The following is a 115343-nucleotide window of genomic DNA, read 5'->3' on the forward strand; positions in this document are numbered from 1 at the left end:
CAGGCAAAAAAAGGGGGGCTACAGTCGGCTCGCGGAGCCTGATAAACAGAGGAGAGCGGGTGAGGGGAATCGAACCCCCGTATGCAGCTTGGGAAGCTGCCGTTCTACCATTGAACTACACCCGCGAAAAGCGAGACTTACTCCCAGGAGTTGACGTAACGACGAGTCTTCTGGCCAGCGGACGGATTGTCCTTCTGGGAGGAGGGGTCGTTCCACACAGCGACCTTCTTCCGGACGTTGGTGTTGTTTGTTCCCACCCCGGTGAGGCTGTTGTCGTAATTGTAATCGAGAGCAACATAGTAGCTGCCGCCCCAGGGATCGAGGAAATCACCGGAAGCGTTTGTGCCACTTTTGCCCTTCTTCCAGGAGTTGACCTCGATGAAGGTGATCTTGCGCGGATTGTCGTTGGTGCTTTGCGCGGTGAGGGTCTCGACGAGAGTCTTGGTGACTGTGGCCTCGTTGTCCGAGGAGTTGGTGCCGGGGAGCCGACCGTATTCGGTCTCGTAGGCGGTGATCGCCGTGGCGATCTGCGTCACGTCGTTCTTGGCCTGGGCGCGGCGGGCGGCGTCGATGGCGGAGCCGACAGCCGGAAAGAGAAGGGCCATCAGGATGCCGATGATGGCAATGACGATCAGAAGCTCAATGAGCGTAAAGCCGCGGGAGGAACGAATCATGCAACAAAAGTGCGGCCACCGGGCATCGCGGGCAAGCATTTTTCTCTCGGAAACCCGAGGTTATTCCCAGGAAGTGACCGCCTGCCGATGCGCCTCGCGGGTGAGGGTGGTGGCCGGGACGTTCCACACAGCGACGGATTTGGGCAGATCGTAGGCGATGCGCCCGGTCACGCTGCCCGCCTGGCCGATGGTTCCGCTCTCGCTCGTGGCGACAAAATACGGGCTGCCCCACGGGTCGAGAAAATCCCCTGCCGCATTGGTGCCTCCACGTTTGAGTTTCCAGGGATTGATCTCGATAAACACGATTTTACGGGGATTTGCAGCGACGTCTCGACCCGTCAATATATCGACCAAAGCTCGCCTGATCGGCCCATTGGCTCCGGGAGGCAGGTGGCCGTATTCCGCCTGGAAGGCCGAGATGGCGGTGGCGAGCTGGGCCACATCATTCTTGGCTGCCGCTCTCGGCGCGCTCCCGCTGCTTGTGACCCTGGGAAAAAGCATGGCCGACGCGATGAAAAGTACAAGGACCACCGCGCAGGCTGAGATCAGGATTTCCGGAAAAGTCAGACCGTGGGAGGGGTGCTTCACGTCTGGAGCATCCTGACGGCGGGTGCCCCATCCAAGCATTTTCTTGCCTTGAAGGCGTTTAGCGGCGATTCCACAGGCGATGCCAAGGCCCAAAACCCCGAGTAAGGCCCGTCAGCCTGCGATGAACCTCCGCGAGGCCATCCTCAAAGCCATTACCGATCGCCCCTTGGACAAGGTGGAAATCTCCAAGGTGCTGCGGCTTCCGCCCCAAAATCGGACCAAGCTGCGCGATCTCCTGCGTCAGATGGAGGTCGATGGCGATGTCGCCCGCATTCGCAAGGATCGCTACGTCATTCCGCGCGATGCCGATCTATTCACTGGAACGATCCAGTTTCACGCCAGTGGTGCCGCCCATGTCCTGAATGAAAAGGCGGGCCAGCCTGATCTTTACGTAAGCGGAGAGAATACCTTCGTCGCCCTACATGGCGACCGGGTGGTCGCCCGGGTGAATCGCCCGAGACCAGGTGCCGCGCGGGGCGAAACACCCGGCAGGCTCGAGGGCGTCGTCATTCGCATCCTGGAGCGGGGGAATGCCACCATCGTCGGCACCCTCCAAAGGTCGCGCAACTTCTTCTACGTCGCCGCCGACGATCCGCGGTTCGTGCATAATCTCTATGTGCCCGCCCCGAAGCCGCCCATCGCGGCCAGGGAGGGAGACAAGGTCGTGGCTCTGCTCGATTCCTGGCCGTCGCGCCATGTGAATCCCGAGGGGCACATCGTCGAGGTGCTCGGCCGTACGGGCGCTCCCGGCGTGGACATGCTCTCAATCATCCGCAAGCACCACCTGCCTGCCGGATTCCCGCCGGAGGTGCAAAAGGAGGCCGAGGCCATCTCGCCAATCATCGACGAGCGTGAGGCCGCGCGGCGCGAGGACTTGCGCGGACGGTTCATTTTCACGATCGATCCCGACGACGCCCGCGACTTCGACGACGCCATCGACGTCGAGCGCACGGCCAATGGCTGGCGCGTCGGAGTGCATATCGCGGACGTTTCGCATTACGTACGACCCCGTAATGCGCTGGATCGGGAGGCATATTCCCGCGGAAATAGTGTTTATCTCGCAGATCGGGTCATTCCCATGCTGCCCGAAGCCTTGAGCAATGGGATTTGCAGCCTCCGGCCCGATGAGGATCGTCTGACCTTTTCCGTCTTCGCCGAGATCGACCGGCGGGGGAAAATCCTCTCGGCGCGATTCGCCCGGACGATCATTCGTAGCAAGGTGCGTCTCACCTACCGGCAGGCTTTTGCCCACCTCCAGAAGCCGGCGCACGACGACCTCACGCGCAAACTTCACACAGCTTGGGAGCTGTCTTCCCTTCTCCGCAAGAATCGTTTTGCCCATGGCTCGCTCGATCTCGATTTTCCCGAGGTCAAGGTCTGGCTCGATGACCAGGGCCGTCCCGAGCGTCTCGAGAAGGTGGAGAATGATATCTCCCACCAACTCATCGAGGAGTTGATGCTCCTCGCAAATGAACTCGTCGCTCGCGAGCTCAAGCGCCATCGGCAGGCCACCGTCTACCGTGTCCACGAGATGCCCGATGAGGACCGGTTGCTGGAATATCGCGAAACCGCCCTGGCCAATGGTTTCCGTATCGGAGACCTCTCGAAGCGAGACGAACTCCAGAAGCTCCTCCGGCTTGTCCGTGGGCGGCCGCAGGAGTACGCCATCAAGCTCGGGCTTCTGAAAAGCCTGAAGCGCGCGCGGTATGCACCTGATCCCCTCGGGCACTATGGTTTGAACAAGGCCGATTACGCTCACTTCACCAGCCCGATCCGGCGCTATGCCGACCTTGTGGTACATCGCTCCCTGGAGCGGGTGCTGGGATTGACCAAGAAAGGGCCGGACTCCTCGGTGCTGGCTTCCGTCTCCGAGCATATTTCCAACACCGAGCGCGTCGCGGCCGAGGCGGAAAAGGAATCCGTCAAGCTCAAGAAACTTGAGTATTTTCAGATGCAGGTCGCCAAGGGAAACGGCGAAGCCTTCAAGGCTCGGATCATGGAGGTGCGAAACTTTGGAATTTTCGTCGAACTCCCCGACTTTCTCATCTCCGGACTCGTCCATGTTTCCTCGCTGGATGGAGATTTTTATATGCTCGATGTCCCGCGGGGGCGTCTAGTTGGCAGAAAAACCAAAAAGGTCTTTCAGGTCGGAGACACGGTCGAGGTGATCGTTGCGCGAGTGGATACCTACAAACAACAAATCGATTTCAAAATCGTCTGATATCGCTAGATTTTCCCCCCTGCATGGGGTGCTAAAGGAAAAATAGGGTTGAGACTCGAGAGATCTTCTAACATAGTTAACGAATCCCCAAACGTGTAACTTAATGGATACGATACTCGAGTCGCGCGAGCTTCAGGTAGAGCGCAAACATTTCTTCATAGAATTCCGTGAGAACGAACGTGGGCGCTTTCTTCGTATTACCGAAGAGGCCCATGGCCGCAGAAATACGGTGATCATCCCTAGCACAGGATTGGCAGACTTTGAGCGGCTCTTGAATGAGGTTCTCGCTGTAAACGCCTGATCCTTAGAAAATTGTCTTCATTTGGCGTGGGCCGGTGAGTTCCGGTCACGCGAGGCGAATTGCCTTGTTTCGAGGGTTCGTCTTTGACACTGCCGCCCGGTTTGTTAAATAGGGCGGTTTTCCGCGCTCCCTTTATATGTCGAAAAAATCCAAGTCCTCCAAACCCGCAACCGCCCGCAAGGGTAAATACGTCTACTATTTCGGAGACGGCCAGGCCGACGGCGACGGCAAGATGCGTGCGCTTCTCGGCGGCAAGGGTGCCAACCTTGCAGAAATGACCCGTATCGGTCTGCCGGTTCCTCCCGGATTCACGATCACCACGGAAGTTTGTTCCTACTACTACGACAACAAGCGCACCTACCCGCCGCAGCTCGCCAAGCAGGTCGACGAGGCGATTGCCAAGATCGAGAAGTCGGTCGGCAAGGGTTTCGAGGGTGGTGAAAACCCGCTTCTCCTCTCTGTCCGCTCGGGCGCCCGCGACTCCATGCCCGGCATGATGGACACGATTCTCAACCTCGGCATGAACGACAAGACGGTTGAGATCGTTGCCTCCAAGTCCGGCAACCCGAAGTTTGCCTGGGACAGCTACCGCCGCTTCCTCCAGATGTACGGCGACGTCGTCATGGGCGTCCAGAAGCGCGCCGGTGAAGAGCACGAGCCTTTCGAAAGCGTGATCGAGCACCTCAAGGACGAGCGCTACGGTAATCACAACTTCCCCGACATGCAGCTCACCGTCGAGGACATCCAGGAGCTCGTCTCCCGTTTCAAGGCCCTCATCCGCGAGCGTACCGGCAAGGATTTCCCGCAGAAGCCCAAGGATCAGCTCTGGGGCGCAGTCAGCGCCGTCTTCGGCTCCTGGCAGAACGACCGCGCGATCGTCTATCGCCGCAAGTACGGCATCCCGCACGAGTGGGGCACGGCCGTCAACGTGCAGACCATGGTCTTCGGCAACATGGGTGAGACCAGCGCCACCGGCGTGGCCTTTACCCGCGACCCCGCCTCCGGCGAGAAGGTGTTCTACGGTGAGTACCTCATCAACGCCCAGGGTGAAGACGTCGTGGCCGGCGTGCGTACGCCGAACCCGGTCGTCCGCCTCGGCAAGGAGATGCCCGAATCCTACAAGCAGCTCCTCAAGGTTCGCGACCTGCTCGAGACGCACTTCCGCGACATGCAGGATCTCGAGTTCACCATCGAGGACAACCGCCTCTACATCCTTCAGACCCGTAACGGCAAGCGCACCGGCCTCGCCGCTGTGAAGATCGCCGTCGACATGGTGAAGGAGAAGCTCATCACCAAGGAAGAGGCTCTTTCCCGCATCCCGGCGGATTCCCTCAGCCACGTGCTCGCCCCGATCTTCGACAAGGAGAGCGCCAAGAAGGCTACCAAGATCGCCAGCGGTCTCCCCGCCGGCCCCGGCGCCGCCAGCGGTCGTCTCGTGCTTCGTGCCGAGGACGCCGTGGAGCGCGCCCACAAGGGTGACAAGGTTCTCCTCGTCCGCGTCGAGACCTCGCCGGAAGACCTTCGCGGCATGATCGCCGCCGAGGGCATCCTGACCGCCCGTGGCGGTGTCAGCTCGCACGCCGCACTCGTTGCCCGTCAGATGGGCAAGGTCTGCGTCTGCGGAGCCAGCGATCTCCAGATCGACTACGCCACCCGCACCGTCACCTCCAATGGCGTGACGCTCAAGGAAGGCGACTACATCTCCATCGACGGCACCGCCGGTGACGTCTTCGCCGGTGAGGTGAAGACCGCTCCCTCGGAAGTCGTGCAGGTGCTCGTCAGCAAGACCCTCAAGCCCGAGAAGAGCAAGGCCTATCAGGACTTCGCCGCTCTCATGACCTGGGCCGACAAGGTTCGCCGCCTCGACATCCGCACCAACGCGGACACGCCGGAGCAGGTGGAAAACGCCGTGGGCTTTGGCGCCGAGGGCGTCGGCCTCTGCCGTACCGAGCACATGTTCTTCGAAGGCGACCGCATCGACGCCATGCGCGAGATGATCCTCGCCCGCAACACGGACGACCGCCGCAAGGCGCTCGAGAAGCTCCTGCCCTTCCAGCGCGAGGACTTCATCGGCATCTTCCGCTCGCTCGACGGCCTCCCGGCCACCATCCGCCTGCTCGATCCTCCGCTCCACGAGTTCCTGCCGCACGACCACGCTCAGCAGAGCGCCCTGTCGAACAAGCTCGGCATCCCTCAGGAAGAGATCGCCAAGCGCGTGCACGAGCTGCATGAGTTTAACCCGATGCTCGGTCATCGTGGCTGCCGTCTCGGCATCGTCTACCCTGAGATCTCCGAGATGCAGGCCCGCGCCATCTTCGAGGCCGCTGCCCAGGTGCAGAGCGAAGGCATCCGCGTCCGTCCGGAGGTGATGATCCCGCTCGTTGGCTTCCCGAAGGAGCTCAAGCTCCAGATCGAGATCGTCAACCGCGTCGCCAAGGAAGTCATCAAGGAGAAGAAGGTGAAGTTCAAGTACCTCGTCGGTACGATGATCGAGGTTCCTCGCGCCGCCCTCGTGGCCGACAAGATCGCCGAGGACGCCGAGTTCTTCAGCTTCGGAACGAACGACCTCACCCAGACCACTCTGGGCATGAGCCGCGACGACTCCGGCAGCTTCATCCCGGCCTACACCGAGCACGAGATCATCGCCGCGAATCCCTTCGCGACGATCGACCAGGACGGCGTCGGCGAACTCATGAAGATCGCCCGTGACCGCGCCCGCAAGGTCCGCAAGGACATCAAGCTCGGCATCTGCGGTGAGCACGGCGGTGAACCAAAGAGCGTGGAGTTCTGCCACGCCCTGGGTCTCAACTACGTCAGCTGCTCGCCCTTCCGCGTGCCGATCGCTCGTCTCGCGGCTGCCCAGGCAGTCCTCAAGGAGAAGAAGTAACCCTTTCCCTCCCCAACCAACAAAAAGCGCCGTGTCCGCAAGGACCGGCGCTTTTTGCTTTTCCGGGAGCAACGCCGTCCCGGCATGGAGAGAAGTAGCTGCGCCGCTCCAGTTGGAGTAGCCGCGGCGTGTGAGCGGGCTACGCGATTATGCAGCCCCGCAAAGCTGCGGACGCAATGCCGTGAGAGCGATTTACCGTCCCAGCACGGCCCTTGCCTGAGCCTTCAGGCCTCGAGGTTCCGCCAGTCCTTCACACGCCTCAGGAGCTCCGAGGTCGCATGGCGGAACGGAGCCCAGGCCACATAGAGAAACGCACCGGCCATGATGATCGAGAAAACGATATTGGCGAGTGACGCGTAGTGGTCGAGGAAAGCGACACTTGGCGGGAGGATTTCCTCATGAGCCTGCTTGAGCATGACTGTCAGGATCATCGCACAGGTGCCGAAAGAAAGGGTGAGATAGAGCAGGAAAAGAGAAGGGCGCAGAATGGCTGCCGCAGCGCTCATCAAGGCTCCCCAGAGCAGGTAACGCTCGTGCATCTGACCCAGCAGGGCAAACATCAGTATCCATGGACATGCCATGGCCAGGAGTACTTCCGAGCGGTGCCGGCGAGCGTGGAAGGAGACGGAGTAGGCGGCGATCAGCAGCAGGGCGAGATAGACTACCATCAGCATGATGCGGATGCTCGGCAGGGCGAGAGAGAAGTCCGGCGAGAGATGAAAGGTGTAGATGGGGTCTTTCAGGTTCCAGCCGAGATGGGCGAGGGCGGCCGGAACATTGTAGACCACTCCGCTGAACATTTCCGCGTAGCGGTTGGACCCATAGTGGAAGCCGATCTCCAGCCACGTAAAGGAGCCTTTGAAATTCCATCCGACCCAGGCCAGCATGCCGATCGCGGCGACCAAGGCCCAAGTCGCCTGGGCGATCCGACCTTTCCATGTGAGCCAGATGATCGGAGCGAGGAGCAATGCGTCGATGATGATCCACATATAAGGGCCGAAGCCCTTGAGCAGCCATGGACTGGCGACTCCAACGAAAGCGCCCACCCAGCCTGCCAGTACGCGCAGGCCGGCCATGCGTCCTTCGGAGAAAAATGCCCATAGCGGAAAGAAGGCGCTCACGATCAAAATCTGTCCCTTGAGAAACGCAGCCGTCCCGAGGAGCAATCCGCAAAGCATCCATCGGGAACACGAGGCCGAGAGAGCTGCGAAGATGAAGAACGGGACAATCCAGATGTCCCATTGCGGCCAGCCATGGGAGTTGAGCAGGCAGGCGGGATTGAACCACACCAGGAGGCCGGCTCCGAACGCGAATGCATCGGTCGAGATTTTCCACTGCTTGTCGGGGCGTTGCGCCCGGATGCGCATGATCCACAGGCGGGCGAGGTAAAACATCGCCACGGCGGAGAGCAATTCCATCACGCCGTTGAAGATCAGGAGCGGGGCGACATCAGGCGACGAGGGTTTTTCCAGCCCCGGATTTTGTTCGCGGATGCTCTTGGTCCAGATCGACATGATCAGGAGACGGAGGGGTGGGTAGTCCAGCCAGTAGTCGTTCTCGCGATCAGCCGCCTCGTTGTAGACGCGATCGTAGATGTCGACGTAAGAGTCAAAAAAACGAATCCAACGCCCGAATCCTTGAGGTGCGTCCTCAGATCCCGGGCCAATGAGCCGGGCGTCTTTCATCACCTGGCTGCCCCAGAAATAGCCATTCTGGAAGTCTCGAGAAAACCGGATGCTATCGGTGCGGTCCCACGTCGCGATGCGGGCGAAAACACCGACGATCAGCGCTGCCACGATGGCGGCAGCGACTAGAATACCCTTGGTTTCCCTAAACATGCGCTGCCCTGTAGCACATCCCGTACCCCTTCGCTAGTAGTTCAGCAGAAAAAGAACCACGAACTGCCCATAATATGCGTTTTTCAGAAAGTTCGCACTACTCGATGATTCGACGATAGGGCAGCGGGGGATATTTTTGAGAATCGAGAGACTGTATGAGGCCGAGGGAGGAAAAACTGGCCCCGCCGCTCAGGAGCTCCTTGAGCAATTTTTGAAGGCGACGGCGATTGCGCGCGGAACTCTCATCCTGGGACTTCTTGGTGGGTTTCGTGGCGGTCTTCATGGTGGTGTGGGAAGTGGTTGAGCGCAGCGATGCCATTCATATTCCTCCCGGCGAAGACCCTCAATAGGGACTGTCCCTGAACACCCGATAGGGCCGCACTCAGGGTGCTGCAGACCGATCCCTTTCCGTCCTGTAGGCTTGAGCGAGGAGGGAAATGGGATGGGCCACCGTGGCATCGCTGCCTGCCTCGCGGAGGCCGTTGGCGATTTGCAGATGGCAACCCGGATTGGCGGCGGCGACGACGTCGGCTCCGGTCTTCCCGATGTGATCGACCTTCCGTTTCAGGAGCTTGGCAGACATCTCGGGCTGGGTAATGTTGTAGATGCCCGCGCTGCCGCAGCACCACGTCGATTCGCCGAGTTCGGTCAACTCCAGGCCTGGGATGGCTTTGAGGACGGAGCGAGGCTGTTTCGTGATTTTCTGGCCGTGGCAGAGGTGGCATGCCTCATGGTAGGTCACCTTGCAGGGATTCTCCGGCGACTGCGGTTTGCGCAGGCCGATGAGGTCGAGCCACTCGTGGACGTCCTTGAGCTTGGCGGACCAGGCCTCCGCGCGTTCCCGGTAGGCCGGGTCGTCCGCGAGCAGGCGGCCATAGGTCTTGAGGTGTGAACCGCAGCCCGCCGCGTTGGTTATGATTGCATCGTAGTCGGCGGGATTGATCAGGTCGAGCATTCGCCGGGCGAGAAGGCGAGCAGTATCGGGTTCGCCATTATGCGCGTGGAGGGAGCCGCAGCAGGGTTGCACAGGCGGGGTGTGAACCTCGCAGCCGTTGGCGGCCAGCACCTCGGCGGTGTCGCGATTCACGTCCGCGAGTACGATATCCTGCACACAGCCAGTGAGGAGGGCCACTTTGCGGCCCTGGCCCATCACTGGCGGGATCAGCTCGTGGGAAAACTTCGCCTGCGCGACGGGGGTCTGTGCCTCCAGTCCACGGAGTTTTTCGGGCAGGAGGCGGTTAAGCTTGAGTCCTCGAAAGATGGCTTGCGCGCCAGATGCCCGATAGAGCCACAAAAGACGACCCACAAAGCGAAGCAGACGGGGCCGGGTGAAAAGCCCTTTGAGAAGGGTGGAACGAATGGCGTTGCGTTTCGGGTTGGCGAGAACGGCTGAGTGCTCGATCTCGGCCCGGGCTGTCTCGAAAAGATGCCCATACTGCACTCCGGCGGGGCAGGCGGTTTCGCAGGCGAGGCAGCCGAGGCAAAAGTACATCTCCTCCCCGAAAGTCTTTGTCACATCGAGCCGTCCGTCCGCAATGGCGCGCATCAGCGAGATACGACCGCGGGGGCCATTGCGCTCATTCTGAGTCTCGGTGTAGGTCGGGCAGGTGGGAAGACACATGCCACAGTGCATACACTGCTGCAGGTCGAGGTAATTGAGGGAGCGAAGCGAGTCCGACATGGCCTAGAGATCGAAGATCTTTCCTGGATTCAGGATGCCCTTGGGATCGAAAGACTTCTTTACCTGCCGCATGACGGAGATGTTGAGGTCTCCGAGCGCCTTGGCGAGGAAAGGCTTTTTGGCCACGCCCACGCCATGCTCGCCCGTGATGGTGCCGCCGAGACCCACGGCAAAGTCAAAAATGTCCTTCATCGCGCTCTCGACACGGTGCATCTCCTCCTCGTTTTTCTCATTGGTGAGGAAGGTGGGGTGCAGGTTGCCGTCGCCCATGTGGCCGAAGGTGCCGACCTTGAGACCGTACCGGTCGGCGGTTTCCTGGATAAATTTCACTGTGCGGGCGAGTTCGCTACGAGGCACCGTGGCATCCTCGAGGATAGTCGTTGGAGCCACCCTGGCGAGTGCGGAAAATGCGGCGCGGCGAGCCTCTGCGAGCTGGAATGACTCCTCGGCGGTCTGGGCGATCTTGACCTCACGGGCATGATGTTGCCGGGCGAGGTCGGCCATTTTAGCCGCCTCGTCCTCGACTGCTCCGGAGGGGCCATCGGTCTCCATGAGCAGAATGGCCGCCGCATCGCGGGGCAGGCCGACCTTGGCGTAATCCTCGACGCTGTTGATGGTCATGGCATCGAGGAACTCCAGGGTACACGGAATGATCTTGGCCGCGATGATGGCCGAGACGGTTTCGGCTGCATCTTCCATCTTGTTGTAGATGGCGAGGAGGGTGCGCCTGGCTTGCGGCTTGGGGATAAGCTTTAGCACGACCTGGGTGACGATGCCGAGGGTGCCTTCGGAGCCGATAAAAAGGTCGCGGAGGCTGTAGCCGGCGACGTCCTTGACGCATTTGCTGCCAGTGAAGATCACCTCGCCCGAGGCGAGCACGACCTCGAGACCCATCACATAGTCGCGGGTCACACCGTATTTCAGCCCACGCAGTCCGCCGCTGTTCTCGGCGATATTGCCACCGATGGTGGAGATCCGCATGGAGCCCGGATCGGGAGGGTAAAAGAGTCCTGCCGCGTCGGCGGCCTGGGCGATCTGGGCGGTGATGGCCCCGGCCTCGGCCCGGAGGCAGAGGTTTTTGGTGTCCACCTCGAGGATGCGGTCCATTTTGCTCAGGCAAACTATGAGGCCGCCAGGAATGGGAAGGCTTCCGCCGCTCAGGCCGCTGCCTGATCCCCTGGTGACGATCGGGACGCTCCGATCCGAGGCGAAACGGACCAGCCGTGAGACGTCTTCGGTGGTCTTCGGGAAGACAACCAGCTCCGCCTGGCTGTAGTGGGCGGCCGTGCCGTCGAAGCTATAGGGAATAAGGTCTTCCTTCTCGTGAAGGAATTCCAGGTGAGGAAATTCGCGCTGCAGGCTTTCCCGCAAGTCGGTGTTCATGGAACACCCACACTCACCGGCATTAGCCGATGATGCAAGATCGGGCTTTCCGAACTGTTCAAACAGGAGGCCTGAAGCGCGACTTCTTCAGAAAAGCGCGGTCGGGATTAGCGGTCGAGCACCTTGTTCCAGGCGGAGATCTTGTCGGCCTGGCTCTGGAAGAGCTCGTCCGTCGGGTCGAGCACGACGATGCTCTCGATCTTGTCGCCCTGCTTGATGGCATTGACGATATCCTGTCCCTTGGTCACTTCACCAAACACGGTGTGCTTGCCGTCGAGCCAGGGAGTTGGGACATGGGTGATGAAAAACTGGCTGCCATTGGTGCCGGGACCGCGATTGGCCATTGAGAAGATGCCGGGCTTGTCATGCTTGAGGCCGGTTTTGACTTCGTCCTCAAAGGTGTACCCTGGGCCGCCTGCGCCGGTGCCCGACGGGTCTCCACCCTGGATCATGAAATCGGAGATCACGCGGTGAAAGGTAATGCCGTTGTAATAGCCCCGCTTGGCGAGGTTGAGGAAATTGGCGACGGTGATGGGGGTCTTGGAGGCAAAGAGAGTGCCTTCAATGTCACCCTTGTTCGTTTTGACGATGATACGGATATCGGACATAGCGGAGGCGTTCGTGGCGAACGGTGACAGAATTGTCACGGCAAAAAGGGCGAAAAGCAGCTTTTTCATTCCGGGAATTGTGCCACTTTTGGCGGATGTCGCAACAGAAGGTGAATATCGGACTCGTTCAGCATCGCTGTACGCTGAACCCGGATGAGAACGTCGCTGCCGCCATTCGCGGGGTGCGGGAGGCCGCCAGACAGGGCGCCCAGATCATTTGTCTCCAGGAGTTGTTTCGCTCCGTTTATTTCTGCCAGATCGAGGATCACAAGTATTTTGAGCTCGCGGAGGAGATCCCCGGGCCCACCACGCAGGTCTTTCAGGATCTGGCCAAGGAACTGGGCGTGGTGATCGTGGCCTCGCTGTTCGAGAAACGTGCTCCCGGCCTGTACCACAACACGGCCGCCATCATCGACGCGGACGGTACCTTCCTCGGCAAGTACCGCAAGATGCACATCCCGGACGACCCGCTTTTTTACGAGAAGTTCTATTTCACCCCGGGCGATCTCGGGTTCAATGCCTGGCAGACGAAGTTTGGCCGCATCGGCGTGCTCGTGTGCTGGGACCAATGGTATCCCGAGGCGGCGCGCCTGACGGCGCTGCGCGGGGCGCAGATTCTCTTTTATCCGACCGCCATCGGCTGGCATCCCACCGAGAAGGAGAAGTATGGCGTGCGCCAGCATTCCTCGTGGGAAACCGTCCAGCGCGGTCACGCCGTGGCCAATGGCTGCTATGTCGCTGCGCCGAACCGCATCGGCCATGAGGCCCCGGATGGCGGGGATGGAATCGAGTTCTGGGGACAGAGCTTCATCGCCGATCCCTCAGGCCAGATCATCAAGAAGGCTTCTGTGGACCAGGAGGAGGTCATCGTGGCCGAGGTGGATCTCGATGTGGTCGACACCCAGCGGACGCACTGGCCGTTCCTGCGAGACCGCCGCATCGACGCCTACGGCGACATCACGAAGCGCTTCATCGACTGATCCGATGCCGGTACGTCTCAGGCATACCCGGTCGCACGACTACGGGTACCTCGTGCGTCGCTGGCGCTCCGTGGCCCGGAGCACCGGGCTGATCATGCGGAAATTTGCCGAGGCGGGGGGAAACGACCTGTATTTCCTCCGCTCCCGCAATATCCGCAATGACGTGCCGTCGATCTACATCTCAGCGGGCATCCATGGCGATGAATCGGCGGCTACCGAGGGGCTGCTGGCCTGGGCGGAGCGCAACCCGGGACTGCTCGAAAAGCTGAATTTCCTCCTCTTCCCGTGCCTGAACCCCTGGGGGCTGATTGCGAATTCCCGCTACGACTCCGAGGGGCGCGACCTGAACCGTTCCTACCACAGCAGCAAGGTCCCGCAGATCGCGCTCCAGATGGCGTTGTTTTCCGACCATGCCTTTGACCTCGCGCTCATGCTGCACGAGGATTACGACGGGCAGGGCGTCTACATTTACGAGGTGACGGGGAAAAAACCGTACTGGGCGGAGGACATGCTGAAGGCGGCCTCGAAGCATATCAACCCCGACCCACGCAGTAAAATCGAAGGCCGTTCGGCTCGCCACGGCGTTGTACGCCGCAAGATCACACCTGACCTGATGCCCGAGTGGCCCGAGGCGTTTGTCCTTTGTTTCCAGAATGTTGCGCGGGTTTTCACGGTGGAGACGCCGTCGGAATTTCACCTCGACGATCGCATCGAGGCTCAGGTCGCTTTGGTCGATCGGGCCGTAAAACTGGTTCAAAAAGAGTTTTCTTTGCCTAAAAGCCCGGTGGAGGCATGATGCGCGGATGTCTCGCGAAGCAATAGTCGAACGCACGACAGGCGAAACCAGCATCCGCCTGCGGCTCGATCTGGATGGCACCGGCAAAAGCAAGGTCGCCACGGGTGTGCCATTCTTTGACCACATGCTCACCTTGTTTGCCCGCCACGGGCTGTTTGACCTCGACGTCGACGCCAAGGGAGACATCGAGGTGGATTTTCACCACACAGTCGAGGACGTGGGTATCACGCTCGGTCAGGCCATCACCAAGGCGCTCGGCGACAAGGCGGGCATCCGCCGCTATGGCTTCTGGTATGTCCCGATGGACGAGGCGCTCGTTCGCGCTGTCATCGACCTGAGCGGGCGTCCCTACCTCGCGTACAATCCACCGAAAGCCGTCGAGGCCATCGGGGGCAATTTTTCGTTCCAACTCGTCGAGGAGTTCCTGCGCGCCGTGTCTGTGACCGGAGGCATGAATCTCCACGTCGACATCCTGGCGGGACGCGATGCGCACCACATGGCGGAGGGAGTCTTCAAGGCTCTCGCCCGCGCTCTGGACGTGGCTACACAGATCGATCCCCGCGTGCAGGGCATCCCCAGCACGAAGGGTGTGCTATAGTCGATCCGTGGAGACACAGAAAAAGATCGGCGTCATCGACTACGGCAGCGGCAACCTCCGCAGCGTGACCAAATCGCTGGAGGCCGCCGGTTCCAGTCCCGACCTCGTGACCACCGTGGCCCAGCTCGAGGCTTGCGACGCCATCGTCGTGCCGGGGCAGGGGGCCTTTGGCGATTGCGCAAAGAATCTCAGCGCCAGTGGCATGTGGGACGCCATCATCGAGTGGATCAAAGCCGGTCGGCCCTACCTCGGCATCTGCCTGGGCTATCAACTGCTTTTTGAAACCAGCGAGGAATCGCCCGGGACCAAGGGTCTTGGCATTTTCCCCGGTAAGGTCGTGCGTTTCACCCCGGATGCCGGGAAGATCCCGCACATGGGCTGGAATGAGCTTAAGGACACGAAAGGCCCGCTCTTTGCCGGGATGGACGCAGATCCGTTTTTCTACTTCGTCCATTCGTATTACCCGATCCCGGCGGAGGCCGGGATGGTGAGCGCGTATTGCGAGTATGGCGGGCGCTTTGCCGCCAGCATCTCGTCAGGCGCGATCCACGCCACCCAATTTCACCCCGAGAAGAGTCAGGCATCCGGTCAGGCTCTCCTGAAGAATTTTCTCAAATCCCTGAATTAAATGCTGCTCCTGCCCGCGATCGACCTCATGGGTGGCGAAGTCGTCCGCCTCAAGCGCGGTCTCGCCACCGAGAAAACCGTCTACTCGAATGATCCCGTCGCTTTTGCGAAGAAGTGGGAGGATGCCGGGGCGGACTGGCTGCATATCGTCGATCTGGACGCTGCCTTCGGCGGCGTGCCGCGCAATCTCGAGTACGTGCAGAAGATTTGCGAGGCGGTGAACATTCCCTGCGAACTCGGCGGCGGCATGCGCAATGCCGACAACGTGAGCGCGGCCTTCGCTGCTGGGGTGAGCCGGGTCATTCTCGGAACCCGCGCGAGCGAGTCCATCGATTACGTGCGCGAGATGTGCCAGGAGTTTGGCGGTGAGCGCATCGCCGTCGGCATCGACGCCAAGAACGGCCTCGTGGCCGTGAAAGGCTGGACGGAAACGACGACCCAGAAAGCCACGGATCTTGCTCTTTCCGCCCAGGCGGTCGGGGTGGGTACGATCATCTACACGGATATCGCCACCGACGGTATGTTGGTGGGGCCAAACTACGCCGAGTTGCAGGCCATGCTCGACACGTTGAAGTGCAACCTCATCGCGAGCGGAGGCGTCTCCGCCGTGGAGGATCTGCACAAGCTCGCCGAGATGAAGGGCCTTTACGGCGCAATCATCGGCAAGGCCCTCTACGACGGAAAGATCACGCCGCCCCTACCCAGACTTTGAGGATTTTCTCAGGGTATTCCCTGATACGAACTCTATTGACCACAAGGACTTAGGGGAGGCATACCTCGGGGCGCAATGAAAAGACTCCTACTCTCCCTTATTGGAAGCCTTGCTGTCGTAGCCGTATCCGCCCAGGCGGGAGACGGAAAGAGCTTCAAGGCCATCAAAGAAGTCGTACCCGAGGAAAGCTGCGTTTTCCGCGACACTGAGTTCCAGATCGACGGCTTCTTTGCCGGCGTGGTCGGGCAAGGTGCTGCGTTCCACGGCGGCGTGGGCGGTGGTACCGGTGCCAACTTCTACTTCCTCCGCTACTTCGGTATCGGCGCGGAAGCCTGGTGGTATGGCAACGATGGTCGCGCCGAGCACAACTTCACCGGCACGTTCCAGATTCGCTACCCGATCTGCTCGCTGCGTCTGGCTCCTTACGCCCTCGTTGGCGGTGGTGCGCATATCGACGGCGAAACCAAGGGCAGTGTCCAGGTGGGCGGCGGCATCGAATGGCGTCCGTTCTATCACGTCGGCTGGTTCGCTGATGGTCGCGGCGTAATCACCGAAGCGAACAGCAATGCCTTCGGTCTCTTCCGCACGGGCGTTCGCTTCGTGTTCTAAAAAGTTCGTTCTCCTTGTTTTGCAAAAGGCCGGGTTCCTCGCGGAGCCCGGCTTTTTTGTTGTGCAGGAAACCTTGCTTCCAGCGTAAACGACTGGAACAGTAAATTCACCTTATGGCGCAAACCCCCATCACCACGCTTTTTCTCGATATCGGCGGAGTTCTCCTCACCAACGGCTGGGATACGGAGCTTCGCAAGAAGACAGCCGCCCATTTCAACCTCGATTACGAGGAGATCTACCACCGCCACCATGTCACTTACGACACATACGAGGAGGGCAAGATGTCCCTCGACGAGTATCTGTGGCAGATCATTTTCTACCAGAAGCGGGATTTCACGCCGGACGACGTGAAGAAATACATCCTCGAGGAAGCCAAGCCGCATCAGGACATGATCGACCTCGTGACCCGTCTCAAGGCGGTCTACGGCCTCCGCGTCGCCGTGGTGAGCAACGAAGGCCGTGAGGTGGCCGAGGACCGCATCGAGCGGTTCAACCTCAAGAATTTCGTCGATTTCTTCATCGTTTCGGCCTTCGTGCACTTCCGGAAACCCGACCTCGACATCTACCGCCTCGCCATCGACGTGGCGCAGGTGAAGCCGCAGCAGGTGGCCTATATCGAGGATCGCCCGCTGCTCTGCGAGGTGGCTTCGCGGCTGGGGATCAATTCCGTACTGAACCGCAACGCGACGGAAACGCGGGAAAAACTGGCAAAATTCGGCCTCGTTCTCTGATCAGAGATTGAAGGCGAGATAAAAGGCGCGCGCGGAGAATCCGATTCCCGCCGCGCCGAGGATCAGCATGGCAGTGAAGAAGGCGTTCCGCCGGGCGGGCACCTTCATGATGAGGCTGATCGCGCCCAGGACGAGGCAGAGCTGAAGGAAGAGCGTGGCGGTGTCGAAGATATCGCCTGCGCGGTCGAGCCGGTCGGATTCGGCATCCCATTCTTTGGCCCCGCGGACGTTGCCGAGCTGGCCGTCGACGGCTTGAGCCCAGTTGTTTTTGCCGACGACGTCGGACCCGACGAGGATTTCCTGCTTTTCGCGGGAATAGCGGTCCATCTCGCCGTCGAGCCGGTCGAGAGTGCCCTGCACGGCAGAGACTTTTTCCGGAGCGATCGCCCCGGCCGCCCGGAGAGCCAGCAGAAGGTCGCGCTGACCTTCCGCCAGGTTCTCTTTCAAGCTCTTGGAACCATACCAGGAATAGGCCTTCGTCGCCTCGTTCCGGGCGGCGATTTCGTCACCGCCGAATTTCCCGGACCCGAGTTCGTTGATGGCCAGAAGGGCGGCGAGGATGGCGATGGTGACACCGCACAGCAGCTCAAAGCGGGAGCCGGGCTGCTGCCCCGCCGCGTCCTTCGATTCGCTCACCAGGTTACTTGGCTTTTCCCTGATTGGCGACCGCCTGCATGGCTGCCTCGATGGCGCTCTGGTCGCCGAGGTAGTAGTGGCGGATGGGCTTGAGCTCGTCGTCGAGCTCGTACACGAGCGGCACGCCAGTCGGGATGTTGAGGCTGATGATTTCCTCGTCCGAGACGTTGTCGAGGTACTTCACCAGGGCGCGAAGGCTGTTGCCATGGGCTGCGATGATGACCTTCTGGCCGGAGCGAACGACCGGGGCGATCGTCTCATGCCAGAGAGGCAGGAAGCGGGCGACGGTGTCCTTGAGGCACTCGGTGACGGGAAGCTCGGCCTCCGGGATATTCTTGTAGCGGGGATCGTGGCCGGGCCAGCGTTCGTCGGTCTTTTCCAGCACTGGCGGCGGGATGTCGTAGCTGCGGCGCCACACGAGCACCTGGTCGTCGCCGAACTTTGCTGCGGTCTCGGCCTTGTTCAGGCCCTGGAGCGCACCGTAGTGGCGCTCGTTGAGGCGCCAGGACTTCTCGACCGGAATCCAAAGCTCATCCATCTCATCAAGGGCGAGCCAGAGGGTGGTGAGAGCGCGGCGGAGCACAGACACGTAGGCGATATCGAACGAAAAACCTTCCGCCTTCATGAGACGGCCAGCCTCACGGGCTTCTTCCCGGCCTTTATCGGTGAGATCAACATCGGTCCAGCCGGTGAACCGATTTTCTTTATTCCAGGCGCTTTCGCCGTGACGGATGAGAACGAGTTTATGCATGGTCAGATTTGCCTTGTCGGCGGATCGTGTTTATACAAACCCGCATCCCGCGGCAAGGCGCGGCCTCGACAATGTTTAGTACGCTCACCTTTAACATGCAGAATGGGCAGCTCTGGGACGACGCCTCGCCGGACGATACTCCGGTCGATCTCGACGCCTCGGTCGCCTTTATTCAAGAGCAGGATTGCGACATCGTCTTCCTCCAGGAAGTCGAGTGCGGCTTCGAGGGAGGCGGCCAGATCGAGCCTCCGCCGAACTACGAATTTCTTCGCTCCCGACTTCCCGAATACGATGCGGTCTTCGGATATCCGTTGAAAAACCCGCTCGAGTTGCCCTTCGGGCTCGGGCTGGCGATTTTCTCCAAGACACCGTTGCGGAGCTTTTCCCGTATCGACCTGCCCCCGGCGGACATCCGTTTTGAATACGCGGGAATCGAGCGGAGGCCCTCTCATCGGCTTTTGATCTCCGCCGAAACCGAGATCGAGGGACGCGCCGTCCGGTTGATCAATACCCACCTCCAGGCGTTTTTCATGATCAAGGCCTCCAGCAACGACCATCGTGAGCAGCGGGATCTCGTGGAGGAGGAATTGCGGCGCTCCGGTGAGCCAACCCTGCTGGCGGGTGATTTCAACAGTTCCCCGGAGGAGACGCTGCTGGCTCAGTTTGGCGAAGCTGGCTTCCGTACCGCCCAGGCGGATCAGGTCACCTGGAAACGCATGCCTTTCGTGGTCGACCATATCTTTTACAATGCCCCGTTCCGGCTGGAATCATCCCGGGTGGTGCCGACCAAGGCATCGGACCATGATGCGGTACGGGCGGAATTTTCCTTCGTATAAAATGAAACTCGTTTCGTGGAATGTGAACGGCATTCGCTCCGTTCTGGGCAAGGGATTGCATGACATGCTGGCGACAGCGCAGGCGGATATCGTCTGTTTTCAAGAGACCAAGGCCCGGCAGGAGCAGGTCGGAGCGACTTTCGACGGGTACGAGATCTATTGGAATGCCGCTGAGAAGCCGGGATATTCCGGCACGGCGATCTTTACCAAGACCACCCCGCTTTCCGTGCGCAACGGCATCGGGCATGATCACCATGACCGTGAGGGACGGGTGATCACGGCGGAATTTGCCGATTACTATGTGGTCAACGTCTACGTCCCGAACTCCCAGCGCGAGCTCACCCGGCTGGATTATCGTGTGAACTCGTGGGGGCCGGATTTTCTGGCCTATCTCAAGGAACTGGAGAAAACGAAGCCGGTCATCTTCTGCGGCGACCTCAATGTGGCCCATAAGGAAATCGACCTCGCCCGGCCCAAGGGGAACATCAACAACGCAGGGTTCACCCCGCAGGAACGCGCGAGCTTCGACACCTACATCGGCGGGGGCTTTATCGACACTTTCCGGGAATTTCAGCCTGCCACGGGGCACTACACCTGGTGGAGCTACCAAAGCAACGCCCGCGAGAGGAACATCGGGTGGCGCATTGACTACGTGTGCATCTCGCCCGCGCTGCGTCCGCGCTTGAAAGATGCCTTCATCTGGCCGCATGTGACGGGCAGCGACCATTGCCCGGTCGGCGTGGTGCTGGAGTAGCGGCGGATGCTGCTGGCGCTGCACAAGCCTTTCAACGTCCTCTCGCAGTTCACTCCCGATGTGGAGGGACAGCGGACGCTGGCGGAGTTCGGCTTTCCGAAAAACGTCTATCCGCTCGGACGGCTCGATTATGATTCCGAGGGGCTGCTCCTGCTCAGTGATGAGGCCGGACTAAATACCCGGCTCCTCGATCCCCGCCGCAGCCATTGGCGGACGTACTGGGCGCAGGTGGAGGGGGAGATCACCGCCGAAGCTGCCCGCAAGCTGGAGCAGGGGGTGGTGATTCAAGGAAAGAAAACCCTTCCTGCGCGAGGGAGACCGATCGTCCCGAATCCCGAGCCGCCTCCGCGTGATCCGCCCATCCGGTATAGGGCGAACATTCCGACATCCTGGCTGGAGTTGGAACTCCGCGAGGGAAGAAATCGACAGGTGCGCCGCATGACCGCCGCCGTGGGATTTCCCACACTGCGGCTCATCCGGATGAAAATAGGCGAATATCGTCTTCCTCCCGACCTTCAGCCCGGCCAATGGACCGAGCTGACAGCAGGTGAGAGACGGCAGATATTCGGCTAGGACCCCGTACCGACGTACTCGGCCGTGTAGGTGTCAAACTTGGTCGTCTGGCCTACTTTGGGCGAAGATTTCAGATCGTAGACATTGTTGCCCACGAGTTCGTTGCTCTGAGTATCGAAGATCATGACCTGGGATTTCCCCTGGTTGGTGTCTTCCTTCACGGTCTGCACCGCGATGTAGCGGGGTTTCTTTTGCTGTTTCGCCTTGGCGGCTGCGGCGGCTTGCTGCTCTTTCTGCTTCTGGGCCTGCTCGGCGAGATAAACCCGGGCGCGCTGCTCGGCGATCTTGCGTTGGCGCTCGCTGGCCTGGTACTTGGCGATCACGTAGGCGCTTACTCCTGCCACGGCGACGGCCCCGGCGGTGACGGGAATGGTAATGGCCGGATCGACTCCAGCCGCTGCGAGAGGGATGCCCGTGGCCAGCCCGGCGGCGGCTCCGAAAAGACCGGCATTTTCGCCCGGAGAGAGGTTTTCGCAGGCGGAGGTGAGTAGACCGATGGAGACGACGATCGCGCTTGTTTGCAACAGTTGCGGACTCATGTGTTTCGTTTAGACGAGCGGTAATCGATCCGACAAGCCCAAACGCGTCGCTTTTGACTTGCGGAAATTGCGCCTCAAGGCTCCTTTTGATCGCCATGAAGCCGACGGAAACGATTCTGGCCGCCCTCCGGTGGCGCTATGCGACGAAACAGTTCGATCCCGCAAAGAAGATCGACGAGGCGACCTGGCAGGCGTTGGAAGAGGCGCTCGTGCTTTCGCCCTCCTCGTTCGGCCTGCAACCGTGGAAGTTTTTCGTGGTCAACAATCCCGAGGTGCGCCAGCAACTCGTTCCTCATTCCTGGGGCCAGACCCAGGTGGTCGATGCCTCGCATCTGGTGATTTTTGCGGTGAAGCACCCGGTGACCGCAGATGACGTGCGCAAGCATATCCTGCGCACCGCAGAGGTTCGCAGCCTTCCGGTCGAGCAGCTTTCCGGCTTCGAGGCGGTGGTTAATGGCTTCATCTCCAAGCCGGAGTCGGAGTTCGACGTGCGTTCCTGGGCGACGCGGCAGCTGTACATCGCCTTCGGCAATTTCATGACGGCAGCGGCCTTGCTTGGCGTCGACACCTGCCCGATGGAGGGGCTCGATCCGGCCGGATATGACAAGGTGCTCGGTCTCGAAGGTTCCGGCTACTTCACCGTGGCGGCCTGCCCGGCGGGATACCGTGCGGAGACGGATAAATACGCCAAGCTTCCGAAGGTGCGCTTCGAGAAGAGCCAGGTCATCCAGTACATCTAGGGTGGCAGCGCGAGCGCTCCTTTTCCTGATCCTGGCCTGTTTGCTGGCCGGGATCGGGGTCGCTGATGCGGCTTCCGGTGAGGGGAGCGGAACCTTCCCGCTTCCGCTCGAGAGCTATCACGACGACAATGTCCCGTCGCTGGAAGCCAAGCTGGCGGGACGGATCACGACCGACCCGTTTAACCTCATCGCGACAGGCATCTTCCTTCTCGCGATCGTGCATACCTTTTTTGCGTCGAAGTTCCTCAAGATAGCCCACGATTACCGACATCGGTACGACGTGCTGGAGGACCGTGACGAGCGCGCAGATGGCTACCGGGTGGCGAGGCAGCGCGACAGCCTGCAATTCCGCGCGACCTTGTTTCACTTCCTCGGCGAAATCGAGGCGATCTTCGGCATCTGGCTGATTCCTCTCGGCATCGCCATCGTGGTCTTCAAGGGGTGGGGCTCCATGGTGCATTACGTGGATGGGGTGAACTTCACGGAGCCGATCTTCGTCTTTGTCATCATGGCGATCGCGAGCTCCCGGCCCATCCTCTTCGTGGCCGAGAAGTGCCTAGCCATGGTCGCTGCCGTGGGGAAGGGGACTCCCGCCGCATGGTGGCTGTCGATTTTGACCCTCGGGCCGATCCTTGGCTCCTTCATCACCGAGCCAGCGGCCATGACGATCAGCGCCATGCTGCTGGGAGAGCGGTTTTACAAGCTCAAGCCCGGTAAAGCACTCGCCTATGCGACACTCGGCCTCCTCTTTGTCAATGTGTCCATCGGCGGGACGTTCACGCACTTTGCCGCGCCCCCCGTGGTGATGGTGGCAACGAAATGGCAGTGGGGCTTGGAGTTCATGATGAGCCATTTCGGCTGGAAGGCGGCGATTTCCATTCTCGGCTCCAATCTCCTCGTGCTGGCAATCTTCTCGCGCGAGTTGCTCGCGATGAAGGCGAATCCTGAACCTCGCCATGAGTCGAACGACATCCCGATCCCCTGGACGGTCACGGTCGTGCATCTGCTCGCCGTGACCTGGACGGTGCTGGTGGCGCATCATCCGGCGCTGGTTCTGCTCGGTCTGCTCTTCTTCCTGGCCTATGTGAAGGCGACGGAGCGGCATCAGTTTACGATCAGCCTGCGCGGTCCGATGCTGGTGGGTTTTTTCCTCGCCTCCCTGGTCATTCACGGCGGCTGCCAGCAGTGGTGGATCGCCCCGGTGCTGGGCGGGCTGGGCGAGTGGCCGCTCTTTGGCGGGGCGGTGCTGCTGACGGCGTTTAACGACAATGCCGCCATCACCTACCTGGCGACGCTGGTGCCGAACTTCAGCGATGCCCTCGAGTATGCTGTCGTGGCCGGCGCTGTGGTCGGTGGCGGCTTGACGGTGATCGCCAATGCCCCGAATCCGGCGGGCCAGTCGCTCCTGCAAAAGCATTTTGGACCCGGAGGGGTCAATCCGCTGGGATTGCTGGCCGGTGCGCTCGGGCCGACGCTCATTGCGGCGGCGGCCTTTATGCTTCTGCGATAGGCTTGATTAACGGGGAGCTGCGGGGAGGCCGATGATCCGGTCTCCCGGGAGGATGCCCTTTTTCTCGAACCATCCCTTATCCATCTCGAGGGCATAGGCGACATAGGGAAACTTGCTCCGGATCGGGGTCTCGTCCCGGGGTTTCATCTCGTGAATCTCGAGGATGGTACCGGTGGGATCGATGTAGGCGACGGAGAGGGGGATGAGGGTGTTGCGCATCCAGAACGTAGCCTCATCCACCTGGGGCATGACGAAGAGCATCCCGCTGTCCTCGGCCAGCTTTTCGCGGAACATCAGGCCGGTGGCGCGTTCGGTATTGTCATCGGCGACCTCGGCGGTGAGCGCCTTGCCGTTGATCGTGAGCTTTACGGTCGGGAGAGTCGGCTGGGCGGCCGTTTGAGCCCAAAGCGCGCCCGCTGAGAACAGGGCGCAAATCCACACGGAGAATCTCATGGCGTTAGTCATATTGAGGACGCCGATTACTGCCATGAATTTCCGCAATCCGCCCGAAAAAGTTTGCCAACGGGGTATTCATTTTTAGGCTCTTGCGAGCAATTGTCGGCACCCCACGTCCGGCAGGGGGATATGTGAGTCTCGCCCCCCGAAAGGAGACTCGACCGAAATGGCCAACTTCTTCCCGAAATGGACAAATCAGCTTCCGTGGAAAGTGGTTGTCTGCCTGAGCGTTCTGACTCTCTCGATCGCTGCGGCGGTCACCTATTATTTTACCCCGAAATATACAAAAGTGGGTTACCAGCCGACGCAGCCGGTTCCCTTTTCCCACGCCCTGCACGTTGACCAGCTCGGCATGGACTGCCGGACGTGCCACAGCTTTGTCGAGGTGGCCTCGCACTCGAATGTGCCCTCCGTGCAAACGTGCATGAGCTGCCACACGCAGATCAAGCCTGACAGCCCGAAACTCGCTCCCGTACGAGCCGCCTGGAACGAGGGCAAAATGGATGGTCCCCCGGTGAACTGGGTGCGCATCCACCGGCTGCCGGATTACGTCTATTTCAACCACGCGGCGCACGTGAATCGCGGGGTAAGCTGCTTTTCCTGTCATGGAAATGTCAATACGATGGAGGTGGTCTATCAGCACGAGCCGCAGAGCATGAGTTGGTGCCTGGACTGCCATCGCCAGCCGGAGAACGCGCTGCGGCCTCCCTCGGAAGTGTTTAACCTGAACTGGAAGGCCACGTCGGCGCACGAGCAGTACCAACTCGGCAGCAAGTTCAAGGCAGAGTGGGGGGTGAATCCGCCCACGGATTGCGGAGGGTGCCACCGATGAAGCGGAAATTGCCTCATCCCCCGCGTGAAAGCCGCCCGGCGCTGTGGCGAAGCTTTGCCGAGCTGGAGAATACACCGGAGTTTGCGCAGGTCATTGAGCGGGAGTTTCCGGGCGGTATCGAGAAAAATGGCTCCGGGCTGACCAAACGGGATTTCGTGAAACTGATGGGCGCGTCTGTCGCCCTTACCGCGCTGACGGGATGCCGACGCCCCGAGGCGCAACTCGTGCCGTTTACCAAGGGTGTCGAGTGGAGTGTACCGGGCAAGTTTCTCTATTACGCCACGGCGATGCCGACTCGTGGAGGGGCGATGCCGCTGGTGGCGAGCACGGTCGACGGGCGTCCCACCAAGCTGGAGGGCAATCCCCTGCACCCTGCCAGCAATGGGGCGACAGATTCCTTTGCCCAGGCCAGCGTCCTGGATTTGTACGATCCGCACCGGTCGCGGGCAGTGAAGCGCGGCGGGCGCGAGGTACTGGCCGGGGAGTTTGAGGCTTTTCTCGCCCAACTCAGCGAGAAGCGCCCGCAGGGGCTGGCCTTTTTGGTCGAGCGGAAAAACTCGCCTACGCGTGACCGACTGCGGGGCGAGATCGAGCAGCGCTTCCCCGGTCTGATCTGGAGCGAATACGAGCCGCTCGGCGATGATCACGAAGCGGTGGCGGCGGTCTTTGGGCCGGGAGTGCGTCTCGTGCCGAAGTTTGAACGCGCGGACGTGATCCTCGCGCTCGATAGCGATTTTCTTTCCTCCGCCAGCGAGTACGGACCTGCCTATGCGGCGGGCTTCTATCCCCGCCGGAATCCCGACCAGCCCGGCGCTCCGATGAACCGGCTCTATGTGGTGGAGAATCACTTCACCTGTACGGGCGGCATGGCGGATCATCGCCATCGCTGCAAGGCCTCGCTCATCGGGGAGTTTACCCGAAGGCTGGCGACGCGGATCGTTGAGTTGACCAATCATTCCGGACTCGCGACGGTGCTGGGCGCGGCCCCCCAGACCAAGGCGGACTTTGATGAAAAGTGGATCGCGGAATGCGGGGCGGATCTGGCGAGAAATCCCGGACGAAGTCTCGTACTCGCCGGAGGTCAACAGCCGGCGTGGGTGCAGGCGCTCGTCTTTGGCATCAATGAGGCGCTGGGCAACCATGGCATGACGATTCTCGGCGTGGCCGATGAGGCCCCGCCGACAGCGCCGCTCGGGAAGCTCGTGGAGGCGATGCGTGCGGGTGCGGTGAAGACGCTTTTCATCCTCGGAGGAAACCCCGCCTACAATGCCCCGGCGAATTTCGTTTTTCGCGACTTGCTGGCTCGTGTGCCTGAGGTGGTGCGGGTCGGGATGTTTGAGGACGAGACCTCGACGGTTTCCGAGTGGCATGTTCCCGCAGCGCATTATCTGGAAGCCTGGGGCGACGCGCGGACGTTCGAAGGAACTTATACCGCGATCCAGCCCATGATCTTGCCGCTCTGGGGTGGGGTGTCGGAATTGGAAATACTCGCGAGATTGGCGGGAAATGCCCAGCCATCGGGTCTCGATCTGGTCCGGCAAACATATGGACTCCTTTCCGGAGCGACGTCCGTTGAGGGATGGAGTGAATTTTTACGCGATGGCTTTCTGCCCGGCTCGCAGGCGGCAGCCAGGGAACTCGCGTTTCGAGCGAATGAGGCGGTGAGGCTTGCTGGGGACGCCGTTCCGGTTGAGGGGGGGATCGAACTGGTCTTCCTTCAAAGCTCAAGCGTCGATGACGGGCGGTATGCTAATAACAGCTGGCTGCAGGAGACGCCGGACTTTGAGACAAAGGTGACATGGGATAATGTCGCGCTGGTCAGCCCGGCGACGGCGGCGCGGTTGGGGATTCGCGCCAATAACTTTGGCCTGTTGCAAAAGGTGACCGCGATCAATCACGAGGTCGATTTCGACATGGTGGCCGACCTGATCACCCTGAAGGCGGGTGACGTCGCCATCGAGGCGGCGGCGATTGTTGCCCCGGGCCATGCGGATGATTCGATTTCGCTCGCGCTTGGATATGGACGCAAAGGCGTGTCGGCGCTGTTTGAAAATGTCGGCTTCGATGCCTATCCGATGCGGACGAGCGACGGCCCGCGCTTCCGCACGCCAATCTCGGTGAGTGTAACGGGGAGAACCTATCCGCTCGCGCGCACGCAGGAGCACAAAAGCATGGAAGGCCGCGACCTGTTCCGCGAGGGAACGCGGGAGCGATACAAGACGGACCCAAAGTTCGTGCAGTCGATGGGCCTCGTGGATGCGCACAACCCGCCCACGACATCACTTTACGAGCATCCCAGGCTGACCGCCCCGGAGCAGTGGGGCATGGCGATCGACCTGAATACCTGCATCGGGTGCAGCGCGTGCGCCGTGGCCTGCCAGGCGGAGAACAATGTACCCGTGGTCGGCAAGGCGGAGGTGCGACGCAATCGCGACATGGCGTGGATGCGTATTGACCGCTACTTTGCCGGAAGCCCGGAAAATCCCGAGATGCTGGCGCAGGCGATGCTGTGCCAGCACTGCGAGAACGCGCCATGCGAGTCCGTCTGCCCGGTCAACGCCACCGTGCACAGCGAGGAGGGGTTGAATCTCATGGCCTACAATCGCTGTATCGGCACTCGATATTGCGCTAACAACTGCCCGTGGAAGGTTCGGCGGTTCAACTATTTTGACTACAACCAGCGTCCGCTGGAGGAGCTTTACTGGGGACCGCTCGCGCCGAAGGGCATGGCAGACAGCCTCAAGATGGTGAAGAACCCCAACGTCACCGTGCGCATGCGTGGCGTGATGGAGAAGTGCACCTTCTGCATTCAGCGGATCGAGGAGGCAAAAATCTCTCGCATGGTGCAGGCCGGACCTCGGAACAAGTACGACGTGCCGGTGCCGAAGTTCCAGACGGCCTGCCAGCAGGCGTGCCCGAGCGACGCGATTGTTTTTGGCAATATTGCGGACCCGAAGGATCGCGTGACGCGTTTGCGCCAGAGCGATCGCGGGTACGTGACGCTGAAGTACCTGAACACGCAGCCACGCGTGACCTATCTCGCCCGCATCAAGAATCCCAACCCCGCCATGCCGGACGCTGGCAGCGTGGGAATGGCGAACGGACCGGAGGGAGTTCATCACTAGCCATGGCGGAAGGAACACTCAATCCTGCCGAGGAAAGTGCCCGCATTGCGGTGGAGCGTCCGCCGCTCGTTGCGCCTGGACGCACGATGGGGTGGATTTCGGACTATGTCAGCTCCATCGTCGAGGCCCAAACGCCGCGTTGGTGGTGGGTGGCGATATCCATCACGGGAACCCTGCTGCTTGTGCTGATCGCCTGCACCACCTATCTCGTCGCCACGGGGGTGGGCGTGTGGGGTAACAACCACCCCGTCGGCTGGGCGTGGGATATTACGAACTTCGTCTTCTGGATCGGCATCGGCCATGCGGGCACGCTGATCTCGGCCATTCTCTTCCTTACCCGCCAGAAATGGCGCACCTCGATCAATCGCGCTGCCGAAGCCATGACCCTCTTTGCCGTGATCTGCGCGGCGATCTATCCGACAATGCATGTGGGGCGTGTCTGGATGTCGTGGTTCCTCATTCCTGTGCCGAATGCCAACGGGATCTGGCAAAATTTCCGCAGTCCGCTGATGTGGGATGCCTTTGCGGTCCTCACGTATTTCCTCGTCTCGGTTCTCTTCTGGTACACCGGGCTGATTCCCGACCTCGCCACGCTGCGCGACCGTGCGACGACGAGGGTTCGCAAGTTCTTCTACGGCATTCTCGCGCTGGGATGGCGAGGGGGGAATCGGCAATGGAGGCACTATGAAATGGCGTACCTGCTGCTCGCAGGGCTCTCCACACCGCTTGTGCTTTCGGTTCACTCGGTGGTTTCGTTCGACTTTGCGGCCTCGGTGATTCCCGGATGGCACACAACGATCTTCCCGCCGTATTTCGTCGCCGGGGCGATTTTTGGCGGGTTTGCGATGGTATTGACGATCCTTATTCCGGCACGTGCGGTTTATCGTCCGCTGGGCGATCTGATCACCGTTTCGCACATCGACAAGATGTGCAAGGTCCTGCTCTTTACCGGATCCATCGTCGGATACGCGTACCTCATGGAGCTGTTCATGGCGTGGTACAGCGGCAATCCCTTTGAGCGCGCCACCTTCTGGTACCGGGCGACGGGGCCGTACTGGTGGGCCTATGCGCTGATGGTCCTCTGCAATGTCGCCGTGCCGCAGTTGCTCTGGTTCCGCTTTTTCCGGACGCATGTGATCTGGGTCTTTGTCATCGCGATGTTTGCCAATGTCGGGATGTGGTTTGAGCGCTTCGTCATCGTGGCGACCTCGCTGACCCGTGATTTCCTCCCGTCGTCATGGGGCATGTTTCACCCGACCTGGGTGGATGTCGCGATGTTTGCCGGGACGTTTGGGCTCTTTGGTACGCTGTTCCTGCTTTTCATCCGGTTCCTGCCCATGATCTGCATGTTTGAAGTCAAGGCGGTGGCGCCGTCAGCCAATTCTCATCAAGGAGGAAACCCCTGATGGACACCGCCGGTAACACCGCCTCGCCCATGTATGGAGTGGGCGCCGAGTTTGCGTCGGCCGCCGACCTCCTGCGGGTCGCGAAGGAGATTCGCGCGGCGGGATATGAGAGCTTTGATGTTTTTTCGCCCTTTCCGATTCATGGAATGGACAAAGCTGTCCAATTCCGCCGTTCACCGCTGGGGCGGATCGTCTTCATCGGCGGTCTGACGGGTTTTCTCACGGCAATGGCGCTGCAATACATCCCGTCGGCAGTCATTTATCCGCTCATCCTCCATGGAAAGCCGTTCGGTTTTTTTGCCATCCCGGCCTACTTCCCGATTCTCTTTGAAACGACGGTGCTTTTCTCGGCATTCACCGCTTTCATCGGTTTGCTGATGATAATCGGGCTCCCCCGGTTCAATCATCCGCTTTTCAACTGGGAGCGTTTCAAGGGTGTGAGCGCTGATGGATTCTTCGCGGTGATCGAATCACGCGATCCGAAATTCGCTCCAGCCGAGGCCGCGGAATTCCTCGCCTCACTCGGTGGCAGCAACGTAACCATAATCCACGAGGACTGACCGGATGCTGCGCACCTTTTTCATCCTGCTGGCCTTCGTCGCGATCCTGGTGGTCGTGATGCTCGGCGTGCGCGGGCAAAAGTCCCCGGCTCCGCCCTTTGAGATTTTCCCCGACATGGATCGCCAGCCGAAGGTGAAGGCCCAGGACCCGAGTACATTTTATGCAGACGGGCGCGCGGCGCGTCCGCCCGTGCCTGGAACAGTGCCGCTCGGATACGACCAGCCGCAGGAGCGTCCAATCAAGGGGGTCGTGACGGAATCCACCAGTCCGTACGATCGCGTGAACTTCGGGACGGGCACGGATTATTTCAATACCGGACGCATCGGCGCCCAATGGGGAACCGGCATTCCTTTTGAGGTGACGATGGAGACCATGCGGCGCGGGCAGGAACGCTATACGATCAACTGCGCCATCTGCCATGGCGCCACTGGGGCGGGGGATGGCATGGCCAAGCAATTCGGACTAAACACCGTGCAAAGCCTCCATCAGGAGCGGCTGCGCACGATGTCGGATGGCGAGATTTTCAACACGATCACGAACGGCAAGAACACAATGTTCGGCCTCGGCGATCGCGTGCAGGTGCCGGATCGCTGGGCCATCATTGCCTATCTGCGTGCGCTGCAAAAATCCCAGGGCGGCGCGACGGCCAGCGAACTGCCACCGGAGGAGCGGGCAAAACTGCTTTCCACGCCATGAGCCTGCGACCTGATCAGAAATTCGATTACCGCCATGTGGGCTACGGCTTCCTTGCCGCATGCGCGCTCGCGGTGCTGGCGTTTCTCGGCTTGCTCATCGGCGCGTTCCTCGACGTGCGGCAGTTTGCGTTCTCGTATCTCTTTGCCTTCGTGTTCTTTTTCACGATCTCGCTGGGGGCGTTGTTCTGGGTGGTCGTGCATCATGCGGTGGATGCCGAATGGAGCGTGGGGATGCGGCGGCAGTTGGAAAATATCGCCTGCCTCTTTTCGGCGCTGGCGGTTTTGTTTATTCCGCTGGTCTTCGTTGCACCCGTCTTGTGGGCGTGGATGGATTCGGCGAATGCGGGCAATGCGGTGTTGCAGGAAAAGGCGGCGTATCTGAATCGCCCGTTCTTCTGGGGGCGTACGCTGGTTTATTTCGCGGTTTTCATCGGCTCGGCGTATCTGCTGCGTGCGTATTCGGTGGCGCAGGATGCGAGCGGGTCAGCGCGGTGCACGGTTTATAATCGGCGTGTGGCCTTTGCCTCGATCGTGCCGGTGGTCCTGTGTGTCACCTTTGCGGCGGTCGACTGGCTGATGAGCCTCGACTGGCATTGGTTCTCCACGATGTGGGGCGTCTATCTTTTCGCCGGGGCTGCGTTGAGTTCGCTTTGCGTGCTGGTGCTCGTGGTGACGGCTTTGCGCTCCGTGGGCTATTTCCAGGGGGTTATCACGGAGGAGCATTATCATATCCTGGGCAAGCTCCTCCTCGCTTTCACGATCTTCTGGGCCTACATTGGGTTTAGCCAATACATGCTGATCTGGTATGCCAACATCCCGGAGGAAACGAGCTACTTTATCCTGCGCAATACCGGGAGTTGGAATGTCCTTAGCATCCTGCTGGTGGTGGGGCATTTCATCGTGCCGTTCCTGCTTTTGCTGCCGAGCTTTGGCAAACGTCGTCCCGGCTTTCTCTGCGGAGTGGCATGGTGGATTCTCGCGATGCATTTGCTGGATGTCTATCTGATGGTGTTGCCGGAACTGCATCGCGGCGGGTTCCGCCCGAGCCTCATGGATTTGCTTTCCGTGGTTGCGATTGGCGCGGCGCTCGTCGCGGCGTACCTGAAAGCGCTCGGCGACTCTGCGATTTACCCGGTACGCGACCCGAGGCTGCAACAATCCATCGATCTGCAAAACTGATGTCCGTATCCCCACAGCCTCGCCATTTTCCGCTCCGGTTGATCGCCGGGGGCTTGGGCGTATTCGCGCTCTTTGCGGCGGCGGTGTTCGTCGTGCGCACGGGTGATCCGGGGCCGGCTCCGATGGATGCGGCTCGTGCGGAGGAACGACGTGCAGCCTTGGCGGAGCTCCGAAAGAGGGACACCGAGAGGCTGAATACCTATGCCGTGATCGACCGGGCAGGGGACTCGTTTCAAATGCCCATCGAGCGCGCGATGGAACTCGTCGTCAGGGAATATGCAGGGACATCGCCGCGTGCCGTCCCGCTCCCGCCAGTGCCGGAGGCGTCGCCTTCGGCCAGCCCAGTTGCCACGCCATGAGCTCCGGTTTGTCAGACTCCGTGAAAAATGCGGGACGCTGGCCGCAGGGCTGGACTGATCCGCTGCCGCGCTTGCTGCTGTGGTTTTCCGCCTCAGCCGCAAGCTGGCTGGTGGTCGGCCTGGCCTTGCTGATCATTGCCGGGGTCCAGGTCGTGAATCCCGCCTTTCTCAGAGGCATTTCCGTGCTTGCCTTTGGGCGGCTGGTTCCGGCGGGGATCAATGCTCTTGTCTTTGGCTGGGGGTCGCTCTCTGCGATCGTGGCGATCCTGTATCTCCTGTCCCGCCTCGGCGGCGTCACCATTTCCTCGGCGCGGCTGCCTTACTGCGCCCTTGCTGCGTGGAATCTCGCCCTGCTGCTCGGTCTTTGCTCCATCGCGGCTCGCGGGGGAAATGGGCTGCTGCTGTTGGAACTTCCGCCCTTCGCCATCGTAACGATCCTGCTCGCCTATGCGGCCACGGCGATCTGGGGGTATGCGCTTTTCCGCGGGCGGCGAATCTCGGGAACTTTTGCCTCCTCGTGGTATCTCGTGGCGGGGATGCTGTGCTTCCCCTGGCTCGTCGTAACAGGCAATGTCCTGCTGGTCTGGCTGCCTATCCCGGGTCCAGCCCAGGCTCCGGTGGCCGCGTGGTTTGCCGGGGGGATGATGAACCTCTGGCTCGCGCCGGTTTCGCTGGCGGCGATCTTTTACATCGTGCCTCAGGTGCTCGGGCGCAGGCTCGCTGCGTACAATCTCAGCCTGCTGGGTTTCTGGAGCTTTATGGTCTTTGCCGCATGGTGCGGATTGGGCCGAATGGTCGGCGGCCCCGTCCCGGCGTGGATGGCGAGCGTGGGCTTTGTCAGCTCGTTCCTCATGGTGGTCCCGGTGTTGATCGCCGGGGTGAATGTCTTCGGCGTGCTGAAAGGCACCTCCGAGTGGACTCTCCCGCTGCGCCACGCGGCTGCCGGTATCGGGGCATTCGCTGGCACGTACCTGCTGGCAGCCATCCTCGCGATTCCTCCGGTGGCGGGAGTTTTTAACTTCACCGACATTGCCGTCGCTGTCGGGTTGCTCGGGCTCGGTGGCTTTGTGACCTTGTCGCTGGGCGGGCTGATCCAATTCGTCCTGCCGCAATTTGAGCGGCGCGATCCGCTGGCGGAGAGGCTCGGGTCATGGCACCTGTGGCTTACCGTCATCGGCGTCGGGGCGGCGTCGGTATGTCTTGTGCTGGGGGGAATCCTGCAAGGGTTCGCCCAATCCGACCCGGGAATCGTTTTCAGCCACTCAGTGGATTACGTGATGCCTTTCCGCTTCCTGGCGCTGCTGGGATTACTGATCTTTCTCGCTGGGGCGGTGTGTCTTTTTCTCCGAGTTCACCGGGCTTTGGTCCGTCACCTGATTACGCCGCCATGAACCGGACGCCTGCGATCATCGTCGGAGTGGTGCTGGTCTTTGCCTCGGCATGGCTGGGCGTCGCGATGTATTCGTACATGACGCTTGGGTATCTCGCTCCTGTCGCGGATAAGGTCAGTGGCTCGACTCTGCCGCCTGCGCTATCGGGGCTGGCTGAGGCCGGGCAGAGAGTCTATGCCGCCGAGGGATGCGCCTACTGTCACACCCAGCAGGTGCGGCCCGCCGCGATCAGCGGGGACATCGAGAAAAAGCTCGGTTCCCGGCGCACCGTGGCGAGGGACTTTCTTTACCAGCAACCCGCCGCCTTCGGGTATTTGCGCATCGGACCGGATCTGGCGAATTTCGGTCTGCGAGCTAGAGACGAGGCGGAGGTTCATCGCCTGCTGTACCAAACCGGCTCCGCCATGCCGTCTTATCAGTATCTTTATATCGTAAGGCCGATCTCCGGGCAGCAATCTGCCGAGGCGCTGGTGGGATTGCGAGGATCGTATGTTCCGCCGACAGGGTACGAAGTGGTTCCCACTCCCGAGGCGCGAGCTCTCGCAGCCTATCTGCTTTCGCTCAGGCAAGACTACGCCCTGCCGGAGGCGCCGCTGGAGAAGGTGAAATGAGCGATCCGCAGCGCGATTCCACTTCACCGCAGGAGGCGATCGACCTCGTCGAACTCCATGCCTCGGCCGCCCGCGAGCCGGTCAAGCTGTGGCTGGTCGGGGTAATCATGGGCGTGATGTTCGTGGGAGGCATGTTCCTTTGGGCAAATAGCGGAGGATTCAGCGCCTCGGTTTACGACCCCGCTCGTTCGGTCGCGGGAAAGGGCAGCGGCTCGCCCGCTCCGCCACCAGACCCGCGAATGATGAGTCGACGGCTTTATATGCAAAATTGCGGAGCCTGCCATCAGCCGAATGGCATGGGCATACCGGGAACCTACCCGCCACTGGCTGGCAGCGAATGGGTGCTCGGACAGGAATGGCATGGCGATAACCATCTCGTACGGGTCGTGCTTCACGGTCTTCAGGGACCGATCACGGTGGAAGGTCGGGATTTCAACAATGTGATGACTCCATGGGGAGGGGTGCTCAAAGACGAGCAAATCGCCGCAATTCTCACCTACATACGATCGGAATGGGGGAATTCCGCCCCACCCATTTCGAAGGAATTCGTCGCCATGATCCGGGAGGAAACCAGGGGACGGCAGGCTGCATGGACGCAAAAGGAACTGCAGGAGATTCCCCGGCAGGTTTCGCCTCCGCCGGTGGTCGAGCCTGCTCCTACCCCGGTGGCCAACCTCGATCAGACTCCCCGGGTTCCCTGAAATATCCGCGTGTTCGCCATCCGGCGCCGCATGTCTGACGTATATCTTTCGCGTGCCGGGATTGACCGGCGGGCGACTTCTGCCGAAAGTTCCACCTCCTGCACGCGTGCGTAACGTGAGCGAACGAAGTTGATATGAAGAAGAACACCTGGACTTTTAGCGATTCATTCATCCACGGCTGGGCCATCCTGACGGCCTTCGTCACGCTCATCCTGATCTGGAGTGGGGGATTGGTGACATCCAAGGGAGTGGGAATGTCCGTGCCCGACTGGCCGAATACTTACGGGTACAACATGTTTGCCTTCCCGATCTCGCGCTGGGTGGGGGGAATCTTTTACGAGCACGGACATCGGCTCATTGCCACTGGGGTCGGCGTGTTGACCACCGTCCTCGCGGCCTGCCTTTGGGGCCGGGAGACCACGGGAAAGATCAAGGCATTCGGTATTTCCGCCATCATCTTCATCGTTCTGCTTCTCGGAGTTCGAGAGATGCCGGTGTACCTGACCTGCGCGGTTCTGGCCCTGCCGATGATCGCCTTCGGCATCGTCAAGTTCTGTCGGAATCCTCGCCAGCTTCGCTGGCTGGGCGTGGCAGTCTTCTCAGCAGTCATCCTTCAGGGAGTGCTCGGAGGACTCCGTGTCGTGTGGTTTAAGGACCAGATCGGAATTTTCCATGGTCTTCTCGCCCAGGCTTTTCTGCTGACTCTGGCGATCCTGGCTGTGCTCACCAGCCGCGCTTTCCGGGAAGGGCGCTGGGTCGCGTATATGCCTGATCGCACGCTGGCGTACATCACATTGGCAACGACGGTTTTGATCTACTTTCAGCTAGGCCTCGGCGCCACGATGCGCCACGAGCACATCGGGCTCTCGATCCCGGATTTCCCGCTGGCCTACGGACGTGTGATTCCAGATACCTCGGCCGAAGCGATGGCGCAGATCAATGCCGGCCGCGTTCAGGCGGGACAGCCGCAGACCACGGCTTTTCAGGTGTGGGTACAAATGGTGCATCGTCTGACGGCGGTATGCATCCTGGTGGGGATCACGATGGTTTTCTCCCGGGCATGGCGGACGCGGCAGGCAGCGCCGATTCGTCGCTGGTCAGCGGTGTGGCTGACGTTGGTTGTCGTGCAGGTCTGCCTGGGGGCCTGGACCATCTGGTCGAATAAGGCGGCGGACATCGCCACGGGGCACGTCGCGGTTGGAGCCTTGATTTTGGTCGTCGGGGGGCTACTTTCCCTGCGAATGTTTTGCGGTTTGCGGACGGGAAATTTCGCTTGGCCGGACGCTCCAAAACACCCATTGATGAACGCCGCATGATGAAGACAGCCGCACCCGCCCTCTCCCGACTCGAGTCCCTGTTCGGGGATTTGCTCGAGCTCTCGAAGGCGCGGCTCTCATTTCTCGTCCTGGTCACCACCTTTGTGGGGTTCATGGTGGGGTGGCAGGGGCCGATGGATTACGTTCTGCTCTCGGCCACGCTGCTCGGCACGGCTCTTTGCGCTGCCGGGGCTGCCGCCCTGAACCAGTGGTGGGAGCGCGACCTCGACAGCCTGATGAAGCGCACACGGAACCGTCCGTTGCCTGGACGCCGCATGCACCCGCAGGATGCGCTTCTCTTTGGACTCTTCTTTTCCCTGGCCGGACTGCTCGTTTTGGCCCTCTTTACGAATTACCGAGCTGCCTTTCTCGCCTTTGCGACCATCGCGATCTATGTGCTGGTATACACTCCGATGAAGCGCATGAGTTCGCTCAATACGCTCGTCGGCGCCATCCCCGGCGCTCTGCCCCCGCTCATCGGCTGGATCGCAGCCCGCGGGGTATACGATCTCGAGGGCAGCCTGCTCTTCGCGATTCTCTGGTTCTGGCAAATGCCGCATTTCCTCGCCATCGCCTGGATGTACCGGGAAGACTATGCGAATGCGGGCTGTGTGATGCTCTCTGGTAGCGATGAAAGCGGCGAAATGACCAGCCGCCAGGCCTTCCTTTACGCGTTGTGTCTGCTCATGGTGAGCCTCCTTCCGGCGATCCTGTTTTTCAATACGGCGGTTTATTTCTTTGGGGCGTTGATCCTCGGGGCGGCGTTTGCCGGTTGCGCCCTGCACTTTATGCTGCGCCGGGATCGTCCATCCGCCCGGTTGCTGTTCCTTGCCTCGATAGCCTATCTTCCCCTGTTGCTCGGGTTGCTGCTGGTCACCCAGCGCTGACCGGAAGAGGTGCCATGAGGCGGCTTCTGCTGTTTGCTGCTCGCCAGTATGGGCGGAGCCGGGGAAAATGACCTGCTTCACTGACTTTTAGTTAATGTCGACCGATTCCACTCCTTCCTCAGCCGCTCCCACTGAAAATCCCGCGCCCAAGCGCATTCCGCGTCTGGGCTGGGTGATTGTTTTTGTCGTTCTGGTGGGCCTTGTGGCTTTTGCCTACGTGAGCCTGCAAAAGATGCGCCCGGTCGCCTCGGCGTTGCCCAGGCTTGAGCAAGCCCCCGCCTTTTCTCTCACCTCGCAGGACGGCAAGACTGTGACCGAGGCCGTGTTGAAGGGGAAGGTGACGGTGTTGAATTTCATTTTTACACGTTGCATGGGGCCCTGTCCCCGGATGAGTGCCCAGATGGGACATCTCAATCAGGCGCTCGGGCCGAAGCTCGAGGATGTCCAGCTCATCAGTGTCTCCGTCGATCCTGAGCACGACACCCCAGCCGTGCTGGCGGAATATGGCCAGCGATTTGGCGCAGAACCCGGTCGATGGAAACTCCTCACCGGCCCGACCGACCAGATCCATAATGTCATGGTCAAGGGCTTCCTCCTGCCGCTCGGGACAGACAAGGATGGGATGCCTGCGCACTCCACCCGGTTCGTGATTGTTGACCAGCAGGGGGTGATCCGAGGGTACGAGGATGGTGAAAGTCCGGAAGTGGTGCAAAAACTTCTGATGGACATCGGCGACCTCCTGCGAGAGGGGAAGAGCGGCTCCCGATGAATGACTGGAGGGCTTGCTTTTTCGCACATCGGGCGACCTTTCCCTGCGCACATCGTATCCGGGGCATCCGGCGGCAAGCTCGGCTCGTAGACCGCACCGTGAATAGAAACTCCTTTTCCGTCTGGATCACCACCCATGCTCTCGGGCATGCTCCTCGCGCCCGATGAGTGTCAGCGACCTACCCGCCATCAACGCCAGTCTCAACGGCATCGCCACGGTGCTGCTGACAGCTGGTTTTATCCTGATTAAGACGAACCGCCCTGCAGCCCATCGCGTAGCGATGCTCTCGGCATTTGGCGTTTCGATGGTGTTTCTGGTCACCTATGTGATTCACAAGATCCTCGTCCGCGGCGTACACACGCCCTTTGGCGGTGAGGGTGCGATCCGGGGGATTTACTACGGGATGCTCATCTCTCACATCCTGCTGGCCATTGCCATCGTGCCGCTCGTGATCATCACCCTGCGTCATGCTTTCAAGGGCAATCTCGACCGTCATCGGGCCTGGGCACGCTGGACATTCCCTCTCTGGTACTACGTCTCCGTCACCGGAGTGCTCGTGTATTTCTTCCTTTATCAATGGTGGCCGGCCGTCCGGCACTAAATCCTCAACATCCTATCCTGCAAATTTATGTCCGGACTTGAAAATCCCACCGTTCTCGACGCCATGGCCCTTGATTCCGCCACGGACAAGGTCATACTCGCCATGTACGAAACTCGAGAGTGGACGGGCGGCGAAGAGCAACTGGCCCAGCTCGAGAACAAGGTGAATGCCTACCTTTCCTTCATCCTCGATGGGGAAATGACTGAAGCCTTTCCTCAGCTCCGCGACAAGGCGGTGGAGATTCAGCTCCGCACGACCCACCTGCCGGATGACAGCGCGGCGAATCTCATCGTGCGCATTCGCGAGCAGCTCGCTTTTCAGAAAATCGAGTTCGCCGTCTACCAGGCGGAGCCGGAAGGCTGCTGCGGCGGTCACGGCCATGATCACGAGGGCGGCGGATGTTGTGGCGGCCATGGGCACAGTCACGATCATGCTCATGAGGGCGAAGGCTGCTGTGGAGGTCACGGGCATGTTCATGACCACGATCATCACGATCACGCACATGGCGAGGGGGAGTGCCGTGGTGGTGGAGGCGGCTGCGGCTGCCGCCACTAAGGTTCGTTCGAGTCAAGTATCCTTGTATGGCTTAGCGGATTTCTGCTAAGCCATTTCCTGGCGGTTTTGCCGCCAGATATGGCGCGACGTCGTAAAGGTAGTGATTTTGATTTGGTCCGGGGCATCTTGGCCTTGGTGTTGCTGGGGGCGTTTGCTTTCGTCGGGTTCGATTTGAAGAAGCTTGCTTCCTTCGGCGTGCTGTTGGCAGCGGGCGCGGTTGTGTTGGCGCTGATTGCAGGGGTCTTCGTTCTGGGCCTTGTGATCTTGCGATCTTCGGGATCTCGGCAGCCCGCGCCGGGCAAGGCGGCGTTTGATGCGTATCCTCTCCGGGTGGATAGTTCGAGATCTGCTCATCCACATGATTTTCAACCCCCGGTTCCGGCTTCACAGCCCGATCTTTTCACCCTGGAGCTGGTGAAAAGCCTGGAGTGGCGGCATTTCGAACTGCTGGCCCAAGGGCTTTTCCGGGCACTTGGTCTGCATGCTCAGCGGATCAAGGCCGGAGGGGATGGCGGCATTGATCTCGTGCTTCGCGAAGGGGAGTACGGCCCGGTCGTCGCCATCGTTCAGTGCAAGGCGTGGACCAACTGGCAAATTCCGCCGAAAACCGTGCGCGAGTTGTATGGGGCGATGGCGGCGGAGAGCGCTCCGCATGGATACTTCATCTGTTCCGGAAAATTCTCCGGTGCGGCTCGCGAGTGGGCGCAGGGCAAGGCTTTGACATTGGTGGACGGAGAGGAACTGGTCGTGTGGTTGAATTCTCTCGATTTCCAGACCCGGGGGGATCTGATTCGCGAGATCACCTCCGGCGACTACAAGACCCCAACCTGCCCCCAGTGTGAGATAACACTTGTGAGACGGAGCGGGCAATACGGAGACTTTTGGGGCTGCCCAAACTATGGGAACCGGGTGCGCCGTTGCCGGTACAAGATGCCCGTGGCCCGGCGCGCGGTCTGATTTCAGTCGCGCGTCGCTTCGTTCAGCGAGGCGTCGTCTTCCATCAGGCGGCTGAGCCGGGCGTAGATGCCGCCGAGGTCGATCAGTTCGGCGTGCTTGCCGCGCTCGACGATCTGGCCCCGGTCGAGAACGAGGATCTGGTCCGCGTGGCGAACGGTCGAGAGGCGGTGTGCGATGACGAAGCTTGTGCGGTTGGTCATCAGGCGGTCCAGGGCTTCCTGGATGAGTCGCTCGGTCGCCGTGTCGACGCTGGCGGTTGCCTCGTCGAGGATGAGAATGGGCGGGTTTTTGAGCAGGGCGCGGGCGATGGAAACGCGCTGCTTTTCGCCGACGCTGAGTTTGATGCCACGCTCGCCGACGGCGGAGTGCAGACCCTCGGGCATCCGGCGGATGAATTCCGCCGCATTGGCCGCCTCCAGCGCCTGCCACATCTCGTCTTCTGTCGCATCGGGTTTTCCCATGCGGAGGTTCTCCGCAGTGGTGCCGTTGAAGAGAAAGCTTTCCTGCGTCACCATGGCGATGCTTTTGCGGAGATCGTGGCGTGAGAAGTCCCGGATGGATCGCCCGTCGATGAGGATATCGCCTTCCCCGTATTCGTAAAAGCGGGTGAGCAGGTTGATGACGGTGGATTTGCCCGCGCCCGTGGTGCCGACGAGGGCGATCATCTCACCAGCTCGGGCATGAAGGCTGATGTTCTTTAAAATCTGGCGCTCCTCTGTGTAGCTGAAGGAAACGTGGCGGTACTCCACCTCTCCCTTGACGAGAGCGGAGGAATTCCCCGCTCCCTCGTCGGTCTCGGCTGGTTCGTCCAGGATCTCAAACACGCGTTCTCCTGCCGCGCGACCGGACTGGAAGAGCTGATTGAGCTGATGCAGGCGGCCGACCGGGTCGTAGAGGAGCTTGGCAAAGACGATGAACATCACCAGTACGCCGAGTTCCATGCCAGAGTGCAGGACGCGATAGGCTCCGTAGCCGGTGATGAGAAGCATGCCCACCGACGAGAGGAAATTCATCGACGGGTTGTAGATCGCCCAGGCTCGCATGACGATGAGGGAGGCTTGGCGGAGTGCTTCACTGGCAGAGTCAAAGCGCGCGTGCTCGCGCTGCTCGCTGGTGTAGGTCTTGATCTGGCGGATACCAGCGATGTTGTCGTGCAGCAGTGCGTTGAGCGCGGAGGCTGCCTTGCGATGCTGGCGATACCGGCTACGAGCCGTGAGCGTGTAGGCGAGGGCACCAGCCGCGAGGAGCGGAATGGGTAATAGGGCGACCAGGGTGAGTTCCCAGCTATAGGCAAGCATCACGCTCGACACGATGAGAATCTGGAGGATGGAAACCGATCCCTGCTCGATGCCGTCGATGAGCACGCGCTCGACCGAGGTTACGTCCTCGATCAGGCGGGTCATGATGTCGCCGGTGGCGCGGTTGTCGAACCACTTCAGCGGGAGTAACTGAATGTGAGCGTAGAGTTCGCTGCGCAGGTCGAAGATGACTCGCTGCTCGAAGCTGTTGTTGAGAATGATGCGGATGCCGTTCAGTCCATCCTGGGCGACAAAGGAGGCGAGCCCGATGGCGACGAGGGGGAGAAGCATCTGCGGCTGATTTTTACGGATGACCTCGTCGATGATGTATTGGGTGACGGTCGGGAAGACGATCACCATGAGCGTACCGACTACCGCACAGGCGAGGGTGCCGAAAGCGAGAGCCGGATAACGACGGACGTAGGGAAGGACTCGGAGAAAGACGTTCATTTCCAGAAATGCCCCCAAAAGGAATGCATCCACGTAGCGACCTGCTCACCGAAGAACCAGAGGGCCAGTCCGACGATGAGAAAGTAGAGCAGGGTGAGCACGCCCCAGGCGAGCGAGATAAAAATCATCAGCCCGTCCTTCTCCAGCCAGGCGATGGCAGCGAAGAGGACCATGAGAGCGGGAAGGGTGTTGTTGAGCGGCAGGTTGGCCGCCGGGATGGCGACGAGGAAACCGCCGATGAGAATGAGCCAGCCGATGAATTGCTCGCCCCGGTCTCCGCTCACCCAATGTTGCAGCCGGGGGCGGGTGAATTTCCGGCAAAAGCGGAGGGTTTTCTGGCAGAAGGCGATCACCATTTTCCACCCCTTGCCATGGAGGCGCGCGTCCCTCATGCGCTTGGGCAGCTTCGGGTACTGTGCCCTTCGCACCATCTGCCAGCCTGCTGCCATGAAGGTCAGGGCGCTGGCCATGGTCAGGGGACCGAGGGAAAAGGGCTGGATGAACAGCACGCTCAGCAGCAGCGAGACAAAGCAGAAACTGGCCGGACCGAGGCGTTCCAGAGCGGTCTGAAGGAGCACGCCCTCGCCATCTGCCTGCGCCAGGCAATCCTCCAGCGCTGCGTCGATGCTGAAAGGCTCCTGCGGAACAGGTTCAGCGGACATCATGGGCGGAGCAGACGACAGGGATCATGGACAAGGGTTGTTTAGCAGCGGATATACGGCTGTGCAACCGTGAGGGGGTGCTGAATTTCCTTCCCAAGATGTACGCGGTCGCGTTTGGTAACCGCTCGCCATGGAGATCCTGAAGCAGTTCATCGAGTTTCTTTTGCACGCCGAAAATCACCTCAAATGGGTGATTGAGAACTATGGGGTCTGGATTTACGTCCTGTTGTTTCTCATCATCTTCTGCGAAACGGGCCTCGTGGTGACTCCCTTCCTGCCGGGAGACTCGCTTCTTTTTGCCGTTGGCGCGCTCGCCGCTCAAAAGCTTATCGCAATGGAGGTCGTACTGCCCTTGCTGCTCATCGCGGCGATCCTGGGCGACTCCGTGAACTATGGAATCGGAAAGTGGTTTGGCCCAAGGGTCTTCCATTTCGAGAAAAGCCGGTTCTTCAATCCCGAGCATCTGCACAAGGCGCACGCGTTTTACCAGAAGTACGGAGGTCGTGCGATCATCCTGGCCCGATTCGTCCCGATCGTGCGTACCTTCGCCCCTTTCGTGGCGGGCGTGGGTACGATGGAGTATCGCAAGTTCTTCTCCTACAACGTTATCGGAGCGATTCTTTGGGTGGGTCTTTTCCTTGGTGGCGGCTATTTCTTCGGCCTTCATCCCATCGTACAGAAGAACATGAAGCTCGTCATCCTGGGCATTATCGTCGTCTCGGTGCTCCCGATTGCCTGGGAGTTCTTTGCCGCCTGGCTGGAAAAGCGCAAGGCGGCAAAGGGCGTCAAATAGGGATTTGTTCCGATTTGTTCACGGCCCTGCGGGCTGTGGAAAATTAAGCACCATTGCGGCGGTCTGGACGGTGACCGCCTCGGTTCGGGCAAGGAGGGATCGGTCTGAAAATCTTGGCATGGGGCTTGCTAACCTCTGAATCACGACCTGCGTTGCGGGTTGTAATCACCATTAGCAACAACCACTTAACACCATGCTCAAACGAAACCTCCTACTGTCAACCCTGACGGCGGCCGTGATGGCCCTCAGCTGGGTTGCACTTCCAACCAAGACGTACGCCCAAGAAGCGGCACCGGCAGCGACGCCCGCTGCGGAAGCCGCTGCTGCCGCTCCCGCGGCGGAGGAGGCACCCGCCAAAGTCATTAACTCGGGTGACAATGCGTGGATGCTGACCAGCTCGGCGCTGGTTCTCTTCATGTCGCTCCCCGGCCTGGCTTTGTTCTACGGCGGTATCGTTCGCAAGAAGAACGTGCTTTCCGTGTTTGCCCAGATCTTCGCGATCGCGGGTATCGCCAGCATCATCTGGTGGGCGGTTGGCTTCAGTCTCTCCTTTACGGAGGGCAACGCGTTTATCGGTGGCACCAGCGCCGCATTCTTTGCGGGTGTGGGTGGTGAGCCGGGCACGCTGGCTACGGTGTCTCAGAATGTCTTTGCGATGTTCCAGCTCACCTTTGCGATCATCACTCCGGCTCTCATCATCGGCGCCATCGCCGAGCGCATGAAGTTCTCGGCTGTGGTCGTTTTCGTGGTGCTCTGGCTCTTCGCCGTTTACTTCCCGTTTGCCCACATGGTGTGGGGCGGCGGCTTCCTGGCCACGTCGATCAAAGCTATCGACTTCGCCGGTGGCACGGTCGTTCACATGACCTCGGGCTTTTCCGCTCTGGTGCTTTGCATCATCCTCGGTCGCCGCAAAGGCTATGGCAAGGAGCCGATCGCTCCGCATAGCGTCGTGCTGACCGCCACGGGTGCAGGCATCCTCTGGGTTGGCTGGTACGGTTTCAATGCGGGATCCGCTGGCGCCGCTGACGGCATCGCGGGCAACGCCTTCGCGACCACGACGTTTGCCGCCGCTATCGCCGGTATCACGTGGGGTCTCGCTGAGTGGATCTTCAAGGGTAAGCCGAGCGTCCTCGGTATCGCCTCGGGTGTCATCGGTGGCCTGGTTGCCATCACTCCGGCTGCGGGCTTCGTCTCCGTCGGTTCGTCGATCATCTTCGGCGTGCTCGGTGGCTTCATCCCGTTCCTCGCGGTGGTCTACCTCAAGAAGCTCATCGGATATGATGACGCTCTCGACACCTTCGGCGTTCACGGTGTGGGCGGTACCCTCGGTGCCATCCTGACCGGTGTCTTTGCCGACGGTTCCATCAACCCGCTCGTCGCAACGCTCAAGGCCGACGGAGTCAACATCCTCGCCGAGCAGCTCAAGGCGGTCTGCGTGACTGCGGTATGGAGCGTGGTCGCCACGATCATCATCGCCTTCATCATCAAGTTCACCATCGGCCTCCGTGTGACGGCTGAAGAGGAAGATCAGGGTCTGGATACGACCGACCACGGCGAAGAAGGATATATCCTCGACTAAGCAACCGTATCGGATACGTAACCAAACACTTAATTCGACATGAAAAAAATCGAAGCAATCATCAAGCCCTTCAAACTGGAAGAAGTGAAGGACGCCCTGGCCGATCTGGGAATCGAGGGAATGACGGTCAGCGAAGTCAAAGGCTTCGGCCGTCAGAAAGGCCACACGGAAATCTACCGCGGTAGCGAATACACGGTCGACTTCCTTCCGAAAATCAAGATCGAGGTCGTCCTCGCCGACTCTCTGCTGGAGAGCGCGGTGGCAGCCATCGTGAAGGCCGCGAAGACCGGCAAGATCGGTGACGGCAAGGTGTTCGTATCGCCCGTGGAAGAGGCGGTCCGCATCCGCACCGACGAGACCGGCGAGAAAGCGGTCTAGTAAGTCAGACTCATAAGGGTACTACAGGGGAGACAGCGAGCCGGCGGAGTAGGGAGAGACTCCGCCGGCTTCGCATTTCCCGGGAAAATGCAGATTGTTCCCCTCCCGGCGTTGCCATGAGCGGCGGCTTTGACTTTAATAGCGCGCGACTTCTGGCCGCCGCGGTTGCCACCGGGCACATGGAGCGGCGAGCAGGGCTTCCAGAATTATGAAATCCGTTCTCCGTTCGTTCCTCCGCTGCAAATCCATCGAGGTACTCCAACAGGAGTTGACCGGCGAGGGAACGGACAAGGTCAAACTCCACCGGGCGCTCGGACCGACGAACCTCGTGCTCTTCGGCATCGGGGTCATCATTGGAGCCGGTATTTTTTCGGTCACCGGCTCGGCGGCTGGTTCTTACGCCGGCCCGGCCATCGTTCTGTCTTTTGTGATCGCGGGCATCGGCTGCGCCCTGGCAGGTTTGTGCTATTCCGAGTTTGCCTCGATGGTCCCTGCGGCTGGCAGCGCGTACACCTACTCCTATCTCACCCTCGGTGAGTTTTTCGCCTGGGTCATTGGCTGGGATCTCGTGCTCGAGTACGCCGTCGGTGCGGCGACTGTGGCGAGCGCCTGGTCGGTCTATCTCATCAAGTTTCTCGGTCACATCGGTATTGCCTTTCCTGCGCAATTGGCGGCTTCGCCCTTTAGCGTTCTGACCTTGCAGGATGGCTCCAAGGTGCACGGCATCATCAATATCCCGGCAATCTTCATCGTCATCCTCATGTCGGGGCTGCTGATCAAGGGCATCCGCGAGTCCGCAGTCTTCAATGCCGTCATGGTGGCGGTGAAGGTGACCGTGGTATTGGCGTTTATTGCGGTCGGGTGGTCATTTATCAACCCATCGAATCATGTGCCGTTCATCCCGCCGAACGAAGGGCAGTTTGGCCATTTTGGCTGGAGTGGAGTGCTTCGCGGTGCGGCGATCGTTTTCTTTGCCTACATCGGCTTTGACGCTGTATCCACCGCGGCCCAGGAGGCGAGAAACCCGAGGCGTGACATGCCGATCGGCATCCTGGTCTCGCTGCTGGTCTGTACGGTTCTCTACTGCCTGTTTTCCTACGTGCTGACGGGCATGGTAAGCTACAAGCAATTCATCGGCCTGGAAGGGTTGGCGCCTGTCACTGTGGCCATTGAGCAGACTCCCTACAAGGTCTTCTCCCTGCTGGTCGAGGTCGCGATCCTGGCGGGTTTCTCATCGGTCATCATGATTCTCCTCCTCGGACAATCCCGGGTGTTTTACTCAATGTCTCGGGATGGACTGCTGCCTGGACTCTTCAGTGAGATCCATCCGAAGTTCCGTACGCCGTGGAAATCCAACATTCTCTTTGCGCTGTTTGTCAGCGCCTTTGCCGGATTCGTGCCGGGTGATGTGGTCGGCCACATGTGCAGCATCGGTACACTCCTGGCCTTTGTGATGGTCTGCCTTGCGGTGATCGTGCTGCGAGTGACCAAACCTGATGTTCCTCGTCAGTTCCGGGTCCCGTGGGTGCCTGTGGTGCCGATCCTCGGTGCGCTGATGTGTCTGGCCATGATGCTGGCGCTGCCGATTGACACGTGGATCCGGCTGGCTGTGTGGCTGGCGATCGGGCTGGCCATCTACTTTTTCTACGGACGCAAGAGCAGCAAGCTCCAGAGGGTCTCACGATAAGGCACCTTTAGCCTGGTCCGGGGTGCTTTCTGCAAGCACCGTCGGCTGCTTGTCGGGGGCTACGGTTGGAAGACCGATCCGAAATATTTGAGTCCGAGATCAAGGAGAGTTCCGCGCTCCTGCAACTCAAGGATGGCGCTGTTCATCGGCACCCGGAGCGGGCTGCCTAGTGGAAGGCCAAATCCATAGTTGTAAGGAGAAAAAACGGGTCCTACCTCGGTAATTGGCAGATCGGGATGGGTGTTGTCGTAGTACTGGAGCTCTGGTGCCGCGCCGACGAGTGCCGGCACCTGTCCCGAAATCAGCCCTTTCCTTACCGCAGTATCGAGGTCGGGATACACTATGGTGTCGATCTGCTTTTCTCGCAGATAAAGGATGGCGGCAGTTTCCTTGACTGCTCCCACGGTATGGCCATGCAAATCGCCGGGACCCTGAATGTGCCCTCGCAGACTTTCCACGGTCATGACGCTGGTGATGCTGGAGGTCACGTAGGCGACGATGACCACACTCAGTATCGTCCATACACACATGACGACACGTCCAAACCATCCGCCAAAACCTTTGTAGGCGCTTTTCCCAAGGGAGAGAGAAATAACGTAATAAAAAGCTTCAGCCAGGGCGTCGCGATGTCCCTTGGGGAAATCGGGATTATGCTTCCGCTCAAACCACGCAACGAAAAGCGTGCCGATGACTATGGCTCCCAGGAGATACCAAAAGGGCTTCAGGTGCCCCCAGTTGTAAATATCGGACAAGATTCGGGCAAAGGTGTGCGGTCGCGCATTGGTCACCATGATGTGCAGGCCCGATCGATAGTATGGCTGGGAAAACTCCACTTTCCCCTGGAGCATGCTCAGGATACCCAGGTCGCCGACGATGACATCGACCTCTTTGCGATCCATGGCGGCCAGCGCCTCCAGTTTGGTGGGGTATTTCTTGTAGACGAACGTCCACCCATTGTGCGCGGCAACGTCCTCCCAGACTTCAATGGAGTATCCTGTGAACGTATTGTCATCATTGCTGATGACGAAGGGGACTGCTCCGGATACAGCGACTCGCAGTGGAGGCTTGTCCGGTACGGCTTCCTGTGACCAGACCACGGGGGCGGCGCTCCACAGGAGAAACGCCAATAGCAATGTCCTCACCACTTTTTAACGCGCCAAATCCAGAAAACGAGTCCCGCCGTGCCCAGAGCGAGCATATTGATCAGCAGGAAAGGCCACCACGAATGATCCTCGGGCAGCGGGAGATCGACGTTCATCGAGAAGATGCCGATGACGAGATTGGCCAGCATGATCGCCACCGTCCAGATGGTGAATTTTTTGATCAGCTGGTTCAGATTGTGACTGACGATCGAGGCCCGGGCATCCATGAGGCCGCCGATGACCTGGGTGTGAATCTCCGCACGGCGATAGCACTGCTTGTTCTCGATGATCATGTCCTCGATGATGCCGGTCTGGTCGCGGTCAAAACCGAGACGCTCGGCCGAGGAGCGCAGGCGCTCCAGCAGGGCGCCGTTGGAGCTGATCGAGTTGACGATGTATACGAGACTTTTCTCCAGCGCGAACATGTTGAGGAGATACCTGTTCTCCAGGGAGGTGCTGATGCGTCGCTCGAGGGAGTCGGAGAGCATGTTGATCGCCTTCAGGTGCCCTTCAAAGTGGAGGGTGGATTGATATAGCAGGCGGAGAATGACGTCGTGGATGGACTGGACCTGAAAGGGTACTCGACCTTCGAAAAGCGGTGCATCGTCGGGCATGACGATCACCAGTTGCTCCTCGTAAAGGAAGACGCCGGTGGAGGTAAGCTTGAGCAGGAAGTTGTCGTCTGCGCAAAAGCTCTTCGGGCGTTTGAAAATCAGCGCAGCATGGTCGGTCTCAAACTCGAGACGGGACAACTCATCGGGGTCGAGCGACGACTGGAGCGTATGATAATCGATGTTGTAGAGTTCCTGCAGCTCGGATTCATCATCAATGGTCGGCGCGATGTAGACAAATATTTGAGCCTCCTCGTCCGGACAGTCGACAAGGCGGTTGTTCTCAATGCGATAAAAGTACCGCGCGCTGCGGACGGGACGCGACGGCTTCGTATCCACCGCGAGTGGGATTTCCACATCCTCGGGTGGTAGAACGATTTCCGCGTCGTCTCCGGCAGCCGTCGCCATAGCGGCAACTTGCCTCGCTTCTTCGCGTTCGACAAGTCCCGCGAGCAGGCGAATGGAAGATTTTTTACGTAGCCGACCCTAATCCCAGAGCTTGTCCAAGCCCCGCTCGACACTGGCAAAAAGGCTGTCGATCTGCTCTCGCGAAATAACGAGCGGCGGAGAGATGGCGATAAGGTCACGGATGCCGCGAACCATCGCGCCCTCGGCGCGGACAAGATTCGACGCTTTCGCTCCGAGGAGCGACGTCGGGGTGAGTGCGTCGCGGCCACCTTTGGGAACCAGCTCTGCCGCGCCGATGAGGCCCATGCCGCGGACTTCGGATACGGCAGGGTGTGCTGCAAGGTTCGCGAGCTTGGCTTCGAAATAAGGGCCGAGATCGTCCTTCACCTTGGTGACGAGACCGTGATCCTCGATATAGCGCAGATTTGCCAATGCAGCCGCGCAGCAGGAGGGGTGACCCGAGTAGGTAAATCCATGAGCAAAGTAGCCGCCCTTAAGCAGAGGCTCCGCGATTTCGTCGCTGACCATGGTACCCCCCAGAGGCAGATAGCCGCTGGTGATACCCTTGGCGACACAGATGATATCGGGATCGAGCTCCCACATCTCGCTGGCATACCAGGCACCGATGCGACCGAAGGCAGTGATCACTTCATCGGAGACATAGAGTATGCCGAATTCCCGACAGATCTCTCGCAAACCGCTCAGATAACCTTTTGGCGGGATGATCACTCCACCCGCGCCCTGGATTGGCTCGGCAAAGAGCGCAGCGATCGTCTCCGGACCCTCGGCAAGGATGATGCGGCGGGTTTCTTCCAGGCACCAGCGGCCGTAATCCTCGGGGGTCAACTCGCTGCGGGCTCCATAGTGGTACGGCCCCGGGATGCGAACGAAGCCCTCCAGCGGAAGGTCGAACGGTTCCTGGCAGTTCACCAGTCCCGTCAGGCTGGTGGTGGCGAGCGTCACGCCATGGTAGGCATAGGTGCGGCAGAGAATCTTTCGGCGCTGGGACTGGCCTTTGAGCTTCCAATATCCCCGAATCACCTTGAGCGCTGTTTCATTGGCCTCCGAGCCGGAGTTGGAAAAGATCGTATGGTTCAGGCGAGCGGGGGCGTGCTTCGCGAGAAACTCGGCGACCCGGATGGGTGCCTCGGTGGTGGAGTTGAAGAATGACGGGTAATAGGGGAGTTGCGTCATCTGGGCTGTCACGGCCTCGACGATCTCGCGGCAGTTGTACCCCACATTTACGCACCACAGGCCAGCGAGCCCATCGAGGATCGGCGTGCCTGTTTCGTCGATGAAATAACACCCATCTCCCCTCTGGACGATGTGCGTACCCGTCCCGTGCATGTCGGAATGATTGGTGAAGGGATGGATCTGATACTGCCGGTCGAGGGACTGCAGTTCCGCTGTGATGGAATCCACGGAAGGCATGCAAATACTGTACCAGATTCTCGGGAGGAACTCCAGCAAGCCGTTTGCCGGAGAGGGTTTTTGCGCTTGACCGTTCCCGCTGGTTTGGGTTGATAGCCCGGCACTTATAATGGGGGGATTTAATCGATGAGTGGATCGCTTGACGCGATGTTCCAAAGCGTCATCTGGACAGTTTGCTATGTCAGTGTGCTCGTGGGCCTTTCGGCCTATGGCATTCATCGGTATTGCATTATCTACCTGTTTCTCAAGAACCGGAAGCGCCCGGCACAACCCGTCTCCGCCTTTAAGGAGCTGCCGGCGGTGACCGTACAACTCCCGGTTTTCAATGAATTCTACGTGATTCGTCGCCTGATCGAGTCCGTACGGCAGCTCGATTACCCGAAGAATCTTCTCCAGATTCAAATCCTCGACGACTCGACGGACGAGACCTGCCAGATCGCGGAGGCGGAGACGGCAAAGCTGCTGGAGGAGGGGTTTGATGTCGAGTATCTCCATCGCGACAACCGCGAAGGATTCAAAGCTGGAGCCCTGGCCGCAGGCATGGAGAAAGCCAAGGGCGAGTATATCTTCATCCTCGACGCGGATTTCGTCCCCGCCCCGGATGTGCTGAAGAAGTGCATCGATTTCTTCACGGATGAGAAAGTGGGTATGGTGCAAATGCGGTGGGGCCACCTGAACCGCAACTACTCCCTCCTTACCAAAGTCCAGGCCATGTTTCTCGATGGCCACCTCTTGCTGGAGCAGACTGCACGCAGTCGCAGCGGCAGGTTCTTTAATTTCAATGGCACCGCCGGGATATGGCGCAAGTCTTGCATCGAGGACGCCGATGGCTGGCACTACGACACCCTCACCGAGGATCTCGATCTCAGCTACCGTGCCCAGATGCGGGGATGGAAATTTGTGTATCTGCCCGATGTGATCGTCCCCGCCGAACTCCCGGTCGATATGAATGGATTCAAGTCTCAGCAGCATCGCTGGACAAAGGGTTCGATCCAGACCTGCAAAAAGCTCCTTCCCGAGGTCTGGAAAGCCAAGCTGCCTCTCCTCATCAAGCTCGAGGCGACCGCGCATCTCACCTCAAACTTTGGTTATCTCCTCCTCGTCATGCTCTGCGTGCTCATCCTGCCCCAGTCATTTGCGGCCAAGCATGGAGCCATGTATTCGCTACTCGTGGATCTGCCGATCTTCTTTGCCACATCGGTATCCATCGCGCTCTTTTATCTCGTGGGGCAAATGCATCAGAACCCCCGGGGTTGGTGGCGTGACATCTGGCTCATGCCCTTTACGCTCGCCCTGGCCACCGGCATGTCGGTCAACAACGCCCGCGGCGTGATCGAGGCTGTTCTCAATCGCCAATCGGAGTTCACCCGCACGCCGAAATACGGCATCGAAATGAAGCCTGTGAACGTTCGGCGCGTGCGCTACATGCCGATCAAGTCGCTCCTGCCATTCATCGAGCTGCTCTTTGCCCTCTACTTTGGATACTGCGTCTGGAACTCCGCCGCCCTTGGGCAGTGGATCTCCGTGCCGTTTTTGCTGATGTTCTTTGGCGGCTTCACCTATGTTGCTTGGAAATCCGTCTCCTTCTGGCTTCAGCAGGCGGGGTTTGGATTCATGACTCGTAGCAACGCGTGAAGGCGAGGACGTTTCTCACGGCAGCGCTTCTCGCCCTCCTGGCGGGATGCGCGGGCGATACGCACCACCGCATCCTGATCAGTGCGGCCGATCAGCGCATGGTGGTCTTCCGCGATGACGAAAAAATCGCCGAGTACCCGGTGTCGACCTCCAAGTATGGCCTCGGCAGTCGACCGAACAGCAATGCGACCCCGGTAGGGCTTTTCCGCATCAAGAAGAAGATCGGCGAGGGAGCGCCCGCTGGAGCGGTCTTCAAATCGCGACGCGCGACAGGGGAGATCATTGCGATCGATGCTCCTGGGCGCGACCCCATCGTCACGCGTATCCTGTGGCTTGATGGGTTGGAACCCGGCAATAGAAACTCCTTCGACAGGCTCATCTACATTCATGGAACGCCGGAGGAACGCAACATCGGCTTCCCGGCCAGCTATGGCTGTATTCGGATGAAGTCCGTCGACGTAATCTCCCTGTACGAGACGGTCGGCACCGGGGCAAAAGTCCTGATTATCCCGGGATCGATTCCCCCGCAGTTCCGCTCGCAAACAAATCTGTAAATAATTCTTGCGGATTTCGGGGCGGCCTGTACCTTGAAACATCCTTACCGCGGGATGGAGCAGTCTGGTAGCTCGTCAGGCTCATAACCTGAAGGTCGTAGGTTCAAATCCTACTCCCGCAACCAATTTCAACGCCTTGCGAGTCAATGACTCGCAAGGCGTTTTTGTTTTTGGTGGAAAAATGGGTTGGGGGCCAACGTGAACAGAAAGCCCGAAAAACGTGAATAAAACACGGTCCTGGCGGAGTCGGGTTATTCGATCATGGGCATTGCGCGGCATGTCGGGTCGGCGTGTCAGAGTGCCGATGAGCACCACGGGTAATACGCCAACGTGGTGAGAAATCCGGAGGGGGGCGCTTCAGTCCTGTTGTGGAACTCTGCGTTCCGAAGGCGAGAATCTCGGAAACTCCAACTATTTGGGCGGCGGAATAGTAACCACGCGCCTCCTTCCCAACATATCACCGCATCCGCGGTCGCCAGGATCTGGACTCGGCCGGCTTTCCAGGGCCGTGACCGAGTCTGCCGGTTGGGGCATTTATCTGGCGCGCGACAGGGCTGGGCTACGCGGTTTCTTCCGTCACTTCACCCATATCGTTGACCTTGGCGTTCTGTTCGGACGCGGCGGCCGGGATCAGACGGAGGACGGTGATCGTCTCGGGTGTTTTGTAGACGCGCTTCATCCCGCTTTCAGCGAGTGCTGCGGCCGGGACGTTGGCAATGAAGTCGGCGAAGGTTCGCTCACCGGCATCCTTGAGCACCTTGTATCCGGCCTTGGTGGCCCAGAATTCCTCCTCGATCGAGGATAGCGAGCGTGCAGCCTCCGTGGCGGCAAAGTCTTCGCGGCGGGCGAGGAACCACACATTCTCGGGATCTTCCGGCAGCGAAACGGGGAAGGGTACCATTGGCACCTTGGCTTCTTCTTCCTCGAGTTGGTCGGCGGGGATGATGCGCACCTTGTTGCTCAGCACCTGCTCGGGCAATTGGATCTCGACTGCCACGGCCTTGCCGTCCTCCTCGGGGATGATCTCGATGCTGGCCTCGGTGAAGTTCGTCGCGAGCTGGCTCTTCAACTCTTCCACAGTCGCGGGTTCCGTGTCGGGAATCGATCCCTCCTCGCAGAAATTCTCAAACGACTGGACGTGATTGCGCAACTGGACCTCCCGCGAGATGCGGTTGTAGATCGCATCCGCCAGTTTCGAGTCCTTCGTCTCCTGCGGAAGCACCTTCAGCAGCAGGGACAAGAACTCCTTTTCGGACATGCTTTTCACTTTTTTCATACGGCAAAAAAACGGGCGGTTCTTTTCGCCGTTTTCGCCTGCTTCTGCCAGCGCATTTTCCGTTTTCTTTTTGATGCTTTGGCTTGAGGGGGCCTCGTGTGGCCTGGCGGCGGTTCACCAAAAATCCGGAGCTTCGGTACGATAGTTAGAGCATTTCGGAATTGGGGATTTCTGCTTCTCTGTGGTTTCCATTCAGAACTTCCGAAACATGAGGATTTTCCACATTTGCAGATTCGTCATTCATGCTGCGATGGTCGGCTCTTGCGTATTCTTCCCTGCTCAGGCTGGGGCCGAGTTGAGTTCGCCTGAGTACCTTTCTCTCGATGGTACGGCGGTAGCCTCGGGAAACGTTTTGGATGGTGAGAGTATCAAGACCATTGCCTCGCCTGTCTTGCGGATATATCGCACACAGAGCACGCCGCCCCGGGGGACCGTGCTCTTGTTCCCGGGAGGTGGATACCGGTTACTTGCCATGAAATGGGAGGGCGAGAAGACTGCAGACGCATTAATGCAAAAGGGCTTCGATGTTGTCATCCTCGAGTATCATGTACTGGACAATCCAGATGTCGCTGCCCTCCCGGAAAGCGGCCGGATGGAGAAGACCCGGGAACTGGCTTTGGAGGATGCCTTGAAGGCCTATCGATTGCTCCGCACTCGTGGCCCAGAATGGAACCTCCATATGGATCGCCTCGCGGTGATGGGATATTCTGCAGGCGGGCATCTTGCCGCTCGCCTGGCTCAGCATTTGACTCCGGCGGAGTTGCCATCGGACCTCGTCCTGATTTATCCCGCCTACCTCGACAAACCGCTACGGAGTGGAGGCGGTCGCGAGGTAGTTCCTCCCGAGAAGACGGGGCGGCTGTATGTATTGTTTGGCGATCAGGACAACGCGGGTTGGATCAGGGGTTGTCAGGATTATGTTGCGGATTGGGAGCGTGCGGGTGGCAAGGCGACCGTGGTTTTCCTTCCCGGTCTTGGGCACGGATTTGGTGCCTCCAAAATCGAGGCTCTGAACGATTTCTTCCGCCCTTGATCGCAGTTTTGCTGTGTTCTTGCGACTGGGTTGGGAAAAGTAGAGTTGTGTTGTTTTGTTTGTTATATCGATATTTTCTCTTTACCTAAAGAGAATTTCAGCGACATTGCAGACGCCCGGCAGTCATCGACTGAACCCGGGAATCTCCCTCTGGTATGAACCTGTGCAATGTCTTGAGCGCCATTGATGATCGGATGATCTCCGGTGTCTGCCCAGTCGCAGGGGTTCTCTCATCTGCAAGCAGTCGTGGCCGGTTCGCCAGATGCCGACCCGGCTTGAGCCTTCTTTTTTTCGTCCTGCGTCCATGAAATCGAAAATCCTCAGTCTTTTTCTCGCCTTGAGCCTGAACCAAGCTTCCGCTGCAGAGGCAAAGCACACGTTCGAAATCGGGAAGGACGCCTTCCTGCTTGATGGGAATCCAATCGTGATTCGCTGCGGCGAGCTTCACTCTGCGCGAGTGCCGAGAGAGTATTGGCAGGATCGCCTTCGTCGCATGCGGGCCATGGGCATGAATGCCGTCTGCGCCTATCTGTTTTGGAATTTCCACGAATGGGAGGAGGGTAAATACGACTGGAAAGGGCAGGCGGACGTTGCGGAGTTTTGCCGTCTCGCCCAGGCGGAAGGGCTGCTGGTTGTTCTGCGTCCGGGGCCGTATGCCTGCGCGGAGTGGGAGATGGGAGGGCTGCCGTGGTGGCTGCTGAAGGACAAGGATATCGAACTCCGGACACGTGATCCGAAATTCCTGGAAGCCAGCAAGTCGTGGATTAAGGAAGTGGGCCGTGAACTCGGGCCGCTTCAGGTGACGAAAGGCGGCCCCATCGTCATGGTGCAGGTGGAGAACGAATATGGCTTCTACGGAGACGACAAGGAGTACATGACGGAACTGGCCCGGGCGACTCGGGAGGCGGGCTTTGATGTGCCTCTTTTTGCCTGCAACCCCCGGGTAAAAATCGATGTCGCTCGCATCCCCGAGCTGTTTCCGGTGGTTAATTTTGGAAGTGACCCGGAAGGAGCATTCAAGGCCCTGCGCGAGGTGCTGCCCGAGGGACCGTTGATGTGTGGGGAGTTTTATCCCGGGTGGTTCGACACATGGGGTTACCCGCATCATCTCGGCAACACCAAGGGATACCTCTCCGATCTGGAGTACATGCTGAAAAACAAGGGCTCGTTCAGCATCTACATGGCCCACGGCGGAACAAGCTTCGGCCTGTGGGCCGGGGCCGATGGGCCGTTCAAGCCCGATACGAGCAGCTACGACTACGATGCTCCGATCAGCGAGGCGGGATGGATCGGCGAAAAGTTCCAGAAGACGCGCGAGCTTATGTCGCGATACCTGGAGGCAGGCGAGAAATTGCCTGATGCACCGGCGAATCTCCCGGTGATGTCCGTGCCTGAGTTTTCGCTCGAGCAGAGCGCCGCGATTTTTGAGAACCTGCCCACGCCTGTGGCCGATCGGCAGGTGCAAAACATGGAGATGTACGACCAGGGACGGGGAATGATCCTTTATCGCACGACGATTCCGGCCGGTCCCGAGGCTATGTTGAATACCAGTCCCGTGCATGACTTTGGCTGGGTCTTCGTGGATGGCCGGCAGATCGGCATCCTCGACCGCCGCCGGGCCAGCAGCAAGGTGACCATCCCCGCCCGCACCGAACCCCAGACGCTCGACCTTCTGGTCGAGGCGATGGGAAGGGTGAATTTCGGCCGTGGCGTCCACGATCGCAAGGGACTCAATGGAGAGATTTCGCTCGTCCCCAAAAAGGGCGACAAGGTGGTGCTCGAAAACTGGCAGGTCTTCAATATGGATCTCGGTGAGAAAATGCTCGCTGGACTCCAGTGGAAAAAGGGCAAGGCGATGGGGCCGGCCTTTTGGCGGGGAACTTTTCAGGTCGGAAAAACGGACGACACTTTCCTCGATGTGTCCTCCTGGGGCAAAGGTGTGGTCTGGATTAACGGGCATTGCCTTGGGCGATTCTGGGCCATCGGACCGACGCAAACCATGTACGTCCCCGGGCCCTGGCTAAAAAAGGGCGAGAACGAAGTAATCGTGCTCGACCTGATCGGGCCGGAGAGGCCCGTGCTGTCGGGCCTGGAGAAGCCGATCCTCGACAAGCTGCATCCCGAAAAGGACTTCAACAAACCGTCGCTCCTGTCCAAGGGCAAACTGCTGCTCGACGGGCTGACGCCCCAGTGGGAAGCCACCTTTGAGAACAAGGACGAGGCGCAAACAGTGCGTTTTGGCAAGACGCTGGAGGGGCGGCAACTCGCCCTGGAGATGCTGAACTCCCAGGATGGCGGGCCATTTGCCGTGATATCGGAACTCGATCTGCTCGATGAGCATGGCAAACCGCTGCCGCAAGCGAACTGGCGCATTGTTTACGCAGACAGCGAGGAGCTTTCTGCCGAGGACGGTTCAGCCGCCAATACCATCAATGGCCAGGTATCCGACTTTTGGCACACGGCATGGAGCGCCACCAAGGCGCCCTATCCCCATCGGCTGATTCTCGACCTCGGGGTGCAAACGCGCATTGGAGGCATCCGCTACACTCCCCGCCCCGGAATGAAGCAGGTCGGCCGTCTCAAGGACTATCGTATTTATGTCGGCGACACGCTTGTCGAAACTCCCTAGCCGGTGAAGGGTGGTCTACTGCGGAAAATACGAGCGTCTGTGCTCGTGGGGATCCTCGCAGCCTTTGTGCCGGTCCTCTTTGCCACTCCGGCTGCGCAGTGGATCTGGGCGGATGGCGGCCCGGGGGTGAATGAATGGCTGATCTTCCGGCGAAAGTTCAGCCTGCCTCAGGTATCCCCTGGTGCCACTCTACGCATCGCTGCCGCCGACAAATACTGGCTGTGGCTCAATGGCCGTCTCATCATTCGTGAGGGTGGCTTGAAAAGTGGCCCGACCCCGACGGGTTGGTATGTCGACGAAGTGGATGTCTCCAGAGCGTTGCAAAAGGGGGACAATCAGATCGCCATTCTAGTCTGGCACTATGGACGTCCCGGTGCATCGCATCGCAATACGCCTCAGGGTGCTCTGTACGTTTCTCTTGAGGATGGGACAGCCAAGGTCATTTCGGATGCCGGTTGGAAGGTAATACGCCATCCGGCGTTTGGACAGGCGGGTGGGGGATTTTCGGTGACTCTTCCCGAGCAGGCGGTGGAGTTTGACGCCCGCAGAGATCCTGAAGGTTGGACCGACCCACAGTTCGACGACAGAAGCTGGAATGCCGCGACTTTGCTCGGGCCTCCTCCCGTACAGCCCTGGGGGCGGCTGGTGTCCCGGCCCATCCCGCAATGGCGCGACGGCGAGATCTCGCCGTACATTAATCCTGGCGAGCTGTCCCTCCCGAGGACAGGGCCGGCTGAACTGATCGGTCGACTTCCCTTCAACATGCAGGTCCATCCATGGATCGAGCTTGATGCCCAGCCGGGACGCGAGGTCTTGATCCAGGTCGAGCGAGACAAGAAGGAGACCCGCTACGTCACCAGGGCAGGAAGACAGGAATTTGAGGTGCCGACATGGGGTAACGGCCATTTCGTCAAGTACACCATTCCCGAAGGAGTCCAGGTTCTGCGCATTGGCTATCGTCCGACGGGTTATGATAGCGAGATCGTCGGGAGGTTTTCTTCCTCGGATGCTGGTCTCGATCTCCTCTGGTCCAAGGCCGTTCGCACAGCCTATCTGTGCATGCGCGATACCTTCATGGACTGCCCGGATCGTGAGCGCTCTTCCTGGCCTGGAGATGCCGCGAATATCATGGAGATCACCTTGCGCGGCCTGGATCGCAAGAGTGACCTGATGATTGCCAAAACATTCAGGGAATTCGCCGGCTGGGCTTCACCGAAAGGGAATCTCTGGGGCGCGGTGCCGACGAGTCGCTTCCCCGGCAGTTTCCGGGAGTTCCCTTCCCAGTCGCTTTTGCTCATCGGGTTCGGTCTGCCCGCATACTGGAACTCATCTGCCGATAGAGAGTTCCTAAAGTCCTTCTATCCCGCGATGAGGCGATATCTGCTCGATCTCTACGCTGTTAAGGATGGCATCGTGCAGCATCGTGGGCCGATGGACACTCAATGGGGACCGGGCGTACAAAGTTGGTACGATTGGGGGGACAACGTGGATATCGAACCTCTCGATCAAGTGCTTTATTACAAGGCCCTGGAAGCACTGAGAGACAGCGCGGCAGCTCTCGGGTATTCCGAGGATGTGCTATCCTGCGACAGGCTGCGAGCGCAAATGCGTGACGCCTTCGATCGCCGATATTGGTCCGACGCGCAGAAGGCTTACATGACCCCTCAACGTGCCGGTGCACCTGATGATCGCGTCCAGGCCCTCGCCATTGTCACCGGTATCGCACCCCCGGAGCGTTGGGGGAGCCTTGCCGACTTCCTGGAGAACAATGCCCGCTGCAGTATCTACATGGAGCGGTTTCCGTTGCAGGCTCTGGTCGAGGCTGGTCGACCGGATAGTGCATTGACCCGTCTGAAAAGGCGCTGGTCGGCGGAGATTGCCTCCGACTATTCGACACTTCCGGAGAAATTCGGTGAGCGTTCCAATCATGCCTGGGGAGGGGCCGCGATCGTCGTGCTGGCAGAGCGAGCGATGGGCATTTCCATCTTGGAACCTGGATACCGGCGTGTGAGATTTGACCCGCCTCCGACCGGTCTTGAGTTTGCCGATTATTCCCTTCCCACGATCCATGGGATATTGAAACTCGCCTTTCGTCGAGGGACGGAAAGCGTCTCCATTCAACTTGAGATTCCCGAGGGAATCATCGTCGAGGTTCCTGATGGGAATTCCATCCGGCGTTTTGGAAAGGGTTCTTGGAAAGAGACTCTCCCCATGGCGCGTTAAGCTCCAGGGAAGGGCTCCCTACAGGAGGTTTGACTCCCGAAAACGAGGGTCTATGCTATCGGTTGCCTGGGGCGAGGGGATCTGCTAGTGGCTCTTCGTCGCGGCAAAGCGACCAATGAACATCCAGGCGGAACCCAACTGTGCACGCAAGTATCGGCGTCTGACCTCGCCGATGACGGTGAGTATCGGTGGGAAAGTTCTGCCCGTGAAGAACTGGTCACCAGGCGGCATGCTGGTGGAGGCCGATCCGGATATCCTGCGCCGCGATGTGATCGAGGCGGGCGAGCTTCTTGTTCCCTGCACGGATGGCATTTACATGCTGCCGGTGCAGATCCAGCCCGTTCGCTGGCAGGGCAAGGACTGCGGTTGCCAGTTCGTGGATATGCCGCCGAGAGAGCGGGGGATCCTTCATTTTTTCGCCGATACGGTAATGAGAGGCGAGCCGGCTTCTGTCGACGATCTCGAAAAAGCGGGCAAAATCACCGTCGCGACTGATCCTCCGCCGGAGTCGATTTTGGAACCCGATGCGCCAGCGAAAAATCGCTTTCGGCTGACTCCCTGGATGCGCCGGGGTCTCGTGGTGGCAGGCCTGCTGCTGGTGATGCTGGCGGTGTTGCTGATCTGGATGCCCGGTCTCTTTGAGGGATTGAAAGCGCGCGCTCTCTCTCGCTCGGACTTCGTTCTTGAAGCTCGCACCCGTCTTCTCACGGAGAAGGCAACCTTGAGCTCATTGGAAGAGCGAATCAGCAATGTCAATGAAGTGCTAGGCAGCGGAATGCGGGATGGCCAACGTCTGGCGAACCAGCAGATCCGTCTCCTCCAGGGCGGTCTCAAGCGTCTTGAGCAGGAGCGCGACGTGGTGGAAAAGCGCGTCGCCTTCATGGAGGATGAAATCGGAAATGCCACCGCCAGCCGGTTTTTCCTGCCCAAGGCTTTTACAAATCCGAACTGGCTGCAACGTCCCGATCCGGCGCCGTTTCTGACGAAAATGCTGCAGGATCTCGGTTTTATCGACCAGTTGGGCAAGGAGAAGCCTGCGGAACTCGATAAGTACCTCATCGTCGCAGAGGCCCGCGTGAAGCAGGCCGAGACCTCGCTGGAATCCACTCGTGTCCGGCGGGAGACGCTGGAAAAAATGCTCAAACGCGTCGACGAAGCCGGCCCGAAGGCAGGCTTCCCTCAGAATCAGATCGATCTGATGCGCCGCGATGTCGCTCTGATGAAGTTGGAGGAGGACCGCCTGACAGAGACGCTGAAGGTTCTCAATGACAATGTGAACGCGGTTAAGAGCGGCAATCTGATTTACGAGTCCAAGCTGCTTCAGCGTTTCGACGCGGAGCCGACGCGTTCCCTCGGCACGACTCCAGAGAGCACGCTGCTCGACTGACAAATGCGGAGCGAGATCGTTCTGCCCGAGCCGGGAGCCGAGCGAGTGCCTTGGCGATCGGTCCTGATGCCACTGCTTGTCTACGGCTTCTTCATCGTCGTGCTCTGGTTTCTTTTTCAGCAGGTCGAGCATCAGAAGGGAAGCCGGGGCGGCATCCTGGCTCTCGGCGCCCTCGGATTATTTCGCTACGGCTGGCTCACGGTGAATCTCGTCCGCTCGTATATCTATCGTTTCGTTGCCTTTCCCAGAATGAGGCGCGCGGCGGATGCGATCCAGCAGCCCTATCCCGAGCAGGTCCATTTCATCATTCCGACCTTCAAGGAAAAGCCATGGGTGACGAAGGAGATGCTCATCTCGGTCACGAGAGAAGCCGCCTCGATTCCCTCGCTCGTCAGGCTCTACATCACCACGGGCGGCCCGGACGAAGACGTGATCGTGCGCGACGTGTTGGCAAAATGTCCGCCGAATCCCCGCCTCAGCGTTTACATGATGCGGCAGGCCGGCAAGCGCTACGGTATGGCCTATGCCTTGAGGGCGGCCGCCCGAACGAATCTCGGCGAACCCAGCAGCGTGGTCATTCTCATGGACGGCGACACGTTGCTCGGCAACGGCATCCTGCGCAAGTCGCTCCCCTTTTTCGCCCTTCGGCCCAAAGTTGGAGGCATCACCACCAATAACATTGCTGTAACCAACGGCCCGCAGTGGTATCGCGACTGGTACACACTCCGCTTCTCCCTGCGTAACCGCTATATGTGCTCCACGAGTTTGTCGGGCAAGGTGCTCACGCTCACCGGGCGGTTTTCGTTCATTCGGTCCGAGATCGCGCTTTCGGATGAGTTCATTGAGCGCGTGGAGAAAGACTCGATTGATGACTGGGTCTATGGCCGCATTGAATTCAAGACCGGTGACGACAAAAGCACCTGGTTCACGCTTTTAAAGAACGGCTGGGAGATGCTTTATCTCCCCGACACCTACATTTACTGCCTCGAGAACGCTGGGGATAAACCCTTCCGCGAGAGCGTGGGCAAGATGCGGAGATGGTTCGGCAACATGCTGAGAAACAATGGGCGTGCCCTGGCTCTCGGGTGGAACAAGGTCGGCTTCTTTGCGTGGTTTTCGCTGCTCGATCAGCGTATCTCCATGTGGACGAGCCTCGTGCTGCCGACAGGCGTGCTCATCCTCATCTTTACCGAGTCCCCCTTTGTGGTGGTTTACTTCGCTCTTTGGGTGCTCTACACACGGTTGATCTACCTTTGTGCTCTGGTCGTCGAGGGACATCGCATGAGCAATTGGGATCTGCCGCTCCTTCTTTATCAGCAGTGGGTCGGCTCGTTTATCAAGATCCAGACCTTTAGCGACTTGAGGCGTCAAAAATGGGGCGCTGCTCGCGGTGATGCCCGCAATATGCGGGACCGGTTTGGAGCGCTGCAGACAACGCTGTGGTTTGGAATATTCGGCCTGATCGTCGCCCTGCTCGTGCTGAGCTAGTGGCAAGGACGGGAGCTAGGCCGAGGCGTCGCGCAGGCTGGCCACCAGGGTGCGAAGCAGCTCCGTCAGCGTATCGGCGCGCTGCTTCATATCATTGCGAAAGGCGGCCTGGCTGTGGAGTTCCTCCTCGGCCGTTCGGGCCTCGATGGAACGAGGCCTGGCTGTTTCCAGACGGGAACGGAGGGCGATTTCGCGGCTGGCTAGAGAGGCATTGGCTTTGCGCTGTTTTTCCAGTTCGATCTCGACCACCTCGACAAGGATGCGCTTGAGATCGCCCGACTCGGCAACAGCCGGAAGGGTCGGGACTGTTGTGGCAACCGATAGCTCCACGGCTGGCTCGGCAACGACCGGAGCCTTTTGGGAGACGGCCAGTGCATCGCGCAGGGCGGCAAACTCGGATTCGCAGCAGGCCGCTGCGGCATTGACTGCTTCCAGAGTGACGGCGAGAGATTCGACCGTATCCAGTTGGGACTCCACCGACCGGGGCAGGCTCACCGGAGCGATGCGGGAAAGCGTGGACCGGGCGGCTTGTGCCGATTTCTGAAGGGCCGGAAGGCGTTCCAGTCGTGCGGAAAGCTGGGTATGGCGTTGATAAAGCTCCTCGTAGGCTGAAACGGTGGGAAGGAGTTCGTCAATACGCGCCTCCAGAGTGAGGCAACGGGCGTCCTTATCCGCGAGATCCTGACGGGCGGCAGTCAGCTCGCCGGCCAGACGTTCCGACTCGCCATCGGGTGAGATGGTCGGAGGCGCGGCATGTAGCTCGGCCAGGCGGGACTGGAGTTCTGCCTCGCGATGCTGGGCATCGGCCACAGCCAACTGGGCCTGCTCGAGATCGTGGCGCAGTGACTCGAGAGTTTCTTGAGTGCGGGCGGCATCCTGCTCGCGTTCCTCCACCCAGGAGGCTTCACGGTTGCGGAGTTCGGCGATCAGGGCCTCGTTCTCGATCAGGCGCGATGTGAGCTCCTCAAGAGAGTGGGAACTGCCGTGGGATTCCCCGAGACGGGCGGTCAATTCCTGCTCGCGAATACGGGCTTCCTCCAGCCTGGAGGAAAGCGAGGAAATCTCGGCTTCCAGGACGGCCATGCACTCCACGTCGCCAGATACCTGTTCCCACTGCTGACGGAAAAACTCTTCCATCGCGAGCACCTCATCAAGGGCCTCACGGAGGCGGGTGATTTCGCGATGCAATGCCTCGGTCTCCACGGGGAGGGAAACCGATGTCGAACGACCACGGACAAATTCAAAGTCCGTCCGGGCATCCCGGTTGGAGATAAGGGTCTTGAGCCGGTTCAGCTCCTGCTGGAGAAACGCTTCCTGCCCGGACTTGGCTTCGGCGGCGCGGAGGGCCGTCGTGAGTTCGCTTTCCCTGCGAGACGCAGCAGCCAGTTCGCTGCGCAAATCCTCAATCTCGGCGCGGAGATTATTGGCGGCCTCGACCTGTCGGGTGGCTTCCTCCAGGTCGGATTCATACTGGTGCACGCGTCTGGCGAGATTTTCGCCATCCGGTGTTTCATGAGCGGTGAGATGGACGATCTTGCTGTCGCGATTCTCATTGCGCTTGCGGCGGGATTCCCGGCCCTCGGTGGAGGCCAGTTCCCGCAGGCCCTGGCTGATGGCGACGGTATCAGGCCGTCGTCCAGAGCGGCGGAGGTCGCTGATGACCGCCATGTAGTCCGCAAAGGAAACCTGTTGGGTTTGAAAGTATCCCGAGATCTCCTCGCTGGCACGTTGAAAGGCCTCATGCTCATCGACTTCGACGGGCGGAGGTGTCGGTACGACCTGCTGGATTGAGTTCATCGACATGGTCAAACTTCCTGCATCCGGTTGCGTGAGGCGATTTGTAGCGCAATTCGCCGGTTTTCGCCAAGCGATTTATCGGGCAGGCTGGGTCGCTGCTCCCGGGGTGGGTGCAGATGCCGCATCAGGGGGAAGGTGCTGGTTGATTTCCAGCAGGTTACCCCAGTTTGTACGGCTGGCCATCTGGGCGCGTGTTGCCGGGGAGATCACCCCGGCCTCATTGCGCAGTTCCCAGCCTCCGCCCATGGCCCGGTACGCGGCGATAAGGCTGTTGGCGTATTGGCCTTTTGCCTGCGCCAGCGCATCTTCTGCGGCAAGTCGCTGGCTCTGGGCGGTGAGCACGCGGGCATAATCGGCTGTGCCGAGTTCATATTGGAGGTTGGCAATCTCGACGGCGCTTGATGCCGCTTTGACGGCGGCCTGCAACTGGGCCACGCGGCGGGAGCTGTTTACATAATCGGCCAGGGCATCCTGCACCTCGCGCTGGGCGTTGAGCACGGCGTGCTGGTAGTTGAGTAACCCCTCTTGGAACGAAGCGTCGGCCACCCGGACCTGATTGACGAGCCGTCCGTAGTTGAAGATGGGAACGACGAGGGAACCTGCCGAGTTTGCCGCGGCCTGCTGCCAGTTGAAGAAGTTGGAGAAAGAGACGTTCTCGCTTCCCCCGGTGTAGCCGAAGGTGCCGTTTAGCGAGAAAGAAGGCAGGATCTTTGCAAACTCGACGCCGATGCGGGCGGATCGGGAGGCGGCTTCCAGGCCAGCCTGACGAACGTCGGGGCGGCGGCGGAGGAGATCGGCGGGGACTCCTGCGGCAAGGTTCGATGGTGGAGTGGGAATCGATCCGGAACTGCCGACTCTGCGCTCGGTTTCGACGGGCGTCTCACCGAGAAGGACAGCCAGGCTGTCGATGGCCCGCTGCAAGGCGGTTTGAATGGACGGCCCTTCGGCTTCGGTCGTGGCGAGTTGAGCCTTGGCCTGTTCGACATCGAGATCGCCCACTCGGCCAGCGGTACGGCGGGCGACTGCGACCTCAACACTCTTTTTCTGCTGGGCGATATTGGCGCGATTGACTGCAAGACGGGCCTGGAGAGTGCGGATGTTGACGTAGGTCGACGCGACATCCGCGACAAGCGTCACGAGTATCGAGTCGTAGGCGGCGATGGTCGCCAGATAGCCTGCGCGATCACTCTGAATCTGGCGGCGATACTTGCCCCAGAAATCGATCTCCCACGAAACTGATACCAGCGCCTGGGTGGAGAGATAATTCTCGTTCAGTCCGGAGGGAGTCCAGATGCTATTGGGATCGGAGGCGACATTGCCGCGCCCTTGGAGGATCAGATCCTGCTTCTGTGGGAAGAGGTTGCCGACGCTCTGGTTGAGCTCAGCCCGGGCGCCGAGGATGCGTGTGCCTGCCGCTTGCAGGCTGGGGTTGTTGCGGTAGGCCGTGTCAATGAGGCTATCCAGGCGAGAATCGTGGAATTGCTTCCACCACGACCGGTCAATATCCACCGGCGGCCTGTCGGAAATCCCGTCATATTTTTTCCACTTTCCTTGAATCCGCGCTTCGGGCGTAGAAAAATTGGGACCCACCATGCAGGAGGTCATCATGAGACTGGTTGCAAGAGCGAGGCGGTATGGATGCAGGAAACGGAGTGCTTTCACGGAGTGCAACGGTTCAGCGCCGCGCGAGACGGGATTTCGGCGATGTATCCCCGGTCGGCTTGCTTGGCGAGTCATTTTTACTCGCGTGGCAAGTCTGGTGGCAGTTGTCGCCATGGCCGGGGGAGCTTGGGGGGACGAGGCCAGCCGGTATGTCTGGGCGGGAGTCGATGGGCGGCTGCAATATGCGGCGGACGACCGGGGTAATCACATCCCCGATTTTTCCATGTGCGGATACCGTCGAGGAGAGGTGGAGATTCCCTCGGTGGCGGTGGTCGCCACGCTGGAATCTGCCCCGGGTGATGCATCGGATCGTGTGCAGGCTGCGATCGATGCCATCGCGGCCCGACCACCCGATGCCAGCGGCATCCGGGGGGTGCTGCTCCTGCGCAAGGGTGAGTATAGACTCAGCCGCTCGCTGCGCATTTCGGCAAGCGGCATCGTGCTGCGGGGCGAGGGAAATGGTGCGGATGGTACTGTGCTTCTTGCCACGACGCGGAGCCAGTATTCCCTCGTGGAGATTGGCACGGATAACCTGCCGACGACCTGGAAACCCGTATCTGGCACATGGCAGAAAATCGTCGATGCCTACGTGCCGGTTGGGGCGAGCACATTGTCGGTGAAAGACGCCTCTCGATACAAGGTGGGCGATCCTGTTGTGATTCAGCGTCCCAGTACGGCGGAGTGGATACATGCCCTCGGCATGGACTCGATTCCTCCTCGGTCCGATGGCGGCGAGGTGGTCCAATGGGAGGCCGGGCGCAGAAATCTCCATTTTGATCGGGTGATTACAGCCATCACCGGCAACCGGATCACCGTTGATGCGCCCATATGCAATTCTCTTGATGCCGCGTTTGGCGGAGGGGTGATCTTTCGCCATGATCTGGAGCGACTTCAGGAGGTCGGCATCGAGAATCTGCGTGGCGACAGCCTCTATGATGGTCCGACAGACGAGCAGCATGGCTGGACGTTCATCACCTTCAACAATGTGGAAAATGGCTGGGTTCAGGACGTGACGGCCGTCCACTTTGGTTATGCCTGTGTGCAGCTCGGCAAATTTGCCCGGGCCATCACAGTGGAACGCGCCAAATCGCTGGAGCCGGTTTCCCTGGTTAAGGGTGGACGACGCTATGCCTTTGCCGTTAGCGGGCAGCTTTGTCTGGTGCGCGACTGCTACAGCGAGGATGGACGGCACGACTTTGTGTTTGGCGGACTCACCCCGGGACCGAATGTATTCCTCGATTGTACGGCCGAGCGGGCGCAGGCCGATAGCGGTCCTCATCTGCTTTGGTCCTGCGGAATGCTTTTCGATAATGTCACGGTGAAGGGCAATGAGTTGAACATCCGCAATCGCGGAAACCTCGGAACCGGGCAGGGATGGACCGGCGCCAACAGTGTGCTTTGGAATTGCTCCGCAGACCGGTTGGTTTGCGAGAATCCGCCGACTGCACAAAACTGGGCGATCGGGTGCGTGGGTGCCGTTTCCGGGAATGCCAACCGGGATCTCCCGGGAATGCGGGCATCGCCGCCGAGCCTCTACCGAGCTCAGCTGCGCGATCGTCTCGGGAAATGAGGCTGCAAGCGGGAGAGTGGCAGTTGTACGCGAACATTCGATAATTAGAATGCTTATCCCTTTGCTCAGAGGAAAAGGGAGAGAGAGGGTGCTGGACAAATGAGACGTCCCCCGACGCTGTTGATACTCCCCTTGGTTACCGCCTCCCTGCTTGCAACGGATCCTGCATTCAGCCAGCCTGCGCCTTCGCCTGTTCCCCAGGTTTCCTTGAGCGCCTCGCTTGCGCCGCGCATCGCAGAGATCGAGGCGATGTTGCCCGAGAAGCCGCAGACCTTCGCCCCGTCCTTTGATAATCGCGCCCCTTGGGAGAAACTGGCGGCCGACACCGAGTTCCGCGATTCAAGTTTCAAGCGGGCAGACTACTTGTTGCCCCAGCCGATTCCCGAGGTGACAGATGCCCAGTGGGATGAGGCGATTCGCACGAAGGATCGCAAGGTCGAGAAAGTGCTCGATATGCGGCGAAACCGGCTCGCGGTTTTCATGCTGTCTGAGGGCATGCAGAACCAGGGAAAATACATCCCTGCGATCCTCAAGGAGATCGAGGCGATTTGCGGAGAGCGCAGTTGGGTCTTTCCGGCCCATCAGTCCTTTACTGGAAGCAACGATCTCGGGTCTGCCATGACCTCGTGGAGTCTGGCCACTGCCATCGGGATGCTGGGAGACCGCATGCCCGAGGCCCTGCGGCAGACGGTTAAGGAGAATATCTATCGGCGGGTCATCAGCCCCTATCTCGAGCAGTCTCGCGATGCGTCGCTGAAAAAAGACTGGTGGCGTACGAATGAGAACAACTGGAATGCCGTCGTGCATGCCGGCATCGTGGGTTCCGCGCTGACCACGGTGGACTCCCGCGCAGAACGCGCCGAGGTTCTTGCCCTAGCTATTTCCGAGACGCCATTCTACCTCGGAGGCTTTGCTGCGGATGGTTACTCCCATGAAGGAATGGGGTACTGGAAGTATGGCTTTGGCCATTTCATTCTCATGGCCGAGACTGTGTACTCTGCCACCAATGGCAAGATCGACCTGCTGAAGGACCCGGTGGCCCGCAAGCTCGCAGAGTTTCCGCTTCGCTTTGATGTGGCGGAAGGCATCTATCCGGCCTTTGGCGACTGTCAGCTCTATGAGCAGCAGCCCACCTGGATCTATAACATTCTTAGCTCTCGGTTTGGCATCGGGCTGCCCACGAAGAGGTCATTGATTCTTGATGGTACGTTTTACAACTTCCTTTACGCCTGGGGGGTGAATCTCGGATTGGCCGCGGAGAGCGCAGCTTCCCAGCCCGAACCTCGCCCGCTCCGGGATTGGTTTGAGAACAATCAGGTGCTGGTGGCTCGCACGGCACCGGGGGTCACGCCATCCCTCGGGGTGGCGATGAAGGGCGGCAACAATGGCATTGCTCACTCCCATAATGATCTCGGCCAGTTCGTCGTTGCCTTGAACGGCAAGCTGATATTGGCCGATCCCGGCATGATGGACGTGGGCGGGCAAATCTACGGCCCCAACCGCTACGATAGCGCGATCAATAACTCCTACGGGCATTCTGTTCCCGTCGTTGGCGGAAAACTACAGGGCAACGGACCAGCCTTTGGGGCTCACGTGGTTGACAAGAGCTTTTCGGACAAGGTGGACAGCGTGACGCTCAGCTTGCGGGGAGGGTACAACCTGTTTGCCATCAACGAGCTCACCCGTCGTCTCGAGCTTGATCGCGAAGCCGGCAAGATCACGGTCACCGATCACATGACCGCCGACAAGCCGGTCGCGTTTGGCACCGGGTTGTCCACGTACGGAGAAGCAAAAGAAGAGTCGCCCGGGGTGTGGCTTGTCACCCAGGACGGACAGACGCTGCGAATCACCATCAGCGCGGGTGGAACCCCATTCACCGTCAAATTTGAACAGCTCAAGGACAAGTCCCGTTTCGGACAAGTCAAGCGGCTCGGGATCGAACTTACGGAACCCTCCGCCGATGCCACCATCACAACAGTCATTACCCCAGCATCCTAATCAACGATGAATCGTTTTCTTCCCATTGCTACAGCCATGGCGCTACTTCCCCTCATATCCGGCCATGCGGCCAGTACGGCATCGAATCCCAAGATCGTTTCGGACTACACACTTTCTGTCTATCCGGATCGGGAGGACGCCATCTACAAGAAGGGTGACAAAGTCGAGTTTCAGGTCCTCCTGCTCGGAAAGAATCCGACGGACGACGCGGAAGTCTCCTGGAAGGTCAGCAAGGACGGCGTACCACCTGTTCAGCAAGGCAAGACCAAACTGAAGTATGGCAAGGCGGTCATCCCGGCGTCACTCGATGAACCCGGATTTTTGCTCTGCGAGGTTTCCTTCAACGATGGAAAGCAAAACCTCCAGACGAGCGCGTCCGCGGCGATCGATCCCACGGAGATCAAGCCGAGCATGCCCACGCCCGATGACTTCGATGCCTTCTGGGATGGAAAGAAGGCGGAACTCGCCAAGATCCCTATCAACGCCCGTCTGACTCCAGTGGAGACTCCTCCGGAACGTCCGGGTGTCGAAACCTTTGACGTGCAGCTCGATTGTCTGGGCAAGCCTGTCTCGGGCTTTTACTCGCGACCGATTGGAGCTAAGCCCGGTTCCTGCCCGGCTCTGCTTCTCGTCGATGGCGCGGGAGTCCGCAGTTCCGACAAGCTTTGGGCGATCCGTCCGGCGACGAAAGGGTTTCTCGGGATGGGCATCAACGCTCACGGCATTCCGAATGGGCAACCCGGCACCTACTATGCCGCCCTCGGTGATGGTGAGCTGAAAGGCTATCGCACGGACGGGCGCGAATCCCGGGATACCTATTACTTCCTGGGTATGTATCTCCGCGTGAAGCGAGCTCTCGACTTCCTCATGGCCCAGCCGGAATGGGATGGCAAGGTGCTCATCATCAATGGGGGAAGCCAGGGTGGAGGGCAGGCGTTGGCCGGTGCGGGGCTGGAACCTCGCGTCTCCGGCATCGTGGTTATGATTCCCGGCCTGTGTGATCTCACCGGCATGGCGGCTGGACGTATCGGCGGCTGGCCGAAGCCGGTGCCCAAAGATGCGGCGGGCAATCCCGATCCGGTAATCCTTAACAACATGCGGTATTTTGATTGCGTGAACTTCGCTCCTCGCATCAAGGCGGAGACAAAGTTCTGGCTGGGATTCAATGACATTGTTACTCCGCCGACCGGCCAATATGCCGCCTACAACGCCATCACCGCTCCCAAGACTCTCATCACCGCGCCGGAGTATGGACATGGCGGAGAGGCCCCGAATTTCTGGCCACTGATCAATAACCTGATCTATGATATGGCGGCTCAGCAGCAGAAGAAAAACTCCACCCCCTGACCGCTCATGAACGCTCAAGCTTCCTTCCTTTCACTTGGCCTGCTGGCTCTGCTGGCAGCGGGATCCTTTGCTCTCGCCGCCGAGGTCGTGGTGGAAGATCATTTCGAAGACGTCGGCGAGTTTGAGAACACCAACCTGGTGGAGTCCAAGCTTGCATGGGAGTCGGCCATGAACCGGCAGGCCCTGGGTGTCATGGGAGATGCCGACGGACTCAAGACGGGAAACGCGCTTTTCATCGGCAACAACCTTGCGTTTGCACGTATCCCCGATATCGCGCTCGAGGTGGGCAGCACCCTGACTTTGACCCTCAGATTCCGGGCGACCGATCCGAGTCCCGAGTTTGGCGGTCCTTTTCGGCTCGGGCTGGCGCAGAGTCGGGATGATTATCCGGAAAAGGGCGACACGATCGGGTACTGGCTTTTACTTGGCACCCAGGGAGGGTCGGTTTCCTTCGAGACCAACGCCGACTCGCTTATTGGTGGAGGCAATGATGGGGTGGGCATTGGGGAACCCTTCAAGAAAGACCTGGTCTGGAACCAGCCTCATACTGTGGTGATGAAATTTTCACGTCCGGCTGCGGAGAAGGTGGAGATTCGCGTGCAGATCGACGGAGGAGAGGAGTTCATCCGCACGGATACTGCGGCGAGTGTCACCACTTTTAACATCATTGGTTTGCGGGTCGCGGATCGCCAGGGCACCAAGACGTTCGTGGACGATGTGAAGCTGGAGCTCACGAAGGGATCAAATTAGCGAGGACGCCGGAGCATTGTGAAACGCCTTGCTGTCGTTGGGGTCGGCGTACTTTTTGTGCTGGCCGGGGGCTTGATCGCGGGAAATATCGAGAATCCGGGTTTTGAAAGCGGTCTGGAAAAATGGGACGTCCAGGGTGCACCTGGCGCCGCATTTGAAACACTCAAGGAGGCTGCATCCATCGGAGAACTTGGCCTGCGGGTAAAGGTGATCTCCACCCCGGCAGCCGGGATGATGACGAGTTCCCAACTACCGGTTGAACCGGGTAAGTCCTATCGCCTTGCCTATTGGTTTGGTGGTGGGGGGCCCACGCCGGCAGTAGCCTCCATTGAGATCGTATTTTTTGATGAAAAGGGTGCTGCATTACCTGCTCCCCAGTCTCCCGCGGGAAAGAAAGCCCGCACCGTGGCCACTGGCAGTTCTTCCTGGGCTGGATACGAACTCGCCGCAATCGCGCCCGTCGGCGCAAAGACCGCCGCCGTATGCATCAAGCCCATGAACGGGCAGGGTGGAGCGGTGGATTTTGACGACATCCGCCTGGAGGAGATGCCTGCCCAGTCGACCGGTTCGACACCGCCTCCTCTGGATTCGCCGCGTATCCAGGAGTTGAAAGACGAGATCCAGAAAAACCCGACCCGGGGCAAACAACCGCCGAAGGTCGTGATCAAGCTCGATGATCTCAAACCCGCGCAGGGAGGAGGAATCAGTCCGCAGTGGCAGCGTGTGGTCGACTACGCGAGGGCAAAGAATGCCAAGCTCAGCATCGGAATCATCGCGCAGTTCATGGAATCGGGAAATGCGGAATTCTTCAAGTGGGTGCAGGACCTGAATGCGGCGGGGAGCGTGGAGTTCTGGCATCATGGCTGGGACCATGCGGCGGAGGGAAACCTCAAGGAATTCTCCGGCCAGCCTTACGAGCGCCAGAAGGACCACATGACCCGGGCCAATGCCCTGGCGAAGGAGAAGCTGGGCTTTGTTTTCACGAGCTTTGGCGCCCCATTCAACGCCACCGACGCGAGCACGGTAAAGGTACTCTCGGAGGATTCCGACATTACGGTCTGGATTTACGGTGATCCGAGGAACCCGGCAGGGAAAACCGTGCTGCCACCGAGTCCGGTCATGATCGAAACGCGCGGGCGGCCTGATTTTGAGGCTTTCCTGGAGGCTTATGCCCATAACCGCGGAATCGGATCATTCGCTATGCAGGGCCATGCGGGTGGATGGAAGGACGACGCTTTTGACCAGTTTCGGGCCATGGTGGATTTTCTGCAAAGCCAGAACGCTGAGTTTGTCTTTCCCCGGGATTTCGCGGGCAAGGACTAACCGTGCTCTGGAGGGGCTGGCCAAGATAAATGGTGTCTTTCCCACCTTGAACGTGCATAGCTAGGGCATGGCGGTACGTCGAGTTTCCCAGAAGAACGTAGCCGATGCGGCAGGCGTCCATGTGACCACGGTTTCGCTCGCGCTGAAGAACAGTCCGCGCCTGCCGGTTGAGACCCGGGAAAAGATCCAGCGCATCGCACGGGAGTTGGGCTATCAGCCCGATCCAATGCTCTCTGCTCTCACCATTTATCGGCGTAAGGTTCACCAGCCGTATTTTCAGGGTACGCTGGCCTGGCTCGATAATCTCAAAGGAGGCTCTCAGCCGCCAGCCAAGGCGCGGTATCGCGATTATTGGGATGGAGCGGTCGAGCGTTGCTCGGAGCTGGGATACCAGATCGAGGAGTTTTCTACAGACGAGATGTCGCTTTCCCGGATCTCGAAGGTCCTGAAAGCTCGCGGCATCTCCTGCATCCTGCTGCCTCCGCAGCCCAGGCATCTCTCGCATATCAAGTTTGACTGGGAGAACTTTTGCGCATTGTCCTTCGGCTTCAGCCTTGCCTTTCCCCGGCTTCACCTGGTGACCAACGCCCAGTACAGGTCGGCGCGTCAGGCGGTACGTACCATCCGTTCCTACGGGTATCGGCGTATCGGATTCACCACTCTCCGGGTCATCGAACTGCGGACCGACCAGAATTTTTCCTCCGGGTATCTGGCGGAACACCGGCTGGGACGCCGCGAACCTCTGCCCATTTTTGAGTTTGATGATGCTCAGAAATCGGTGCGTCGGACGTTCGTCCGAGAGTTTACCAAATGGTTTCGCGCCAATAAACCGGATGCCATCATTTCGCTGGATCACGAGGTCGCAAATGCCCTGAAGACATTGGAGATCGAACCATCCAAATGCGGCTATGCCTCACTCCATCTGGATAGCGCCGAGTCAGGCGTGGCGGGGATCTGTCAGAATGACAAGCTCGTGGGCCGTGCTGCAGTTGACTACATCGTGGATATGTACAATCGCAATGAGCGGGGTGTCCCGGGCGTGCCTTATCGCGTACTGGTGGAGGGGACCTGGGTCGATGGGGCGACGCTACCGCGTCGGGTGAGTCCCACCGTGCCGATAGCGCCCGTGCTCTAGACGGATAAACTGGTGACGCCCGGCGGTAATGTCTGCTCGATCCGCTGGCCGTTTACCATCATCACCAGGGTAAATTCCGCAGTGGAGACGGCAGTGACGGCCAAGGGAGAGTGCACTGAGTCACGAGCTTCCGCGATGACCGAGACGGTGGCGGTGCCCAGTTGCAGATTGTCGATTCCGTGGCGATCAGACCGCCGAATGGTCCACTCAAGGCGACGGTTTACTCCATCGCAGTGCAGCCCCAGGATATTCTCGATAACGAGCGCGATCGGGCCGATGCCTGTCCAGCCGACGAAGTCCTTCATGGCTGGATCGCCGGGGCGGAAAGGAATCTCCGGCGCATAGTTTTCCCACACCGTGCCAGTGTCGCGAAAAACGGCTTCCATTCCGTCGAGATACCGCGTCGCAGTCTCGGCGGCAAAATCCCCGTAGCCACAGCGCTCCAGCCCCTTGATGATGGCGTAGTTTGTCGGCGCCCACACCGCGCCCAGCCAGTAGCCGCCGTTTTCGGTGTAGTCGGGCTCGTCGGCTGCAAGGGTTGGAAATACGAATGGTCGCCAGAAGCGCGTCTCGTCTTTCAGGTGGGCGACGAGGCGCTCGGCCTGCTCGGATGAGGTAATGCCCGCCAGCAGAGGCCAGAATCCGCCGGATGTCTTGACTCGTACCTGGGAACCATCATTCCTGACGTCGTAGTAAAAGCCGTCCTCGGCATTCCAGCACCAGCGATTGATGCGCTCACTGATGGCGGTGGCTTCCTGGCGAAAGCCAGCGGCTTTCTCAGACATGCCGAGTTCTTCGCAGATGGTGGCGAGATCATTGTACTGAATGACCATCTGGCAGGACATATCGACCCAGCCATTGCCTCCGCGCGGGGCATTGTCCATGCCGCAGCCGAGCGGGGTGTTCCAGTAGAGTCGGTGGACGGAGCCGGCGGATTGACGGCCTTTGTCGACCCAGTCTGGCTGGTCGTCATAGTGGTCGGGGTCGCTCTCCGTATTCAACCATGCGACATATTTTTCCAGCGGAGGCAGCACGGAGGCGAACCGGCTTTTGTCTCCGGTGGTGCGAAATGATTCCGCCTCAGCCCAGCTGAAGAGGGGCGGATTGACAGCATCTCTCGGGCCTCGGAAATAAAAGTCCGATCCATCGCGACGAATTTCCCGGCAGATAAACCCGCTCGCGTGCTGGCGGGCATAAAAGTTGTCCAGCGACTGCACGGCGGGAAACGCCCGGTGACCATAGCGGGCAAACATGATCATGAAGATCGTGTCCCATTGGAAAACGTTGCCGTTGAATGCCGCATCCAGATAGTCCGAAACGAGGCCGGATTCCGCTTCTGGCTGGCGGAGGTGCTGAAAGGCCAGTTCCCAGCACCGCCAGTACATCTCCAGCCATCCGCGGTTCCCGTCCAGAATGGGGCGGGGCAGCGCTTTTCTCGCATCGGCAAAGCCGGGCAGAGCGCTTGCAGGCTGATAATCTTTCTTTTGAAAATAGGCGCCCCGCGGCGAGTCGGTCGAGGAGGAGGATTCGGAGGACATTGAGGCAGTTACCCTGACAGGATTCAACCGGCAGAGCCATTCCCAATCTAGGCTTTGCGGCGGCGCAGGACGACCAGGGTGGTCAGGCCGACGATCAGGCAGGCAAACGTCCCGGGTTCCGGCACTGCCACCGTGAGATTGAGATCGCCGGTCGTCTGGGAAAAGCTCCAGATCTCGTTGCCTTGGGTAAGAGTCCAGATGCCTCCGCTGTTGGTCAAAGTCCCACTGTAGCTGCCAGCGAGTACGACGGATGAGAAGCTCCCGCTGGTGGAGCCGAAGGAGAACAAATCAAAGGTGTAGTCTCCTGTGCCAAAGGTCGTGCCAAGATTGAGCACCAAAGCGCCATCGTAGGTCAGCAGATTGCCGACCATGACGGCGTCAAATGTGGTCCCTCGCGAGGTGCCGTTGATTTCCATCGTCACCGTGGCCGATGATTGAAGCGTCAGGTTGTTGAGGAACGTGATCTCGCCTGGGCTGTTGCCGGGTTTGAGGTTGCCCTTGATCGTGGCAGCACCTCCGATGGTGCCGCTGCCACCGAGGGTCGCGCCCGCATCGACTGTCACCGTGCCGGAGCCATTGTTTCCATTGATGAGGAGCGTGCCCTCATGAACCAGCGTGCTCGAGTAGTTGCCCGAGCCCGAGAGCGTCAGTGTGTTCGCTCCGATCTTGGAAAGGGCGCGCGTGGAGGTCTGGTTGGTGGCGTAGGTGAAGTTCCCCGCGGTGGTGTCGATCGCCACGCCGGTTGTCGCATTGAGCGTGAACCCGGACAGCGTGTTGGCGAAGAGTGAGTCCACATCGGCGGAGGAGTAGTCATTGCTCCCGCCGACGCCGAGGCCGATGAAAGTCCCTGCAGCGGCCGTGACAGTGCTGGCGGAGGACTTGGCGGACTTGTTCGCAAAGACCAGCGTGCCGCCGCTGACGGTTGTTGCACCCGTATAGGTATTGCTGCCGGAAAGCACCCAGGTGCCAGTTCCGCTCTTTGTCACGCTGTTGGTGTATTGTCCGCCGGAGTTTACCCCGACGGATGGGTTGAAGACGTTTCTACCCGTATTGGTCCCGGTCAGAATCAGGGAGTGGACGGTGGTGCTATTGCTAAAGGAAACGGCGCCGGAGCTCGTAAAACTCAGGGTGTGAGCCGTATTGGCTGCGGAGGAGTCAATCGTTGCCGAAGTCCCCGACCCGAAGTTTGAAATCGTAAAGAGGCGATCGGTCGAGGCGGTATTGGCCGCTGTGTGCTGGATACCTCCTCCGGCAAAGACAATATCTGCTGCAGAGCCTGCGGCCGAGCCCTTTCCAAGGCCGCTGGCTTCGTTGATGTTTCCAAATTGTTCGACGTTGGCCATACCGCCCCAGAGCGTCGTTACACCGGTATAAGTATTGAGGCCCTTGAGATAGGTCGTTCCCGTCAGGCTGGCAGAACTATATACGCCATTTGCATCATAGCGATCTGCTCCGCCCATCAGGGTCACCCCCGTGGTGAAGCCAGAGGCATTCGCTATCACGGTATCGATGACCAGGGAATTGCCCGCAGTGGCGCCGAGGCGCAAAGTTGATGCTGCGTTGGTAAAGGTCATTGCTCCATTCAGCGTCAGAGTCGTGCCCGTGGATGAAGCCATGTTGGCAATCAGCGGGCTCCCTCCTGAAACCGTAATGGCGCGATTCGAGCTTTGGCTCGTTGAGCCGATATAGCCGAAGATCCCGCCGCCTGCCATGCCGACTACAGAGTTCGCACCGGTGGACGCGCCGAGACTGGAAACTTCCCCGACATTGCCGATGGATGTGAAGTAGACGCGGCTGCTTCCGGTGATTTTACTGTCAAACGTATTGCTATCATTGGACAGGACGAGGGCGGGGGTGGTGGACAGGCCGGGCCCGTAAGCGGAGAATTGCGTCGCGATGCTGGAGCTGGCTCCGCCGCCGGTGACCAGAGACTTGAGAACAAGCACTCCCGGCTGGGTCACTGTGGCGGTTACGTTGGGATTGGCCGCGAACTGCACGAGGTGCGCCGCATTCGAGAGATTCAGCGTGACGTCGCTGCTGATGATCGCCTTGGACCCGTTTGGCGAGGGCACCACGACATTGCCCGCCAGCGAGAGCGTCGTCTGCCCGGCCGTGCCTGTGCCATTCAGCGTGATCGACTCGCTCGTGGTGATGGTGCTGGAGGTCGTTCCAAAGAGGAGATCCTTGACTGCATAGGTGCCTGCCGTGCCAGAGAAGGAATAGGTGCCAGCACTTCCGATCACACCGAAGTTGATGTCATTCGATGACGTAAAATTGGCCGTTCCGCCCGAGTAGTTTGCTCCGTCTGTCCACACCGTGCCAGCGGTGCCTCCTGCTACGCCACTTCCATTCCAGACATTGGTTTGTGCCGAAAGCGAACTGAGACCAGCGAGAGCAGAGATCGCAAACGCGAGATTGGATGCGTATCGCCGCGCTTTCTTGGTTCGGTGGAGGGAGCGTGAAAGAGGTTTCATGGAACGATCTGTTTCTCCGGTGAATGATCCCGCGGAAAAAGCATCGCAACGGCCCATCCATTCACACGATAGAAAGTGGACCGGTTCCAATGGATGGGGCGTTCCGGTTTATTTGGTGTCTTTTCAGAGAGGGTTATGTCATAGCGGAGGTGCGATGGCTGTTCGACGTGTCTCCCAGAAAAACATCGCCGAGGCCGCGGGTGTCCATGTGACCACTGTGTCCCTGGCTCTTAGGAACAGTAAAAGCTTGCTGCCTGAAACTCGCGAAAAGATCCAACGGATCGCGCGTGAACTAGGCTATCAACCTGACCCTATGCTCTCGGCGTTGACGGTTTACCGGAAGAAGGTGCAGATGCCGTATTTCCAGGGGACGATCGCCTGGTTGGACAACCTGAAAAAATCGGGCGCCAAACCCTCGAGCAAGGTGTTTCCCGAATATTGGGCGGGTGCGCGAGAGCGATGTGAGGAACTGGGGTATCATATTGAGGAGTTCTCCTCCTCCGACATGTCGCTGACGAGGATTTCCAATATTCTCAAGGCGCGAGGCATCTCCTGCATCTTGCTGCCACCGCAGCCGCGGCAGGTGGCTCATATGAGGATGGATTGGGAGAATTACTGCGCTCTTTCCTTTGGGTTCAGCCTGACGCATCCCCGCCTGCACCTGGTCACGAACGCCCAATATCGAGCGGCGCGGCTCGCTGTGCGAACCGTGCGACGTTACGGTTATCGACGGATCGGACTTGTCACGCTGGACGAGATCGAGGTGCGTACGGATCACAATTTTTCCTCCGGCTACCTTGCCGAGCATCGCCTCGGCGACCGTAAGCCACTGCCCATTTTTGAGTACAGCTATGGGAAAGCAGCTTCCCGGCGCAGCTATGCCAAGGAATTTGCCAAGTGGTTTCGCAACAACCAGCCCGACGCGATCATATACTTGGATAATGATGTGCCAAATGCCTTGAGGGCATTAGGGGTGGGGCCGGATATGTGTGGCCACGCCTCGCTGGCGGCTCCCGCTGAGGGAGGAGAGCTTGCCGGGGTCCATCAGAATGGCAAGTTGGTCGGGCGCACCGCCGTGGACTATCTCGTCGATATGTACAATCGCAACGAGCGGGGCGTGCCACAAACTCCCTTCCGTCTGCTCGTGGAAGGTTACTGGGTGGATGGCGAGTCGCTGCCTCGTCGCGTCGTGCCGAGTCGGACCGCGCCGGCGGATTGAAGCTCGCGGGCCAGTTGAACGCCCGCTGTGGCTCCGGACAGCCAGGCGGATTCCACGTTGCCACGTCCGAATGCATCGCCCGCCATGTAGAGCGGGGCAGAGTTAAGGAATCTCCAGTAGGGGATATCGGAGAGAGGTTGGGAGACCTTGGCGTAACGCCACCGATGGACCTGTACCAGGTCGGCCTCTCTCAGGGTCGGACAGATTCTCCCAGCATGTTCCAGCATGAGTCGGCCGGCGGCAGAGAGATCGCCCTCCAGATGTTCCTGGCTAAAAGCCGAGGAGCCGTGAAGGACGACAAATCGCCGGAGGGGAGCAGGTGTCCGTTTACTGAAATCCGCACCGAGCCAGGTGAGGACATCATCTTGGGACGTCTGGATGCCTTTCCATTCCGGAGAGGCTCCCTTCAGCTCCACGATGGCTGCCAGGCAAGGATCAACGCGTATGAACTCCAGAGCGAAGCGATTGGGCTCGTCGAAGAAGCTCCCAAGGAGCTTCTGCCCCTGAGGAAAAGGCAGGGTGGAAAGGATGGCCTTTGATCGGATGATCTGGCCGTTTTCGCATTCGGTGAGGAAGTCGTTGGCATCCATCCTGATCGAGGTGACGAGATGGTCGTGCAGCACATTCACCGAGCGAAAACAGTCCTTTGCCAGCGACGTCATGCCTCGCGGGCAGGCGTAGCGCGAGTGGATTTCGTCGTCCCGGGGAGAAGAGACGGCACCGTCTTCGAAACGGTGAAAACCGGAGCACCACTCGAAACATGTGCCTTCTGAAATCCATCGGCGAACGGTTTCTGCAAAATCTGCCGAACGCACTGTAAAGAACTGTGCGCCATGATCGACCGGGATGCCGGCGATCCTTCGTGTGGCGGTGCGCCCTCCGACGCCACGGCTCTTGTCCAGCACAGCGAGGGTAAGGCCAGCCGCACGCAATGGCTCTATCGCTGCTCCTGCCGCCAGGCCCGCCCCGAGGATGGCCACATCGACATCCATGACTATTGGGAGGGTGTTGGCTGGCTGAAGAGGCATCGGATCGCGAGCTCGCGATAGTCAAAGATATCCCGGAGTTGCCGTTTCACAAAGGGAAGAGCGAGATTTCCCAAGACGCCAAAAGGGAGGCTATAGCGGACAACGTCGCACATGATCGTGTGTTCTCCCTCAGCGTGGAACTCATGCCGATGGACCCACTCGGCATACGGTCCCGTGACTTGCACATCTGTAAAACTGTGGGGAGGGTCCCATTCTGCGATCTGGCTACGCCAGCGGAGCGGGATGCCAGCAATGCGTAACTGATAGTCAATCATGAGGTTGCGTTTCATGTCGAGTGGGTGCGCGCTGGCGATGCGAAAGCCCATGCCGGGGGGGGTGATCCGCTCCAGATTGCGAGCGTTGGCAAAGAAGGGGAAAACCTCCGCCAGCGGTCGAGGCACATGCGTCGTGCGTTCCAGGATGTGTGTGCGAGTTGCCACGTCGAGAATTGCTTACGCTGCAAGCCCCTGCCGGGACGCGATTTTGCCTCAAAAAACGACCTGTAATTCTGATTTGCCTGTCGAGGGAAACACTGAGAGAATCCGCCGGACGTATGGCAACCACCAAGAAACCCACGAAAGCAAATTCCGCCCTTGCAAAACCCGTTCAGCCGGATGAAGTCCTCGCGAAGGTCGTCGGCTCGACGCCCCTTCCCCGTACGGAACTCACCAAGAAGATCTGGGACTACATCAAGAAGAACGGTCTGCAGGACGAGAAGAAGAAGACCCTCATCAACGCTGACGACGCCCTGAAGGCGGTGTTTGGCGGCAAGAAGCAGGTGACGATGTTTGAGATGACCAAGCTGGTCAACGCTCACGTCAGCTAAAAATCCCCCCTTATCATCTTTTAAAAAGCGGACGCAGGCTCTCTGCGTCCGCTTTTTTTTGTGGTTTGCAGTAAAAAATCTTCATAGTCGGCGCGCAAACGGTTAAAGCGGCGGCGTGCCAGCCGATTCCGCCCAAAGAAAGCTGCCATTGGCGCTAGCCGCCCTCGGTGTCGTCTTCGGAGACATCGGGACGAGTCCTCTTTATACCTTTGAGACCGCCCTTGGCGCGGTCTCTCCGATCAGCAAGGTCGAGGTCCTTGGGGTGGCGTCTCTCATCGTCTGGAGCCTGCTGCTCATCGTCACGCTCAAGTACGTATTCCTCGTCATGCGGGCGGATTACCACAAGGAGGGAGGGGTGTTTGCCCTGCTTGCCTTACTGCGGTCCAAGGACAGCCGTAGCGACACATTGAGACTGCCCTTCTATATCCTGCTCCTGCTTTTTGGCGCCGCCCTGCTATTTGGTGATGGCACGATCACTCCCGCAATCTCAGTGCTGAGTGCGCTGGAGGGATTGGAGGCGGTGAACCCGGATTTCAAGAGACTGGTCGTGCCGGCCACGGTGGCCATCCTGCTCCTGCTTTTCTCCGTGCAGCGGCTTGGCACGGGACGGCTCGGGTTTGTCTTTGGCTGGGTCATGCTGGCCTGGTTTGTGACGATCGGCTCGATCGGCCTTTACTGGATCATTCGCAATCCCGAGGTGTTGGTGGCGCTGAATCCGCTGTATGCCCTCGGTGTGGTCCGCGAGGCGGGGTGGCAGACGCTCACGCTCATGGGGGCTGTCGTCCTGGCTGTGACCGGGGTGGAGGCCTTGTACGCGGACATGGGGCATTTCAGCCGCAAGGCGATCTCGCTTGCATGGCACGGCGTGGCCTTGCCGGGGCTGCTGCTCAATTATCTCGGTCAGGCATCGCTCGCTCTGGAGCGACCGGAGTATTTCCAGACGAATAATCCCTTCTTCCTCATGGTGGCTCAAGGCTGGCCGACGGCGTTGCTCGTGGCATTGGCGACCGTGGCAACCGTAGTCGCATCGCAGGCTCTCATCTCCGGGGTATTCTCGCTCACCGCGCAGGCGCAGGAGCTGAATTTCATTCCCAAGTTTCTCATCATGCACACCAGCCGTCAGGAGCGAGGACAGGTTTATGTGCCCTCGACAAACTGGCTGCTCGGGTTGACCTGCATCCTGCTCGTTCTCACCTTTCGCTCCAGTGATAACCTTGCTGCCGCCTATGGACTTGCGGTGGTGGGCACGATGGTCATCACCACTCTCTCCCTCTTTCTGGTGATGAGGCGGTGCTGGCGGTGGCCTCTGGTTCGCGCGCTGGTCATCACGGTGGTGTTGCTGGTGATCGAGGTGCCCTTCCTGCTTTCGTGCCTGACGAAATTTCCCAATGGCGGATATTTTCCCGTCGTCGTGGCCTGCCTGCTGCTGGCTGTGATGCTCACCTGGCATCGTGGCCGGGCGATCATCCTCAATCACATGCGCTCCAGCCGGGGTTCCGTCCTGGAACTGGCCAGCGTGATCGAAGCAGAGCCGGGCAGCCATGGGCAGATGGTCTTTATCACTTCCAATCGCCAGCCGCGCTATGCGGCGGCGCGTGCTTTTGAGATGCTGCGGCGAGGTGGCACGCTGCGTGGGCAGGTCGTGCTCCTGAGCCTCGTCAACGCGATGGAGAGCGATGTCGACATGCCGCGATGCGTCGAGGTCCATCGCATCAGCGACAAGCTCTGGCATGTCGTCGCCATGCATGGATATATGCAGGAGCCTCATGCTCTCGAGATCATGGCACGGGCTCACGAGTTGAGTAATGGCGAAATCGCCAAGGTGGGGAATGAAACCTTTTATGTCCTCGGGCGGGAACTGATCGTCGAGTATTTCGGCAATCGCCTGGCGCGCTGGCGGAGGGCGCTGTTTGGCTTCCTGAGCCGCAACGTGAGCTACGCACCAGACTACTTTTACATCCCGCACGAGCAGATCGTGGAGTTCACCTGGATGATGCGAGCCTGAAGAGGGGGCTTTCCTTTTTTACTCCCAACCGATAATTCCCCGGATCACCACAGCCATGGCGAAAGAGCGCATAAAACTCGACGATCTCGACCAGTCCAGTTCACTCGAACAGGACGACTACAAAAAGCAGCTCAAGAAGTACCAGCTCGAGCTGCTCAATATGCAATTGCTCCTGCGCGAGCAGAAGAAGAACGTCGTCATCGTGATGGAAGGGCCGGATGCGGCAGGCAAGGGGGGCGCGATCAAGCGCGTCGTCGAGCGTCTTGATCCGCGTCTTTGTCGCGTTTACTCGATCGTCAAGCCGACGCCCGAGGAGTACCAGCATCACTACATGTGGCGCTTTTGGAACAAGCTCCCTCCCTACGGACAGATCGCCATCTTTGATCGTTCCTGGTATGGACGCGTCCTGGTCGAGCGTGTGGAAAAATTCTGCTCCGATGCGGAGTGGAAGCGGGCCTACGGCGAGATCAATGAACTCGAGCGCCAGCTCACGGACGACGGCTCCATCGTCATCAAGTTTTACCTGCATATCACCAAGGATGAGCAGCTCGATCGCTTCAAACGTCGCGAGGCCGATCCCTACAAGCACTGGAAGATCAGTGACGAGGATTGGCGCAATCGCCGTCACTGGAGCGATCACAATGCTGCGGCGGAGGATATGTTTGAGAAAACTTCGACACCCAACGCCCCCTGGATCGTGATCCCGGCAAACTACAAGTGGTATGCCAGGGTGAAGGTCGTCAAAAGCGTGGCCGAGACCCTCAAGGCATCGCTCAAGCTGTAGTCGGCACGCCTTACGCGTCGATCCGCGAAAGATCGACCTGGACGTAGCGGATGCCACCCGTGTCGAGAGCCGTGTCGATGATTGTCGCCACGGTCGAGGCGCTCATGCTGGGGCTCAACCGCAGGTATGCACCGGAATCGCGCACCGTCGCGCCGGAGCAGACAGACTCTGGAAGGTTCGGAATGGCCTTCAGCTTGGACCGCAGACGATTCAGGACGATGGCCTCTTCAAAGAGTGAGGCGCTCGGCTCCTTTTTGCCTTTTCCCAGCTTGGCAAACACCATGACACCGCGGTTCGACTCAGCCAGTTCTCCGTTGCGGACGAGTGAAATGATCTGGTCCTGCCGGGAGTCCCGGGGAGTCGATACGTAAGCAGGTCCCTTCGGATTGGCCGGGGGCACGACAGCCATTTGGTCGCTGGTTCCGTAACTACGTGCTCCTTCATCCGTCGTCGTGGCGCTGGCCAGAGACGCGGGGCGCATGTGAATCACGGCGGCTGTGCCCGGTGGGGATGGAGGCGGGGGAGTCTTGGTGGAACATCCCGTAAATACGGCGGAAACCGCGCACAATAGAACCGATATTTTCCAACCGGCCTCAAACCCGACTCTCATTTCCTGCATGGGTGCCATGAAACCGCAGAAAAAACAAGCGAGGGCAGGGACAATCGCAACTTTGCGCTTGCCGCTCGCGCTGTTAAAAATAGCTTCACTGCATGAGCCAGAATAACCCCGTCGCCTACGACTCGAAGATCGAGGGCAACGTGATTTTCACGAAATTGGACGCCGCCATCAATTGGATGCGTGGTAACTCGCTCTGGCCGATGCCCATGGGACTCGCCTGCTGCGCCATCGAACTGATGGCCGCCTCGTCCTCACGCTTTGATATTTCCCGGTTCGGAGCAGAAGTGATGCGTTTTTCGCCCCGTCAGAGCGACGTGATGATCGTTGCCGGCACGGTGACCTACAAAATGGCACTCGCAGTCCAGCGCATCTGGGAGCAGATGCCGGAGCCAAAGTGGTGTATCGCCATGGGAGCCTGTGCTTCCAGCGGCGGCATGTACCGTAGCTACGCGGTTCTCCAGGGCATTGACCACCTCATCCCGGTTGACGTCTACATTTCCGGATGTCCGCCCCGCCCTGAGGCTCTGCTCGACGGCCTGATGAAGCTTCAGAAGAAGATTATGACAGAAACGGCTATCAAGGATCAGAAACGCGCTCTATTGGAGACCGTATGAGTTCGCAGGATCCCGCCACCTCCTTCCGCGACAAATTTGCCGACTCGATCATCTCGGAAACCGATTTCCGGGGTGAGAAGACCTTTCTGGTCAAGATTGAGGCCCTTCACGACGCGGCCAGATATTTAAAAGACGAGCAGGGGTTTGACTACCTCATCGACATTTCCAGCATCGACAATTTCGGGGATTCGCCCCGGTTTGAGATCGTTTACGAGCTTTGCAATCTCGGCAAGGGTGCCCACATCCGTCTGAAGGCGCCTCTCGCAAGCGATGAGGAACCAGTCGCTCCTACAGTGGTAGATCTTTGGCCGACGGCCGACTGGCACGAGCGCGAGGCTTATGACATGATGGGGATCAAGTTTGACGGGCATCCCAACCTGACTCGCATTCTTATGTGGGAGGGATATCCGTACCATCCCCTTCGCAAGGACTTCCCCCTTCAAGGTAAACCCAGTGAAACTGAAGAGGTGGCGTTCACCGATGTGGCGCCGCTGGCTGGTGGACCTTTCGTGACTGTTCCCACTTCGGGAAACACGCAGGTTCGCGAGCCCCGTGCCCGCCGCGCTGGCGACGAGCCGGTTCACGAGAAATTTATCGCCGAACCTTGATCTCAGATCCATCGGGACTCCAGGCGCTGATCGATCGCCTTGCGCCCCTCCCGCAGATCGCCGTCGATACCGAGGCGGATAGTCTGCACAGCTACTTTGAAAAGCTGTGCCTCATCCAGATCAGTGCGGACGGCGAGGATTTCCTCGTCGATCCCCTGGCGGGATTTTCCCTCCAGCCGCTATATGACGCACTGGCACCGAAGCGGTTGGTATTCCATGGGGCCGACTACGACATGCGGCTCCTGCATCGCTACGGGCAGTTTGGCGCGACGGATGTCTTTGACACGATGATCGCGTCGCGGCTTTGCGGCTATCGCGAACTGGGCCTTGCTGCCCTGGTCGCCAAGCACTTTGACGTCAAGCTTTCCAAGGCCTCGCAAAAGGCCAACTGGGCGATCCGGCCGCTTTCCAGGCAGATGCTGGAATACGCTGTCAACGACACAAAGTATCTCCTGACCCTTGCTCAGATCCTCGAGGCGGAACTCCGCCGACTGGAGAGGTGGGATTGGTTTGTTGAATCCCGCGATCGCATGATGGCCGCCGCCCGCGAGCCTCGCGAGCGCGACGAGAACTCTGCCTGGCGCATCTCCGGCAGCGCAACGCTGAGTCCGCAGGCGCAGTCCGTGCTGCGCGTGCTCTGGTATTGGCGCGATGGTGAGGCGAAGTCGTGGGACCGACCGCCATTTCATGTGATGAGTAATGACGACCTCGTCCGCATCGCCGAGAAGGCGGTGAAGGGGGAGCCGTTCTCGACACCACGCATGAGCAGTCGTCGCAGGAAAAGCTTTGAGGTCGTCCTCGCGCTTGCTCTCCATATCCCGGAGGACGAGTGGCCTGTGCCTCCCAAGACCCGCCGTCGGCGCCCGACTCGCGAGCAGACGGACAGATTTGAAAGCCTTCGCCGCACTCGGGACAAGGTGGCGGCAGAGATCGGTCTGGAGCCTTCCATCGTCGCTCCGCGCGGCGCCTTGGAGGCTGCCTCGCTCGATTTGAATACGGCGGCATTGATGAACTGGCAGCGTCGTCTGCTCGGTCTCGAACCGCACCAGACTCCTGTTAATGTTTGACCTCATCGACGCAGCGCTTCGCGAGGATATCGGCACCGGGGACCTGACAACCCGGTATTTCACTGATCCGGCCCGCCTGGCCACTGCCCGAGTAGTCGCCCGGGAGCAGTGTGTCCTCGCTGGCGGGGAGGTGGCCCGCGAGGTCTTTCACCGCGTGGACCCGGAGCTGGAGCTTATCCATCTTTTTCCCGACGGCATGGTCTTGGAGAAAGGAGTTGCGGCTCTCGAGATCCGGGGCAGGGCGGCTTCGCTTTTGACCGCGGAGCGTACAGTGTTAAACTTTCTCCAGCGCCTTTCCGGCGTTGCGACGATCACCTACCGTTACGTGCAGGCTGTGCAAGGAACGGAAACGTGCATCCTGGACACCCGCAAAACCACCCCGGGGTGGAGGCTGTTGGAAAAAGCGGCTGTCGCGGCCGGTGGCGGGACGAATCACCGCATCGGTCTCTATGACATGGTGATGGTGAAGGACAATCACCTCGCCGCCTGCGCCTCTCTGGACGACCTTGCCATCTCGATCCGCCGATTCAAGGAGGCTCATCCCGACATCCGGGTGGAGCTGGAGGCGGATACGCTGGACCAGGTGCGAGCCTTTGTCGCCATGGACGGTGTCGATGTTATCCTGCTCGATAACATGACGACCGACCAAATGCGCGAGGCGGTTTCCCTGCGGCGGGAAGGTCTGGAATTTGAGGCCAGCGGTGGCATCACGATCGAGCGATTGCCCGAGATTGCCAGCACCGGGGTGGACTACATCTCCGTGGGTGCGTTGACGCACTCCGCCAGGGCGGTAGACTTGTCGATGGAGATCATCGATGACCCTGCTTGATCCTGATCTGATCCAGGCGGCGACCGGGGCAGGGAGTGTGGGCAAGCGGGTGCTTGTTTTTCGCGAGACTGCGTCGACAAATGACTTGCTGCTTCGGATGGGGGAGAGCGGGGAGCCTGAGGGGACCGTTGTTTTTGCGGAATCCCAGACTGCGGGCAGGGGACGGTTCAAGCGTCCCTGGTACTCGGCGGAGGGATTGGGCCTTTGGTTTTCCTTTCTTGTTCGGGAGGGGTTGAGCCCTGCGGTGACGGATTTGACACCAATGATCGCGGTGGCCGTGAGTGACGGATTGCGCGAGGTGACGGGGGACACGCGCTGGCGAATCAAACCACCCAATGACATTTACGGAGATGGGGGCAAAGTCGCCGGCATCCTGATCGAGGCTCGCTCCGGGCCTAGACCATTTGCTGTTGTCGGCATCGGGTTGAACGTGAACCACTCGCTCGAGGACTTTCCTTCGGAACTGCATGGCTGCGCGACCTCTTTGCGGGTGGAACTGGGCCACGTCCTCGATCGCGAAAAGGTGGCGGGAGCCGTGCTGGCGGCGGTAAATCGCTATCTGCCGGAGTTGGGCAATCCGCAGGCGGGATTTTTGAAGGTCTACGACCAACGAACCCGGGAGTGGCTGGCCTCGCGGCCGCCTTTGCAAAGTCCGGAAGTGTGATACCTTGACCCTCATGCATCGTTTGCTTTGCGCCGTGTCTTTCGTGGCTTTCACGGGATCGGCCTTTGCCCAGAAGGCGAACCCCACTCCAGCCCCCGATGAGGATTCCCCCTACGAAAGCGTACAGGTGCTGGCGCGAGCCATGCAGCTCATTCGCCAGGATTACGTGAATGACAGCAAGATCTCCTACAAGGACCTCACCTACGGGGCGCTCAAGGGGATGCTGTCTCGGCTCGATCCGCACAGCGAGTTCATGGACCCCGAGGACTTCAAGGGGATGCAGGAGGATACGAAGAGCGAGTTTGGCGGGCTCGGGGTCGTGGTCACACTCGACGACGGCTCGCTGACCATTGTCAATCCGATGGAGGATTCGCCTGCTTTCAGCGCCGGCCTCTTGCCGGGTGACCGCATCCTGCGAATCAATGGTGAGGCCACGGACAAGCTCACGATCTCCCAGGCCATCGACAAGCTCAAGGGCGACATCGGGGAGAAAATCACTCTTACGATCCAGCGCCCGACCACCAAGGAGATCAAGGATTACGAACTCACTCGCGTGTCGATCAAGATGCGCAGCGTGAAGAACGCGCAGATCCTGCCCGTTGAGCAGACCGGGGGGCACAAGATCGGGTATGTGCGCATTACCAAATTTGCCGAACCCACCGCCACCGAGCTCGCCAAGGCTCTGGATGAACTGGAAAAGCAGGGCATGGAGGCGCTGGTGCTCGACCTGCGGTATAATCCGGGAGGACTCCTCAACAGTGCCGTGGATGTCTGTGGATTGTTTGTCCCTCCCGATACGAAGGTCGTCTATACGGAGGGGCGTTCGCCCGGGCGGGAGTACCGCACATCCTCGGCTCTCGGACCGCAGCGAAAATATCCGCTCGCCATCCTGACAAACTACGCTAGCGCGAGCGGTTCCGAGATCGTGGCCGGCGCCTTGCGTGACCTGAATCGTGCCGTCGTCATCGGAGAGACGACCTTCGGCAAAGGCTCCGTGCAGAGTGTGGTTTCACTGCCGGATGGCTCGGCACTCCGGCTGACGACCGCCCGGTATTTCACGCCGAGCGGCACGGTGATTCACGAGGTCGGGGTGGTGCCGACGATCAAGGCGACACTGACTCCCGAGCAGGAATATGACCTTTGGAAAATGCGCCGCGAAAGCATCACGGGGGAGCCGACCCTGTCGCTGACCAAGGACGCGCAGCTGTCTCGCGCTGTCGACATGCTGCAAGGCTCCGTGATCTACGCGGAGCGGAAGAAATCCACCAAGCCCGACAAAGGATTGTGATCGTTCTCGCCATTGAAACCTCCTGCGACGAAACCGCGGTCGCGATCCTGCGCGACCATGGGGATGTCCTGAGCCATGAAATCGCCAGCCAGGCGGATATCCATGCGGCCTATGGCGGCGTGGTGCCCGAGGTCGCTTCACGCAATCATCTTTCCCTGCTTCCCTCTCTGGTGGAGAAAGCCCGGGCTGAAGCGGGACTGCGCCTCGATCAGATCGACGCTTTTGCCGCCACGAATGGCCCTGGCCTTGCCGCTGCTTTGCTGGTGGGAGTTTCGGCGGCAAAAGGCCTGGCGTTGGGCGTCAATAAGCCCTTTCTTGCCGTCAATCATATCGAGGGCCACATGTTGTCGCCATTTTTCGGGCTGTCGGAGATCCCTCCACATGTCGGGCTGGTCGTGAGTGGCGGGCATACCATGTTGCTCGATGTGGCCGGCTACGGCGATTACCGGCTGCTGGGGCGCACGCTTGACGATGCTGCCGGGGAGGCTTTTGACAAGGTGGCCAAGCTTCTTGGCCTTCCGTATCCGGGAGGAGTCCAGATCGATCTGCTGGCACGAAAGGGAAATCCCGATCGCTTCGAGTTCCCGCGAAGCATGCTCGGGTCGGGGGATTTTGCCTTCAGTTTCAGTGGGTTGAAAACCTCTGTGCGGTACTTTCTCGACCGGGGATTTGAGCCGGCCGATCTGCCGGACATCTGCGCTTCGTTTCAAGAGGCGGTGATAGACGTGCTGGTACACAAGGCGCTGGCAGCCGTGCGTCGCCAGGGGCGTTCCCTCCTGGCTGTGAGTGGGGGTGTGAGCAGCAACTCGCGGCTCCAGGCCAAGCTTGATCTCGCCTGCAGTTCGGCGGGCATCGCATGGCGCATGGCTCCTCCGGCCTTGCGCACTGACAATGCGCTGATGATCGCCTACGCCGCGTCGCATCGTCAGGGAGGCAACTCCGACCTCGCCGCCGATATCCTGCCCAATTTTGACTACGCCCGGCTGGCCGCCGCTTAAATATCTCCAAGCGGGCAGTGAGGGCTTGCGTGAGCGCTCCAGGTGCGAAACACTTGCCGAAACAGACGTACGCGTGGATTCCTCCTCTTCCCAGCAAGCCTGTAAAGTTCTCGTCGTCGAAGATGATCGTCCCACGCGGATGCTGCTGGAGCGAATCATACACTCGCGAGGACACGAGGTGGTCGGTTGCGAATCCGCCGAGGTCGCGCTCGAGCGGCTCGAGAAGGAGGACTTTCCCCTTATCACGCTCGATATCCAGCTTCCTGGCATGAGCGGGCTGGAGCTGTGCCGCAAGCTGCGGTCGCAGTCGCAGGGAGCTTACATTTACATCCTCGTGGGAACAGGCAATAGCCGGCCGGAGGATTTGCGGGAGATCCTCGACGCCGGTGCGGATGACTACATCGGCAAGCCCTACAATCCCGGCCTGCTCGACGTGCGTCTGACGGTGGCCGAGGCGGCGGTGAAGGAGATCGCCCGCAGGAAGCAGCTTGAGGATCAGCTCAAATTCCTCGCGCAGCATGATCCTCTCACGCGGTTGAGCAACCGCAGCCAGCTCGACCCGGCCCTGGCGCTGGCCATCGATAAGGCCAACGCGGGAGAACCCGGAGCCGTGCTCTATCTCGATCTCGACAACTTCAAGATCATCAATGACACGCTCGGACATGATGCTGGCGACAAGCTCCTGCTTCAGGTTGCCCAGGTATTGAAAAGCCTCACCCGACGATCGGATGTTCTTGTGCGTTTTGGTGGTGACGAGTTTGTCCTCATCCTCCCAGCCTGCGACCTGCCCAAGGCCTGCGAGATCGCTGAGTCGATCGTCGATCGGGTCGAGGAGATCGTCTATACCTCGGGAGACCGTTCGTTCCGCGTGGGGGCGTCGGTCGGCGTGGCGGTGATCGACGGCCTGCTTGCTCCGCCGGAGGTGATGGCCAATGCCGATGCGGCCTGCTACGCGGCCAAGGCGCGCGGCCGCAATCGCGTCGAGGTGCACCGTCCCGAGACCAACGAGATCAGCCAGCTCATAGCTGATACCGACTGGTCGTCTCGGATCAAGACCGCCATGCGCGATGGCTCCCTTCAGCTCTGGTTTCAACCCGTGTATTCCGTAGAGGGCAAAAGGATCCTTTTTCACGAGGTGCTGCTCCGCTATGTGGACCCGCGGCATGAGGAGCCGGTCAATCCCGCCGTTTTTTTGTCCGCCGTCCGGCGATCGGGACAGACGACCAAACTCGACCGCTTTGTCATTACCAAAGCCTTTGAGGCCCTGGCGACGACTCCTGGCCTGTCAGTTTCCATCAATATCTCCGGATCGCTCTTCGGAGATGAAACCTACTGCGAGTTTGTCGAGAGCATGCTGGCCAACTCGGGCATCTCGCCTGACCGGGTGCTCTTTGAGATCACGGAGAATGAGTTGATTCCCAATCTCCAGCACGCCTCGGGGGCCATCACCCGGCTGCAAAAGCTCGGATGCCAGTTTGGACTGGATGATTTTGGTTCCGGCTTCTCCTCGCTTACCTACCTCAAGACCCTGCCCATCGACTTTATGAAGATCGACGGCGCATTCGTCCGCGACCTTCCCAGGCAGCCATTCAACCAGGCGGTGCTGCAGGCGCTCCAGATCATCGCGAGGAATCTCGACATCTCGACGGTGGCCGAGTTTGTGGAGACCGAGGAGGAAATGAATCTGCTCCGGGCGATCGGTATTTCATGTGCGCAAGGGCACTTCATCGGTCGGCCACGGTGGAAGCCCTATCGCGAGGACGAGCTATTTCAGGATTTTGGCAATGCCTGATGCTCAGGAGAGCCTCAGCAGGTCGCGCAGGAACTGAAACCAGAGAAAGAACATCCCTTTCGGGGTGTAGCGCACGCGATTGTCCTCCACACGCTGCAGGAGGCCTGCATCCACATTGTGGGTGATCTGGCCCAGCATGTCACTCTGGAGAGTCGCGATGAGCGTCTCATGGGGAACGAGAACGAGTTCCTCCCTCCGGTACCCCTCCCGGTCGAGAAACTGTTCCTGCGAGGCCAGGAGGCTTCGAAACGGCCCGGGGGCCAGAAATCGCTGGATCTTGGTCTTGGGCTCCAGTTTCAGGCCATAGGAGAACGGGTAGTTCCAGGTGGAAATTGTCCGCCCGTCGGAAGTTCGCGCGGTAACGGTGATGTAAAAGAAAGCGAGGTCTTCCTGCTCGGAGAGGCAGATTGCGGCCTGGAGGCGCTTTCCGGGATGCTCAAAGACGCGGTAGTAGTTCTTTGTTGCATCGTGATCCCAGCCCAGGTCGTCGATGTACTCAAATCCGCTCTCCTCGATTTCCTGGGAGACCTCGGAGAGATTGGGAAATTCGGTGCGCGTCGGAGGGCGTCGGGACTCGATCACGCGATCCACCGGCAGTCTCATGCGACGGATGCGGGTGAGGATCTCCAGCCACGGCAGAAACAGCCAGCTCAACGCGAGAGCGATGCCCATGGCGATGCTGCCGCCGAGCAGCCACCCGGCAAGGAAAGAGGTGACAAAGATGCCCAGGGTGCCCAGCCGGGTAAAAATGGGGTGCTGGAACGAGCGCAGAGCTACGCTCGCGACTCCCACACCAGCCACCAGCAGGAGATTGGAAATCATTACGGATGAATATTGTTCGCCTGGAGGAACTTCTCAAGCTGCCTCACATCAAAATCGGGCAATACCTTGCCATCGGGCATCTCCAGGGTGGGAGTGAGCGACTGGCCGGAGATTTTACGCATGTGAGTGTAGGCGGCCTCGCTGGAAAGCACGTCGATCGACTCAAACGAGTACCCGCGCGCCTTCAGCCAGGAGACGGCTTCCACACACCACGGGCACCACGGTTTGATATACAATTTCATCGGCAGGAAAAGATCGCTGTGCATTCGCACTTGTCAGCACAAAAATTCTCCGATACTTTGCCCGACTCTCGAAGGCGCATTCGTCTAGAGGCCTAGGACACGGCCCTCTCAAGGCCGGTACACGGGTTCGAATCCCGTATGCGCTGCCAAAAACCGTTCGGTTTTTGGGAAATGGCCTCCCTCCGGGATGAGAACGCTGTTCGACTGCCAGTCCCGCTTGTGCGGGACAAATTCCTCTTGGCGAAGCGAAATTCGCAGAGCTGGGGCGAAGCGGAAGCAAAAGGAGGTTCCCAAGGAGTACCTGGGCGTAGGCCGATTCTGGGGCAAGATCGGCAAACTCAAACTCTACATGGAAGGTGTCGCGACCGTGGACGCCGCCGAGGTATTCAGGGCCTACGGGTGCGACGCGCTCTCATCAAGGGGCAGGGTCAAAAAGTACCTGTACGACGCTGCCGGAAAATTCAGCTTCGATGAATACGCAGGCCTGTATTGAGCTTCACCCGGAGTTCGGATTCGCAGCAGCCATGCCGCGAAAAACCGAACCGAAAACAACCCGCAACCTACTTGCGGAGCGTATAGCCGAACTCAAGGCGGCAGGTGTCAGGCATCGAGAGATTGCCGAGCGGATTTCCCCGCAGCTTTCTTACCGCACCGTAGAGCGCTGGGCACAAGGCGCGTACTTTCCTCAAGAGTGGACCTGCGAGCTTGTCTTGGAGAAGCTGCGGGATTGTAAGATTTCTTTGCATCACTTGTCGAATTGACATGAATTTGTCGTTGGTATAAGGGGCTGGCTTAGTTATGGGACTTCAGTTTCCTAATTTAGATGAAGACACGCGTTCGTGTATGTTGACCGAGATTGAGCATGACGAGTCATCTGGAAAACTTTACATAAGCAATCGTCTAAATTACTCGGGCCGGGAAAGATGGGCGGAAATTCTTAAGAGCGCAGCCCAGCATCACAATGATGACTGGTTGGCGCAACAGTTGCGCTCCTTGCATTTGCTTGAGACATCCGAGCCACGGAGACTGAAGTCTGGTGCCTACACCACAGCTAGCGTTCCAACGACTGCAGCCCAGACGCTTGCGGAAGGCGAATTTAATCGGTTTTACATCAGAGCTATCTGCTTACGCGCAATTTCGACCGGTCAGACTGTTGTCGTTTACAGGGCCAAGATGGTGGATAACCCGCGTGCTGAATCCGAGAGCAAAATCGGACTGCAGATGGACCCCGCTGTTCTTGTCGAGGATCTACGTTCCAGTTCGGGATTCAAAACGAGCAGCGGTTTTCCTGGGCCCAATTCCGGCTTGAGCGTACATCTTTAGTCGTTTTTGCCCTAAAAAGGGGCGCTATTGGGCACTCCCTGACTTTCTTAGAGGGAAAGACACGGCTTCGAATCCCGTATGCGCTGCCAAAAACCGTTCGGTTTTTGGGAAATGGCCTCAGAAGATTTTCAAAGCTGCGTCTCCGAATCTTGCGTTTTTCTCATCCAGAGGCCCTGCGAAATGCGATGGAGCTTTAATGAAGCTCGATGCGGGGTGTGAAATGGTACTGGAAACAAAGGCGGAAGTGGCGGCGGTCGTGATGTTGATGCCGCAGAGCGGGGAGGCGCAAACCGTTCTGCAGAGCGAAATTGAAGTCACTCCCGCCATCTCCCATCACGACTATCGGGATGCATTTGGAAACATTTGCCGCCGACTGGTCTTCCCCGCGGGACGCAGCACGCTGCGGGCAACCTGCACGGCGGAAGTGTCGGACGAAATCGATGTCAATCCCCAAGCCGGGTTTACCCTCGCCCAGGATTTGCCTGATGATGTCCTCCAGTATCTGCTGCCGAGTCGCTTTGTGGAATCGGACCTGCTTGTGAAGAAGGCTCACAAGGTGGTGAAGCCGGGATTTTTCAACAAGATCGAGCCGGGTTATCAACAAGCGGAGGCAATTCGGGACTGGATCTTCCGGAAGCTGAAATACAAATACGGCGCGAGCGGTCCAACCACATCCGCCGTGGATACCGCGAAAAAGCGCGAAGGCGTCTGCCGCGACTTTACGCATCTGGGCATCTCTCTCTGTCGGGCGCTGCGCATACCGGCCCGCATGGTGGTGGGATATCTTCACACGCTCGATCCCATGGACCTGCATGCCTGGTTTGAGGCGTTCGTCGGCGGTCGGTGGTACACATTTGACGCCACCCAGAAGGTCGCCAAGGGAAATCGCATCGTGATCGCCTATGGGCGCGATGCCGCTGACGTGGCGCAGATCACCGAGTTTGGACCCATGCAGACGGTGTCCATGAAGGTCTGGGTGACGCCGCGATAAATTCGCAACGTTGACGCTCTCGCCAGATATGGCCTCCGTCGTACCGGCGAGGGGCGGTTTTCCGCCACGTCTTTTCTCAAATCTCTTTCTCGAGGGCTGGGCGAGCCACATTTTTTAGCTCCGGGTCCCTCACATCGAGAAAAATTTTACGCCCGGGTCTATAATTAGAACCAGCGACGGGTTGCGGCGCCGGGCGGGGAGGATTACGGGCTTATTGAAATCCCCCCAGTTCCGTACCCATTATGAAAACCTTTCCCCCGTCAGCCAAGTCGGCTCCCTTGTCTTCCCTCGCCAAGTCAGGATTGTTGAAGCGCAGCCTCGCTCTTTCGGTCGCGGCGGGACTTTTCTCGGCCGCCGGTGGGTTGGCCGCGACGAATACCTGGATCGGCAACAACAGCGTGAACTGGTCGGATCCGCTGAACTGGTCGCTGGGAGTAATCCCGACAACGGGTTCGACAGTGGTATTCGGCCCATCGGGCTCGGCTGGAATGACCATCACGGGGCCGTCCTCGGCTATCACCCTCGGCGGGCTTAATGCTGACGGGTTGGTGTTTGCCGCCACGGCAAATCCGCCCCCACCGGGAACCACGTATGCGTATACATTGAATAATAACGCCGCGGGTCCGATCACGCTCAACAGCACGGGTACGGGAATCGCCATCAAGGACCTTTCTCTCAACGCCCAGCAGGTTAACTCGAACCTTACCATGACGGGGGGAGACCAGATTATTCAAGTGGGTGAGGCTACGGGAGCGCAGTTGTCCGTTCTGGCTACCGGCGGAGCAATCGATGCAGGAAGCAATCGGCTGATAAAAGAAGGTGTGGGAACGTGGTATCTTCGTGGTGCCGGGAACAAGTCGGGTGGTTTCACCATTAACAATGGTGCGCTTCAGTTCCAGACGGAGAATCGCTTCGCTTCAATCGCCACCACGAACGCTTCATTCTTTACCCTGAACGGTGGTGTTTTGCGTTGGGCGACCAACGGAGTGGACACTCTGGATGCAAAACGCGGAATCACCCTTGGAGCGAAGGGGGGAACATTCTCGGTTGTAAATACTGGCGCAAGCGCAAGCTATACCAATGCTCCCATCTACAATGGTGTCATCGCGGGATCGACGGCCTTCACCAAATCTGGCAATGCATGGTTGAGCCTCGGTGGGCAAAATACCTACACTGGCGCTACTCAGATCAATCAAGGCGCGCTGATTCTGAACTTCGGCGCAGCCACGGCACCTGCTTCGAATATTATCAACAGTAGCAGCAATCTTGTGATGGGGAGCATGGTTGGGACGATCGACTTTGGATACGGATCGACTCTGGGAGGAACGAGCATCGCTGCAAACCCCACGCTGTTCATTCAGGCTGGAACCTCTGGGGGAACTCAGACCTTTAATGGCTTTTCCGTTGAGGCGGGTGGAAATAACGTAGTCGGTCGCGGAAATGGAGCCTCCAGCGCAACTCTGGATGTTGGAGAGATAGTCCGCAAAAAAGGTGGCACTGTGGCGTTCTCCTCCCTGACCGATGGTGCTGGCGGACTAGGAAGCGGGTTGTTCAAGACCTCCAGCGCCAATGTGAACGGAATCCTTGGTGGATGGGCTACGATCGGCTCGGCTACCACGGGAACCGCCGCTGTGACGAGCACGGATTGGGCTTCAGTTGACGGCAGTGGAAACATTGTTGCGTACACGGGTTACTCGGACATCACCTATAACGCCGCAATCTCCAGTTCTGCGGTGAGTAATGTCAGGATTACCGGGTCGACGGCGGGTTCGGCAACTCTCGGCGGAGCCACAATCACCGACGTGAATACGATTCAGTCGAAGAATACTTTAGCGCAGACTATTGCGTTTGGAAGCTCACAGACGCTTCGCCTCGGGGCTAGCGGTGCTATCTGGAATCAAAGCACCGCCGCGATGACCCTGGGCAGTGGTGTCTCAGGCGGGTTCCTTACAGCAGGCGGAGCCGATAATACTGCAGGCGATCTCACGCTCATCTCCACAGGCGGTGCGTTATCCATATATTCCCGCATCACGAACAATGGTACGGGCGTGGTAAGTGTCACGAAATCTGGTACAGGGGGGCTGAACCTTTATGGAGCGAACACCTATTCCGGTGGAACCTATATTAGTGGAGGCACGGTCACGGTTGGTAATGCTTCCGCTTTTGGAACTGGTGACGTCTACTTGCTTCCCGAGTCCAAGCTCGCCGTGAACTATGTCGGGAGCACTGGGATTTCGAATAATTTCTACATTGGATCAAGTGCTGCCCAGGATCTCGGAGGCAAGGCGTTTAGCGGAACCTTCACTCTGGCGGCGTCAAACATATCCATTACAGGTGCAAGCGGCAGTGTGCTTGCTGGAAAGATTACAGGGGACTTTGGGCTGGGTATCAGCAGCGGCAGCAGCATTAGCTCTATTCGTCTATCCAATACGACTAATGATTTTTCGGGAGGACTGAGTGTTTCTGTAGCAGGTTCCAATGCAACGACACTGCAGCTTGGTGCGAGTGAGGTTATTTCAAATGGTGTCGCCAAGGGAAACGTGCTCATCAACGGAGGTGGCTCGGCTGGCGTGGCTACTCTCGATCTCAATGGATTCAATGAGACGATCAATGGTCTGATTTCCGGAGCAAATTACACTCGGGCGGTTGTGACGAACTCTTCCGGCACGCAGTCCACGTTGACGCTAGGAGATTATGATCAGTCGGCAACGTTTGCCGGTGCAATAACGAGCAATCTCGCCATCACCAAGATCGGGGCGGGCGTTCAGATATTCTCCGGTGCCAACACCTACTCCGGTGCCACGACGATCAATAACGGCATCCTGCAGGCAGGTGTGGCTACGGTGGATGGCGTGAGCGGAGCCTTCGGCCTTGGCTCGGCGGTTTCGCTGGCCGATACGGCAGGCGCAGCGCTTGCATTGAACGGATTCAATACCCGCATCGGTTCGCTGGCTGGCGGCGGTTCTACGGGAGGTAATGTAACGCTTGGCTCAGCCACGCTGACCACCGGGAATTCGTCGAATACCCAGTATGCGGGTGTGATCTCCGGCACAGGCGGGTTTGTGAAGGTCGGTTCCGGCACCCAGATCCTGAGCGGAGTCAATACATATACTGGCGCGACGACGGTCAGCGCGGGTTCGCTCATCATCGGTGTGGGCGGTTCGGGCAGCCTCGCCAGCGGCAACGTGACGGTCCAAAGCGGGGCGACCCTCGGCGGCAGCGGTACGATCAACGGGGCGACGACGATCCAGGCGGGCGGCACGCTTTCCCCGGGCAACAGCCCTGGCGTTCTCACCCAGTCGGCGGGACTTACGCTTAATACGGGATCGAGCTTCACCTTTGAACTTGCAGCCAATACGACGGCGGGCCGAGGCACCAACTTTGACGGTGTGAACGTCACGGGCGGCACGCTGACGATCGAGAGTGGTGTGGCCTTCAACGTGGTCTTCAACAGCCTGGGCTACACGGTCGATTTTTCGAGCGGATTCTGGGACGGCAGCCAGAGCTGGCTCGTGTTCAGCAATGCCAACCTTCCCTCGACGGTGGCTGGTATCTTCGACCTCGGCACGGTCTCAAACGACTCGCTCGGCCAGAGCTTCTCGACGACTGGCGGATCGCTCGCCTTTAGTCAGGTGGGCAACGATATCTACCTGAACTACACGGCGGTTCCAGAGCCCGGGACGTGGGCGCTGCTCGGGCTGGCCGGAGTGGCGTGGCTGATCATTCATCGCCGCCGCCGCATGGCTGCATAAAGCAACTCGCAGAGGTTTAGTTCAAAAAGGCGCCGGGGTTGGGGGATTCTGGCGCCTTTTCGCTTTTGGGAAACGATTGGTGGGAAATTTGACTCGTTCGGCGTATCTTGCCGATGCGAATGGAGTCTTTTCTGCGAGAATTTCAGGCGGAGGCCGGCCGGGCCTTGATCGATCGGGAAAGGGAGTTGGAACTGGCCCTCTGCTGTTTTGTCTCCGGGGGCAATCTGCTCATCGAGGACACCCCGGGAGTGGGCAAGACCACACTGGTGAAGGTGATGGCTCGGCTGCTCGGGCTGGATTTCAAGCGTGTGCAGTTTACCAACGACCTCCTCCCCGCCGACATCCTTGGCAGCCAGGTCTTCGACGCCAGTCGCCAGAGCTTCTCATTTCATCGCGGGCCGATTTTTGCCCAGCTCGTCCTGGGTGACGAACTGAATCGAGCTTCACCTCGCACCCAAAGCGCCGTGCTGCAAGCCATGGATGAGCACGAGGTGACAATCGAGGGGCAGACGTATGAACTGCCCGAGCCGTTCTTTTTTGTCGGAACGCAGAATCCGCACGAGCAGATCGGCACGGCCTTGCTCCCCGAGTCTCAGGTGGATCGATTTCTCATGCGCATCGCCCTCGGCACGCCGGAACGGAGCACGCAGCGTAAACTCCTTGAACGTCATCGCAAGATGGCTGGCGGGGCGACATTTGACTTTCACAGCCTGCGAGTTCTCGTGACACCTGAGCAGTTGGCGGGATGGCAGCGTAGTGCGGCTGCAGTGCATGTGTCGGAGGCGGTTTCGGAATACATCCTCGACCTTTTCGATGGCGCGCACGGTCGCGGGTGGGTGCTTTCTCCTCGAGCGAGCCTCGGTTTGCAGCGGGCGGGTCAGGCGAGGGCGTTTCTGAATGGCCGCGAGTACGTGCTGCCGGATGATATTCAGGAGGTTTTTCTGCCTGTGACCACGCACCGGCTGGCCCAGTTTTCCCGTGTGCCAGGTGATCCTCGAGAGGCTGCCTCCATGGCGCGGACGCTGCTGGAGCAGACACGTTCGCGGTAGAGAGGACGGTGATGGCAAAGCGCATCCGCGAACGCATTTACATCGTTCCGCGTTGGCCAGGGATCGGCTTTGCCTTGGTGGTCTTGCTGATCTTTGCCTTGGGTTTTGCCTTCATCGGCAGCCGCGAGTTGACCCATATCCTCGGCATCTCACTCGTCGTGGCGGGATTGGTCGTGCTCATCCAGAGCAATGACAATGTCCGCGGACTGGAGATCATCGGATGCCGGTCGGTGCCGAGTCCGGCAGGAGAGCCTCCGGTGCTGGAGGTATCGGTGCGAAACGCGGCGGCTCGTGAGCGCATCGGACTCCATGTGCGCAAGGCAATCCCGTGGCACAAGGCGTGGCGGCTGCAGCCGACGGGCGCCTGGCTGCCGATCATCGAGCCAGGACAGAGTCTGGTCGTGAGGCTGCCACTGGACCCGGTCGCTCGCGGCCGGCATCCTGTGCCTCGTCTCTGGGTGGCCAGCGTAATGCCATTTGGGTTGTGTTTCGCGTGGAAGGAATTTGCGCCCGGAGGCGAGTACTTCGTTTATCCGAAGCCTCAAGGGATAACTCTGGAAGAGCGAAACCTGGCTGGAGAGGGGGATCTGCAAGGTAATGGCGCGGGCGGCGATGATGTGAGCGGGCACCGGCCCTATGAGGCGGGAGATTTGCTATCGCGGATGGACTGGCGTGTATTTGCCCGTACCGGCAAGATGGTCGTGCGCACCTTGGATGAGGGGGGGAGCGGGGAGGTCGTGCTCCGCTGGCGGGACACGGCATTTCTTGACGACCCGGAGGCGCGGCTGGAGCAACTAAGCTGCTGGATGGCTCAATGCATGCGCGAGGCGCGCCCCTTTCATCTCGATCTTTCTCCCGTACGAGGGGAAATCAATGGACGCAATCTCTCAACCTGCCAGGAGGCGCTGGCGACCTTCCCGGGAGGTGCGGCATGAACGAAGTTCAGGAGCGCCGCGAGCGCCATCTCGGCTGGGTGCTGGCGGGTGCGCTGACGATTCACCTGATCATTCTCGTGCCGCGGGGTCCAGTGATGCTTGCGGCTTTGGCGGCTTTACTCACTGGTGCGATCCTGCGGCAGAGGCAAACTCATCTGCCGGCATGGCTGGTACGGGTGGCTCTGGTATTGGGCGCGATCGGTGTGTTTATCGATCAGGATTACTTTCGCCTGGCCAGTACTCTGGGAGATTTTGGGGCAATCGTCGGCGCGCTGCTTCTCCTGCGCCCGGTAACACCCCAGCGTGGAATGAGGGTGTTGCTCTGCATGCTGGTACTGCTGGCCAGCGCGATCCTCAGGCCGTATCCGACGGTCGGTGCGACATTCGTTGTCATCGATGTCATCGTGTTTTTGCTGCTGGCCGAGCAAATTCACCGACCAGCTGAGGCGACGGTGAGCTTGTGGGTGGCGGTCAGCCGGTCATTGCGGGTAGTGGTACCGGTGGGCATCATCGTCACAGCGATTTTCTGGGCTTTTCCCAATCTTTCAGATTACTCGCCCAAGGTGTGGTCGGGATTCTCCGGTAGCGGGGTGCTGAATCCCGGGAGCATCGCCGAGGTGGCGCAGTCGCGGCGCGTCGCCCTGGTGGCCCGGTTTGCTCCGAATCAGGAAATACCCAAGCCCTCCGAGCTTTACTGGCGCGGGCAGGTGCTCGAGGTCAGTGGCGGGATGACGTGGGCGAGATTCTCTCGGGAGATCGAGCGGGACCGCCTGTTACTACCCTCCATGCCACCCTCGGAGGCGGGGCATTTTCATTACCGGCAGGAACTCGCGGCAAATCGCTCCGGCATCGTGGCGGTGCTCGATCACGCTCTCTATGTCTCCGCCCGTCGTGACGATCAGGATGTCGTGGTAATGGATCTCGGCGGATCGGTGCTGCAGGCTGTCGGTGGGGGGCAACTGGCCATGGACGTCGTCTCGACCTCCAGCCCCATGCCGGATGCTCCTCTGGCTGCGCTGGCGGAGGGTTCGCTGACCGTTCCCAAGAATGTCCGGAACGATCCCAAGGTGAAGGCGGTTCTGGACGAGATTTTCCGTCCCTCCATGGACACTCCGGCCCGCATGCAGGCCGTGGCAAAGTTCTTCCGAAAAGGGGGCTTCCGCTATACGCAGCGACCCGGACGCACTGATGACCTGGGCAATTTCCTGACCGCACAAAAACGCGGCTTCTGCGAGCATTACGCTGCGGCTGGGGCGACCTTGCTGCGCCTCGGAGGCGTGCCCGCACGCATCGTTACAGGGTATCGCGGAGGGACGTGGAATCCCTGGATGCGCACGATCACTGTGCGCGACAGTGACGCCCATGCCTGGGTGGAGGCCTGGGACTCCTCGCGCGCGCTCTGGGTGCGCTTTGATCCCACGGATTTCGTTGCTCCGCAGCTCGCCGGAGGGATTGCACGGGAGATGGACTCCTCCATGTGGCCGTGGTACCGCACGGGAGCGAGCTACCTGGCAGCAACTGTCGCGACATCAATGGAGAATGTCGAGGAAGCCTGGTCCCGGCTGACCTCTTCCCAGGCGTGGGAGCACGTGGATGTGATGATCTTTATCGCTCTGGTGGGTATCGCCTTTATCTGGCTATTGCGTAATCTCCGGGCTCGCCGAAGCGCCCGCTCGGAGAACCGCGTCGAGCGGCTTTTGGTGGAACTCGAGGACATTGCGGCCCGGGCAGCACGTAATCGACAGATCTCGGAAACTCCGCTGGCCTGGCTGAAGCGGCTGGAGGCTACCGCGAGCGAGGAGGTGGAGAAAGATGCGATCCGCCAGTTCTCGGATGCGTACGAGGAAGGCGCGTATCGCGAAAGCCATGCGGTTGACGCGCTTGTCGGCCGGCTAAAGGCTTTGAAGCAGGAACTTCGGCGTCTCTGGCGACGTCCAGCAGCTGTCTCCCGGTAGGAAAGGGTGGGAAATCTGGGGTTTTCCGGCCGCTCGTTTGAAAAAAGCGGGTGATTTCCGAGGCTTGCCACCCAGCCGGAAAGGAGACACAAGCAAAGGGGTACCCATGATTATCACTCCCAAGATTCGCGGTTTTATCTGTACGACGGCTCATCCGGACGGCTGTGCGGCTCATGTCCAGGAGCAAATCGCGTACGTAAAGAGCAAACCCTCTCTACCCAACGCCCCCAAGCGCGTGCTCGTGGTCGGTTCCTCGACCGGGTACGGCCTGGCCTCGCGCATCGTTGCCGCCTTCGGAGGCGGAGCCTCGACCGTCGGCGTGTTTTTTGAAAAGGAACCCGTGGAGAAAAAGACCGCCTCGGCTGGATGGTACAACTCCGCTGCGTTCGAAGAAGCCGCGCTCAAGGAAGGGCTCTACGCCAAGAGCTTCAATGGCGATGCCTTCTCCAACGAGATGAAGCAAAAGGTGATCGAGACGATCAAGACCGACCTCGGCCAGATCGACATGATCGTCTACAGCCTCGCCTCCCCGCGTCGCACCGATCCGGTTACCGGCGAGGTCTTCAAGTCCGTGCTCAAGCCGACGGGCGAGACTTTCACCAACAAGAATCTCAATACCGACAAGAAGGAGATCGAGACCGTCTCCATCGACCCCGCCTCTCCGGAGGAGATCGCCCACACGGTGAAGGTGATGGGGGGCGAGGACTGGCAGCTCTGGATCGATGCCCTGGAAAACGCCGGAGCGCTCGCAGAGGGGTTTAAGACGGTTGCATACTCGTACATCGGGCCTGAACTGACCTGGGCCATCTACACCGACGGCACCATCGGTCGAGCCAAGCTCGACCTGGAAAAGACCGCCCGCGACATTAACGGCAAGTTCGGGGCGGGCACCGCGCTCGTTTCCGTGAACAAGGCGCTCGTCACGCAGGCGAGCTCCGCGATTCCGGTCGTGCCGCTCTACATCTCGATCCTCTACAAGGTGATGAAAGCCAAGGGACTTCACGAGGGCTGCATCGAGCAGATCGAGCGTCTCTTTGCCGATCACTATTGCGCTCCGGAAGGGCCCAAGCTCGACGACGCGGGACGCATCCGCATCGACGACTGGGAAATGCGCGAAGACGTGCAGGCTGAGGTTCGCGACGCGTGGAAAGACGTCTCGACCGAGACGATTGATGCCGCGACGGATTTCGCCGGATACCAGAAGGAGTTTTACCGCCTCTTCGGCTTCGGCCTCTCTGGCGTGGATTACGCGGCGGACGTCGATCCGATCCGCAAGATCCCGAGCCTCGGGTAAATTCTCGTTTCTTGACAAAGAGGGCCGGCCTGAGACGCCGGCCCTTTTTTTGTTAGCGGGAGGCTTTGCCGATCTTGATGAAGCCGGGAACGATGCCTGGCTTCTGGCCCGGTCGACGCTGGTCAACGGCGAGGGTCTGCTCGGTGTACCGGGCGAGCCGCACGAAGGGCAGGCCGATCAAGAGATAGATGATCGCCACAAGGATGCCGGGGCCAAAGAAGTCGAAGGTCTGGGTGGCGATTCGTTGATACGCGCCAGTCAGCTCCACCAGCGTTACCATCGACACAAGCGATGAATCTTTCAGGAGCGAGATGAAGTCATTCGTAACCGGCGGGAGTACCAGCCGGAAGGACTGCGGAATCACGACGAAGCGCAAACCCTGAAAGTGCGTCATGCCGAGCGCGCGAGCAGCCTCCATCTGTCCCTTCGGGATGGCGAGCAATCCAGCGCGGTAGTTTTCGGCCTCATAGGCGGCATAGTTCAGGCCGAGACCGAGCACGCCCGCGATGAAGGGGGAGAGTTTGATGTTGAGTTCGGGATGCCCGAGGACAGTGCCGAGCTGGGACAGGCCGTAAAAGATAAAGAGAAGCTGGATGAGGAGCGGAGTGCCGCGCACGATCTCGATGTAGAGCGTGGCCAGCCAGCGCAGCGGCCAGGGGCCGAAGACGCGCATGAGGGCCAGGGTGAAACCGACCGCGATCGCGAGTGCCATGCCGACGAGCGAGATTTCAATCGTGAGGATGGCGGCATTGAGGAGGAGCGGCCAGTAGTTCCAGTACTGCTGGAGCTTGGTCGAGAGGCTGGCGTGTTCGCTGTGGGACGCGACGAAAGCCTTGTAGGATGTATCGGGCAGTGAGGGCTCCTCGGGCTGGCCGAAGGCTCCCGCGACGGTCGGAGTCCAAAGACCCCAGCGGGATAGGATGTCGCGCATCTCGCCACTCTCGATGACCTGCTGGAGGGCGGCGTTGAGCTCCTGCTGGAGCTGGGTGTTGCCCTTCTTGATCGCGATGCCGTAGACGATCTGACCGAAGGGCGGACCGCTGAACTGAAGGTTGGGATTTGGAGCGGCGTAGTATTTGGCGATGGGGTAGTCCAGGAGCACGCCAAAGAGCCGCCCGTTGGCGGTGTCCTGATAGGCATTGATTTCCTCGTCGTAGGTCTTGGCCTCGACTCCCGGGGTTTTCTCCAGCATGGCCAGGGCCGCAGTCTGGTCGAGTGTGCCGATTTGCTTGCCGGAGAGCTGGTCGAGCGAAGTAATGGGAGGTGTGCCCTTGCGGTCGACCAACTGCTCAAAGGTGACGTAGTACGGATTACTGAAAAGCACCTCACCCGCCTTGTCCGGGGTGATCTCGATACCGCAGATCACGACGTCGTACATGCCGCGTCCGAGGCCCGGGATGAGGCCATCCCAGTCGTTCTGGATAAACTCGGCCTTGCGACCCATGCGCTGGGCGATGGCGTTGATGATCTCGTACTCGAAGCCGGTGAGCTTGTTGCTCGAGTCGTAAAAGGTATACGGCGCGTTGCTGTCGGGATCGGCGGCCCAGCGCAGGACGGGCTGCGGGGCGGATTCCTGGGCGGTGGCGAGTGCCGCGGTGCAGAGCAGGATGGAGGCGAGGAGGCGAAGCATCAGATGAACCTCTTGAGGAATTGACGAGTCCGTTCGTCCTTCGGGTTTTGGAAGATTTCGTCTTCGTCGGAGATTTCGACGATATGGCCTTTTTCCATGAAGACGATGTAGTCGCTCGCATCACGGGCGAAGCGCATTTCATGCGTTACGACGATCTGGGTCATGCCCTCGTTGTCGAGGTCCTTCATGACCTTGAGCACCTCGTCGACCAGCTCCGGGTCGAGGGCGCTGGTTGGCTCGTCATAAAGCATGACTTGCGGGTTCATGGCCAGGGCTCTGGCGATTCCTGCCCGCTGCTGCTGGCCTCCGGACATCTGGGCGGGATAGCGGTCGGCGAGAGCGCCGAGTCCGACCTTTTCGAGAAGGCGCAGACCGTTCTTTTCGGCATCCTCACGTGGGACGCCCCGAACGACCATCGGTGCGAGCATTGTATTTTCGAGGATGGTTTTATGCGGGAAGAGATTGAACTGCTGAAAAACCATGCCGACATGCTGGCGGAGCTTGTGGGCTTTTTCCTTGAGATCGCGGGGAGGGGCATCCTCCAGCCCCTGGCAGTCGATCTCCACCCCGGCGATGGAGATTTTTCCCGCATCGGGAACCTCCAGGAAGTTCATGCATCGCAAAAACGTGCTCTTTCCGCAGCCGGACGGTCCGATAATGGAAACCAGGTCGCCTTTCTCAACATCGAGGCTGACGCCCTTGAGAATGGGATTGTCATCGAAACTCTTATGCAAACCGTGAACCGATAGAAGCGGTCCGCTGGGGTTCTCCATGCGCGTAGTGGGATACATCTTTTGAAACATCTCGCAATACCGGGGCGAGATTGGACTGTGACAAATTCGTCACATTTCGTAACTTTCCGGTTGGTCCCGCATTCGGAAAGTCCTCACACGACGACCGAACCCAAATAAGCATATGGCCACCGAAGTTCCCCAGCGAAAATTCAAGACGCTTTTTCTCTGCACCGCGAATGCCGAACGCAGCATCTTCGCAGAATATCTGCTAAGGAAGGAGGGTGGGGATCGCTTTGAGGTTTACAGTGGCGGTACCTCTCCGTCTGGAATCGTTCATCCTCTGGTTCTTGAGATTCTGAAGAACGACTATCAGATCGATGCGTCCGATGCCCGGAGCAAGTCCTGGGAGGAATTTCAAGGCGTGGAATTTGATTTTGTCATCACTCTTTGCGACGCGGCCAGGGAGCAGACTCCCGACTGGCCGGGTCAGCCGATCATTGCCCACTGGAGCTCGCGCAATCCCGTCGAGATGACTGGGGATGCGGCAGACGTGCGGCATGCTTTTTTTGAAGTGGCCGAGGAGATTCACCGCCGCGTCCAGCTCTTTGTCGCGCTGCCCTTCGAAAAGCTGGACCTTCTTCGTTTGGAGGCAGCCACACACGACATCGGAGCCGGATAATACTCCGATCCCCCCTCTTTTCGCCTCACGCCTATGTCCTTTGAGCTTCGCATTGATGAATCCCTGGGAGCAGCGCTGCGGCGGTGCCTGGTGGAGCAGACGGAACGGCTGGCGGCTGATGTCGAGGGCGATGAGCGTGGGGAGGCGATTCATAAGGCGCGCAAACGCTGCAAGCGGCTGCGGGCGGTTTTTAGACTATTGCGGCCAATACACCCGGATCTCGCGCGCGGGGGCAATGCGCTTTTCCGGGAGATCGGGCGCGGATTATCCGCCTTCCGCGATGTGGATGCGACGCGGGCGGCATTTCGCCGTCTGGTAGCTGACGCTGGAGAGCATGGCGGTGTCCTGGGACAACTGGAGGGCATTTTACACAAGGAAGACCCTGCCTTGACGCCGGAATTGCTCACGGAACGAATCGCATCCTCGGCCCGGCAGGCCCGTGAAGCAGCCCAACAGTATCAGAAGCTCGACCTGGGCAAGAATAGCTTTTCCCTGTTCGGAGATGGATTGCTGATCACCTATAAAAAGGCGAGGGCAGCCATGCGCTCCGCCTACGACGATCCCCACCCAGAGACGTTTCATGAATGGAGGAAACGCGTGAAAGACCTGACGAACCAGATACAGTTCCTCGCTCCGCTCTGGCCCGAGATCTTTGGTGGGCTCCGCAAGGAACTGGATGCCTTGGGGGACATCCTGGGCGACGACCATGACCTTAGCGTCGTCAGGTCTATCGTCCTGACGGATGGCGAGGCCTATGGCTCCGAGGTGATCGAGCTTTTTACGGATGAGGTCGATCGTCAGTTGGGCGGATTTCGCCGTCAGGCGCGTGCGCTAGGAGCCCGGCTTTTTGCCGAGAGATCGGAGAACTTCATTCGACGGGTTCACGCTTATTGGGAAGCCTTGGAGGAGGGGCGCAAGTGAAAGCGCGTGGACGGCTTATTATTCTGAGCGGTCCTTCCTGCGTGGGCAAGAGCCCGCTCTTCAAGGCTCTCAGGCAGTTCCAGCCCGAGCTCATGGCCAGAGTCCGTCCCTTGGTTTTGTACAATTCCCGTTCCCCCCGTCCCGGGGAATCCGACGGGAAGGACTATCACTTCCGGTCTCGGGCAGAGATCGAGAGACTGAGGGGAAACGACCGGTTTGTTGTGATCGATGTGCGGGGGGACCTTCAGGCTCTCGATGTCGAGGAACTCGACCGTAATCTGGCCAAGTCGGATATGCTCTTCGAGGGTAATCCGTTCATCGGGGAAACCTTGCTTGTTCACGAACAGCTCCGGGAGGTTGCCAGGCTGAGCGTGTTTATCGCGCCGTTGAGTCTGGACGAGGTGAAGTTTCTCAAGTCCCAGCCCGGAGTGGCGTTTGACGCTCTGATTGTTGATGTGATGCGGCGAAAGCTTCTGCGCCGCACCCGCAAGCAAAAGGGCGAGCTTTCCCTGAAAGACCTGGAGGAAATCGAGCGGCGCGCGGGTAGTGCTCCTCGGGAGCTCGCGATGGCTCCTCTATTTCAATACGTGGTGCCCAACCACGATGGTGAGGATAGTGAAAACTGGAACGCCTTTTATCATCCTATCGGTGATGCTCGTCGGACATTCCTCGCGGTTGCGGGGTTGCTGGGCGGAAAGAAGCTGCCCCACGTCGAAAAATGGCCTAAAAACCTGTTTCCCCGAAAGGAATAGCAATCCCTCCCGGGACTTGTGAGATGTTCCTCTAAATTATTTATTACCAGTTGGTTGACGTAATGGCGACTGGTTGAGTCATTTTTTCGATCATTTTTCTCGCACGATGGGCGCTGTGTGCCATGGTAGGAAAGGCGCTTTCGTCGGCATTCATATTGGAAACCCGTCTGCATTTCGCGAGAACTGTAGAGGTGAGAAACCTGGGTTTCTGTGTCTGTCCGAGGTGCCTAAATCGCTGTAAAAGATCGACTTCGTGAAGAGAACACCTACCGCATGGCAAATCCATTTGTCACATCGGCATGACCGACGATCGCCTGCCGGGCATCGTGGTTTTTCGATGATGGCGGCCTTGTGTTCCCGCCGAGCGGGGTTCGATCCTCAAGATGCTTTTGCAGGCGTCTCACTCATCTCGATCCACTCCTGAACGGAGTTTCTGCCTCGCCCATGCTGGACAATAATCCAAGAGTCACTTCCTTCATCAATCTGCTCAAGACTTCCTCGCAGGAGGAGCTTGTCTGGATGCACGGCTACCTGAGCGCCAAGCTTGGCGTCTCCTGGGGCGGTGCTGCTTCCCAAAGCGTCGAAACAGCGGTTCCCAAGGTGACGCGCTTCACGCTGGCCTATGGTACGGAAACGGGAAACTCCAAGCGCCTCGCGACCGATCTGGCGAAGGCGGCGAAGGAGCTTGGTTTTCAAGTCAAGCTGGTGGCGCTGGACCAATATCGGCTCAAGGACCTGGCCAAGGAGACATATTTCTTTTTGATCGTCAGCACGCAGGGCGATGGCGAACCGCCTGCGTCGGCGAATGCCTTCTTTGATTACATCCAACAGGGCGAACTGAAGCTGGATGCCATGAATTTTGCCGTCCTCGGACTGGGCGATAGCGCATATCCGCAGTTTTGCCAGGCTGGCATTGACGCAGACAAGCACCTCGCCGATCGGGGCGGCAAGCGTCTCCTGCCTCTCGTGAAATGCGATGTGGCATTTGATGAGGAGGGGAAGCAATGGTTGACCGATATCGCGGCGGCTCTCTCTGGGGCATCCGTGCAGACTGCGCTACCCTCTGCGGTTGCCACTCCGGTCCGTCCCGGCAAGGCCCTTTACCAGGGCGAGATCCTCACCAACATCAATCTCAATGACGAACCCTCCGCGAAGGAGACGCATCACATCGAAATCCGTTGCGAGGGGGATATTGACTACGCCCCGGGCGATGCGGCGGGATTCCAACCCCTAAATCCGTCCGACCTGGTGGACCGTGTCCTCGCGGCGCTGGAAAAGAGTGGGGACGAGCGTGTTACTTTCCGCGGCGAAACGGCTGCCCTGCAGGAGGTTCTTTCCCGGAAGGTGAATCTCACCTATCTGCCCAAGCGGGTGATCGACAAGTATGCTGCATTACTGGCCAGACCGATCGAATGCGGAAGGGTGAATTTCGACGAGCTTCTCATTGCCCACCCTCCAGGGGCGGTGGAGCTCGGCGCATTGCTGGAGATCATGGAGCCCATCGCTCCGCGTTTGTACTCGATCTCGTCATCACCTGCGGCGCATCCGGGTGAGCTCCACCTCACCGTGGCCCGGGCGACTTTTACCTCGGAGACCGGCGCCAAGGGCGAGGGGCTTTGCTCCGGATATCTGTGTCGGTTGCCGGAGGAGACGGAAATCGAGTTCTATATCCACAAGAACAGTGCGTTCAAACTCCCGGCCCCGGAAAACGATGTCATCATGATCGGGCCTGGCACTGGTATTGCACCGTTCCGTTCCTTCCTTTTTGAGCGTGACGCGGCAGGTGCTTCCGGTCGCAACTGGCTGTTCTTTGGTGATCAGCACTTCGTCACGGATTTTCTTTACCAGACCGAGTTGCAGGACTTCTTGAAAACGGGGGTGCTCGATCGTCTCGATGTTGCGTTTTCGCGGGATCAGGCGGAGAAGGTTTATGTGCAGCATCGTCTCTTGGAGAACGGTGTGGCAGTGTACGAATGGATCGAGGGTGGCGCCTCCGTCTATGTATGCGGAACCAAGGACCCGATGAGCGTCGATGTAGAAAAAGCGCTCCTGCAAATCATTCAAACTCATGGAGGCCTCGAGACAGAGGCCGCTCAAAGCTACCTCGCTCGACTCGTCGAGCAGGGGCGATATCTCAAAGACGTCTACTAATTCGCGAATATGTCCAACAACCAGCCATCTCCGATCGAGAAGATCAAAAAGGAAAGCCATGGTCTGCGCGGCACGATCAAGGAGAGTTTGAGCGACGCCTACACAGGCGCCGTGCGGGACCCTGATCAGGCTTTGGTCAAGTTCCATGGCATGTATCTCCAGGACGACCGCGACCGTCGCGACATCCGTGCGGCCAAGAAGCTGGATCGCCTCTATTCCTTTATGGTTCGCCTCCGCATTCCCGGAGGTTTCCTGACACCCGAGCAGTGGGTCGCCGTGCATCACGTGGCAGGGTTGTATTCCACGGGAGTGATCAAAATCACGACGCGCCAGACGATTCAGTTGCACGGCATCCTGAAAAAGGATGTGAAGCCGACGCTGAAGGATTTCAGCCTGGTGGGCCTGGACTCCATCGCCGCCTGCGGCGATGTGAATCGCAACGTGATCGTCTCCGGCAACCCTGCGGAGACTCCTTTGCATGAGCGCCTCTACGGATACGCCAAGCTTATCAGCGAGCACCTCCTGCCCAAGACTCGTGCCTATCACGAGATCTGGCTGGACGAGGAGCACCTGAACCCGCAGGACGAGGAAGATCCGCTTTATCAGGACCGGTATCTACCCAGGAAATTCAAGATCGGCATCGGTGTCCCGCCCAACAATGACCCCGACGTTTTCGCCAACGATGCGGGATTGATCGCGATCCTCGAGAATGAGGAACTGGTGGGTTTCAACATTGTCGTGGGCGGCGGGCTTTCCGCGACGCATGGTAATCCCGAGACCTACCCGAGGGCGGCGACGGTCATCGGATATGTCGACATCCGCGATGGCGACGCAAACCTCTTGTCTGCTCTCTACGAGATCGTAACGATCCAGCGTGATTTCGGAAACCGCAGCGATCGCAAGCTCGCGCGACTGAAGTACACCCTTGACCGCATGGGAGTGGAAGAGTTCAAAGCCGAGCTCACTCGCCGCTGCGGGTTTGCTCTCGAACCGGCTCGTCCGTTCGCCTTCACGTCTCGTGAGGATCGATACGGCTGGCTCCAGGACCATCGCGGACTGTGGAATTTCACCGCCTTTGCAGAAAATGGCCGCATCCTCGACGACTCCCAACAAACGCTGAAGGCGGCGCTTTTGGAACTGACGGAGGCGAAACTGTGCAACATCCAGTTTACGGCCAATCAGGGGGTGATCGTGGCCTCCGTGACAACAAAGAACAAGAAGCGGGTTCACGAGATTCTCGAGAAGCATGGCGTTGTCGCATTCCTGGAGCGCAGCTCGGTACTTCGCAGAAACAGCATTGCCTGCGTGGCGTTGCCGACATGTCCTCTTGCCCTGGCGGAGGCCCAGCGGTACATGCCATCGCTCATCGACAAGATCGACATCCTGATGGAGCGCCACGGATTGCAAAATGAGAATATCATTACGCGCATGACAGGGTGCCCGAACGGGTGCGGACGTTCCCGCTTGTCCGAGATCGGGTTCGTCGGTACAGGACCGGGTCACTACAATCTCTGCATTGGCGGAGACCATGTGGGGACGCGTCTCAATCAGGTCTATCGCGAGAATCTGGACGAATCTGGCATTGTTTCGACTCTGGACGAACTCTTTGAGGGCTTCGCCAAGAATCGCAATCCAGGAGAACATTTCGGAGATTTCGCCGTTCGAAGCGGCTGGGTGACACCGGCAGCCGCTTGATCGAAACTCGGAAGGCGTCAGGCCTCTCTGCCCCCTCGTAAGTACGGAACGCCGCCTGCACGAATGTGCGGCGGCGTTTTGTTTCGGGAATACGGGATGCAGCTCTCTTTTGCTTTCAAGTATCTGTACAGAGTTATTTGACACTATTGTATCGATATAATACAGGTGAAATGAGTATGGGTTTACTTCTGAGATCGATGCTCGGATTCCATCAACCCGGAACTGCTCGCCCTCTTCATCACATGCCTCAGACGTTTCATTGCGCCTCCCCGAAGCTTTGCCTGCCGGGCAGCATTCGCACCAGGATCAAGTCATTGAGCCGCCTCGGGCAACTCTCATGCCTTGCGCTGGTATTGCTGACCTTGCTTGCGCTTTCTTCCTGGAAGGCGAACGCCGCCGAGCCGCTTCCCAATATCGTCCTTATCAATGCGGATGATTTGGGCCTGGGTGACGTCAGTTGCTATGGAGCAAAGGCGTTGTCGACGCCGAATCTGGATCGACTCGCTGCGGGAGGATTGCGTTTTACGGATGGCCACGCGTCCGCTGCGACTTGTACGCCGTCGCGATACTCGATGCTGACGGGCGAATATGCGTGGAGGCAGCGAGGAAGAGAAATCCTGACAGGCGATGCAAATCTCATAATCAAGCCTGGCTCCACCACACTGGCTTCCATCCTTTCGCATGCGGGATACCGCACCGGGATCGTAGGAAAATGGCATCTCGGCCTCGGAAAAGGCAAGATCGACTGGAACACTAATATCAGCCCCGGTCCCCTGGATGTGGGATTTGACAGTCAGTTCATCATTCCCGCGACGCTGGACCGGGTGCCTTGTGTGTTTCTGGAAGGCAGCAAAGTGCGAAACCTGAGCGTGGATGATCCTATCGAGGTCAGCTACTCCCATCGCGTGGGCGATCTGCCAACTGGGAAATCCCATCCAGAGATGCTGCTGATGACCGCCGACGACCAGCATAGTGGAACGATCGTGAATGGCGTAAGCCGGATCGGCTTCATGAAGGGAGGAAAATCCGCGCTATGGTCCGATGTCGACATGCCAGACCTGATCGTTCAGAAGTCCGTGGATTTCCTGGAGGAAAGCAAGGGCAAGCCGTTCTTTCTCTACCTTGCTCTGGTCGAGCCTCATGTGCCGCGAATCCCAAGTGCACGTTTTGCCGGCAAGACTCCCTTGGGTCCCCGCGGAGACGTCATCCTGCAGCTCGATTGGATTGTCGGTCAGGTGCTCGATGCCTTGGACAACCGGGGTCTCGCCAGCAACACGATCGTCATTTTTACCAGTGATAACGGTCCGGTACTGAATGACGGATATGGCGACCAGGCTGTCGCGAAGAACGGAACGCATACTCCAGCGGGACCGTACAAGGGTCGGAAGTATGTCGCCTATGAAGGAGGCACTCGTGTGCCCTTCATTGTCCGATGGCCGGAAAAGATCAAACCGGGCGTCTCCGATGCCTTGGTTTGCCAGATCGACTTTCCGCGCACCTTCGCCCAACTGACAGGACAAAGCATCGAGAGTGGCGCTGCGCCCGACAGCCAGAATATGCTGGCACCGCTTTTAGGGGAAACACAGCAGGGGCGGAAAACACTGGTAGAGGAGGGCGTGTCGGAAATGGGATTCCGCGACGGTAGTTGGAAACTCATCGTCCCGAAGAATCCGAAGAAAGATGCGGGCGCCCCCACAGTCAGCGTGAATAATTCCCAGTTGTTCAATCTGGCTGAGGATGAGGGTGAAAAGATAAATCTCGCTCAAAAAGATCCTCAGCGTCTGGAAGCCATGTTGGCACAACTCCAACGTATCCTGAATGGAGGTACGGAATAGCCTTTGGCAA

At 59.4% G+C, this 115343-nt stretch carries 102 protein-coding genes, 3 tRNA genes and 1 pseudogene; 77 read left to right on the plus strand and 29 right to left on the minus strand.

Translation table 11 applies throughout. The annotated features are described in order from the left end of the window. Nucleotides 1-54: 54 nt before the first annotated feature. From TSACC_RS07320 to TSACC_RS07330, 3 genes are all read right to left on the minus strand, one after another. Nucleotides 55-125, minus strand: a tRNA-Gly gene (locus TSACC_RS07320). A 12-nt stretch (nucleotides 126-137) separates the two neighbouring features. Next, a complete protein-coding gene (locus TSACC_RS22370; RefSeq protein ID WP_174548586.1) occupies nucleotides 138-674 on the minus strand; it encodes a type II secretion system protein in 537 nt (178 codons plus the stop codon). A gap of 60 nt (nucleotides 675-734) precedes the next feature. Beyond that, nucleotides 735-1262 (minus strand): hypothetical protein, encoded by a 528-nt coding sequence (locus TSACC_RS07330; RefSeq protein ID WP_153811324.1) that lies wholly within the window; start codon nucleotides 1260-1262, stop codon nucleotides 735-737. Nucleotides 1263-1341: 79 nt separating this feature from the next. Here TSACC_RS07330 and rnr point away from each other — a divergent pair, with 79 nt between their 5' ends. From rnr to ppdK, 3 genes are all read left to right on the plus strand, one after another. Next, a complete protein-coding gene (gene rnr / locus TSACC_RS07335; RefSeq protein ID WP_084400276.1) occupies nucleotides 1342-3483 on the plus strand; it encodes a ribonuclease R in 2142 nt (713 codons plus the stop codon). Nucleotides 3484-3586: 103 nt separating this feature from the next. Continuing rightward, the gene (locus TSACC_RS22675) at nucleotides 3587-3784 is read left to right on the plus strand and encodes a DNA-binding protein (RefSeq protein WP_075078714.1); all 198 of its coding nucleotides are present in this window, start codon (nucleotides 3587-3589) and stop codon (nucleotides 3782-3784) included. Nucleotides 3785-3920: 136 nt separating this feature from the next. After that, complete coding sequence (gene ppdK, locus TSACC_RS07345; RefSeq protein ID WP_075078715.1) at nucleotides 3921-6671, plus strand: pyruvate, phosphate dikinase; 2751 nt, start codon at nucleotides 3921-3923, stop codon at nucleotides 6669-6671. A 224-nt stretch (nucleotides 6672-6895) separates the two neighbouring features. Here ppdK and TSACC_RS07350 read toward each other — a convergent pair whose 3' ends face one another. From TSACC_RS07350 to TSACC_RS07370, 5 genes are all read right to left on the minus strand, one after another. Beyond that, complete coding sequence (locus TSACC_RS07350; RefSeq protein ID WP_075078716.1) at nucleotides 6896-8509, minus strand: hypothetical protein; 1614 nt, start codon at nucleotides 8507-8509, stop codon at nucleotides 6896-6898. A gap of 97 nt (nucleotides 8510-8606) precedes the next feature. Next, entirely contained in the window at nucleotides 8607-8828 is a 222-nt protein-coding gene (locus tag TSACC_RS07355; RefSeq protein WP_075078717.1) for a hypothetical protein, read from the minus strand. Between the two features lie 63 nt (nucleotides 8829-8891). Then, entirely contained in the window at nucleotides 8892-10190 is a 1299-nt protein-coding gene (locus TSACC_RS07360) for a (Fe-S)-binding protein (protein WP_084400277.1), read from the minus strand. Between the two features lie 3 nt (nucleotides 10191-10193). Then, a complete protein-coding gene (locus TSACC_RS07365) occupies nucleotides 10194-11573 on the minus strand; it encodes an FAD-binding oxidoreductase (RefSeq protein WP_075078718.1) in 1380 nt (459 codons plus the stop codon). Nucleotides 11574-11680: 107 nt separating this feature from the next. Next, nucleotides 11681-12181: a peptidylprolyl isomerase gene (locus TSACC_RS07370; RefSeq protein WP_075080610.1), complete on the minus strand. Its 501-nt coding sequence runs from the start codon at nucleotides 12179-12181 to the stop codon at nucleotides 11681-11683. Nucleotides 12182-12276: 95 nt separating this feature from the next. On the opposite strand from TSACC_RS07370, the gene TSACC_RS07375 reads away from it, so the two are divergent. From TSACC_RS07375 to TSACC_RS07405, 7 genes are all read left to right on the plus strand, one after another. Further along, complete coding sequence (locus TSACC_RS07375) at nucleotides 12277-13161, plus strand: carbon-nitrogen hydrolase (protein ID WP_075078719.1); 885 nt, start codon at nucleotides 12277-12279, stop codon at nucleotides 13159-13161. Nucleotides 13162-13165: 4 nt separating this feature from the next. Continuing rightward, the gene (locus TSACC_RS07380) at nucleotides 13166-13957 is read left to right on the plus strand and encodes a M14 family metallopeptidase (protein ID WP_075078720.1); all 792 of its coding nucleotides are present in this window, start codon (nucleotides 13166-13168) and stop codon (nucleotides 13955-13957) included. A 7-nt stretch (nucleotides 13958-13964) separates the two neighbouring features. Continuing rightward, nucleotides 13965-14555, plus strand: coding sequence for an imidazoleglycerol-phosphate dehydratase HisB (gene hisB / locus TSACC_RS07385; RefSeq protein ID WP_075078721.1), 591 nt, complete (start codon nucleotides 13965-13967; stop codon nucleotides 14553-14555). Between the two features lie 7 nt (nucleotides 14556-14562). Then, nucleotides 14563-15183, plus strand: coding sequence for an imidazole glycerol phosphate synthase subunit HisH (hisH, locus tag TSACC_RS07390; protein ID WP_202815923.1), 621 nt, complete (start codon nucleotides 14563-14565; stop codon nucleotides 15181-15183). Continuing rightward, a complete protein-coding gene (hisA, locus tag TSACC_RS07395; protein WP_075078722.1) occupies nucleotides 15184-15894 on the plus strand; it encodes a 1-(5-phosphoribosyl)-5-[(5-phosphoribosylamino)methylideneamino]imidazole-4-carboxamide isomerase in 711 nt (236 codons plus the stop codon). Between the two features lie 75 nt (nucleotides 15895-15969). Further along, nucleotides 15970-16503 carry a hypothetical protein gene (locus TSACC_RS07400; RefSeq protein ID WP_075078723.1) on the plus strand — a complete coding sequence of 178 codons (534 nt, stop codon included), beginning with the start codon at nucleotides 15970-15972 and terminating at the stop codon, nucleotides 16501-16503. 113 nt (nucleotides 16504-16616) lie between these two features. Beyond that, complete coding sequence (locus tag TSACC_RS07405) at nucleotides 16617-17234, plus strand: HAD-IA family hydrolase (RefSeq protein ID WP_075078724.1); 618 nt, start codon at nucleotides 16617-16619, stop codon at nucleotides 17232-17234. Here TSACC_RS07405 and TSACC_RS07410 read toward each other — a convergent pair whose 3' ends face one another. Continuing rightward, nucleotides 17235-17870, minus strand: a complete 636-nt coding sequence (locus tag TSACC_RS07410; protein WP_169809568.1) for a DUF4337 family protein — start codon at nucleotides 17868-17870, stop codon at nucleotides 17235-17237. A 4-nt stretch (nucleotides 17871-17874) separates the two neighbouring features. After that, nucleotides 17875-18621 (minus strand): 2,3-diphosphoglycerate-dependent phosphoglycerate mutase, encoded by a 747-nt coding sequence (gene gpmA, locus TSACC_RS07415; protein ID WP_075078725.1) that lies wholly within the window; start codon nucleotides 18619-18621, stop codon nucleotides 17875-17877. Between the two features lie 26 nt (nucleotides 18622-18647). Between gpmA and TSACC_RS07420 the strand changes: the two genes are divergently transcribed. Genes TSACC_RS07420 through TSACC_RS07430 form a run of 3 tightly spaced genes read left to right on the plus strand, consistent with a single transcriptional unit; the run spans nucleotide 18648 to nucleotide 20784 of the window. Next, nucleotides 18648-19457: an endonuclease/exonuclease/phosphatase family protein gene (locus tag TSACC_RS07420; RefSeq protein ID WP_237763915.1), complete on the plus strand. Its 810-nt coding sequence runs from the start codon at nucleotides 18648-18650 to the stop codon at nucleotides 19455-19457. Nucleotide 19458: 1 nt separating this feature from the next. Further along, nucleotides 19459-20211 carry an exodeoxyribonuclease III gene (locus TSACC_RS07425; RefSeq protein ID WP_075078727.1) on the plus strand — a complete coding sequence of 251 codons (753 nt, stop codon included), beginning with the start codon at nucleotides 19459-19461 and terminating at the stop codon, nucleotides 20209-20211. Nucleotides 20212-20217: 6 nt separating this feature from the next. Continuing rightward, nucleotides 20218-20784: a pseudouridine synthase gene (locus TSACC_RS07430; protein ID WP_075078728.1), complete on the plus strand. Its 567-nt coding sequence runs from the start codon at nucleotides 20218-20220 to the stop codon at nucleotides 20782-20784. On the opposite strand, the gene TSACC_RS07435 is transcribed toward TSACC_RS07430, so the two are convergent. Further along, nucleotides 20781-21323: a hypothetical protein gene (locus TSACC_RS07435; RefSeq protein ID WP_075078729.1), complete on the minus strand. Its 543-nt coding sequence runs from the start codon at nucleotides 21321-21323 to the stop codon at nucleotides 20781-20783. The genes TSACC_RS07430 and TSACC_RS07435 overlap by 4 nt on opposite strands. A 95-nt stretch (nucleotides 21324-21418) precedes the next feature. Here TSACC_RS07435 and TSACC_RS07440 point away from each other — a divergent pair, with 95 nt between their 5' ends. Next, nucleotides 21419-22063 carry an NAD(P)H-dependent oxidoreductase gene (locus TSACC_RS07440; RefSeq protein ID WP_075078730.1) on the plus strand — a complete coding sequence of 215 codons (645 nt, stop codon included), beginning with the start codon at nucleotides 21419-21421 and terminating at the stop codon, nucleotides 22061-22063. Between the two features lies 1 nt (nucleotide 22064). After that, entirely contained in the window at nucleotides 22065-23573 is a 1509-nt protein-coding gene (locus TSACC_RS07445; RefSeq protein ID WP_075078731.1) for a putative Na+/H+ antiporter, read from the plus strand. Nucleotides 23574-23579: 6 nt separating this feature from the next. On the opposite strand, the gene TSACC_RS07450 is transcribed toward TSACC_RS07445, so the two are convergent. Further along, on the minus strand, nucleotides 23580-24062 hold the full coding sequence (locus TSACC_RS07450) for a DUF192 domain-containing protein (RefSeq protein WP_237763916.1): 483 nt from the start codon (nucleotides 24060-24062) through the stop codon (nucleotides 23580-23582). 133 nt (nucleotides 24063-24195) lie between these two features. Here TSACC_RS07450 and TSACC_RS07455 point away from each other — a divergent pair, with 133 nt between their 5' ends. From TSACC_RS07455 to TSACC_RS07530, 16 genes are all read left to right on the plus strand, one after another. Then, nucleotides 24196-24861: a cytochrome c3 family protein gene (locus tag TSACC_RS07455; protein WP_075078732.1), complete on the plus strand. Its 666-nt coding sequence runs from the start codon at nucleotides 24196-24198 to the stop codon at nucleotides 24859-24861. Then, nucleotides 24858-27986 (plus strand): TAT-variant-translocated molybdopterin oxidoreductase, encoded by a 3129-nt coding sequence (locus tag TSACC_RS07460; RefSeq protein ID WP_075078733.1) that lies wholly within the window; start codon nucleotides 24858-24860, stop codon nucleotides 27984-27986. The genes TSACC_RS07455 and TSACC_RS07460 overlap by 4 nt, the downstream gene beginning before the upstream one ends. 2 nt (nucleotides 27987-27988) lie before the next feature. Beyond that, complete coding sequence (nrfD, locus tag TSACC_RS07465; protein ID WP_075078734.1) at nucleotides 27989-29392, plus strand: NrfD/PsrC family molybdoenzyme membrane anchor subunit; 1404 nt, start codon at nucleotides 27989-27991, stop codon at nucleotides 29390-29392. Further along, the gene (locus TSACC_RS07470) at nucleotides 29392-29952 is read left to right on the plus strand and encodes a DUF3341 domain-containing protein (RefSeq protein ID WP_202815924.1); all 561 of its coding nucleotides are present in this window, start codon (nucleotides 29392-29394) and stop codon (nucleotides 29950-29952) included. Before nrfD ends, TSACC_RS07470 begins: the two co-directional genes overlap by 1 nt. Before the next feature lie 4 nt (nucleotides 29953-29956). Next, nucleotides 29957-30649, plus strand: coding sequence for a c-type cytochrome (locus TSACC_RS07475; protein WP_101927829.1), 693 nt, complete (start codon nucleotides 29957-29959; stop codon nucleotides 30647-30649). Beyond that, nucleotides 30646-31827: a hypothetical protein gene (locus TSACC_RS07480; RefSeq protein ID WP_084400281.1), complete on the plus strand. Its 1182-nt coding sequence runs from the start codon at nucleotides 30646-30648 to the stop codon at nucleotides 31825-31827. The genes TSACC_RS07475 and TSACC_RS07480 overlap by 4 nt, the downstream gene beginning before the upstream one ends. Next, nucleotides 31827-32186 carry a hypothetical protein gene (locus TSACC_RS07485; protein WP_075078735.1) on the plus strand — a complete coding sequence of 120 codons (360 nt, stop codon included), beginning with the start codon at nucleotides 31827-31829 and terminating at the stop codon, nucleotides 32184-32186. Before TSACC_RS07480 ends, TSACC_RS07485 begins: the two co-directional genes overlap by 1 nt. Beyond that, entirely contained in the window at nucleotides 32183-33577 is a 1395-nt protein-coding gene (locus TSACC_RS07490) for a cbb3-type cytochrome c oxidase subunit I (protein ID WP_075078736.1), read from the plus strand. The genes TSACC_RS07485 and TSACC_RS07490 overlap by 4 nt, the downstream gene beginning before the upstream one ends. Beyond that, nucleotides 33574-34188: a cbb3-type cytochrome c oxidase subunit II gene (locus TSACC_RS07495; RefSeq protein ID WP_075078737.1), complete on the plus strand. Its 615-nt coding sequence runs from the start codon at nucleotides 33574-33576 to the stop codon at nucleotides 34186-34188. The genes TSACC_RS07490 and TSACC_RS07495 overlap by 4 nt, the downstream gene beginning before the upstream one ends. After that, nucleotides 34185-34889 carry a c-type cytochrome gene (locus TSACC_RS07500; protein ID WP_075078738.1) on the plus strand — a complete coding sequence of 235 codons (705 nt, stop codon included), beginning with the start codon at nucleotides 34185-34187 and terminating at the stop codon, nucleotides 34887-34889. The genes TSACC_RS07495 and TSACC_RS07500 overlap by 4 nt, the downstream gene beginning before the upstream one ends. 134 nt (nucleotides 34890-35023) lie before the next feature. Further along, nucleotides 35024-36205 carry a COX15/CtaA family protein gene (locus TSACC_RS07505; RefSeq protein WP_075078739.1) on the plus strand — a complete coding sequence of 394 codons (1182 nt, stop codon included), beginning with the start codon at nucleotides 35024-35026 and terminating at the stop codon, nucleotides 36203-36205. Next, the gene (gene cyoE, locus TSACC_RS07510) at nucleotides 36202-37092 is read left to right on the plus strand and encodes a heme o synthase (protein ID WP_075078740.1); all 891 of its coding nucleotides are present in this window, start codon (nucleotides 36202-36204) and stop codon (nucleotides 37090-37092) included. Before TSACC_RS07505 ends, cyoE begins: the two co-directional genes overlap by 4 nt. Before the next feature lie 94 nt (nucleotides 37093-37186). Further along, nucleotides 37187-37861: an SCO family protein gene (locus TSACC_RS07515; protein ID WP_084400282.1), complete on the plus strand. Its 675-nt coding sequence runs from the start codon at nucleotides 37187-37189 to the stop codon at nucleotides 37859-37861. 163 nt (nucleotides 37862-38024) lie between these two features. Then, nucleotides 38025-38462 carry a DUF420 domain-containing protein gene (locus TSACC_RS07520; RefSeq protein ID WP_075078741.1) on the plus strand — a complete coding sequence of 146 codons (438 nt, stop codon included), beginning with the start codon at nucleotides 38025-38027 and terminating at the stop codon, nucleotides 38460-38462. A 27-nt stretch (nucleotides 38463-38489) separates the two neighbouring features. Then, nucleotides 38490-39017 (plus strand): DUF6572 domain-containing protein, encoded by a 528-nt coding sequence (locus tag TSACC_RS22270; RefSeq protein ID WP_202815925.1) that lies wholly within the window; start codon nucleotides 38490-38492, stop codon nucleotides 39015-39017. A gap of 330 nt (nucleotides 39018-39347) precedes the next feature. Then, entirely contained in the window at nucleotides 39348-39974 is a 627-nt protein-coding gene (locus TSACC_RS07530; RefSeq protein ID WP_169809569.1) for a restriction endonuclease, read from the plus strand. Nucleotides 39975-39976: 2 nt separating this feature from the next. On the opposite strand, the gene TSACC_RS07535 is transcribed toward TSACC_RS07530, so the two are convergent. Continuing rightward, nucleotides 39977-41722 carry an ABC transporter ATP-binding protein gene (locus TSACC_RS07535; RefSeq protein ID WP_075078744.1) on the minus strand — a complete coding sequence of 582 codons (1746 nt, stop codon included), beginning with the start codon at nucleotides 41720-41722 and terminating at the stop codon, nucleotides 39977-39979. Then, nucleotides 41719-42387 (minus strand): exopolysaccharide biosynthesis protein, encoded by a 669-nt coding sequence (locus TSACC_RS07540; protein ID WP_075078745.1) that lies wholly within the window; start codon nucleotides 42385-42387, stop codon nucleotides 41719-41721. The genes TSACC_RS07535 and TSACC_RS07540 overlap by 4 nt, the downstream gene beginning before the upstream one ends. A gap of 127 nt (nucleotides 42388-42514) precedes the next feature. Between TSACC_RS07540 and TSACC_RS07545 the strand changes: the two genes are divergently transcribed. The 4 genes from TSACC_RS07545 to TSACC_RS07560 all read left to right on the plus strand — a co-directional run bounded on the left by TSACC_RS07545 (nucleotide 42515) and on the right by TSACC_RS07560 (nucleotide 46821). Continuing rightward, on the plus strand, nucleotides 42515-43177 hold the full coding sequence (locus tag TSACC_RS07545; protein WP_075078746.1) for a DedA family protein: 663 nt from the start codon (nucleotides 42515-42517) through the stop codon (nucleotides 43175-43177). A 193-nt stretch (nucleotides 43178-43370) separates the two neighbouring features. Further along, on the plus strand, nucleotides 43371-44756 hold the full coding sequence (locus tag TSACC_RS07550; RefSeq protein WP_075078747.1) for an ammonium transporter: 1386 nt from the start codon (nucleotides 43371-43373) through the stop codon (nucleotides 44754-44756). 39 nt (nucleotides 44757-44795) lie between these two features. Further along, nucleotides 44796-45134, plus strand: coding sequence for a P-II family nitrogen regulator (locus TSACC_RS07555; protein ID WP_075078748.1), 339 nt, complete (start codon nucleotides 44796-44798; stop codon nucleotides 45132-45134). Nucleotides 45135-45342: 208 nt separating this feature from the next. Continuing rightward, nucleotides 45343-46821 carry an amino acid permease gene (locus TSACC_RS07560; RefSeq protein ID WP_075078749.1) on the plus strand — a complete coding sequence of 493 codons (1479 nt, stop codon included), beginning with the start codon at nucleotides 45343-45345 and terminating at the stop codon, nucleotides 46819-46821. A 59-nt stretch (nucleotides 46822-46880) separates the two neighbouring features. On the opposite strand, the gene TSACC_RS07565 is transcribed toward TSACC_RS07560, so the two are convergent. The 3 genes from TSACC_RS07565 to TSACC_RS07575 form a co-directional block, all read right to left on the minus strand. Beyond that, nucleotides 46881-47948 (minus strand): transporter substrate-binding domain-containing protein, encoded by a 1068-nt coding sequence (locus tag TSACC_RS07565; RefSeq protein ID WP_075078750.1) that lies wholly within the window; start codon nucleotides 47946-47948, stop codon nucleotides 46881-46883. An 11-nt stretch (nucleotides 47949-47959) separates the two neighbouring features. Next, nucleotides 47960-48982, minus strand: a complete 1023-nt coding sequence (locus tag TSACC_RS07570; RefSeq protein WP_084400285.1) for a magnesium transporter CorA family protein — start codon at nucleotides 48980-48982, stop codon at nucleotides 47960-47962. Between the two features lie 78 nt (nucleotides 48983-49060). Continuing rightward, nucleotides 49061-50413: an aminotransferase family protein gene (locus tag TSACC_RS07575; RefSeq protein WP_075078751.1), complete on the minus strand. Its 1353-nt coding sequence runs from the start codon at nucleotides 50411-50413 to the stop codon at nucleotides 49061-49063. 126 nt (nucleotides 50414-50539) lie between these two features. Between TSACC_RS07575 and TSACC_RS07580 the strand changes: the two genes are divergently transcribed. The 3 genes from TSACC_RS07580 to TSACC_RS07590 all read left to right on the plus strand — a co-directional run bounded on the left by TSACC_RS07580 (nucleotide 50540) and on the right by TSACC_RS07590 (nucleotide 52727). Beyond that, nucleotides 50540-52048, plus strand: coding sequence for a cellulose synthase family protein (locus tag TSACC_RS07580; RefSeq protein ID WP_075078752.1), 1509 nt, complete (start codon nucleotides 50540-50542; stop codon nucleotides 52046-52048). Then, nucleotides 52045-52602, plus strand: a complete 558-nt coding sequence (locus TSACC_RS07585) for a L,D-transpeptidase (RefSeq protein WP_202815926.1) — start codon at nucleotides 52045-52047, stop codon at nucleotides 52600-52602. Before TSACC_RS07580 ends, TSACC_RS07585 begins: the two co-directional genes overlap by 4 nt. Before the next feature lie 48 nt (nucleotides 52603-52650). Next, nucleotides 52651-52727 (plus strand) — tRNA-Met (locus TSACC_RS07590). Nucleotides 52728-53161: 434 nt separating this feature from the next. On the opposite strand, the gene TSACC_RS07595 is transcribed toward TSACC_RS07590, so the two are convergent. Further along, entirely contained in the window at nucleotides 53162-53878 is a 717-nt protein-coding gene (locus TSACC_RS07595; protein ID WP_084400287.1) for a hypothetical protein, read from the minus strand. Nucleotides 53879-54128: 250 nt separating this feature from the next. Between TSACC_RS07595 and TSACC_RS21220 the strand changes: the two genes are divergently transcribed. From TSACC_RS21220 to TSACC_RS07620, 5 genes are all read left to right on the plus strand, one after another. Further along, the gene (locus TSACC_RS21220; protein ID WP_369695378.1) at nucleotides 54129-54911 is read left to right on the plus strand and encodes an alpha/beta hydrolase; all 783 of its coding nucleotides are present in this window, start codon (nucleotides 54129-54131) and stop codon (nucleotides 54909-54911) included. A 304-nt stretch (nucleotides 54912-55215) separates the two neighbouring features. After that, nucleotides 55216-57540 carry a beta-galactosidase gene (locus TSACC_RS07605; protein ID WP_075080620.1) on the plus strand — a complete coding sequence of 775 codons (2325 nt, stop codon included), beginning with the start codon at nucleotides 55216-55218 and terminating at the stop codon, nucleotides 57538-57540. 45 nt (nucleotides 57541-57585) lie between these two features. Beyond that, nucleotides 57586-59763, plus strand: a complete 2178-nt coding sequence (locus tag TSACC_RS07610; RefSeq protein ID WP_169809571.1) for an alpha-L-rhamnosidase-related protein — start codon at nucleotides 57586-57588, stop codon at nucleotides 59761-59763. A gap of 115 nt (nucleotides 59764-59878) precedes the next feature. Next, a complete protein-coding gene (locus TSACC_RS07615) occupies nucleotides 59879-61150 on the plus strand; it encodes a hypothetical protein (protein WP_075078756.1) in 1272 nt (423 codons plus the stop codon). Nucleotides 61151-61216: 66 nt separating this feature from the next. Beyond that, nucleotides 61217-62638 (plus strand): glycosyltransferase, encoded by a 1422-nt coding sequence (locus tag TSACC_RS07620; RefSeq protein ID WP_169809572.1) that lies wholly within the window; start codon nucleotides 61217-61219, stop codon nucleotides 62636-62638. 15 nt (nucleotides 62639-62653) lie between these two features. Here the strand turns inward: TSACC_RS07620 and TSACC_RS07625 are convergent, their stop codons facing one another. Then, nucleotides 62654-64435, minus strand: a complete 1782-nt coding sequence (locus TSACC_RS07625) for a coiled-coil domain-containing protein (RefSeq protein WP_169809573.1) — start codon at nucleotides 64433-64435, stop codon at nucleotides 62654-62656. Between the two features lie 75 nt (nucleotides 64436-64510). Continuing rightward, a complete protein-coding gene (locus TSACC_RS07630; protein WP_084400291.1) occupies nucleotides 64511-66211 on the minus strand; it encodes an efflux transporter outer membrane subunit in 1701 nt (566 codons plus the stop codon). Between TSACC_RS07630 and TSACC_RS07635 the strand changes: the two genes are divergently transcribed. The 6 genes from TSACC_RS07635 (at nucleotide 66183) to TSACC_RS07660 (ending at nucleotide 74220) form a co-directional block, all read left to right on the plus strand. Further along, on the plus strand, nucleotides 66183-67667 hold the full coding sequence (locus TSACC_RS07635; protein WP_237763918.1) for a hypothetical protein: 1485 nt from the start codon (nucleotides 66183-66185) through the stop codon (nucleotides 67665-67667). The genes TSACC_RS07630 and TSACC_RS07635 overlap by 29 nt on opposite strands. 207 nt (nucleotides 67668-67874) lie before the next feature. Next, nucleotides 67875-69665, plus strand: a complete 1791-nt coding sequence (locus TSACC_RS07640; protein ID WP_169809575.1) for a heparinase II/III family protein — start codon at nucleotides 67875-67877, stop codon at nucleotides 69663-69665. 6 nt (nucleotides 69666-69671) lie between these two features. Further along, the gene (locus tag TSACC_RS07645) at nucleotides 69672-71012 is read left to right on the plus strand and encodes an acetylxylan esterase (RefSeq protein ID WP_084400292.1); all 1341 of its coding nucleotides are present in this window, start codon (nucleotides 69672-69674) and stop codon (nucleotides 71010-71012) included. Nucleotides 71013-71018: 6 nt separating this feature from the next. Next, nucleotides 71019-71762: a hypothetical protein gene (locus TSACC_RS07650; RefSeq protein ID WP_075078762.1), complete on the plus strand. Its 744-nt coding sequence runs from the start codon at nucleotides 71019-71021 to the stop codon at nucleotides 71760-71762. 18 nt (nucleotides 71763-71780) lie between these two features. After that, entirely contained in the window at nucleotides 71781-73085 is a 1305-nt protein-coding gene (locus tag TSACC_RS07655; RefSeq protein WP_075078763.1) for a DUF2334 domain-containing protein, read from the plus strand. 67 nt (nucleotides 73086-73152) lie between these two features. Further along, a complete protein-coding gene (locus TSACC_RS07660; protein ID WP_075078764.1) occupies nucleotides 73153-74220 on the plus strand; it encodes a LacI family DNA-binding transcriptional regulator in 1068 nt (355 codons plus the stop codon). Here TSACC_RS07660 and TSACC_RS07665 read toward each other — a convergent pair. Both TSACC_RS07665 and TSACC_RS07670 read right to left on the minus strand, forming a co-directional pair. Then, nucleotides 74217-75758: an amylo-alpha-1,6-glucosidase gene (locus TSACC_RS07665; RefSeq protein ID WP_075078765.1), complete on the minus strand. Its 1542-nt coding sequence runs from the start codon at nucleotides 75756-75758 to the stop codon at nucleotides 74217-74219. The two genes, TSACC_RS07660 and TSACC_RS07665, sit on opposite strands and share 4 nt — an antisense overlap. Before the next feature lie 47 nt (nucleotides 75759-75805). Further along, nucleotides 75806-78232, minus strand: coding sequence for a beta strand repeat-containing protein (locus TSACC_RS07670; protein WP_075078766.1), 2427 nt, complete (start codon nucleotides 78230-78232; stop codon nucleotides 75806-75808). A 154-nt stretch (nucleotides 78233-78386) separates the two neighbouring features. Here TSACC_RS07670 and TSACC_RS22680 point away from each other — a divergent pair. Together TSACC_RS22680 and TSACC_RS07675 are read left to right on the plus strand one after the other, a co-directional pair. Then, nucleotides 78387-78530 (plus strand): annotated as a pseudogene (locus tag TSACC_RS22680) (LacI family DNA-binding transcriptional regulator); the annotation flags it as partial. A gap of 15 nt (nucleotides 78531-78545) precedes the next feature. Next, nucleotides 78546-79451: a LacI family DNA-binding transcriptional regulator gene (locus tag TSACC_RS07675; RefSeq protein ID WP_237763919.1), complete on the plus strand. Its 906-nt coding sequence runs from the start codon at nucleotides 78546-78548 to the stop codon at nucleotides 79449-79451. Here the strand turns inward: TSACC_RS07675 and TSACC_RS07680 are convergent. Both TSACC_RS07680 and TSACC_RS07685 read right to left on the minus strand, forming a co-directional pair. Next, entirely contained in the window at nucleotides 79385-80479 is a 1095-nt protein-coding gene (locus tag TSACC_RS07680; RefSeq protein WP_084400294.1) for an NAD(P)/FAD-dependent oxidoreductase, read from the minus strand. The two genes, TSACC_RS07675 and TSACC_RS07680, sit on opposite strands and share 67 nt — an antisense overlap. Beyond that, nucleotides 80446-80919 carry an SRPBCC family protein gene (locus TSACC_RS07685; RefSeq protein WP_101927830.1) on the minus strand — a complete coding sequence of 158 codons (474 nt, stop codon included), beginning with the start codon at nucleotides 80917-80919 and terminating at the stop codon, nucleotides 80446-80448. The genes TSACC_RS07680 and TSACC_RS07685 overlap by 34 nt, the downstream gene beginning before the upstream one ends. 113 nt (nucleotides 80920-81032) lie before the next feature. On the opposite strand from TSACC_RS07685, the gene TSACC_RS07690 reads away from it, so the two are divergent. The 3 genes from TSACC_RS07690 (at nucleotide 81033) to TSACC_RS07700 (ending at nucleotide 84094) form a co-directional block, all read left to right on the plus strand. Then, a complete protein-coding gene (locus tag TSACC_RS07690; protein WP_075078769.1) occupies nucleotides 81033-81305 on the plus strand; it encodes an SWIB/MDM2 domain-containing protein in 273 nt (90 codons plus the stop codon). Between the two features lie 115 nt (nucleotides 81306-81420). Further along, nucleotides 81421-83310: a KUP/HAK/KT family potassium transporter gene (locus TSACC_RS07695; RefSeq protein ID WP_075078770.1), complete on the plus strand. Its 1890-nt coding sequence runs from the start codon at nucleotides 81421-81423 to the stop codon at nucleotides 83308-83310. Between the two features lie 55 nt (nucleotides 83311-83365). Next, nucleotides 83366-84094 (plus strand): polyphosphate kinase 2 family protein, encoded by a 729-nt coding sequence (locus tag TSACC_RS07700; RefSeq protein WP_075078771.1) that lies wholly within the window; start codon nucleotides 83366-83368, stop codon nucleotides 84092-84094. Between the two features lie 10 nt (nucleotides 84095-84104). Here TSACC_RS07700 and TSACC_RS07705 read toward each other — a convergent pair whose 3' ends face one another. Continuing rightward, nucleotides 84105-84575, minus strand: a complete 471-nt coding sequence (locus TSACC_RS07705) for a hypothetical protein (RefSeq protein WP_153811330.1) — start codon at nucleotides 84573-84575, stop codon at nucleotides 84105-84107. A 230-nt stretch (nucleotides 84576-84805) separates the two neighbouring features. On the opposite strand from TSACC_RS07705, the gene nuoB reads away from it, so the two are divergent. The 8 genes from nuoB to TSACC_RS07745 all read left to right on the plus strand — a co-directional run bounded on the left by nuoB (nucleotide 84806) and on the right by TSACC_RS07745 (nucleotide 92573). Further along, nucleotides 84806-85327, plus strand: a complete 522-nt coding sequence (nuoB, locus tag TSACC_RS07710; RefSeq protein WP_075078773.1) for an NADH-quinone oxidoreductase subunit NuoB — start codon at nucleotides 84806-84808, stop codon at nucleotides 85325-85327. Beyond that, complete coding sequence (locus TSACC_RS07715; protein ID WP_075078774.1) at nucleotides 85324-85935, plus strand: NADH-quinone oxidoreductase subunit C; 612 nt, start codon at nucleotides 85324-85326, stop codon at nucleotides 85933-85935. The genes nuoB and TSACC_RS07715 overlap by 4 nt, the downstream gene beginning before the upstream one ends. Beyond that, nucleotides 85932-87002 (plus strand): ribonuclease D, encoded by a 1071-nt coding sequence (locus TSACC_RS07720; RefSeq protein ID WP_075078775.1) that lies wholly within the window; start codon nucleotides 85932-85934, stop codon nucleotides 87000-87002. Before TSACC_RS07715 ends, TSACC_RS07720 begins: the two co-directional genes overlap by 4 nt. After that, nucleotides 86995-87831 carry a carboxylating nicotinate-nucleotide diphosphorylase gene (nadC, locus tag TSACC_RS07725; RefSeq protein ID WP_075078776.1) on the plus strand — a complete coding sequence of 279 codons (837 nt, stop codon included), beginning with the start codon at nucleotides 86995-86997 and terminating at the stop codon, nucleotides 87829-87831. The genes TSACC_RS07720 and nadC overlap by 8 nt, the downstream gene beginning before the upstream one ends. Then, a complete protein-coding gene (locus TSACC_RS07730; RefSeq protein ID WP_075078777.1) occupies nucleotides 87818-88495 on the plus strand; it encodes a biotin--[acetyl-CoA-carboxylase] ligase in 678 nt (225 codons plus the stop codon). The genes nadC and TSACC_RS07730 overlap by 14 nt, the downstream gene beginning before the upstream one ends. Nucleotides 88496-88508: 13 nt before the next feature. Next, nucleotides 88509-89783, plus strand: a complete 1275-nt coding sequence (locus TSACC_RS07735) for a S41 family peptidase (RefSeq protein WP_075078778.1) — start codon at nucleotides 88509-88511, stop codon at nucleotides 89781-89783. Further along, the gene (tsaD, locus tag TSACC_RS07740) at nucleotides 89780-90781 is read left to right on the plus strand and encodes a tRNA (adenosine(37)-N6)-threonylcarbamoyltransferase complex transferase subunit TsaD (RefSeq protein ID WP_084400295.1); all 1002 of its coding nucleotides are present in this window, start codon (nucleotides 89780-89782) and stop codon (nucleotides 90779-90781) included. Before TSACC_RS07735 ends, tsaD begins: the two co-directional genes overlap by 4 nt. A gap of 73 nt (nucleotides 90782-90854) precedes the next feature. Continuing rightward, complete coding sequence (locus tag TSACC_RS07745) at nucleotides 90855-92573, plus strand: two-component system response regulator (RefSeq protein ID WP_075078779.1); 1719 nt, start codon at nucleotides 90855-90857, stop codon at nucleotides 92571-92573. A 3-nt stretch (nucleotides 92574-92576) separates the two neighbouring features. Here TSACC_RS07745 and TSACC_RS07750 read toward each other — a convergent pair whose 3' ends face one another. Together TSACC_RS07750 and TSACC_RS07755 are read right to left on the minus strand one after the other, a co-directional pair. After that, complete coding sequence (locus TSACC_RS07750; RefSeq protein ID WP_075078780.1) at nucleotides 92577-93395, minus strand: hypothetical protein; 819 nt, start codon at nucleotides 93393-93395, stop codon at nucleotides 92577-92579. After that, on the minus strand, nucleotides 93395-93637 hold the full coding sequence (locus TSACC_RS07755; RefSeq protein WP_075080624.1) for a glutaredoxin family protein: 243 nt from the start codon (nucleotides 93635-93637) through the stop codon (nucleotides 93395-93397). The genes TSACC_RS07750 and TSACC_RS07755 overlap by 1 nt, the downstream gene beginning before the upstream one ends. Nucleotides 93638-93710: 73 nt before the next feature. Between TSACC_RS07755 and TSACC_RS07760 the strand changes: the two genes are divergently transcribed. The 9 genes from TSACC_RS07760 to fabV all read left to right on the plus strand — a co-directional run bounded on the left by TSACC_RS07760 (nucleotide 93711) and on the right by fabV (nucleotide 104936). Continuing rightward, nucleotides 93711-93786 (plus strand) — tRNA-Glu (locus tag TSACC_RS07760). Between the two features lie 38 nt (nucleotides 93787-93824). Further along, a complete protein-coding gene (locus tag TSACC_RS07765; protein WP_075078781.1) occupies nucleotides 93825-94130 on the plus strand; it encodes a hypothetical protein in 306 nt (101 codons plus the stop codon). After that, nucleotides 94108-94398, plus strand: coding sequence for a hypothetical protein (locus TSACC_RS07770; RefSeq protein WP_075078782.1), 291 nt, complete (start codon nucleotides 94108-94110; stop codon nucleotides 94396-94398). Before TSACC_RS07765 ends, TSACC_RS07770 begins: the two co-directional genes overlap by 23 nt. A 758-nt stretch (nucleotides 94399-95156) precedes the next feature. Next, entirely contained in the window at nucleotides 95157-95951 is a 795-nt protein-coding gene (locus TSACC_RS07780) for a transglutaminase family protein (protein WP_075078784.1), read from the plus strand. 242 nt (nucleotides 95952-96193) lie between these two features. Beyond that, nucleotides 96194-99703 (plus strand): beta strand repeat-containing protein, encoded by a 3510-nt coding sequence (locus TSACC_RS07790; RefSeq protein WP_084400297.1) that lies wholly within the window; start codon nucleotides 96194-96196, stop codon nucleotides 99701-99703. A 119-nt stretch (nucleotides 99704-99822) separates the two neighbouring features. Then, nucleotides 99823-100752: an AAA family ATPase gene (locus tag TSACC_RS07795; RefSeq protein WP_075078787.1), complete on the plus strand. Its 930-nt coding sequence runs from the start codon at nucleotides 99823-99825 to the stop codon at nucleotides 100750-100752. Between the two features lie 11 nt (nucleotides 100753-100763). Beyond that, nucleotides 100764-101687, plus strand: a complete 924-nt coding sequence (locus tag TSACC_RS07800) for a DUF58 domain-containing protein (RefSeq protein ID WP_075078788.1) — start codon at nucleotides 100764-100766, stop codon at nucleotides 101685-101687. Next, nucleotides 101684-103642, plus strand: coding sequence for a transglutaminase TgpA family protein (locus tag TSACC_RS07805; RefSeq protein ID WP_075078789.1), 1959 nt, complete (start codon nucleotides 101684-101686; stop codon nucleotides 103640-103642). The genes TSACC_RS07800 and TSACC_RS07805 overlap by 4 nt, the downstream gene beginning before the upstream one ends. Nucleotides 103643-103748: 106 nt before the next feature. Beyond that, a complete protein-coding gene (gene fabV / locus TSACC_RS07810; protein ID WP_075078790.1) occupies nucleotides 103749-104936 on the plus strand; it encodes an enoyl-ACP reductase FabV in 1188 nt (395 codons plus the stop codon). Nucleotides 104937-104988: 52 nt separating this feature from the next. Here the strand turns inward: fabV and TSACC_RS07815 are convergent, their stop codons facing one another. Together TSACC_RS07815 and TSACC_RS07820 are read right to left on the minus strand one after the other, a co-directional pair. Further along, nucleotides 104989-106566, minus strand: a complete 1578-nt coding sequence (locus TSACC_RS07815) for an ABC transporter substrate-binding protein/permease (protein WP_084400299.1) — start codon at nucleotides 106564-106566, stop codon at nucleotides 104989-104991. Next, the gene (locus TSACC_RS07820) at nucleotides 106566-107339 is read right to left on the minus strand and encodes an amino acid ABC transporter ATP-binding protein (RefSeq protein WP_075080625.1); all 774 of its coding nucleotides are present in this window, start codon (nucleotides 107337-107339) and stop codon (nucleotides 106566-106568) included. The genes TSACC_RS07815 and TSACC_RS07820 overlap by 1 nt, the downstream gene beginning before the upstream one ends. Before the next feature lie 142 nt (nucleotides 107340-107481). On the opposite strand from TSACC_RS07820, the gene TSACC_RS07825 reads away from it, so the two are divergent. From TSACC_RS07825 to TSACC_RS07850, 6 genes are all read left to right on the plus strand, one after another. Next, the gene (locus tag TSACC_RS07825) at nucleotides 107482-107979 is read left to right on the plus strand and encodes an arsenate reductase ArsC (RefSeq protein WP_075078792.1); all 498 of its coding nucleotides are present in this window, start codon (nucleotides 107482-107484) and stop codon (nucleotides 107977-107979) included. Nucleotides 107980-108012: 33 nt separating this feature from the next. Next, nucleotides 108013-108900, plus strand: coding sequence for a CHAD domain-containing protein (locus TSACC_RS07830; protein ID WP_075078793.1), 888 nt, complete (start codon nucleotides 108013-108015; stop codon nucleotides 108898-108900). Beyond that, entirely contained in the window at nucleotides 108897-109652 is a 756-nt protein-coding gene (locus TSACC_RS07835; protein ID WP_075078794.1) for a guanylate kinase, read from the plus strand. The genes TSACC_RS07830 and TSACC_RS07835 overlap by 4 nt, the downstream gene beginning before the upstream one ends. Before the next feature lie 444 nt (nucleotides 109653-110096). After that, nucleotides 110097-111803 carry a diflavin oxidoreductase gene (locus TSACC_RS07840; RefSeq protein ID WP_075078795.1) on the plus strand — a complete coding sequence of 569 codons (1707 nt, stop codon included), beginning with the start codon at nucleotides 110097-110099 and terminating at the stop codon, nucleotides 111801-111803. Between the two features lie 9 nt (nucleotides 111804-111812). Next, entirely contained in the window at nucleotides 111813-113498 is a 1686-nt protein-coding gene (locus tag TSACC_RS07845) for an NADPH-dependent assimilatory sulfite reductase hemoprotein subunit (protein WP_075078796.1), read from the plus strand. A gap of 242 nt (nucleotides 113499-113740) precedes the next feature. Continuing rightward, nucleotides 113741-115333 carry a sulfatase family protein gene (locus TSACC_RS07850; protein WP_084400301.1) on the plus strand — a complete coding sequence of 531 codons (1593 nt, stop codon included), beginning with the start codon at nucleotides 113741-113743 and terminating at the stop codon, nucleotides 115331-115333. Nucleotides 115334-115343 lie beyond the last annotated feature (10 nt).

Origin of the sequence: Terrimicrobium sacchariphilum (genome assembly GCF_001613545.1) — a bacterium.
GTDB classification, from domain to species: domain Bacteria; phylum Verrucomicrobiota; class Verrucomicrobiia; order Chthoniobacterales; family Terrimicrobiaceae; genus Terrimicrobium; species Terrimicrobium sacchariphilum.

Coding starts and splice junctions, on each gene's coding strand:
- TSACC_RS07660 (WP_075078764.1), top strand. CDS start 73,153: ATGGCGGTACGTCGAGTTTCCCAGAAGAACGTAGCCGATGCGGCAGGC.
- TSACC_RS07715 (WP_075078774.1), top strand. CDS start 85,324: ATGAGTTCGCAGGATCCCGCCACCTCCTTCCGCGACAAATTTGCCGAC.
- TSACC_RS07555 (WP_075078748.1), top strand. CDS start 44,796: ATGAAAAAAATCGAAGCAATCATCAAGCCCTTCAAACTGGAAGAAGTG.
- TSACC_RS07490 (WP_075078736.1), top strand. CDS start 32,183: ATGAGCTCCGGTTTGTCAGACTCCGTGAAAAATGCGGGACGCTGGCCG.
- TSACC_RS07705 (WP_153811330.1), bottom strand. CDS start 84,575: ATGCGCCCCGCGTCTCTGGCCAGCGCCACGACGACGGATGAAGGAGCA.
- TSACC_RS07405 (WP_075078724.1), top strand. CDS start 16,617: ATGGCGCAAACCCCCATCACCACGCTTTTTCTCGATATCGGCGGAGTT.
- TSACC_RS22675 (WP_075078714.1), top strand. CDS start 3,587: ATGGATACGATACTCGAGTCGCGCGAGCTTCAGGTAGAGCGCAAACAT.
- TSACC_RS07520 (WP_075078741.1), top strand. CDS start 38,025: ATGAGTGTCAGCGACCTACCCGCCATCAACGCCAGTCTCAACGGCATC.
- TSACC_RS07480 (WP_084400281.1), top strand. CDS start 30,646: ATGAGCCTGCGACCTGATCAGAAATTCGATTACCGCCATGTGGGCTAC.
- rnr (WP_084400276.1), top strand. CDS start 1,342: ATGCCAAGGCCCAAAACCCCGAGTAAGGCCCGTCAGCCTGCGATGAAC.
- TSACC_RS07350 (WP_075078716.1), bottom strand. CDS start 8,509: ATGTTTAGGGAAACCAAGGGTATTCTAGTCGCTGCCGCCATCGTGGCA.
- TSACC_RS07475 (WP_101927829.1), top strand. CDS start 29,957: ATGCTGCGCACCTTTTTCATCCTGCTGGCCTTCGTCGCGATCCTGGTG.
- TSACC_RS07580 (WP_075078752.1), top strand. CDS start 50,540: ATGAGTGGATCGCTTGACGCGATGTTCCAAAGCGTCATCTGGACAGTT.
- TSACC_RS07430 (WP_075078728.1), top strand. CDS start 20,218: ATGCTGCTGGCGCTGCACAAGCCTTTCAACGTCCTCTCGCAGTTCACT.
- nadC (WP_075078776.1), top strand. CDS start 86,995: ATGTTTGACCTCATCGACGCAGCGCTTCGCGAGGATATCGGCACCGGG.
- ppdK (WP_075078715.1), top strand. CDS start 3,921: ATGTCGAAAAAATCCAAGTCCTCCAAACCCGCAACCGCCCGCAAGGGT.
- TSACC_RS07500 (WP_075078738.1), top strand. CDS start 34,185: ATGAGCGATCCGCAGCGCGATTCCACTTCACCGCAGGAGGCGATCGAC.
- TSACC_RS07645 (WP_084400292.1), top strand. CDS start 69,672: ATGAATCGTTTTCTTCCCATTGCTACAGCCATGGCGCTACTTCCCCTC.
- TSACC_RS07650 (WP_075078762.1), top strand. CDS start 71,019: ATGAACGCTCAAGCTTCCTTCCTTTCACTTGGCCTGCTGGCTCTGCTG.
- TSACC_RS07735 (WP_075078778.1), top strand. CDS start 88,509: ATGCATCGTTTGCTTTGCGCCGTGTCTTTCGTGGCTTTCACGGGATCG.
- TSACC_RS07825 (WP_075078792.1), top strand. CDS start 107,482: ATGGCCACCGAAGTTCCCCAGCGAAAATTCAAGACGCTTTTTCTCTGC.
- TSACC_RS07790 (WP_084400297.1), top strand. CDS start 96,194: ATGAAAACCTTTCCCCCGTCAGCCAAGTCGGCTCCCTTGTCTTCCCTC.
- TSACC_RS07620 (WP_169809572.1), top strand. CDS start 61,217: ATGCCACTGCTTGTCTACGGCTTCTTCATCGTCGTGCTCTGGTTTCTT.
- TSACC_RS07540 (WP_075078745.1), bottom strand. CDS start 42,387: ATGATGTCCGCTGAACCTGTTCCGCAGGAGCCTTTCAGCATCGACGCA.
- TSACC_RS07435 (WP_075078729.1), bottom strand. CDS start 21,323: ATGAGTCCGCAACTGTTGCAAACAAGCGCGATCGTCGTCTCCATCGGT.
- TSACC_RS07800 (WP_075078788.1), top strand. CDS start 100,764: ATGGCAAAGCGCATCCGCGAACGCATTTACATCGTTCCGCGTTGGCCA.
- TSACC_RS07550 (WP_075078747.1), top strand. CDS start 43,371: ATGCTCAAACGAAACCTCCTACTGTCAACCCTGACGGCGGCCGTGATG.
- TSACC_RS22270 (WP_202815925.1), top strand. CDS start 38,490: ATGTCCGGACTTGAAAATCCCACCGTTCTCGACGCCATGGCCCTTGAT.
- hisA (WP_075078722.1), top strand. CDS start 15,184: ATGCTGCTCCTGCCCGCGATCGACCTCATGGGTGGCGAAGTCGTCCGC.
- TSACC_RS07605 (WP_075080620.1), top strand. CDS start 55,216: ATGAAATCGAAAATCCTCAGTCTTTTTCTCGCCTTGAGCCTGAACCAA.
- TSACC_RS07535 (WP_075078744.1), bottom strand. CDS start 41,722: ATGAACGTCTTTCTCCGAGTCCTTCCCTACGTCCGTCGTTATCCGGCT.
- TSACC_RS07460 (WP_075078733.1), top strand. CDS start 24,858: ATGAAGCGGAAATTGCCTCATCCCCCGCGTGAAAGCCGCCCGGCGCTG.
- TSACC_RS07765 (WP_075078781.1), top strand. CDS start 93,825: ATGAGAACGCTGTTCGACTGCCAGTCCCGCTTGTGCGGGACAAATTCC.
- TSACC_RS07360 (WP_084400277.1), bottom strand. CDS start 10,190: ATGTCGGACTCGCTTCGCTCCCTCAATTACCTCGACCTGCAGCAGTGT.
- TSACC_RS07675 (WP_237763919.1), top strand. CDS start 78,546: ATGCTCTCGGCGTTGACGGTTTACCGGAAGAAGGTGCAGATGCCGTAT.
- hisB (WP_075078721.1), top strand. CDS start 13,965: ATGTCTCGCGAAGCAATAGTCGAACGCACGACAGGCGAAACCAGCATC.
- TSACC_RS07560 (WP_075078749.1), top strand. CDS start 45,343: ATGAAATCCGTTCTCCGTTCGTTCCTCCGCTGCAAATCCATCGAGGTA.
- TSACC_RS07505 (WP_075078739.1), top strand. CDS start 35,024: ATGAAGAAGAACACCTGGACTTTTAGCGATTCATTCATCCACGGCTGG.
- nrfD (WP_075078734.1), top strand. CDS start 27,989: ATGGCGGAAGGAACACTCAATCCTGCCGAGGAAAGTGCCCGCATTGCG.
- TSACC_RS07365 (WP_075078718.1), bottom strand. CDS start 11,573: ATGAACACCGACTTGCGGGAAAGCCTGCAGCGCGAATTTCCTCACCTG.
- TSACC_RS07440 (WP_075078730.1), top strand. CDS start 21,419: ATGAAGCCGACGGAAACGATTCTGGCCGCCCTCCGGTGGCGCTATGCG.
- TSACC_RS07680 (WP_084400294.1), bottom strand. CDS start 80,479: ATGCCTCTTCAGCCAGCCAACACCCTCCCAATAGTCATGGATGTCGAT.
- TSACC_RS07840 (WP_075078795.1), top strand. CDS start 110,097: ATGCTGGACAATAATCCAAGAGTCACTTCCTTCATCAATCTGCTCAAG.
- TSACC_RS07455 (WP_075078732.1), top strand. CDS start 24,196: ATGGCCAACTTCTTCCCGAAATGGACAAATCAGCTTCCGTGGAAAGTG.
- TSACC_RS07700 (WP_075078771.1), top strand. CDS start 83,366: ATGGCGAAAGAGCGCATAAAACTCGACGATCTCGACCAGTCCAGTTCA.
- TSACC_RS07805 (WP_075078789.1), top strand. CDS start 101,684: ATGAACGAAGTTCAGGAGCGCCGCGAGCGCCATCTCGGCTGGGTGCTG.
- TSACC_RS07670 (WP_075078766.1), bottom strand. CDS start 78,232: ATGAAACCTCTTTCACGCTCCCTCCACCGAACCAAGAAAGCGCGGCGA.
- TSACC_RS07470 (WP_202815924.1), top strand. CDS start 29,392: ATGGACACCGCCGGTAACACCGCCTCGCCCATGTATGGAGTGGGCGCC.
- TSACC_RS07615 (WP_075078756.1), top strand. CDS start 59,879: ATGAACATCCAGGCGGAACCCAACTGTGCACGCAAGTATCGGCGTCTG.
- TSACC_RS07570 (WP_084400285.1), bottom strand. CDS start 48,982: ATGGCGACGGCTGCCGGAGACGACGCGGAAATCGTTCTACCACCCGAG.
- TSACC_RS07690 (WP_075078769.1), top strand. CDS start 81,033: ATGGCAACCACCAAGAAACCCACGAAAGCAAATTCCGCCCTTGCAAAA.
- TSACC_RS07770 (WP_075078782.1), top strand. CDS start 94,108: ATGAATACGCAGGCCTGTATTGAGCTTCACCCGGAGTTCGGATTCGCA.
- TSACC_RS07795 (WP_075078787.1), top strand. CDS start 99,823: ATGGAGTCTTTTCTGCGAGAATTTCAGGCGGAGGCCGGCCGGGCCTTG.
- cyoE (WP_075078740.1), top strand. CDS start 36,202: ATGATGAAGACAGCCGCACCCGCCCTCTCCCGACTCGAGTCCCTGTTC.
- nuoB (WP_075078773.1), top strand. CDS start 84,806: ATGAGCCAGAATAACCCCGTCGCCTACGACTCGAAGATCGAGGGCAAC.
- TSACC_RS07820 (WP_075080625.1), bottom strand. CDS start 107,339: ATGGAGAACCCCAGCGGACCGCTTCTATCGGTTCACGGTTTGCATAAG.
- TSACC_RS07425 (WP_075078727.1), top strand. CDS start 19,459: ATGAAACTCGTTTCGTGGAATGTGAACGGCATTCGCTCCGTTCTGGGC.
- TSACC_RS07495 (WP_075078737.1), top strand. CDS start 33,574: ATGAACCGGACGCCTGCGATCATCGTCGGAGTGGTGCTGGTCTTTGCC.
- TSACC_RS07575 (WP_075078751.1), bottom strand. CDS start 50,413: ATGCCTTCCGTGGATTCCATCACAGCGGAACTGCAGTCCCTCGACCGG.
- TSACC_RS07730 (WP_075078777.1), top strand. CDS start 87,818: ATGACCCTGCTTGATCCTGATCTGATCCAGGCGGCGACCGGGGCAGGG.
- TSACC_RS07750 (WP_075078780.1), bottom strand. CDS start 93,395: ATGATTTCCAATCTCCTGCTGGTGGCTGGTGTGGGAGTCGCGAGCGTA.
- fabV (WP_075078790.1), top strand. CDS start 103,749: ATGATTATCACTCCCAAGATTCGCGGTTTTATCTGTACGACGGCTCAT.
- TSACC_RS07515 (WP_084400282.1), top strand. CDS start 37,187: ATGTCGACCGATTCCACTCCTTCCTCAGCCGCTCCCACTGAAAATCCC.
- TSACC_RS22370 (WP_174548586.1), bottom strand. CDS start 674: ATGATTCGTTCCTCCCGCGGCTTTACGCTCATTGAGCTTCTGATCGTC.
- TSACC_RS07485 (WP_075078735.1), top strand. CDS start 31,827: ATGTCCGTATCCCCACAGCCTCGCCATTTTCCGCTCCGGTTGATCGCC.
- TSACC_RS07625 (WP_169809573.1), bottom strand. CDS start 64,435: ATGAACTCAATCCAGCAGGTCGTACCGACACCTCCGCCCGTCGAAGTC.
- TSACC_RS07355 (WP_075078717.1), bottom strand. CDS start 8,828: ATGGCATCGCTGCGCTCAACCACTTCCCACACCACCATGAAGACCGCC.
- TSACC_RS07755 (WP_075080624.1), bottom strand. CDS start 93,637: ATGAAATTGTATATCAAACCGTGGTGCCCGTGGTGTGTGGAAGCCGTC.
- TSACC_RS07370 (WP_075080610.1), bottom strand. CDS start 12,181: ATGTCCGATATCCGTATCATCGTCAAAACGAACAAGGGTGACATTGAA.
- TSACC_RS07595 (WP_084400287.1), bottom strand. CDS start 53,878: ATGAAAAAAGTGAAAAGCATGTCCGAAAAGGAGTTCTTGTCCCTGCTG.
- TSACC_RS07450 (WP_237763916.1), bottom strand. CDS start 24,062: ATGGCAGTAATCGGCGTCCTCAATATGACTAACGCCATGAGATTCTCC.
- TSACC_RS07380 (WP_075078720.1), top strand. CDS start 13,166: ATGCCGGTACGTCTCAGGCATACCCGGTCGCACGACTACGGGTACCTC.
- TSACC_RS07845 (WP_075078796.1), top strand. CDS start 111,813: ATGTCCAACAACCAGCCATCTCCGATCGAGAAGATCAAAAAGGAAAGC.
- TSACC_RS07545 (WP_075078746.1), top strand. CDS start 42,515: ATGGAGATCCTGAAGCAGTTCATCGAGTTTCTTTTGCACGCCGAAAAT.
- TSACC_RS07850 (WP_084400301.1), top strand. CDS start 113,741: ATGCCTCAGACGTTTCATTGCGCCTCCCCGAAGCTTTGCCTGCCGGGC.
- TSACC_RS07830 (WP_075078793.1), top strand. CDS start 108,013: ATGTCCTTTGAGCTTCGCATTGATGAATCCCTGGGAGCAGCGCTGCGG.
- TSACC_RS07780 (WP_075078784.1), top strand. CDS start 95,157: ATGAAGCTCGATGCGGGGTGTGAAATGGTACTGGAAACAAAGGCGGAA.
- TSACC_RS07375 (WP_075078719.1), top strand. CDS start 12,277: ATGTCGCAACAGAAGGTGAATATCGGACTCGTTCAGCATCGCTGTACG.
- TSACC_RS07815 (WP_084400299.1), bottom strand. CDS start 106,566: ATGCTTCGCCTCCTCGCCTCCATCCTGCTCTGCACCGCGGCACTCGCC.
- TSACC_RS07400 (WP_075078723.1), top strand. CDS start 15,970: ATGAAAAGACTCCTACTCTCCCTTATTGGAAGCCTTGCTGTCGTAGCC.
- TSACC_RS21220 (WP_369695378.1), top strand. CDS start 54,129: ATGGTCGGCTCTTGCGTATTCTTCCCTGCTCAGGCTGGGGCCGAGTTG.
- gpmA (WP_075078725.1), bottom strand. CDS start 18,621: ATGCATAAACTCGTTCTCATCCGTCACGGCGAAAGCGCCTGGAATAAA.
- TSACC_RS07665 (WP_075078765.1), bottom strand. CDS start 75,758: ATGTCCTCCGAATCCTCCTCCTCGACCGACTCGCCGCGGGGCGCCTAT.
- TSACC_RS07630 (WP_084400291.1), bottom strand. CDS start 66,211: ATGGCGACAACTGCCACCAGACTTGCCACGCGAGTAAAAATGACTCGC.